Annotated in this window: 84 protein-coding genes and 2 tRNA genes (1 of these 86 running past the window's edge); 49 read left to right on the top strand and 37 right to left on the bottom strand. The window is 49.8% G+C overall.

Annotated elements, in window-relative coordinates:
- The 6 genes from Q0577_RS24890 to Q0577_RS24865 form a co-directional block, all read left to right on the top strand.
- Window positions 1–277, top strand: the end of a protein-coding gene (locus Q0577_RS24890; protein WP_298741174.1) for a glycosyltransferase family 4 protein. Its footprint begins 1,007 nt before the window's first position; 277 of the gene's 1,284 nt are visible here — the last part of the coding sequence; the start codon falls outside the window, past its left edge; the stop codon is at window positions 275–277.
- Window positions 264–893 (top strand): sugar transferase, encoded by a 630-nt coding sequence (locus Q0577_RS24885; protein WP_298741172.1) that lies wholly within the window; start codon window positions 264–266, stop codon window positions 891–893. The genes Q0577_RS24890 and Q0577_RS24885 overlap by 14 nt, the downstream gene beginning before the upstream one ends.
- Window positions 890–1,516 carry an acetyltransferase gene (locus Q0577_RS24880; RefSeq protein ID WP_298741170.1) on the top strand — a complete coding sequence of 209 codons (627 nt, stop codon included), beginning with the start codon at window positions 890–892 and terminating at the stop codon, window positions 1,514–1,516. Before Q0577_RS24885 ends, Q0577_RS24880 begins: the two co-directional genes overlap by 4 nt.
- 16 nt (window positions 1,517–1,532) lie before the next feature.
- Window positions 1,533–2,660, top strand: a complete 1,128-nt coding sequence (locus Q0577_RS24875; RefSeq protein ID WP_298741168.1) for an aminotransferase class I/II-fold pyridoxal phosphate-dependent enzyme — start codon at window positions 1,533–1,535, stop codon at window positions 2,658–2,660.
- 14 nt (window positions 2,661–2,674) lie between these two features.
- Window positions 2,675–4,291, top strand: a complete 1,617-nt coding sequence (locus Q0577_RS24870) for a glycosyltransferase family 39 protein (protein WP_298741166.1) — start codon at window positions 2,675–2,677, stop codon at window positions 4,289–4,291.
- A 122-nt stretch (window positions 4,292–4,413) separates the two neighbouring features.
- The gene (locus Q0577_RS24865; protein WP_298741164.1) at window positions 4,414–5,307 is read left to right on the top strand and encodes an alpha/beta hydrolase; all 894 of its coding nucleotides are present in this window, start codon (window positions 4,414–4,416) and stop codon (window positions 5,305–5,307) included.
- A gap of 7 nt (window positions 5,308–5,314) precedes the next feature.
- Here Q0577_RS24865 and Q0577_RS24860 read toward each other — a convergent pair whose 3' ends face one another.
- Complete coding sequence (locus Q0577_RS24860) at window positions 5,315–6,064, bottom strand: CpsB/CapC family capsule biosynthesis tyrosine phosphatase (RefSeq protein ID WP_298741162.1); 750 nt, start codon at window positions 6,062–6,064, stop codon at window positions 5,315–5,317.
- A gap of 274 nt (window positions 6,065–6,338) precedes the next feature.
- Here Q0577_RS24860 and Q0577_RS27275 point away from each other — a divergent pair, with 274 nt between their 5' ends.
- The gene (locus Q0577_RS27275) at window positions 6,339–6,668 is read left to right on the top strand and encodes a gliding motility-associated C-terminal domain-containing protein (protein ID WP_366885059.1); all 330 of its coding nucleotides are present in this window, start codon (window positions 6,339–6,341) and stop codon (window positions 6,666–6,668) included.
- Here Q0577_RS27275 and Q0577_RS24855 read toward each other — a convergent pair.
- Entirely contained in the window at window positions 6,646–7,119 is a 474-nt protein-coding gene (locus Q0577_RS24855) for a GAF domain-containing protein (RefSeq protein WP_298741159.1), read from the bottom strand. The genes Q0577_RS27275 and Q0577_RS24855 overlap by 23 nt on opposite strands.
- Before the next feature lie 558 nt (window positions 7,120–7,677).
- On the opposite strand from Q0577_RS24855, the gene Q0577_RS24850 reads away from it, so the two are divergent.
- From Q0577_RS24850 to Q0577_RS24820, 7 genes are all read left to right on the top strand, one after another.
- Window positions 7,678–8,649 (top strand): terpene synthase family protein, encoded by a 972-nt coding sequence (locus tag Q0577_RS24850; protein WP_298741157.1) that lies wholly within the window; start codon window positions 7,678–7,680, stop codon window positions 8,647–8,649.
- Between the two features lie 384 nt (window positions 8,650–9,033).
- Window positions 9,034–11,397: a hypothetical protein gene (locus Q0577_RS24845; RefSeq protein WP_298741155.1), complete on the top strand. Its 2,364-nt coding sequence runs from the start codon at window positions 9,034–9,036 to the stop codon at window positions 11,395–11,397.
- 35 nt (window positions 11,398–11,432) lie between these two features.
- Window positions 11,433–11,972: a sigma-70 family RNA polymerase sigma factor gene (locus tag Q0577_RS24840; RefSeq protein WP_298741153.1), complete on the top strand. Its 540-nt coding sequence runs from the start codon at window positions 11,433–11,435 to the stop codon at window positions 11,970–11,972.
- A gap of 37 nt (window positions 11,973–12,009) precedes the next feature.
- A complete protein-coding gene (locus Q0577_RS24835) occupies window positions 12,010–13,155 on the top strand; it encodes a FecR domain-containing protein (protein ID WP_298741151.1) in 1,146 nt (381 codons plus the stop codon).
- Between the two features lie 211 nt (window positions 13,156–13,366).
- Complete coding sequence (locus Q0577_RS24830) at window positions 13,367–16,789, top strand: TonB-dependent receptor (protein ID WP_298741149.1); 3,423 nt, start codon at window positions 13,367–13,369, stop codon at window positions 16,787–16,789.
- Between the two features lie 5 nt (window positions 16,790–16,794).
- On the top strand, window positions 16,795–18,369 hold the full coding sequence (locus Q0577_RS24825; RefSeq protein WP_298741147.1) for a RagB/SusD family nutrient uptake outer membrane protein: 1,575 nt from the start codon (window positions 16,795–16,797) through the stop codon (window positions 18,367–18,369).
- Window positions 18,370–18,451: 82 nt separating this feature from the next.
- The gene (locus Q0577_RS24820) at window positions 18,452–19,342 is read left to right on the top strand and encodes a DUF5017 domain-containing protein (protein ID WP_298741145.1); all 891 of its coding nucleotides are present in this window, start codon (window positions 18,452–18,454) and stop codon (window positions 19,340–19,342) included.
- On the opposite strand, the gene Q0577_RS24815 is transcribed toward Q0577_RS24820, so the two are convergent.
- Window positions 19,339–20,370 carry a hypothetical protein gene (locus Q0577_RS24815; RefSeq protein WP_298741143.1) on the bottom strand — a complete coding sequence of 344 codons (1,032 nt, stop codon included), beginning with the start codon at window positions 20,368–20,370 and terminating at the stop codon, window positions 19,339–19,341. The genes Q0577_RS24820 and Q0577_RS24815 overlap by 4 nt on opposite strands.
- 234 nt (window positions 20,371–20,604) lie before the next feature.
- Between Q0577_RS24815 and Q0577_RS24810 the strand changes: the two genes are divergently transcribed.
- The 4 genes from Q0577_RS24810 to Q0577_RS24795 all read left to right on the top strand — a co-directional run bounded on the left by Q0577_RS24810 (window position 20,605) and on the right by Q0577_RS24795 (window position 26,264).
- The gene (locus Q0577_RS24810) at window positions 20,605–22,236 is read left to right on the top strand and encodes a sodium/sugar symporter (RefSeq protein WP_298741141.1); all 1,632 of its coding nucleotides are present in this window, start codon (window positions 20,605–20,607) and stop codon (window positions 22,234–22,236) included.
- A 123-nt stretch (window positions 22,237–22,359) separates the two neighbouring features.
- Window positions 22,360–23,241 (top strand): inositol oxygenase family protein, encoded by an 882-nt coding sequence (locus tag Q0577_RS24805; RefSeq protein WP_298741138.1) that lies wholly within the window; start codon window positions 22,360–22,362, stop codon window positions 23,239–23,241.
- 152 nt (window positions 23,242–23,393) lie between these two features.
- Window positions 23,394–25,139: a hypothetical protein gene (locus Q0577_RS24800; RefSeq protein ID WP_298741135.1), complete on the top strand. Its 1,746-nt coding sequence runs from the start codon at window positions 23,394–23,396 to the stop codon at window positions 25,137–25,139.
- Between the two features lie 75 nt (window positions 25,140–25,214).
- The gene (locus Q0577_RS24795) at window positions 25,215–26,264 is read left to right on the top strand and encodes a PDDEXK nuclease domain-containing protein (RefSeq protein ID WP_298741133.1); all 1,050 of its coding nucleotides are present in this window, start codon (window positions 25,215–25,217) and stop codon (window positions 26,262–26,264) included.
- Window positions 26,265–26,361: 97 nt separating this feature from the next.
- Here the strand turns inward: Q0577_RS24795 and Q0577_RS24790 are convergent, their stop codons facing one another.
- Window positions 26,362–27,339 (bottom strand): sigma-54 dependent transcriptional regulator, encoded by a 978-nt coding sequence (locus Q0577_RS24790; RefSeq protein ID WP_298741131.1) that lies wholly within the window; start codon window positions 27,337–27,339, stop codon window positions 26,362–26,364.
- Between the two features lie 384 nt (window positions 27,340–27,723).
- Here Q0577_RS24790 and Q0577_RS24785 point away from each other — a divergent pair, with 384 nt between their 5' ends.
- A complete protein-coding gene (locus Q0577_RS24785) occupies window positions 27,724–28,098 on the top strand; it encodes a LytTR family DNA-binding domain-containing protein (RefSeq protein ID WP_298741130.1) in 375 nt (124 codons plus the stop codon).
- A gap of 60 nt (window positions 28,099–28,158) precedes the next feature.
- Here the strand turns inward: Q0577_RS24785 and Q0577_RS24780 are convergent, their stop codons facing one another.
- The 5 genes from Q0577_RS24780 to Q0577_RS24760 all read right to left on the bottom strand — a co-directional run bounded on the left by Q0577_RS24780 (window position 28,159) and on the right by Q0577_RS24760 (window position 36,547).
- On the bottom strand, window positions 28,159–29,373 hold the full coding sequence (locus tag Q0577_RS24780; RefSeq protein WP_298741129.1) for an epoxide hydrolase family protein: 1,215 nt from the start codon (window positions 29,371–29,373) through the stop codon (window positions 28,159–28,161).
- Window positions 29,374–29,673: 300 nt separating this feature from the next.
- The gene (locus Q0577_RS24775; RefSeq protein WP_298741128.1) at window positions 29,674–31,716 is read right to left on the bottom strand and encodes a hypothetical protein; all 2,043 of its coding nucleotides are present in this window, start codon (window positions 31,714–31,716) and stop codon (window positions 29,674–29,676) included.
- A 35-nt stretch (window positions 31,717–31,751) separates the two neighbouring features.
- The gene (idi, locus tag Q0577_RS24770; RefSeq protein ID WP_298741127.1) at window positions 31,752–32,264 is read right to left on the bottom strand and encodes an isopentenyl-diphosphate Delta-isomerase; all 513 of its coding nucleotides are present in this window, start codon (window positions 32,262–32,264) and stop codon (window positions 31,752–31,754) included.
- A 139-nt stretch (window positions 32,265–32,403) separates the two neighbouring features.
- Window positions 32,404–35,334 carry an FAD-binding and (Fe-S)-binding domain-containing protein gene (locus tag Q0577_RS24765; RefSeq protein ID WP_298741126.1) on the bottom strand — a complete coding sequence of 977 codons (2,931 nt, stop codon included), beginning with the start codon at window positions 35,332–35,334 and terminating at the stop codon, window positions 32,404–32,406.
- A 133-nt stretch (window positions 35,335–35,467) separates the two neighbouring features.
- Window positions 35,468–36,547, bottom strand: coding sequence for a DUF72 domain-containing protein (locus Q0577_RS24760; RefSeq protein WP_298741125.1), 1,080 nt, complete (start codon window positions 36,545–36,547; stop codon window positions 35,468–35,470).
- A gap of 227 nt (window positions 36,548–36,774) precedes the next feature.
- Between Q0577_RS24760 and Q0577_RS24755 the strand changes: the two genes are divergently transcribed.
- Genes Q0577_RS24755 through Q0577_RS24745 form a run of 3 tightly spaced genes read left to right on the top strand, consistent with a single transcriptional unit; the run spans window position 36,775 to window position 41,012 of the window.
- Window positions 36,775–38,202 carry a glycogen synthase gene (locus tag Q0577_RS24755; RefSeq protein ID WP_298741124.1) on the top strand — a complete coding sequence of 476 codons (1,428 nt, stop codon included), beginning with the start codon at window positions 36,775–36,777 and terminating at the stop codon, window positions 38,200–38,202.
- Window positions 38,203–38,249: 47 nt separating this feature from the next.
- Window positions 38,250–39,521, top strand: coding sequence for a glucose-1-phosphate adenylyltransferase (locus Q0577_RS24750; RefSeq protein ID WP_298741122.1), 1,272 nt, complete (start codon window positions 38,250–38,252; stop codon window positions 39,519–39,521).
- 24 nt (window positions 39,522–39,545) lie between these two features.
- Window positions 39,546–41,012, top strand: coding sequence for a glycoside hydrolase family 130 protein (locus Q0577_RS24745; RefSeq protein WP_298741120.1), 1,467 nt, complete (start codon window positions 39,546–39,548; stop codon window positions 41,010–41,012).
- 2 nt (window positions 41,013–41,014) lie between these two features.
- On the opposite strand, the gene Q0577_RS24740 is transcribed toward Q0577_RS24745, so the two are convergent.
- Complete coding sequence (locus tag Q0577_RS24740; RefSeq protein ID WP_298741118.1) at window positions 41,015–42,019, bottom strand: glycosyltransferase family 4 protein; 1,005 nt, start codon at window positions 42,017–42,019, stop codon at window positions 41,015–41,017.
- A gap of 214 nt (window positions 42,020–42,233) precedes the next feature.
- On the opposite strand from Q0577_RS24740, the gene Q0577_RS24735 reads away from it, so the two are divergent.
- The 5 genes from Q0577_RS24735 to bshC all read left to right on the top strand — a co-directional run bounded on the left by Q0577_RS24735 (window position 42,234) and on the right by bshC (window position 47,545).
- Complete coding sequence (locus tag Q0577_RS24735; protein ID WP_298741117.1) at window positions 42,234–42,761, top strand: hypothetical protein; 528 nt, start codon at window positions 42,234–42,236, stop codon at window positions 42,759–42,761.
- A 112-nt stretch (window positions 42,762–42,873) separates the two neighbouring features.
- The gene (locus Q0577_RS24730; RefSeq protein ID WP_298741116.1) at window positions 42,874–43,839 is read left to right on the top strand and encodes a transporter; all 966 of its coding nucleotides are present in this window, start codon (window positions 42,874–42,876) and stop codon (window positions 43,837–43,839) included.
- Window position 43,840: 1 nt separating this feature from the next.
- A complete protein-coding gene (locus Q0577_RS24725) occupies window positions 43,841–45,397 on the top strand; it encodes a phosphatase PAP2 family protein (protein ID WP_298741115.1) in 1,557 nt (518 codons plus the stop codon).
- A gap of 22 nt (window positions 45,398–45,419) precedes the next feature.
- Window positions 45,420–45,716: a hypothetical protein gene (locus tag Q0577_RS24720; RefSeq protein WP_298741114.1), complete on the top strand. Its 297-nt coding sequence runs from the start codon at window positions 45,420–45,422 to the stop codon at window positions 45,714–45,716.
- A 230-nt stretch (window positions 45,717–45,946) separates the two neighbouring features.
- On the top strand, window positions 45,947–47,545 hold the full coding sequence (gene bshC / locus Q0577_RS24715; protein WP_298741112.1) for a bacillithiol biosynthesis cysteine-adding enzyme BshC: 1,599 nt from the start codon (window positions 45,947–45,949) through the stop codon (window positions 47,543–47,545).
- A 388-nt stretch (window positions 47,546–47,933) separates the two neighbouring features.
- Here the strand turns inward: bshC and Q0577_RS24710 are convergent, their stop codons facing one another.
- Both Q0577_RS24710 and Q0577_RS24705 read right to left on the bottom strand, forming a co-directional pair.
- Window positions 47,934–50,159 (bottom strand): FUSC family membrane protein, encoded by a 2,226-nt coding sequence (locus Q0577_RS24710; protein ID WP_298741110.1) that lies wholly within the window; start codon window positions 50,157–50,159, stop codon window positions 47,934–47,936.
- A gap of 65 nt (window positions 50,160–50,224) precedes the next feature.
- Window positions 50,225–52,657, bottom strand: coding sequence for an outer membrane beta-barrel family protein (locus Q0577_RS24705; protein ID WP_298741109.1), 2,433 nt, complete (start codon window positions 52,655–52,657; stop codon window positions 50,225–50,227).
- A gap of 406 nt (window positions 52,658–53,063) precedes the next feature.
- Between Q0577_RS24705 and smc the strand changes: the two genes are divergently transcribed.
- Together smc and Q0577_RS27270 are read left to right on the top strand one after the other, a co-directional pair.
- The gene (smc, locus tag Q0577_RS24700; RefSeq protein ID WP_298741108.1) at window positions 53,064–56,594 is read left to right on the top strand and encodes a chromosome segregation protein SMC; all 3,531 of its coding nucleotides are present in this window, start codon (window positions 53,064–53,066) and stop codon (window positions 56,592–56,594) included.
- Window positions 56,595–57,198: 604 nt separating this feature from the next.
- Entirely contained in the window at window positions 57,199–57,417 is a 219-nt protein-coding gene (locus tag Q0577_RS27270; protein ID WP_366885048.1) for a tail fiber protein, read from the top strand.
- 145 nt (window positions 57,418–57,562) lie between these two features.
- On the opposite strand, the gene nudK is transcribed toward Q0577_RS27270, so the two are convergent.
- A complete protein-coding gene (gene nudK, locus Q0577_RS24695) occupies window positions 57,563–58,141 on the bottom strand; it encodes a GDP-mannose pyrophosphatase NudK (RefSeq protein WP_298741107.1) in 579 nt (192 codons plus the stop codon).
- A 61-nt stretch (window positions 58,142–58,202) separates the two neighbouring features.
- Between nudK and Q0577_RS24690 the strand changes: the two genes are divergently transcribed.
- The 4 genes from Q0577_RS24690 (at window position 58,203) to Q0577_RS24675 (ending at window position 63,703) form a co-directional block, all read left to right on the top strand.
- Window positions 58,203–58,964: a DeoR/GlpR family DNA-binding transcription regulator gene (locus Q0577_RS24690; RefSeq protein WP_298741106.1), complete on the top strand. Its 762-nt coding sequence runs from the start codon at window positions 58,203–58,205 to the stop codon at window positions 58,962–58,964.
- 351 nt (window positions 58,965–59,315) lie between these two features.
- Entirely contained in the window at window positions 59,316–59,852 is a 537-nt protein-coding gene (locus Q0577_RS24685; protein ID WP_298741105.1) for a GNAT family N-acetyltransferase, read from the top strand.
- An 86-nt stretch (window positions 59,853–59,938) separates the two neighbouring features.
- Complete coding sequence (locus Q0577_RS24680) at window positions 59,939–61,180, top strand: GAF domain-containing sensor histidine kinase (RefSeq protein ID WP_298741104.1); 1,242 nt, start codon at window positions 59,939–59,941, stop codon at window positions 61,178–61,180.
- A gap of 234 nt (window positions 61,181–61,414) precedes the next feature.
- A complete protein-coding gene (locus Q0577_RS24675; protein ID WP_298741102.1) occupies window positions 61,415–63,703 on the top strand; it encodes a c-type cytochrome in 2,289 nt (762 codons plus the stop codon).
- 111 nt (window positions 63,704–63,814) lie between these two features.
- On the opposite strand, the gene Q0577_RS24670 is transcribed toward Q0577_RS24675, so the two are convergent.
- The gene (locus Q0577_RS24670) at window positions 63,815–64,372 is read right to left on the bottom strand and encodes a DUF192 domain-containing protein (RefSeq protein WP_298741099.1); all 558 of its coding nucleotides are present in this window, start codon (window positions 64,370–64,372) and stop codon (window positions 63,815–63,817) included.
- Between the two features lie 187 nt (window positions 64,373–64,559).
- On the opposite strand from Q0577_RS24670, the gene Q0577_RS24665 reads away from it, so the two are divergent.
- The gene (locus tag Q0577_RS24665) at window positions 64,560–65,849 is read left to right on the top strand and encodes a Gfo/Idh/MocA family oxidoreductase (protein WP_298741097.1); all 1,290 of its coding nucleotides are present in this window, start codon (window positions 64,560–64,562) and stop codon (window positions 65,847–65,849) included.
- Window positions 65,850–65,918: 69 nt separating this feature from the next.
- Here Q0577_RS24665 and mqnE read toward each other — a convergent pair whose 3' ends face one another.
- The 3 genes from mqnE to Q0577_RS24650 form a co-directional block, all read right to left on the bottom strand.
- On the bottom strand, window positions 65,919–67,079 hold the full coding sequence (gene mqnE, locus Q0577_RS24660; protein WP_298741095.1) for an aminofutalosine synthase MqnE: 1,161 nt from the start codon (window positions 67,077–67,079) through the stop codon (window positions 65,919–65,921).
- Window positions 67,076–69,238, bottom strand: coding sequence for a M43 family zinc metalloprotease (locus Q0577_RS24655; protein WP_298741093.1), 2,163 nt, complete (start codon window positions 69,236–69,238; stop codon window positions 67,076–67,078). The genes mqnE and Q0577_RS24655 overlap by 4 nt, the downstream gene beginning before the upstream one ends.
- Window positions 69,239–69,413: 175 nt before the next feature.
- Window positions 69,414–71,048 (bottom strand): nucleoside transporter C-terminal domain-containing protein, encoded by a 1,635-nt coding sequence (locus Q0577_RS24650; protein ID WP_298741091.1) that lies wholly within the window; start codon window positions 71,046–71,048, stop codon window positions 69,414–69,416.
- Window positions 71,049–71,238: 190 nt separating this feature from the next.
- Here Q0577_RS24650 and Q0577_RS24645 point away from each other — a divergent pair, with 190 nt between their 5' ends.
- Complete coding sequence (locus tag Q0577_RS24645; protein WP_298741089.1) at window positions 71,239–75,129, top strand: gliding motility-associated C-terminal domain-containing protein; 3,891 nt, start codon at window positions 71,239–71,241, stop codon at window positions 75,127–75,129.
- Between the two features lie 3 nt (window positions 75,130–75,132).
- Here the strand turns inward: Q0577_RS24645 and Q0577_RS24640 are convergent, their stop codons facing one another.
- The 3 genes from Q0577_RS24640 to dnaE form a co-directional block, all read right to left on the bottom strand.
- Window positions 75,133–76,194, bottom strand: coding sequence for a class I fructose-bisphosphate aldolase (locus Q0577_RS24640; protein ID WP_298741087.1), 1,062 nt, complete (start codon window positions 76,192–76,194; stop codon window positions 75,133–75,135).
- Window positions 76,195–76,376: 182 nt separating this feature from the next.
- Window positions 76,377–76,694, bottom strand: a complete 318-nt coding sequence (trxA, locus tag Q0577_RS24635) for a thioredoxin (RefSeq protein WP_298741085.1) — start codon at window positions 76,692–76,694, stop codon at window positions 76,377–76,379.
- Window positions 76,695–76,792: 98 nt separating this feature from the next.
- Window positions 76,793–80,431, bottom strand: coding sequence for a DNA polymerase III subunit alpha (gene dnaE / locus Q0577_RS24630; RefSeq protein ID WP_298741083.1), 3,639 nt, complete (start codon window positions 80,429–80,431; stop codon window positions 76,793–76,795).
- Between the two features lie 323 nt (window positions 80,432–80,754).
- Between dnaE and Q0577_RS24625 the strand changes: the two genes are divergently transcribed.
- From Q0577_RS24625 to Q0577_RS24610, 4 genes are read left to right on the top strand one after another with little or no spacing between them, the layout of a single operon-like run.
- Window positions 80,755–81,348 carry an NlpC/P60 family protein gene (locus tag Q0577_RS24625; RefSeq protein ID WP_298741081.1) on the top strand — a complete coding sequence of 198 codons (594 nt, stop codon included), beginning with the start codon at window positions 80,755–80,757 and terminating at the stop codon, window positions 81,346–81,348.
- Window positions 81,349–81,391: 43 nt separating this feature from the next.
- Entirely contained in the window at window positions 81,392–82,132 is a 741-nt protein-coding gene (locus Q0577_RS24620; protein ID WP_298741079.1) for a TylF/MycF/NovP-related O-methyltransferase, read from the top strand.
- A gap of 24 nt (window positions 82,133–82,156) precedes the next feature.
- Complete coding sequence (locus Q0577_RS24615; RefSeq protein ID WP_298741077.1) at window positions 82,157–82,852, top strand: class I SAM-dependent methyltransferase; 696 nt, start codon at window positions 82,157–82,159, stop codon at window positions 82,850–82,852.
- On the top strand, window positions 82,852–84,003 hold the full coding sequence (locus tag Q0577_RS24610; RefSeq protein ID WP_298741075.1) for a glycosyltransferase family 4 protein: 1,152 nt from the start codon (window positions 82,852–82,854) through the stop codon (window positions 84,001–84,003). Before Q0577_RS24615 ends, Q0577_RS24610 begins: the two co-directional genes overlap by 1 nt.
- Here the strand turns inward: Q0577_RS24610 and Q0577_RS24605 are convergent.
- Window positions 83,992–85,494, bottom strand: a complete 1,503-nt coding sequence (locus Q0577_RS24605) for a lipopolysaccharide biosynthesis protein (RefSeq protein ID WP_298741073.1) — start codon at window positions 85,492–85,494, stop codon at window positions 83,992–83,994. The genes Q0577_RS24610 and Q0577_RS24605 overlap by 12 nt on opposite strands.
- Window positions 85,495–85,586: 92 nt before the next feature.
- Between Q0577_RS24605 and Q0577_RS24600 the strand changes: the two genes are divergently transcribed.
- Genes Q0577_RS24600 through Q0577_RS24590 form a run of 3 tightly spaced genes read left to right on the top strand, consistent with a single transcriptional unit; the run spans window position 85,587 to window position 88,450 of the window.
- The gene (locus Q0577_RS24600; protein ID WP_298741071.1) at window positions 85,587–86,495 is read left to right on the top strand and encodes a glycosyltransferase; all 909 of its coding nucleotides are present in this window, start codon (window positions 85,587–85,589) and stop codon (window positions 86,493–86,495) included.
- Window positions 86,492–87,439, top strand: a complete 948-nt coding sequence (locus Q0577_RS24595; RefSeq protein ID WP_298741069.1) for a glycosyltransferase — start codon at window positions 86,492–86,494, stop codon at window positions 87,437–87,439. Before Q0577_RS24600 ends, Q0577_RS24595 begins: the two co-directional genes overlap by 4 nt.
- Before the next feature lie 6 nt (window positions 87,440–87,445).
- Window positions 87,446–88,450, top strand: coding sequence for a glycosyltransferase family 2 protein (locus tag Q0577_RS24590; RefSeq protein WP_298741067.1), 1,005 nt, complete (start codon window positions 87,446–87,448; stop codon window positions 88,448–88,450).
- On the opposite strand, the gene Q0577_RS24585 is transcribed toward Q0577_RS24590, so the two are convergent.
- Both Q0577_RS24585 and Q0577_RS24580 read right to left on the bottom strand, forming a co-directional pair.
- Entirely contained in the window at window positions 88,445–89,566 is a 1,122-nt protein-coding gene (locus Q0577_RS24585) for a glycosyltransferase family 4 protein (protein ID WP_298741066.1), read from the bottom strand. The genes Q0577_RS24590 and Q0577_RS24585 overlap by 6 nt on opposite strands.
- Window positions 89,563–92,091: a YfhO family protein gene (locus tag Q0577_RS24580; protein WP_298741065.1), complete on the bottom strand. Its 2,529-nt coding sequence runs from the start codon at window positions 92,089–92,091 to the stop codon at window positions 89,563–89,565. The genes Q0577_RS24585 and Q0577_RS24580 overlap by 4 nt, the downstream gene beginning before the upstream one ends.
- A 151-nt stretch (window positions 92,092–92,242) precedes the next feature.
- On the opposite strand from Q0577_RS24580, the gene Q0577_RS24575 reads away from it, so the two are divergent.
- On the top strand, window positions 92,243–92,443 hold the full coding sequence (locus Q0577_RS24575) for a hypothetical protein (protein ID WP_298741064.1): 201 nt from the start codon (window positions 92,243–92,245) through the stop codon (window positions 92,441–92,443).
- Entirely contained in the window at window positions 92,440–93,216 is a 777-nt protein-coding gene (locus Q0577_RS24570) for a queuosine precursor transporter (protein WP_298741063.1), read from the top strand. The genes Q0577_RS24575 and Q0577_RS24570 overlap by 4 nt, the downstream gene beginning before the upstream one ends.
- A gap of 73 nt (window positions 93,217–93,289) precedes the next feature.
- On the opposite strand, the gene Q0577_RS24565 is transcribed toward Q0577_RS24570, so the two are convergent.
- The 6 genes from Q0577_RS24565 to Q0577_RS24540 form a co-directional block, all read right to left on the bottom strand.
- Window positions 93,290–94,960, bottom strand: a complete 1,671-nt coding sequence (locus Q0577_RS24565; RefSeq protein WP_298741062.1) for a RagB/SusD family nutrient uptake outer membrane protein — start codon at window positions 94,958–94,960, stop codon at window positions 93,290–93,292.
- Between the two features lie 24 nt (window positions 94,961–94,984).
- Window positions 94,985–98,137, bottom strand: coding sequence for a SusC/RagA family TonB-linked outer membrane protein (locus Q0577_RS24560; RefSeq protein WP_298741061.1), 3,153 nt, complete (start codon window positions 98,135–98,137; stop codon window positions 94,985–94,987).
- Between the two features lie 211 nt (window positions 98,138–98,348).
- Window positions 98,349–98,798 (bottom strand): NUDIX hydrolase, encoded by a 450-nt coding sequence (locus tag Q0577_RS24555; RefSeq protein ID WP_298741060.1) that lies wholly within the window; start codon window positions 98,796–98,798, stop codon window positions 98,349–98,351.
- Between the two features lie 177 nt (window positions 98,799–98,975).
- Window positions 98,976–99,914, bottom strand: coding sequence for a magnesium transporter CorA family protein (locus Q0577_RS24550; protein WP_298741058.1), 939 nt, complete (start codon window positions 99,912–99,914; stop codon window positions 98,976–98,978).
- A 112-nt stretch (window positions 99,915–100,026) separates the two neighbouring features.
- Entirely contained in the window at window positions 100,027–100,812 is a 786-nt protein-coding gene (gene dapF / locus Q0577_RS24545) for a diaminopimelate epimerase (RefSeq protein WP_298741056.1), read from the bottom strand.
- A gap of 64 nt (window positions 100,813–100,876) precedes the next feature.
- Window positions 100,877–101,761: a nucleoside phosphorylase gene (locus Q0577_RS24540; protein ID WP_298741054.1), complete on the bottom strand. Its 885-nt coding sequence runs from the start codon at window positions 101,759–101,761 to the stop codon at window positions 100,877–100,879.
- A gap of 207 nt (window positions 101,762–101,968) precedes the next feature.
- On the opposite strand from Q0577_RS24540, the gene Q0577_RS24535 reads away from it, so the two are divergent.
- Both Q0577_RS24535 and Q0577_RS24530 read left to right on the top strand, forming a co-directional pair.
- Window positions 101,969–102,039, top strand: a tRNA-Cys gene (locus Q0577_RS24535).
- A 70-nt stretch (window positions 102,040–102,109) separates the two neighbouring features.
- Window positions 102,110–102,598: a GNAT family N-acetyltransferase gene (locus tag Q0577_RS24530; RefSeq protein WP_298741053.1), complete on the top strand. Its 489-nt coding sequence runs from the start codon at window positions 102,110–102,112 to the stop codon at window positions 102,596–102,598.
- Here the strand turns inward: Q0577_RS24530 and Q0577_RS24525 are convergent.
- The 4 genes from Q0577_RS24525 to Q0577_RS24510 form a co-directional block, all read right to left on the bottom strand.
- The gene (locus tag Q0577_RS24525) at window positions 102,593–103,336 is read right to left on the bottom strand and encodes a DUF1080 domain-containing protein (protein WP_298741051.1); all 744 of its coding nucleotides are present in this window, start codon (window positions 103,334–103,336) and stop codon (window positions 102,593–102,595) included. The two genes, Q0577_RS24530 and Q0577_RS24525, sit on opposite strands and share 6 nt — an antisense overlap.
- A gap of 128 nt (window positions 103,337–103,464) precedes the next feature.
- Complete coding sequence (locus Q0577_RS24520) at window positions 103,465–104,775, bottom strand: Gfo/Idh/MocA family oxidoreductase (protein ID WP_298741049.1); 1,311 nt, start codon at window positions 104,773–104,775, stop codon at window positions 103,465–103,467.
- A gap of 142 nt (window positions 104,776–104,917) precedes the next feature.
- Window positions 104,918–106,426, bottom strand: a complete 1,509-nt coding sequence (locus Q0577_RS24515) for a sigma 54-interacting transcriptional regulator (RefSeq protein WP_298741047.1) — start codon at window positions 106,424–106,426, stop codon at window positions 104,918–104,920.
- 49 nt (window positions 106,427–106,475) lie between these two features.
- Window positions 106,476–107,570 carry a VWA domain-containing protein gene (locus Q0577_RS24510; protein WP_298741045.1) on the bottom strand — a complete coding sequence of 365 codons (1,095 nt, stop codon included), beginning with the start codon at window positions 107,568–107,570 and terminating at the stop codon, window positions 106,476–106,478.
- A 296-nt stretch (window positions 107,571–107,866) separates the two neighbouring features.
- Between Q0577_RS24510 and Q0577_RS24505 the strand changes: the two genes are divergently transcribed.
- Entirely contained in the window at window positions 107,867–108,718 is an 852-nt protein-coding gene (locus tag Q0577_RS24505) for a sugar phosphate isomerase/epimerase (RefSeq protein ID WP_298741043.1), read from the top strand.
- Between the two features lie 79 nt (window positions 108,719–108,797).
- Here the strand turns inward: Q0577_RS24505 and Q0577_RS24500 are convergent, their stop codons facing one another.
- From Q0577_RS24500 to Q0577_RS24485, 4 genes are all read right to left on the bottom strand, one after another.
- Window positions 108,798–109,157, bottom strand: coding sequence for a DUF4260 domain-containing protein (locus Q0577_RS24500; RefSeq protein ID WP_298741041.1), 360 nt, complete (start codon window positions 109,155–109,157; stop codon window positions 108,798–108,800).
- A gap of 15 nt (window positions 109,158–109,172) precedes the next feature.
- On the bottom strand, window positions 109,173–112,400 hold the full coding sequence (locus tag Q0577_RS24495) for a DUF2723 domain-containing protein (protein ID WP_298741038.1): 3,228 nt from the start codon (window positions 112,398–112,400) through the stop codon (window positions 109,173–109,175).
- Window positions 112,401–112,509: 109 nt separating this feature from the next.
- Window positions 112,510–113,337 carry an SAM-dependent chlorinase/fluorinase gene (locus Q0577_RS24490; protein WP_298741036.1) on the bottom strand — a complete coding sequence of 276 codons (828 nt, stop codon included), beginning with the start codon at window positions 113,335–113,337 and terminating at the stop codon, window positions 112,510–112,512.
- A 194-nt stretch (window positions 113,338–113,531) separates the two neighbouring features.
- The gene (locus Q0577_RS24485) at window positions 113,532–114,341 is read right to left on the bottom strand and encodes an SDR family oxidoreductase (RefSeq protein WP_298741034.1); all 810 of its coding nucleotides are present in this window, start codon (window positions 114,339–114,341) and stop codon (window positions 113,532–113,534) included.
- A 217-nt stretch (window positions 114,342–114,558) separates the two neighbouring features.
- Here Q0577_RS24485 and Q0577_RS24480 point away from each other — a divergent pair.
- Together Q0577_RS24480 and Q0577_RS24475 are read left to right on the top strand one after the other, a co-directional pair.
- Window positions 114,559–114,631 (top strand) — tRNA-Lys (locus Q0577_RS24480).
- A 250-nt stretch (window positions 114,632–114,881) separates the two neighbouring features.
- Window positions 114,882–115,295, top strand: a complete 414-nt coding sequence (locus tag Q0577_RS24475; protein WP_298741033.1) for a hypothetical protein — start codon at window positions 114,882–114,884, stop codon at window positions 115,293–115,295.
- Window positions 115,296–115,343 lie beyond the last annotated feature (48 nt).

Below are 115,343 nucleotides of genomic sequence, written 5' to 3'. Positions count from 1 at the left end.
CATGGCTATAGACGGCGTATCCCGCGAACTGGTGGAAACCGCAGCTGCAGGCGCTTATGTGGAACCGGAGAACATCGCAGCTTTTAACCGCATCATCCGGGAATACCTGCAGAACCCGCAACGCCTCCGGCAGGAAGGAGAGAACGGCTTCCGCTATGCCAGGGCAAATTTTGACAGGCAGGTACTGGCGGCACGGTATCTGGAGCATTTACAACAGAAAGTACTGAAGGAGGAAAAATTTGAAAAGATCAGACAGAAGAAAAATGCATGGGTATAAACATATCATCAAACCCCTGGCAGACAGGTTGGTAGCACTCATTCTGCTGGTGTTGCTGCTGCCCGTATGGCTGCCGTTGATGATCCTGTTATGGATCGTTAACCGCGGAAAGCCTTTTTTCTTTCAGCAGCGGCCGGGCCTCAACGGGAGGATATTTGTGTTGATGAAGTTCAGAACGATGACGGATAAACGTGATAAAGCCGGTCAGCTGTTGCCGGATGCACAGCGATTGACTCCACTGGGCCGCCTGGTGCGCAGAACGTCGCTGGATGAATTGCCGCAGCTGCTCAACGTGCTCAGGGGCGATATGAGCCTGGTAGGGCCGCGTCCCCTGCTGGTTGAATATCTGCCGCTCTATAACAATATGCAGCGCAGAAGGCACGCGGTGCGCCCGGGCATTACCGGATGGGCGCAGGTGAATGGCCGTAACGCTATCAGCTGGGAACAGCGATTTGAATATGATGTGTGGTATGTGGAGCATATAAGCCTGGCGCTGGACCTCAGGATACTGTGGCTTACCCTGCTGAAGGTATGCCGGGCAGAAGGTGTTACGCAGCATGGCCATGCCACTGCAGAGAAGTTTACAGGAAACTCAAAATATATGAACAGCATATGAATGAAGTGTATTTGTACGGAGCCAGCGGCCATGGAAAAGTGATCGCCGAGATACTGGAACAGAACGGCGACAATATCCAGGGCATCTTCGATGATGATCCTGCTGTAACAGGATTGCTGGATTATCCCGCCCTGGGCGGGTTTGACGGCGCTAAATTAAGCCGCAACGCCCGGGTGATCGTCTCCATCGGCAACAATCATCAGCGCTGCAAGGTGGTCAACCAGCTCAATGTGCCCTTTGCCACCGCCGTACATCCGGGCGCCAGTGTGTCCAAAAGATGTACCATTGGAGAAGGCACGGTGGTAATGGCAGGTGTAAGTATCAATGCGGATGTAAAGGTGGGCGAACATGTGATCCTCAACACCAATTGCTCTGTAGACCACGATTGTGAGCTGGGCAATTTTGTGCATGTTTCTCCCAACGTGGCGCTGGCGGGCAATGTAAAAGTAGGAGAGGGCACACACCTGGGTATAGGCGCCTGTGTAATACAGGGCATCATCATCGGCAAATGGGCCACTATCGGCGCCGGTACGGTGGTGATTACAGACGTACCCGATAATGCCGTGATAGTAGGTAATCCCGGCAGGATTATCAAATACAGCAAAGGAACATTGGCTTCTTAAATCACTGTTTATGTTTATGCACCAAAGAATATGGCTCTCACCGCCCCACATGGGAGAACAGGAGTTTGAATATGTAAAGGAGGCATTCAGCTCCAATTGGATTGCGCCGCTGGGCCCTAATGTAGACGGATTTGAAAAAGACCTGGCCGCTTTTACCGCTGCGGGGCATGTAGCGGCGTTATCATCCGGTACAGCAGCCCTGCACCTGGCCCTGGTACTTTTAGGCGTGCAGCAGGGCGATGAGGTCATCTGCCAGAGCATGACCTTCTCCGCATCCGCCAATCCCATCATCTACCAGGGCGCTACGCCGGTGTTTGTAGACAGCGAGCCGGATACCTGGAACATGGATCCATTGCTGATGGAAGCCGCTATAAAAGACCGGCTTTCAAAAGGCAGGAAACCTAAGGCCATCATACCGGTACATTTGTACGGCATGCCGGCGAAGATGGATGAGATACTGGAGATTGCCGCAGAATACGACATACCTGTAATAGAAGATGCCGCTGAAGCGCTCGGCTCCGTATACAAAGAAAAAGCCTGCGGTACACTGGGCCGCTTCGGTATCCTGAGCTTTAACGGCAATAAGATCATTACCACCAGCGGCGGCGGGGCATTGATAGGGAATGATGAAGATTTGATAGAGAAGGCGCGTTTCCTGGCTTCCCAGGCCCGTGATCCTGCGCCTCACTATGAGCATACACATATTGGCTTCAACTACAGGATGAGCAATGTTTGCGCAGGTATTGGCCGCGGACAGATGCAGGTGCTGCACTGCCGTATCTCACAGCGCCGCGCTAATTATCAGCGGTATCTGAAACACCTCTCCGCCTTACCGGGCCTGGTGTTTCCCAAAGAACCGGAAGATTGTTTCAGCAACCGCTGGCTCACCACCGTGCTGGTAGATCCGGCAGCAAGCGGTGGTATTGATCGCGAAACTGTCAGGATGGCCCTGGAAAAAGCAAATATCGATTCCCGCCCGTTATGGAAGCCTATGCACCTGCAACCGGTATTTGCAGGCGCCCCGGCCTATGTCAATAACGTTTCGGAAAACCTCTTTAAGCAGGGGTTATGCCTGCCAAGTGGTTCCAGCCTGCAGCCCGAACAACTGGATTATATAGCAGGTCTTGTCAAAGCCTTATGGTAAAATATTCCTTCATTGTGAAAAAGATATTGTACAATGGGTTGCTGATTCCTGTTCTCTATGGAATATGTATGACGATCGTTGCAGATAAGCACTATGGCTTTGTCGAATTCGATGGCGCTATGCATTACTTTGCCGGTGAAGATATTTTTCGCGGCAACGGTTATCGCGGATGGGGTTCTCATTTCTGGCCACCGCTCTTCCCCTTACTGAGCGGCATATTGGGCAGATGGCTGGATGGTGCAACCGCTGCGAGGATGATCTCCGTGCTGTCTGCTTCCTTCTTGCTCTGGATAGCGCACAGGTTTGTATACAAACTTTCGCAGAACCATGTGGTTGCCTGCCTTGCACAGCTCCTCATTGCTACCAATTTTATGTTTGTGCTCTTAAGCATCAAGGCCGAGAACCATATGCTGGATACCCTGTTCTATGTACTGGCCATCTTTTTATTGTTACAGAGCCTGGAAAAAGACAGTACGGCACGATTCTTCATTACAGGCCTGGTATGCGGACTGGCAGGGCTTTCCCGTTATACCAGCTATTCACTTGTTCCTGCTTTTGCATGCACGGTTTTCTGCTTTTATCCGTCACGGCTGGCGTTCAGATACGCATTGGTCATCCTCGCAGGTTTTATACTGGTGTCAAGCCCCTGGTGGGCCGTTAACTATCTCGATAACGGATCACCGCTCTCAACCTGGCAATATATGAATGTAGGCGCCGGTGTATATTCAGGCGCCGGCAGCAGATGGTGGTGGTATTGGTCAGGCATAGATCATGTGCAGTCAATAGGAGATATTATAGCACAGCGGCCGGGAGATTACCTGCTTAACTTTTCCAGGAATGTTGTCAAAAGTATCCTATACATTGTGGCAAAGAGCCAGCTAACGGGCATCATTTGCATCGCTTCCCTGTTCCTGCTCATGTACAGGGGGTACCGGAGCAGGGGAGTACTCCTGTGGCGTGATCGCCTGTTCCTCCCGGTGTTAGTAGCGTTGGCAGTTTACATCCTGCTGGTATCGCAGGCATTTGTTTTTGGAGAAGTTTTCCTGAGCTGGATCGTATTGGTAATGATATACGGCGTTTACGCCATATACCGCCTGCGCCCGGCCACGGGATTTTTCAGGAAGAACTACCGGCCTGTTATGCTGTCAGTGATAGTACTGGTGGTAGTAGTGGATGTATGTTACACTAACTGGTCGCTGAACAATTACATGACAGATGCAGCCGGTATAGAAGAGAACGGGCAGATTGCAGCGGCCATTAAAGCACAGGAAGGAAACCTGGAACATAAAGTGGTGATGACCCTTCATCCTGCCAGGGCATACTATTTACGCTCCAGGTATGTGATGCTGCCGCCTTACTATGAAGGCGATCTGAACGGGCTTATTACCTACCAGGGCATGAGTTTTAAAGTGAGAGACCATGCCCCCCGCTTTCCCTCTACCCTTAACGTGAACGATCTGAAAGTAGATTATCTTATCTATGACCGCTGGGCAGCTACCTGTCTGCCACAATTCTCCTTCCTGCTGCATAAGAACAGCAACCGCATTCCTGCCAGTTTCCAGCTGGTATATCTCTCGCAGGCGGTAGCGGTATATAAGATTAACGGACAGTATGTGCATCAGCAGCACTAAGCAGATGCTTAAATAATTCCTCATAATTTATTTTGTACTATTAAGTACATAATATACATTTGTGGGAGAAAACTATTTTTTTTAATCTATTTTGTACTATTTAGTACATTAAATGAAATGATATGGAAACAGCCGTTCAATCAGCAACAGCACAGGTAAAGCATTGCAGCATCCGCATAGACGGGCTGGATATTTTTTACAGGGAAGCAGGAGACCCTGCCAGGCCAACACTTCTTTTATTGCATGGCTTCCCCACTTCTTCTCACATGTTCAGGAACCTGATGGCCGCCCTGGGAGATAAGTATCATCTGCTGGCGCCGGATTACCCGGGTTTTGGTAACAGCTCCATGCCGCTAGTGAATGAATTTGAGTACAGTTTTGACAATCTTGCCGCATTGATGGATCAGTTCATAGCGGCAAAGGGCCTGAAGAAGTATAGTCTGTATGTGATGGATTATGGCGCACCGGTTGGGTATCGTATCGCTGTAAAACATCCTGAAAGGGTAGAGGCGCTGCTGATCCAGAATGGGAACGCTTACCTGCAGGGCTTATCTCCCTTCTGGGACCAGATAAAGGCTTACTGGGCAGCTCCCGAAGATCCTGCCAACATCAGCGCCATGAAAGGAATGCTTACCGCGGAAGCCACCCGCTGGCAGTATGTTACCGGTGTGAGGGATGTGGAGGTTATCAGTCCGGACAACTGGATCATTGATCAGGCAGGCCTGGATCGCCCGGGTAACCACGATATTCAGCTGGCGCTCTTTTATTCCTACGGCACCAATCCTCCTTTGTATCCTGCGTGGCAGGCTTATTTCCGCAAGTATCAGCCGCCCGCACTCATCACCTGGGGTAAGAACGATGAGATCTTTCCTGCCAGCGGCGCTTATGCTTACCAGGAAGATCTGCAGCATGCAGAACTGCACCTGCTGGATACTGGTCACTTTGCTCTGGAAGAAGATGGGGCATTGATCGCATCGCTGATCGATGAGTTCCTGCAAAAGCACAATATCCGCTAAAAGAGGCTTATACTGGTATCAGTTCCCTGTTACGGAAACCATACTGTTCAAGGGTCTTCACAAGTTTCTTATCCTTTGCAATGCCTTGCATGGTAGCCATATGCCGGTGATGATGGAGGTCGGTACCTACCAGGTCTATCAGCCGGTCTGCCATCAGTTTTTCTGCTACCTTCTGGATATGCCTTCCGTAATAGCCGGTTACAGATAACAGGTTCATCTGCAGCAGGCATCCCCAGTCTTTCAGCTGGCTGTATTGATGGTAATTGTTATGGTAATGTGAGTAACGCTCCGGGTGCGCCAGTACCGGCTGATAGCCCTGTGCAATCAGGTTGAACAGCCACTGGTGCAGCTGGGGCGGCGCTTGCATGAAAGACATTTCCACCAGTACCAGCTTGCCGTCCAGCGTCAGCAGTGGTGAAGAGGGGATCAGTTCTTCAAACTGCTCATCCATATAGTACTCCGCTGCAAAAGAAAAAGGAATGTCAATGCCTCTTTCCTGCAGGGCGGCCTGTACTTTCAGGTAGGGACCGGTAAGCGTGTTTACTGAATTGGGATATCGATCCAGAATGATGTGTGGGGTGGTAACGATCTTCTCTATGCCCATTTCATGCAGTTGCTCAATAAAAGTCAGCGAGGTGTCTATATCCTGTACGCCGTCATCTACTGCCGGTATTAAATGAGAATGAATATCAGTGCCCACGAAGGACAAAAGACCCTTATGTAGTGCTTCCCTGGATTTCCGCTTGAATAAGAACATTAGGCAATCTGTTTAAAGGCCAGAACTGTTACAAATTTTATTCCTTTTTCCGGGATTTTATCAAAAAAGTTATTGATTAGATTACGATTATGTATATATTTATATTAGTGTCCTATTCTAGTCATTGATTGCCATCTGAATGCTCAGTCAATATCCCTGATCCTGTGATGCAAATCATTTCCTATGGGACGGGGAGGTATATCCAGAACGAAAATTCCACAACTGCACATCATCCTGCTGCCCGGCATTTACCTATCCGCGTTGTTTTGTCATAATGCCCAATGCGTTCAGCCCTAACGGTGATGAGAGCAATGATGTTTTTCGCCCCAAAATGTATGACGATGTCCACAACTACCAGCTTCGTATTTACAACCGCTGGGGATCGCTGGTATTTCGCGCCAATGATCCCGGTAACGGGTGGAATGGCATTTTTAATGGAAGCGCTGCGCCCTCCCCAATCCCAAATTCCAGATCCCAAATTCCAAAATTCAGCTACGTCCAAATGATACAAAAGAAATCTCCGCACTTTGGAATTTGGCTTTTGAAATCTGGAATTTGGATTTTGGATGTTGGAATTTGCTCTACAGCACCAATAAGCCCGTGATCTCCTCCAAAAACCGGGCATCTGTTTCATCAAAGTGATCCAGCTGCTCGCTGTCCACATCCAGTACACCGGCTACCACACCGTTCCTTATCAGCGGTACTACGATCTCTGATTTTGAAAGGCTGCTGCAGGCAATATGCCCCGGGAACTTTTCTACATCCGGCACTATCAGTGTGCGGGCCTGTTCCCAGCTGGTACCGCATACGCCGCGTCCATACTTTATCCGGGTACAGGCTATGGGTCCCTGGAAAGGTCCCAGCACCAGTTCCTCCCCCTTTACCAGGTAAAAACCTGTCCACAACCATCCGAATTGTTCTTTTAATGCCGCGGCAACATTAGCCAGGTTGGCGATAACATCGGGTTCTCCTTCCAGGAGTGCTTTGATTTGCGGAACGAGCGACTGGTACTTTTCAGTCTTGCTTCCGCTAACGATATTCAGATCTTCTGCCATAATGCAAATGTAGGCTGCTCAACTAAATTCAACTAAAAGTTTTGTAAATTTATAATGCATATGAGGGGGGGAAGTCATCCAAATTAGCAAATGGCCAATAACCCTATTGAGCTTTCCTCCGTAATAATATGATAGGAAAAAGACACAGCAACAATAGACACAGCAACAAAAGACACAACGCGTAAAATGATGCTCATATGAACCCTATTCATGCTCCCCCATGTCCGGCTGCTATTTATTCCGGTGGAAATCTAAGCCCGCCATATATGGAGATGATTGATCACTGTTTTTGCCATTAAAACACATATGCCAACAAAGGCCGGCGCCTTATTCTCATAATGCCGGCGGTGATCACTTGTGACAGCATTTCCTATACTTCAGATATCCGTTCACTCCACTTATAACGGCTATGCAGTGACTCGTTTGCTTGTCCGCAAACAGGCCGCCCGCTGGCTGCTGGCCGTTAATTGCCCTATTGCCAGATGCCTATTGCCAACAGACAACCGCTGATAGCGTACAGCTAAAGGCCCATTTATAACCATTAAATCCCTTATTATTATGCAGACTATCCAAATGCCACGGATGCAATATCCGTTTCCCTCGCTTGTAAACCGTTTTGCCGCCAATGCCAACGAACAGAACATCCTCTGGGCCCAAACCTTCGGGTTGCTGAAAACAGAAGAGGCGCTTGCCCGTTTCAAACGATCAAAATTCGCCTGGCTGGTATCCAGAACATTTCCCAATGCCGGCTTTGAAGAACTTTGCATTCTCTGTAACTTCAATTCCTGGTTATTTCTCCACGACGACCTTTGCGATGAAGCGCAGATGGGCCGCGAAGCCGCCAGCCTTCATGAGGTAACTGCTTATTTTACGGAGATACTTACCCGTGAAATAGCCATGCCTGAAAAAGGCGGCGCTTTTGCATTAGCCCTGGCAGATATCTGGCAGCGGTTGCTGCCGATGAGCCGCTTTGCCTGGCGCCAGCGTTTTATTCGCAGTATGGAGGAATATTTCAAGGCATGCCTCTGGGAAGCAGGTAACAGGGCTGCCGGCCGCGCCCCCTCAGTGGCAGACTATGTAATCATGCGGCCCTACACCGGCGCATTGTTTGTAGACCTCGAGTTTGTGTCTATCAGTGAAAAGATCGATCTGCCTGACCAGGTACTGCAACATGCCATGGTTCAACGCCTGGCACTGGCCTGTAACAATATCGTTTGCTGGACAAACGATATCATGTCCTGCAGGAAAGAAGCAGAGCAGGGCGATGTGCACAACCTCGTACTGGCGCTGATGAAAGAACGCAGTCTCTCTATGCAGGCTGCCATAGATGAAACCGTGCGTATGCATGATGATGAAGTAAGGCTGTTTGCCGCACTTGAAAAGCTGCTGCCTTCTTTTGATGAGATCACCGATCGCGAACTGTCCCGCTATGTAGCCGTGCTCCGCTCATGGATCACCGGTAATTACGACTGGAGCGTGGAAGATACCGGCCGTTATAAAGTAGAAGGCGCACCCGTGCCCGTTATTTAAAGATTACTGCAGCATGTCCAATGATGCCCATGGCCCCCTGCGGCCATGGGCTTTTTTGTTAAATTCTGATCAGTAAATGCGAATTCAACATCACTGCCGTGAACTGTTTAATACTTAAATTTAACTACAGCATAAGCTCCATGTTATGAAACAGTGGATACTAACGTAAACACCTGTTCCAAACATCTTTGCCCTGATCAGAATATAACAAAAGGCAGTGAAACTCAGCCGCAGGCGCATCATGTACTGTAGAAAGGCTCACGGGGACGTATATATTTAATTTCACATTCCGGCACTGCATAGCTTCACCCTTTTTCCGTAAAAAGCAGTCATTATTTATATGATGATCGATCACAAGAGGCATTCATTTTAAAACTTAATAACATGCAGTTTAACTCCATAGCTGATCTGAGAGCTAATACCAAACGGCCCCGCCCCAACGAATTAGTGTACGTGCTGGGCTACTGGACCCCTGGTGACAGTGGCGGCGGTGAATTTTTCTGGAACGCCACTTCAACAGCCGTTGACGATGGCGGCGTTACCATACAGGATGCACAATACGACTGTACCGATACCGGCAGATGGATCCGTGTGATCACAACAGATAAAGTAAGCGTACGATGGTTCGGCGCCAAAGGCGATAATGTAACAGTCGATACCGCCGCATTCAACAACTGCGCCACCTATATCAAAGGCGCTTCCTTCAGAAGGGTGATGTTCCTGCCAGACGGCACATATGTAACCGGCAGAGTGGATATTACCGGTGTATACACCGTTGAAGGTAACGGTCCGCGTGTGATTGTCCAGAATATAGCCGGCGAAGATATATTTTACTGGAAAGGAGTAGGAGAGCCGGGTTATGTAGTAGCCACAGAGATCTATATCAGTAATATGCGCCTGCGCCTGGCCAACCCCGTAGACGCCCGTCCCAACTATCTTCGTATTGGGCTCTTTGGCGAAAGGGTAGGCATCTGCGCTTTTCACTTCCCTGCGGTAGTAGGGCTCATGTTTGATAAGATCTATATTGAGCGTACCACCGGCGGACTGGCAGCCGGTTTTGGCGATACCGGCATTTTCTTCAGCGGCGCCGCCTACAAAGTGAACTTTGGCGTTAAAACGGAAATGCGCAACCTGGACTACGGCATTATCTGCGGTACTTCAGAAACCCATAATATCATGACGCCGCGGGTAGTTTGCGCATGTGACCCTGTTACCGGTACCTTTACCACGAACGTAGAGCATGGTTATACAGCCAATAAACAGGTGGCGCTGATCTTTGACCCTAACGACGGCAGCATTGCCGAAATACGGCCCCGTTTCCGCTATTACGTGGTGGGACAAACGCCCTCTACCTTCCGCCTGGCGGCAACGGCCAACGGCGCCGCTATCACCAACCTTACCATAACAGGTACGCCGGATCTCTATGTAGTTCCGGCGGGCGCACATACCATTGAGTATGCCTGCGATGAATGGGCGGCCAATCACCTGATCACCGCCAATTGCCGCCGTGTAGCCTTCAGCGTACCCAATATGGCTTATTGCCACATCAATACCTGGGCCTGTCAGACCAGCCGTGTAGCTATCCGCATTTTCGGCTATGTGTCTTTAGCGCGTTATGAACCTTTCAGCTGTTCATTCCAGGACATGTTCACAGAAGGACCTTTTGATCTGGCTTATATGACAGGCAAAGAATATGTCTATATCTCCGGCAGAAGCATGACCATTTTCTCCGGCCCACGTATGCAGTTCGGCAACAGCGCTGTCAATGCAGGCTATATGACCATTGCCACCAATTACAGCAGGATCGATAAAGTGGATATAGACGATGGGCAGGCCCTGCGAATGACCGGCGACGGCAACCACATTACCATTGCTACAGATGGCGTAAAAGAAGTGTTTGTAACAGATGCGGGCGTAAATAATACCATCCTCTTTAACCGTTCTACAGATGGTACAGACAGCGCGCGCTTCATCAGTTATTATCACAAGAATACAGTGCCAACCAACTTCGGGGGCTTTTACCCGGATTATTTGTTCTTTGGCAATCCCTCCACGCCTTACCAGGGCAGGGGCGTACTGTTCTACCCGGCTACATCCAATATCTACCAGGGTGTGACCAACGCCGCGCCCCGCTTTGACGATCCATCCCTGCTGGAAGTGAATGGTTATATGCGCTTCCCTACCAGTGGTAAAAAGGCTATCCGCTCGCCCCTGGGCAGTGGCAGCAATAAATTCCTTATCAACCAGTTCTTTCCTAAAGCCAGGTGGAAACTGTATGCCAAAGTGCGTTCTCTGAGCACTGCGCAGAATATATCCATCGGGTTTGAAAGAAGTGATGGCGGCAGCGGCTTTGCTTCCATGGTGCTTTATAATGTGGATACCAGCTGGCAGATAATTGGAGCAAGCGTAGATACCTCGCTGGGGCCCGACGGTATGATGGGCCAGATCTATTGTGCGGCAGCCACGGAGGGTTTTGACCTGGCATTTATGATGGTGGTACCCTTTATCAGCACCGCCGCGCTGGACGGTACCCTGGCGCCCGCGCAAATGGGCTATACTTACATTAACGCCGAGGTAGACCCCAATACGCTTACTAAAACCTGGCTGAATACAAATTATGCGGGCGTGCCCGTTGGCGGTAAAATAATATTTACTAATCTTGCAGATGCGGCCACGAATATCGCCGTATGCGAAAAATATGACAGTACTGACTGGTTTATAAACGTTACACTCAGTAAAGCGGTATAGATCCTATGAAAAAGACCCTGTAACCCGTCATAACCATGAAGAATAACGACGACAATTTTCTACTGGAGCAGTTGAAGGCAGGCAGCGTTGCCGCCTATGAGCAGTTGTTCAAAAAGTATTACAAAGTGTTGAACCTCCATGCGTACTATATTCTGAAAGATGATATGGAGGCGGAAGACCAGGTGCAATCCCTCTTTATAGAGATCTGGGATAAACAGCTGTTCCTCCAGATACGCACATCCCTGAAGTCTTACCTTTACATTGCCGTTAAGAACAGATGCCTGATGGCATTAGAGAAGAAGAAGGTCAATGACAAGCGGCTTCACCGTTATGTAAGCACGCTGGATTATAAAACAGACCGGAATGTTGTACTCGAGCATGAATCAGAGAAGAACATGCATGCCATTATCAATGAGCTGCCCGCGCAGCGGCAGCAGGCCTTCAACCTGGTATACCTGGAAAAGAAAAAGTACAAAGAGGCCGCCAGGATCATGCATATCACCACCAATTCTGTTAAAACACACCTTAAACTGGCGGTGAAAGAGCTGCGCGCGGGATTTATGAATTTTAGGTAGGTTCACCCATTTTTTCTGAAATAACGTCTTGTATACGATGGAATGTAATAAAGAACATATTCGGGAATTGCTGATTGAAAAGTTTGCCGGAACGATCAGCGAGGCAGATAACGCCCTGATCGAAAGCGCCATCAGGAATGACCTGGAGATCCTCCGGATGTGGGAGGAGGTGCAGCATGAGCTGGGAACCGGTAAGGGAAAGGCGTTTTTCAACAGGCTGGATGATGAACAGGCCTGGCAGCAGGTTGCGGCCAGGTTCCGCACCAGCGCAGGAAGCAGGCGCTCATTTTTTTTTCCTAAAAAATGGATGGCTGTAGCAGCAGTATGCCTGCCATGCCTGTTCATTTCCTGGTGGTATTTTCGCCCTGCAACAGCACCTGCCGCTAAACCTGCATTAGCAGTTAAAATGCCCCCCGGCGTACAGTTAACGCTGGCAGGCGGCGCCAGCGTTAACCTTTCTGATACCGCTGCCCGTCAGCTGAACATAGGCGCCACAGCACTGAATATACAGGGTAATAAACTGCGCTATGCCAGCACCCAGACCATGATGCACGCCTGGAATACCCTCATCGTACCTGCCCGGCTGGATTATAAAATAGTGCTGGAAGATGGTACCGAGGTATGGCTGAACGCTGCAACAACACTTCGTTTCCCCTTTTCCTTCAGCACCGGTGAACGGGAAGTATATCTTGCCGGGGAAGCCTTTTTTAAAGTGGCGAAAGATGCCCGCAGGCCCTTTATCGTTCACACCGGCAAAACTTCCATCCGTGTGCTGGGCACTTCTTTTAATATAAATGCCTATGATGATCATATTACCACACTTGCCCTGGTAGACGGTAAGGTGATTACAAAAGCAGGCAACCAGGAAGTAAGCCTGATCCCCGGACAGCAGGCCATTTATCGCTCCGGCCCCGGATTTGAAACAAAGCGTTTTGACCCGGCCATTGCATTGGCCTGGATGCAGGGCATACGTTATTTTCACAATGCCCCCCTGGGAGAAATTACCAGGATGCTGCCCCGCTGGTTTGATGTAAATGTCGTATTTGATGATCCTGCACTGGCCCGGCAAACTTTTTCCGGCTCCATTGAAAAGAACAAGCCGCTGGAGACTTTCCTCACCAACCTGGAGATCACTTCAGGCGTACAGTATTATTTCAGCAACGGTACCCTGCACTTCAAATAAGCGGCAGGGTTCAAGTAAAGCGTATTTTTTTACCCGCTTTTCTATGGGTTCACATAGGCTTTACACAGGCTTCTCCTATGCTTTACGTAGGCTCCCGGTATTTTTGTTAAAAAAATATCATTATTCTCATCCCTTCACCCATTTTTTCCATAATCCAGTCTTTTAGTAAATGCACTCCACGTTGATGTAAACGAAAACGATTGTCAGCGTTATGAAAAAACTGTTACAAAATGGGCGCCGTGTGCGCCTGCAGATATTGCTTTGCCTGTTAACGGCCCAGGTCTCTACCGGTGTTGCCCAGCACAATTCCCGTGTAACCCTGAGCAGTAACAGTATCAGCATTGCTGAAATATTCAGCGCCATCAAACAGCAGACAGGTTTGACCGTCTTTTATTCCAACCAGCTGCTGGATGATACCGAGAGAATGAATGTCCGGTTTGATCAGGCGGGGCTGTCTGCAGTGATGGACCAGGTGCTGAAGAATAAAAAGATAGACTGGACCATTCGCGACGGCAGTATTGTACTGAAGAAACAGGAGCCGCAGCGTCCCGGGGCTGCTGCCGCCCCTGCAGCATGGCAGCAGCAGGTGCTGATAAAGGTAACCGATATGCAGAACGAGCCGCTTACAGGCGTAAGCGTTAGTACCAAAGAAGGCGCCACCAAAGGCGTTACCGATAAAGCCGGGATCTTTGTTACGGCACTGCCGGATCTGCATCAAACGCTGTTGTTCAGCTATATCGGGTTTAAACCGCAGGAAGTTGCACTCAGCGGGCGTTCCGCCCTGAACGTTGTGATGGAAGACCAGATCACGGGGCTTGACCAGGTTGTAGTAATTGGCTACGGAACCGCACAGAAGAAAGATGTGACAGGCTCCGTAGGCCAGGTGAATATGTCAGACTTTTCCAAAGCCCCCGTGAAATCCTTTGATGATGCTCTTGCCGGACGAGTGGCAGGGGTGGAGGTATCCGCCAACGACGGCCAACCTGGTTCATCCAACAATATAGTAATAAGGGGAGCCAATTCAATTACACAGGACAATTCTCCGTTGTATGTAATTGATGGCTTCCCTATTGAAAATCCTGACAACAACGTGATCAGCCCGTCTGATATCGAATCCATCGATATCCTGAAAGATGCTTCCGCTACCGCGATATACGGCTCAAGGGGCGCCAACGGCGTGATCATCATCACCACCAAAAAAGGAAAGAAGGGAGACCCCGTGATCACTTACAATGCCTATGTTGGCCTGCAGCAGGATATGAACAGGCCACGGATGATGAACGCCTATGAATTTGTGAAATACCAGATGCTCAGCGCACCCAATGCCGCTGATCTTTACCTGCAGGATGGTAAAACCGTAGAAGACTACAGGAACGTAGCAGGGCTGGATATGCAGGAACAGCTGTTACGCCTGGCCCCCATGCAGAACCACGACCTGTCCATCCGCGGGGGGACAGACAAAACGCAGTACGCTATCTCCCTGAATAATTTTAACCAGCAGGGCCTGATCATCCATACAGGCTTTAGCCGTTACCAGGGCAGACTGGTGCTGGATCAGACCCTGAACAACAAATTCAAGGTAGGCGTTAACGTTAACTATGCCCGTACAAAGTCGTCTGGCATTATCGTTTCTTCCGGCGCTACTGCGGGTTCCGTGAACCTCATGTTCCAGGCGCTGGCATACCGTCCTGTTGCCGGAAACGACAGCAGCAGCCTGCTGGACGAGCTCTATGATCCGGCGGTAGATGGCCTGGTTAATGCAGACTATCGCATCAATCCCGTGCTTTCAGCAAAAAATGAGATCAATAACCGCATTGGCAACAACCTCACAGTGAACGGCTACCTGCAATATCGTATCATGCCCGGCCTCACTTTACGGATCTCAGGTGGTATCAATAACAATTGGTCAAGAGCAGAATCTTTTTATAATTCCTTTACGTCCGCCGGTAACCCGCGTTATAATATCAAAGGGCCCAACGGCAGCGTTAGTAACGGTATGCTCAGCAACTGGCTCAATGAAAATACGCTTACCTACAACAGGAGCTTCAACCGGCATCACCAGCTGACTGCCGTAGCGGGCTTCACGGCACAGGGTACGAAAACCTCCCTCTACCGGCTAACGGCAACGCAGATACTCAATGAATCACTGGGCATTGATGCGCTGGACGAAGGCGCTACCCAGAATGTGCTTTCGCAGCGTTCTGAAAATACCCTGGCCTCTTTCCTGGGCAGGGTCAATTACATTTATAACGCCCGCTACCTGTTTACCGCCTCCATCCGTAACGATGGCTCTTCAAAGTTTGCACCGGGCTACAAGTGGGGATGGTTTCCCTCCGGCGCCTTTGCCTGGCGTATTGGCGAAGAAAAGTTTATGCGGCAGCTGTCCGCTGTTTCAGCGGCCAAGATACGGATCTCTTATGGGGCCACCGGTAATAACCGTGTAAGCGATTTTCCGTATCTCTCTACGCTGGCATTACCCACCAGCGTTTCCTATTCATTCAATAACGGCATACCGGTGGCAGGTGTTAAACTGCAAACCCTGGGCAACCCGGGCCTGAAATGGGAAACTACCACGCAGTTGAACCTGGGGCTTGATCTGGGCCTGTTTAAAGACAGGATCTCCTTCACGGCAGACCTCTACCGCAAAACCACCAACGACCTGCTGCTGAACGCTATTTTGCCCTACACCACCGGTTTTGACGAAGGGTATAAGAACATCGGCAAAATGCGGAACCAGGGCCTGGAGCTTACCTTTAATACAGTGAACCTGAGCTCCCGCAATTTTCAATGGACCTCCTCCTTCAACATCAGTTTTAACAGCAATAAAGTGCTGGGCCTCTCAGAAAACCAGGAATCTATCCTCACACCTGTGCTGTGGGATGCCAGCTGGGGATTCCCGCTGTACATGGCTAAGATAGGAGCGCCGGTAGCACAGTTTTATGGCGCCGTATGGGATGGTGTATACCAGTATGAAGACTTTGATAAGGGCGGAGACGGGCGTTATTTTCTGAAAGCGAATATCACCACCAACGGGGTAGAACGTAATAACATCAAACCGGGGGATATTAAATACAAAGATCTTAATGGAGACCTCGTAGTAAATGCAAAAGACTTTACAGTAATAGGACGATCGTTGCCCATTCATAAAGGCGGTTTTTCCAACAATTTTTCCTACAAAGGTTTCGACCTCGGCATCTTCTTCCAGTGGTCATATGGTAACGATATCCTGAATGCCAACCGCCTGGTATTTGAAGGCAATGGAAAGGGCACACCCAGCGTGAACCAGTACGCAGGCTATGTAAATCACTGGTCGCCCGACAATCCTTCCAATACCCTGCACCGGCCCAACGGACAGGGCCCGGGCTATTACTCCTCCCGCGTAATAGAAGACGGCTCCTACCTGCGGCTGAAAACCGTAAGCCTGGCATATACGGTGCCTGCGCATTTGATGAAGCGGTATAAGATGAAAAGCCTCCGGCTCTACCTTACTGCACAGAACCTGTACACCTGGACCCGCTACTCCGGCCGTGATCCTGAAGTATCTACCCGCAATTCCACCTTAACACCGGGCTTTGATTGGGCCGCATACCCAATGGCAAGAACAATTGTTTTTGGTTTGAACCTTTCACTTTAACAGCTATGAAAAGCATACACTTTTTGCTGGCCGTACTTTTATTAAGCACTGCCAGCAGTTGTAAAAAGTTCCTTGACACGCACCCTACGGATGTACTGGTTACAACTACCTATTTTACATCAGAAGAGCAGCTGAACCGCGGACTGCTGGGGGTGTACGATATGCTGGGCAAAGAGCAGATCTACGGAGATTACATGACCTGGCCCATTAACTCCAGTACCGATGAAAGTTACCAGGCAGGCAATCCTTCCACCGGAATGCGTATGTATGTGTACGATCCCGGTAATGCGCAGGTAGCCGGTTTCTGGCGTGCTATCTGGCAGGGCATTTCGCGTGCAAATGTATTGCTGGCCAGTGTGAACCGTCCCCAGATGGATGAAACCAGAAGAGGGATCGTGAAAGGGGAGACCCTGTTCCTGCGTGGTTATTATTACTTCCTGCTGGCCGTCAATTTCGGCGATGTGCCCATTATCCTGGACCCTGTGCTTTCTGTAGACAGCGTGCATATTGCCCGTGCTCCTTTGAAAGAGGTATATGCACAGATACTGCAGGATATGACGGAGGCAGAAGCGCTCCTTCAAACACAAACCGTTACTTCCCTGGGGTATAGCGGCCGCATAAGCAAAACTGCCGTGCAGGGTATCCTGGCAAGGGTATGTTTAACGATGGCCGGTTATCCGTTACGGGATGTTGCCCGGTACCAGGATGCACTGGAATGGGCTCAGAAAGTGGTGCAGTCCGGCGAACATGCCCTCAACCCTGACTACAGCCAGGTCTTCATCAACTATGCGCAGGATAAATACGATGTAAAGGAAAGTATATGGGAGATTGAATTCGCCGGCAATGGTACCGGTGTATTTGACGAATCGGGCCGCATCGGCAATAACATCGGGATAAAATGCGCCAGCCTGGAAATAGGCTACAGCTACGCTTCGGTGAACGCCACCAACAAGCTGTACAAGATGTATGAAGCTGCTGATCTGCGACGCGACTGGAATTGTGCCAACTACAACTACACCGGCGCCAATAACACCTACAGGAAGAATAACAACCTCTGGGAACTGAACATCGGTAAATGGCGCCGCGAATACGAAACGCTTACGCCAAAGAACAAAAACCTGACTCCCCAGAATTTTGCGGTATTGCGCTATGCAGATGTGCTGCTGATGTTGGCAGAAGCGGAGAATGAGCTTAACGGACCCACGCCCCTGGCTATTGATGCGGTGAACCAGGTAAGACGCCGCGGTTATGGTAAACTGATGAGCGGCGATACATCTGTCAGCATGCCTGATCTGCTACCCGAACAACAGTCGGGCAAAGAGGCCCTCCGCCAGGCCATACAGGATGAACGCTCCAGGGAACTGTGCTTCGAGGCCCTGCGTAAATACGACCTGATACGCTGGGGTATTTTTATTTCCACCATGAAAACCCTGGCAGACGATATCAATGCCAATGCGCCCGCCAGCCATAAGTTTACCGCAACAGCCGCCACCAATTTGTCGGAACGCCACCTGCTGATGCCTATCCCCGCGCACGATATGGCGGTGAACAGGCTGCTGGTGCAAAACCCCGGTTGGTAACAGTCTGAACACCGGGCAAGTGTGCAACTTTAATTATTCACCTGCTCAGGTTCCGACAACATCAAACATCAAAACAGAAAACATGAGAACGCTCATCTGCATATGTCTTTTTTGCCTGCTGGTCAGCTGTCGAAAGCTGGAAGTAGCTGCACCCAATTTTGATGTAAGTATTTCCGGCAGCACTTTTAAGGTGGGAGATACGGTACGTTTTAGTTTCAGTGGCCAGGCAGATAATATTACCTTCTACTCCGGTGAGCCGGGTTTCAATTACCAGTATAAAGACCGCACTGCTGCAGACGGCAGTCCGCAGCTGGAGTTCACGTCTTACCTGCAGAACCGCGGCCAGCTGAATACGCTTACATTGCTGGTGTCTACAGACTTTAACGGCACATATGATTCCACCAGTGTGATGAATGCCGGCTGGACGGATATCACCGGGCAGGCCGTACTTTCTACAGGCGCCGACAGAACTCCTTCCGGCATCATTGATCTCAGTGCCTTTGCAAAGCAGCGGAAGCCCGCCTACATTGCACTGCGTTACCAGGGCTACTACAGCGATTCACTGAAACAACCCAGCTGGTTTATCCGCACATTCGACATCAAACATGTGCTGCCGGATAAGGTGTCTGCCATTGTTGCCGCCAGCCAGGCCGGATGGGCGGCCGTTGATCTTAAGAATCCAACAGTAGCGTGGAGTGTGCCTGCCAGCGGACAGGTTTCGATCAATGGCACGATTGCCGGCAGTACAAAAGAAGATAATGATGACTGGCTGATCTCAAGGGCCTTTGACCTGAGCATGGTGGTACGGGATGCAGGCCTTGTGATCAGGGACCTGGGCAGCGCAACGGTTAACAACTATTATTACATTTACAGCAAGCCCGGTACTTATGACCTTACTTTTGTGGCTTTCAACAGTTCAATAGACGAGCATCGCGAAGTGGTCAGCAACTTTACCATAACGGTAAATCCCTAGATCTTTTTCCATTTTTCAATCCTGCGCCCTATCCACCAGAAAGAGAGCGCCAGTATAGTGAAGAAGATGCCTTTATGGGTACGGTCCCACAGGTATTCAAAATAACGGGTATACATATCCAGTAGCAGGAACACGATGCCAAAGTCGCGCACCAGGTTGTCCCGCATCCGGATACCCAGCCATACTATGGCGGCACACAGCAAGGTATAAGCCAGCACCCACCACAGTAACTGGTACTGCCGTATCTGCTGCCATTCACTCCAGGTGCCGCTGTTGCCGAAGATGGAAATAAGCCAGGCGGCAAGCAGCAGTAACAGCCAGCCGCCCACCCAGGTGATATGCTGTACGGATTGGTACTTTTTATAGGAGAGCGCCAGCCGGTGTAGCAACAGCATGATGGCTGCCAGTACAAACATACGGCAGGGCAGGTTCATACCCAGGAACCAGGAGGCATCATCCGTAATATAATAGCTGATCTTTACATAGGCAGGTATCAGGCAAAGCAGGGTGGCCGTCCACAGCAGGGGAGAGGGCAGCAGTATGCCCAGTATGCCGTAGGTAACGGTGGCCAGCAGCCAGAAAACGCCATAATTGCCATCCAGGTATTGCAGGCTTTTTCCAAGGTACACTACCGTTACGCCCGTACTGAGAATGGGCAAAAGCCAGTAAAATTCCCTGTTCAGTGAAAAGCGGGGCTGTTGCTGCCGCCGCCGGTAGCCATGATAGCACAGGAATATGGTTAGCAGCGCAAACAACGCTGCTATTACACTATCCGTCAGCGACAGCTTTTTGCGCAGCACTTCTATCCACTTCTCATCCAGCACCAGTGACCCAAATGCCATCAGCGCACAGGAAATAGCCGCAATAAAAATATACAGCGTAATGGTTTGCCAGTCTGTATTGGCTTCGCGTACCCTGTATCCCTGCCGCATTTGCTGCGCCTGTTCCGGGTTAATGAATTGTGATGCCTGCCATTCCGTAATGGCTTTTTCAAGCAGGCGGGCATCTCTTTTATCTACCTCAAGCATGAGCGCGTGCTGTTTAATACCTCAAATTATTGGCAGAATAGTTAAAAACCAAATCCTGCCTGAATGTTCATCCGCCTTCCGGCATTTCAGCCTATACAATTTTGGATCCCAAATTTGCATCTTGCACTCCCTACCCTCGAATTTGCCATTTGGATGCTGGATGCTGGTATTTGGTATTTGGATTTTATCACTTGTATTTTTATTTTACTCCCTTATTATTTATCTTCCCGCGTTATGAATCATCTACAATTCCCGGACTACTTAGTTTTTCTCTTTTATTTCATACTGGTCTCCGGTTACGGCTATTACATTTTCCGCCGTAAACGTTCAGCTGTTGCCAGTACAAAAGATTTTTTCCTGGCAGAAGGATCCCTTACCTGGTGGGCTATTGGCGCATCTTTGATCGCGTCCAATATCTCTGCAGAGCATTTTATCGGCATGTCCGGCTCCGGCTTTGCCCTGGGCCTGGCTATTTCTACCTATGAGTGGATGGCGGCAGCTACCCTGATCATTGTTGCCGTATTCTTTATCCCGGTGTACCTGAAGAACAAGATCTACACCATGCCGCAGTTCCTGCTGGAACGTTATAACGCCGCTGTAAGTACTACCATGGCGGTGTTCTGGTTGCTGGTATATGTATTTGTGAACCTGACTTCCATTATCTACCTGGGCGCCCTGGCCATTAATGCTATTTCGGGCATCAGCTTTGGCTGGTGTGTTGCCGGACTGGCCATTTTCGCTGTTTTTGTTACACTGGGTGGTATGAAAGTGATTGGTTATACCGATGTGGTGCAGGTGTTTGTGCTCATCCTCGGTGGATTGGTAACCACATACCTGGCACTGAACCTGGTGTCAGAACATTTCGGCTTTGGCAGGAATATCTGGAAAGGCCTTTCCCTGATCAAAGAGCAGGCGCCAACGCATTTCCATATGATCTTTGACGATTCGCATCCCTATTATAAAGACTTACCCGGCCTTTCGGTGCTGATCGGCGGTATGTGGATCAATAACCTGAACTACTGGGGCTGTAACCAGTACATCATTCAGCGCGCGCTGGGAGCGGATCTTAAAACGGCCCGCAGCGGTATACTGTTTGCCGCTTTCCTGAAACTGCTGATACCGGTGATCGCCGTACTGCCTGGTATTACCGCCTATGTGCTGTTCAAGAACGGCGTGTTTGCACAGGAGATGACCAACGCCGCCGGTGTGGTTAAACCTGATCAGGCTTATCCCACGCTCATGAACCTTTTGCCTCCCGGTCTCAAAGGTCTGGCTTTTGCAGCCCTGACCGCCGCGGTAGTGGCTTCGCTTGCAGGTAAGGCCAATAGTATCTCCACCATCTTTTCACTGGACATTTACAAACGCTTTTTCAATAAGGACGCTTCAGAAAAGCACCTGGTGCGTGTAGGCCGCTATACCGTGATCATCTCTATGGTGATCGCCAGCATTGTAGCACCGGCACTCACTACGTTGGATCAGGCGTACCAGTTCATACAGGAGTATGTGGGCTTTATTTCTCCCGGTGTACTGGCCATTTTCCTCCTGGGATTCCTCTGGAAACGTACTACCTCAGCCGCAGCGCTGACAGGGGCCCTGCTCACCATCCCGCTGTCTACCATACTGAAATTTCTCCCGGTGTGGACTAACGGGCAGTTCCCGGACTATCCCTTCCTGGACCGTATGACCATTGTATTTGTGATACTGGTGGTGCTGATGATCATCATCACCCTGATGGATAGTAAAAGCAAATACCTGCCCCGGATCATTCACATAGACACTTCAATGTTCAAAACATCCCCCGCTTTCATTGTCGGGTCTGTTATCATCGTAGGGATCCTTACGGCATTGTACACTGTTTTCTGGTGATAAACCGCTAAACAGTAACATAATTTTAGCATAAAAAAGTTACCGGAAATCGATTGAAATTTGTAAATTTAGGTAGATAGCCGTCAAAAAAAAGGCAATAAAAACGCTTAAAAATTCACGTTTATGAGGGTAGCAAACCAATTTTCAAATGAAGAACTGCAACCGCTTCAGAGCATTGAGCAATGGGAAGATGATGTATTAAAACGTTATCCGGAAGAAGGGCAACCATCCAAGGCGAAAGAGGAGTATCGTAACTACGATAACCCGGGCCGGGATACTGTACGTGAGTTTTACCGCCTTAACCATAAGTACCAGACATACGATTTTGTGCAGGAAAAGAAGAAAGAGTTCCTGCAATTTAACCGTAAGGAAATGCCGGTGTGGAATGCCATGGAATTCCTGAATACCCTGGTGGATGATTCCGATCCCGATATAGATCTTGACCAGCTGCAGCACCTGCTGCAGACAGCAGAAGCCATCCGTGCCGACGGTCATCCCGACTGGTTCGTACTGACCGGCTTTATTCACGATATGGGTAAAGTGCTTTGCCTGTTCGGTGAAGCACAATGGGCGGTAGTGGGAGATACCTTCCCGGTGGGCTGCCAGTTCTCAGACAAGATCGTATACCCGGAGTTTTTCAAAGACAATCCGGACATTAACGACGAAAGATACAATACCAAATATGGCGTGTACTCGCCTAATTGCGGGCTGGATAATGTGCATATGTCATGGGGGCACGATGAGTACCTCTATCATATCACCAAAGACTATCTGCCCGAACCGGCTTTATACATGATCCGTTATCACTCATTCTATGCCCAGCACCGTGAGCATGCTTATGAGCACCTGATGAATGATCATGACAAAAAGATGTTTGAATGGGTGAAGAAATTCAATCCATACGACCTGTATTCCAAGAGCCCGAATCCGCCGGTTGTGAGTGAGCTGAAATCTTATTACGAAGATCTTATTGCTAAATATTTGCCCGCAACCATTCGTCTCTGAACGGTGTTAAAAAATGAAAATGGGCTGCACCGGGGTGCAGCCCATTTTTTTTATGCAATTATTGTACTTTTGTAGCTGCCGCGTGCTGATATTATCGCTTTTTTGATTGTTTCCTTACAGCCCCAGATCTTAACCTCAAAAACATTCACAGCATGAAACGATTGTTATTACTGCCCCTTTCCCTGTTAGCAGCTGTTTTGCTATTGTCTGCCATCCGTTATTACCGTTCAGCCAACGCACCACTCGTTGTTGCCGCCGCACCTGAACGGGTATACGCCTATTGCGCATTGCCCGACAGGAGCTTCCTGGACGCTATGACCGATTCCACCAGGCCCTTTGCACCGCGTTTGGAAGGCCTGGGCGATTATCATTTCGAAATTACCACCGCGGTACCCGGGGCACAGGACTTCTTTGACCAGGGCATCCGTCTGTACTACGGCTTCAACCACCTGGAAGCTTATCGTGCCTTTGCAGAAGCGGCCCGTTTGGACCCTTCCTGCGCCATGAGCTACTGGGGCCAGGCCCTTACGCTTGGTCCCAATATCAATGCACCTATGGATGCCTCAGACGAGAGCAGGGTAGTGGAGGCTGTAAACAAAGCACTGTCTTTGATGGATAACGCGTCGCCCAAAGAAAAGGCACTGATCAATGCCATCGCCAAACGTTATGTAGCCAACCCGCCGGCAGACAGGGCCCCGCTGGATGAAGCTTACGCCGCCGCCATGCGGGAAGCGCACCGGCAATACCCGGACGATCCTGACGTTGCGGCCCTGAGTGCAGAAGCCATCATGGACCTCCACCCCTGGGACTACTGGCTGAAAGACGGTACGCCCCAGTCCTGGACACCGGAAATCCTCGAATTACTGGAGGGCGTTTTAAGCGCAAGGAACGATCACCCCGGCGCCAATCACTTCTATATACACGCCGTAGAAGCTTCTGCTGAGCCGGCGAAGGGAATGGCCAGCGCTGATCGCCTGCGTACCCTGATGCCGAATGCTGGTCACCTGGTTCATATGCCTGCGCATATCTATATCCGGACCGGCAAGTATCATGAAGGTTCGCTCACAAACCAGGAGTCTATTAAAGCAGACCTGGCCTACCTTACCGAATGCCATTCGCAGGGTCTGTATGCGCTTATGTATCACCCGCACAACTATCATTTCCTCTGGGCCTGTGCCACCCTTGAAGGCCGCCGTGAAGTAGCCCTCCAGGCCGCCCGTGATCTGCAGAGCAAGGCAGACCGTGCTATGATGTTAAGCCCATTTGGTTATGTTATTCAGCAGTTATACGCCACACCTATCTTTGCCATGGTGCGATTTGGCCAGTATGATTCGCTGTTGCAGATGCCTGCCCCCAACAAAGACTGGAAATTTGTAACTGCCATGTGGCATTATGGCCGCGGCGTTGCTTATGCGCGTAAAGGACAGATTGCAGAGGCACTGGCGGCAGCGGAGGACATTAGCGCCATTCGCAGTGATACCTCGCTTAAAAGTATAGAGGTGGGGGCCCGCAATTCATCTTACATAGTAATGGAAATAGCAGAAAAGATAGTGAGAGGTGAGACGGCTGCTGCACAACAAAATTATGCTTCCGCCATTGATGTGCTGAATGCCGCTATACAGCTGGAAGACGAACTGCTTTACAACGAACCGGTAGACTGGCATCAGCCCGTGCGTGAAATACTGGGAGAAATACTGATACAAGCCGGGCAACATGATCTCGCAGAAAAGTATTACCAGGAAGATCTCAAGGCTTATCCCGAAAGCGGCTGGGCATTGATAGGTTTGTATAAGAGCCTGCAGGCACAAAAAAAGAACAGTCAGGCCGCAGCTGTGAAGAAGAGATATGATAAGGCCTTTGCAAGGGCGGATGTGAAGTTGAGTGGGTCGAGGATATAATTATCATTCTGATAAACTTATTAACAACGGATTAACCCGCTATTCTCCGGGCTGTTTATACATTCACGCTTTTTTATGAAGACTTTTGTTACCCAGCGGCAACTGTATAAATCTGTTAAGTCGATTATTGCGCTATCCCGAAAGCAGGTTGTTTCCAGTGTTAATACTTTAATGGTCCGTACCTATTTCGAGATCGGGCGAAGGATTGTGGAATATGAGCAGGCTGGTGAAAGGCGTGCAAAATATGCCAGGGAGACTTTGAAGCGCTTAAGTAAATCCCTGACTTCGGAGTTTGGTAAAGGTTATTCTGTAGATAACCTGGAGCTGATGCGTTTATTCTATCTGGAGTATAGAAGAAGGGCTAAGACAATAGCGCCAACTTCTTCAAAGAAACAGACTGCAATTTCCGAGACACTGTCTCGGATTTCTGAAACACCTTTCCGGCTAAGCTGGTCGCACTATGTGCAACTGCTAAAAATAAAAGACAAGCAGGAAAGGAAGTTCTATGAGATTGAAACCATGCAGAATAGCTGGTCTGTTCGTGAATTGCAACGTCAATTCCAGTCTTCGCTCTATGAGCGATTGGCATTAAGCCGTGACAAAAATGGAGTTAAAACACTTGCCAGGAAAGGGCAAATCGTGGAATCTCCCGGAGACGCCCTGAAGAATTCTTTCGTCCTTGAATTTCTCGATCTTCAGGAAGGTCTAAGCTACTCTGAGAGTGAACTGGAAACTGCCATCATTAATAAGCTTGAACATTTCATGTTGGAATTAGGTAAGGGTTTTCTGTTTGAAGGACGACAACGTCGTCTCACATTTGATAATACCCACTTTTATGTAGACCTGGTTTTTTACAATCGCCTGCTACGTTGTTTTGTGCTGTTTGATCTCAAGATTGGAAGGCTTACCCACCAGGATATCGGACAAATGCAAATGTACGTGAACTATTATGACCGGATCGTGAAAATGCCTGAGGAAGGGGCTACCATTGGAATTGTGCTTTGCAAGGAAGATAGCAAAACCATTGTGGAATTTACTTTGCCAGAGAACAACAAACAAATATTTTCAAGGGAGTATAAACTTTACCTGCCCAGCAAAGCAGCGTTGAAGAAACAGTTGGAATAGTCCGGTAAATCTCCCAATGTTCCATCAGATTGCAGTGCATTACAATTTCCGAGACACTGTCTCGGATTTCTGAAACACCTTTCATTACCCCGGTAACCTACCCGATATTCTCTTTCCTGATCCCCAGCCGTTTCATCTTGGACTTTAACGTTGATGGCGGAACGTCCAGCATTTCTGCGGCTCCGCCGCTGCCCCATATTTTGCCATTACATTTTTTCAGGACAGTGACAATATAGTCCCGTTCGTTTTCCTGGATGGTCTTTATCCTGATATCCTGCATATGCAGCACCGGTAAGGATATTTCATCAATAATACTTCCCTGGGCCAGCAGTACGCTTCTCTCTATCAGATGCTCCAGTTCTCGGATATTGCCGGGCCAGCTATAGGCCATCATACTGTTTAATACCTTATCAGACAATCCTGTGATGCTTTTCCCCGAGCTGCGGCTGTAGATGTCTATAAAATGATGGGCAAGAGCAGGTATATCTTCCACCCGTTCTCTTAATGAGGGCAGCACGATGGGGAACACATTGAGCCGGTAATACAGATCAAGACGGAAACGGCCTTCTCTCACATCCCTCTCCAGGTTCCGGTTGGTAGCAGCCACCACACGAACATCTACTTTTACGGATGATCTGCCGCCAATAGGTTCTATTTCCTTTTCCTGTAATACCCGCAATAATTTTACCTGCAGATCAGGCGGCATTTCACCGATTTCATCCAGGAAAATAGTGCCGCCATCCGCCTGTTCGAATTTTCCTGTTCTTCGGGCAACAGCACCGGTAAATGCACCTCTTTCATGGCCGAATAGCTCAGATTCGATCAGTGTGGCAGGTAGCGTAGCGCAGTTCACTTTTACCAATGCCCTGCTCTTGCGGGATGAAAGGTGATGAATGCAATCTGCGATCCTTTCCTTTCCGGTGCCGCTTTCTCCCTGTATGAGCACAGTAGTGTCAAAAGGCGCTACCTTTGAAATGTGATCAAATACATTCAGTAATAGCCGGCTGTTACCTACAATGCCTTCAAATCCGGGAGTTACTGCACAAGTATTGTCATTAAGCGTTTTTTTGTTCACTTTGAAGATTTGATGGTTCCAGTTTCCGTTATGGCAGGCAATACACTGCCCGCATATTCATAGGGTGTATTAGATCGAAAAGTAATTTATCAATTTGTAATGCAGATGAATCACTGAATTTCAACCGGTAGATGCGTAAACCTTGTATTGAACGATGGTGCTTACTTTCCGTAATATAGGGAGGTATTTAAAGTTACCATTTATTTTCAAGCCGGCAAGCGATGCCTGCTCCGTTTTATTTCGTGGATAAGCGATGCATTCACCGCGCTATTTCGTGGCGCGGGCTATTGACGTAAACGCTAACGGGGTGGTTTTGAAATAATTGCTGTAATGGCACACAATTCGGGAATAGCAGGATAGTATTGACCCTAAATAATGCATAAGATGGAACATGTAGCCGCAGTAAACGATATTGCCTTCAAGAGAAGTTTCCTGGTGTACAAACGTAATAAGTACATAACAGTACCTACGGAAAATATTTTCCTTTTCTATGTCAGGTATGAGTCTACCATGATTGTATCTTTTGACAGGAGGGAGTACCCGGTAAATTACTCGCTGGAGCAGATCCGGCATTTTCTGCCAAGAGAACAATTTTTCCGTTTGAACAGGCAATGCCTGATCAATTTCAATGCAATAAAAGAAGTAGAACGGTATTTTACCCGCAGGCTGCTGGTGGTACCGGTGATGGGCTTTACCCATCAGTTGCTGGTATCCCGGGAGAAAGCCGGTAGTTTTCTCAGCTGGCTGGAGAACAGGTAGCCCATCCTGGAAGGACGTGATGCCATCGTCACGTCCTTCCAGGATCTCCATCATACCCGGTCAACGCAATGACCTGAAGCCCGCACGGATGTCTGCAACAAGGCGCTCAGGCTGTTCCCATGCGGCAAAGTGACCGCCTTTATCCTGCTTTTTGTAATAGATCATGTTGGGATAAGCTTGCTCAGCCCAGCTGCGTGGCGCGGGGCACAGGTCATCAGGGAAAGCACTTACTGCAACAGGTATCTTCACCCCCTTAGGTTCAAAAAAGGGAAGCTTATTTTCCCAGTAAAGACGGGCAGCGGATACTCCGGTATTGGTAAGCCAGAAAAGCGTAATATTGTCCAGCACATCATCGCAGGTAAGCCCTTCTTTTTCGCCGGCAAATGAACGTGCAATCAGTTCCAGGCTCCGGCGGTCGTGGTCAATCATGAAGGTGGCAAGGCCTACCGGCGAGTCTGATAGCCCTGCCAGCGTTTCGGGCCGTGTACCCATGAAAAATGCATAGTAAACATCTTTGTAGAATGCGCTCAGCTGTTCGTATATCTCTTTTTCTTCCGGGGAAAGACCTGCCGGTGCGGGTTCGCCTGCAAAAGTCATGCGGTTGATATCCGGCGGTATGGCACCTGGCATATTGGTATGAATACCAAGCAGGTCATCGGGCGACTGCACGGCCATCATATCGGTAATAATTGCACCCCAGTCGCCACCCTGGGCCAGGAATTTTTCATATCCCAGGCGTTTCATCAATACTACCCAGGCATCTGCGATACGCTCCGGTCCCCAACCGGTTTCAGCGGGTTTGCCTGAAAATCCGTAACCCGGCATAGACGGTATCACTACATGGAACGCATCAGCGGCAGTTCCACCATAGGTGGTGGGATCAGTAAGGGGATCGATGATCTTCAGCTGCTCGACCACCGATCCGGGCCAGCCGTGTGTAATGATCAGCGGCAAAGCATCTTCATGCCTGGAGCGTACATGAATAAAATGAATATCCAGGCCATCAATTTCTGTTATAAATTGCGGGTAGGCGTTCATTTTTGCTTCCACCTTGCGCCAGTCGTATTCACTGGCCCAGTAATGGGTAAGCGCTTCAATGGTGGCCAGCGGTACGCCCTGCGAGAAACCGTTGACGGTTTCTTTCTCCGGAAGGCGTGTCGCCACAATACGACGATGGAGCTCGTCCAGATCGGCATCCGGGATATGCACCTCAAATGGACGGATGGCTGCGGCAGACCCGATTGACGGGGCTACAGCGCTTTCACTCTTTTTCATGGTGTAGATTTTTAGCGTTTGGGATGATTTACTCGTGTAAATGTATCCCACGCAGCAGCCCTCAGCCAAGTACTGAACAGGCCAGGCGTACCAGGTTGGCCATGAAGCAGCCGGTTTCTTCGGTGAAGTGACGGGGGATTCCCGGAGATGTTATGTAGATATTATGTAGATGTTATGTAGATGTTATGTAGATAATATCTCTCTTTAAAGAGACATAATATCTATACCTGATCTACACAAGATCGTTATGATATCCGGCAGCTTTGATGCAACTACCCGCAATAAGCGGCCGGATACTGTCTATTTCAGGTGCTTATTGTACTTATCTAATGACCCTACATAAAACGTGCGGAACACTTTTCCACGTTGCTGGACAGTTATCTTGAGCCGCCGTTTCTTTTTCAGGTTGCCCAGCCGGGATTGTTTGACGGATTTGATGTGGATACTCCTGGCCAGTTCTGATGTGGTTAGGGGTATGTCTGCGACCGGTGATGCATCATCCGGCGCTGTTAAAGCAGGCCATTGAGTGGGTGGAAGCAGGGCCGGTATGTTTGTTTGCCCGCCGGTGAGGATAGTGGTGTGCAGTGTTTGCTCGTCCTCCTGGGCTTCAATGGCAACCGCTATGGTAGGCGGAAGCGGTTGCATAAAGTGTTGTAAGACCAGCTGTACCTGTGGTGCAAAGGGATCATTATACAACTGGTTCATCACCTGCTGCAGGGAGATCCCGGGAGTGACCGGCAGTAAGCGCAAAGAATCCTGGAACCGCGCTGAAGTATCTGCCAGGTAGGCCCGGGGAGCGGCAACAAGCGCCTGCTGATTACTTGTGGTAGCGGTACCTTGCGCCTGCGCTTTTAAATGCTGTTCCAGCTGCAGGCTTTCGAGGCGGCTGGCCAGTTTGTCCACCACTTTGCCGCTGAAGGTATAAAACGTAGCCCTCAGGGGATCAGAGGTGGGGATATTGCCCAGGGTAGGATGTGGCCCATTGGTGGCAATATCCATAACGATCTTTTCCGCAAATACCCGCAGGCGGCCATTTTCTGTATAGAACCGTACCTGCAGCTTTCCGGGGGCTTCGCTACTCCACTTTTTCACCAGGTTCTCATAGGGGATCATATGAGAGTTTACGGCATACAGTCCTGCCACCAGGTTACCACCCGTTGTTTTGCCGCCTATCTGCGAAGCCCGGATATGCAGCCATTCCCAGTTCTGGGACAGGTCAAAGTCTTGTCCGTGGACCTTATTGGCAAAAGCGGCGGCGCCCAGTGCATTCCAGTTATTCATGGCTTTGGCCTGTCCGCCGCCGCGTGGTGTTTTACCAAAGCTGTTCACCCAGCCCTCTGTAGCGGGCAGCGGAAGCGAATTAAAAGATGATTCCAGTTTCCTGAGGGTTGCCTGGTTATTTCCAAAATCATCCTTATAGTTCTTTTTATCGGCTCTCACCTTTGCATTCTTTGACCTGGTAAGCTGCTGTGTAGACACGTATACAACATCATTCAATACGGTTGTGTTTGACTGCGCATGCAGCGCTTCCTGCCTGAACTGTTCGAATTCCGCATCGTTAAGGTGACGCATTTCCACGCCACTGTACCTGGGAAAATCCTTCTCTTTGATACCCAACTGCCTCAAAACATCGTGCAGGGAAGGGTAGCCCTTTACAGCCAGTATGCCTTTAGCCCGGGGACTGCGGTTACTGGTGCCTCCTGGCCAGTATGCGGGCCCTCCGCGTCGTAATACTTCAATTAAGCGCTGCTGTAGAAAAACGTTATTAATGCCAGTTGCTTCACGCAAATCGCCGTTTTCATCCATGTACCAAATCTTACCAAACCGGCCTTTATAGGTGTCATAATTTGGCACCACATTGCCAACTGCCTGAGGTATGTTCATTCTTAACGCTTGTATTTCATCACTCTCATACCACTCGATCAATTTCGTCAGGCCTTCATAATCCCCGAAAACATAGCTTCTGCCGTTTTTAGACAGGAAGCCTACTTCATTTCCGGTGGCCTGATCTTCATAGATATTATTGTCCGCATCCTTTAGTGCCACCTCACGTTGTACTACCGCCTGTGCCGTACCGGCAACAGGTTTGGGGGATAGCCGGAACCGTTGTACAGGTGTGGCAGCCGGCCCGTTTGCTGTCAATGGTACTAAAGCCTGTTGTACGCCGGACCATGATTTTTCCGGTACTTGTCTTTCTGTATAAGCAGCTGTTGTTGAAGGATTCCCTGTGAATGGAGCAGCTACCGCTGTTCTTTGTGCCACGCCCCTGGTAGCACTGATGTTTTCTGATACAGAGCGCCCGGAGTTGCCGGTAGTTGATACAGGATGGCGTTTATATGGCATAACTGAGGGAATATGTGAGTTATTTTGAATAGACTTCACAAATGCTCCAGCACCGTAGGATAGGCCATTTTGAACCAGTAAGTAAAGCGTTCAGGGCTTTCACGTATCTGCCGGCTGATCTCCTGTAATGAAAAAAAGCCGTATTCTTCCACTTCTTCCGTATCCGGCACAATTTCGCCGTCAAAAACGCCCAGGAACACATGATCATATTCATGCTCTATCAGCCCGTTGTCAAAGGTAGCGTGGTAAGTAAAGGTAAATATTTTCTGTAACTGGCAGTCAAATCCCATTTCCTCCTGCAGGCGGCGGTGTGCGGCATCTGCCACTTCTTCTCCCGGGGCCGGGTGACTGCAGCAGGCGTTGGTCCACAGGCCGCCGGAATGGTACTTATGGCTGGCCCGTCTGTGTAGCAGCATTTCGCCACGGCTATTGATCACAAAAACAGAAAAAGCCCGGTGCAACAGCCCTTTCCGGTGCGCTTCCAGCTTTTCCATTGTGGCAACCGCTTCGTCGCGCTCGTTGACCAGGATAATGTGGTTAGATCTCATATAATAAAGGGTATTGAGGGAAAATGGGTATTGTTTCTAAGATAGGGATTTATGCCCATATGAGCAAAATAATATGTGGATTTCCGTGCCTATCTGCCATCGTATTTTCCCGCTGTCCTGGTCTGTGCAGTGTGCTTCATTAAAGCAGCGCATCATACAATATCTCCACCGGATGCAGCGCCGTCTTACCGGTACCATCTTTTACCTGGTGGCGGCAGCTGGTGCCTGGTGCAGCAATGATCGTATCAGCAGCTGCGTTACGCACAGCGGGGAACAATACCATTTCACCTATCTGCATGGAAAGGTCATAATGTTCTTTCTCATAACCAAAGGAACCGGCCATGCCGCAGCAACCGGAGGGGATCACCTCTACGGTATACTGCTCCGGTAAGGAGAGGATCTTTTTGCTGTGCAGTGAAGAGGAAAGTGCTTTCTGCTGGCAATGCCCGTGCAGCTTGATATGGCGTTTCTCTGTGCTGAACTGCTCTTTGCGGATCTTGCCCTGGTCTGCTGCATTGGCCAGGAATTCATCCACCAGGTACACATGCCGGGCCAGTTCTTTTGCAGAGCTGCGCAGCTCTTCGCGTACCAGGTCGGGGTATTCATCCCGGAAGCTCAGTATGGCAGAAGGCTCAATACCCAGCAGGGGTATGTTGGCATTGATAATGTCTTTGAATATGCGCACATTCTCTTCGGCTTTCTCCCGCGCTTTGCGGAGCATGCCTTTTGACATTAATGCCCTGGCGCTTTCGGGGTGTTCTGTCATCCTCACTTCAAAGCCTAAACGGTGCAGCAGCTGTACGGTTTTAATGCCTATCGCAGTATCATTGTAATTGGTGAATTCGTCGCAGAACAGGTACACTACCGGTGCACCTGCTGCCAGGGGTGTACGTTCTGCAGGCCATTTTTTACGGAACCAGCTTTTAAAGGTAGTATGGTGGAGCCCCGGTAAAGAACGTTTGGTGGCAAAACCGGAAATCTTTTTAATAAGGCTGCCGGTGGCTTTGTTATCCACCAGCCAGTTGTATATGCCGGGAGCGATGGCGGCCAGCTTATTCAGCGCGGAATAACTGGTGATCATCCGTACGCGGAAAGGTACTCCATTTGCATCATGGTAATGCTGCAGGAATTCCATCTTCAGTTTGGCCATGTCTACATTGGACGGGCATTCGGATTTACAGCCCTTGCATGCCAGGCAAAGGTCCAGCACATCGTAGATCTCATCATGGTCAAAACGGTTCTCTTTCTGTGAATGGGTAAGGAATTCGCGGAGGATGTTAGCCCTGGCGCGGGTGGTATCTTTTTCATTCCGGGTGGCCATATAGCTGGGGCACATGGTGCCGCCGCTGAGATGCGTCTTGCGGCAGTCGCCCGAGCCGTTGCACTGCTCTGCGTGCTGCAGGATGGTCTGCTCCGGGAAATGGAAGATGGTAGCGATGGGAGGCACCTGCTGCCCGGGTTCGTAGCGCAGCATGCTGTTCATTGACGGCGTGTCTACGATCTTGTTCGGGTTGAAGATGTTATCGGGATCCCAGGTGTATTTTACCTGGCGCAGCAGCTCGTAGTTCTTTTCGCCGATCATCTGGCGGATAAACTCGCCCCTGAGGCGGCCATCCCCATGCTCGCCGCTCAGGGAGCCCTGGTATTTCTTAACCAGTGTGGCTATTTCCTCGGCTATTTTACGGAAGAGCATATTGCCTTCTTCCGTTTTCAGGTTGATGATGGGCCTGAGGTGGATCTCCCCGCTGCCCGCATGAGCGTAGTGTACGGAGTAGAGATCATATTTTTTCAGGATCTCGTTAAAGTCGCGTATATAGGCCGGGAGGTCTTCCACATCCACGGCGGTGTCTTCGATCACCGGCACGGCCTTTTCATCGCCGGGGAGGTTGGACAGGAGGCCGAGGCCCGCTTTACGCAGGGTCCATACCTTTTTGGTATCATCGCCGAACAGGAGGGGGAAGTGGTATCCCAGTCCTGCAGCCTGCAGTTCCTGCTGCAGTTGTGCGGCAATGGTCTTAATATCCTCGCGGTTGTCGCGCAGGAACTCTACTACCAGTATGGCGCCCGGATCGCCCTGAACAAAAAAGCGGTTCTTGCTTTGCTCAATATTGTCTTTGGTACACTCCAGTATATAGTGATCTATCAGTTCGCTGGCGCTTGGTTTGTACCGCATGGCGATGACGTTGGCGCGCAGTGATTCATCTATGCTGTTGAAATGGATGCACAGCAGGCCTGTTTCTTTAGGCGGCAGCGGTACGATGTTCAGCTTGATCTCTGTCAGGAAGGCCAGGGTACCCTCAGAACCGGCTATCAGGCTGCAGAAGTTAAAATCAGGTGCGCCGGCGGTAAAAGGAGCTGTTTCCAGCAGCATATCGATGGCGTAGCCGGTATTACGGCGGGCAATGCTCTTTTTGGGAAATTCGCGGCGGATCTCCTCCTGATTGGTATGGTTGCCCAGCAGGGTCCTGATGTGCTTATATACGCGTGTTTCCATGCTGCCGTCTGTACGTTCGCAACGGGCATGGAACTCGTCCGGCGACAAAGTATGGAATACCGCTTCGCTGCCATCGCTGAGCAAGGCTTTTACTTCCAGCAGGTGTTCGCGGGTACTGCCGTATACCACTGAGTTGGATCCGCAGGAGTTATTGCCCACCATGCCGCCTATCATGGCGCGGTTGGCAGTAGAGGTTTCAGGGCCAAAATAAAAGCCGTGGGGCTTCAGGAAAAGGTTCAGCTCATCCCTGATCACGCCGGGCTGCACGCGTACCCAGCGCTCTTCTTTATTGATCTCCAGGATGCGGGTAAAGGTTCTCGACACGTCTACGATGATGCCGTTGCCTACCACTTGTCCGGCGAGCGATGTACCGGCTGTACGTGGTATCAGGGAGGTTTTGTTCTCCCTGGCAAAAGTGATGAGCCGTTTGATATCCCCTTCATGAGCCGGTATCGCTACTGCCAGTGGCATTTCGCGGTAGGCCGACGCATCGGTGGCGTATAACGTGCGCATGGTATCGTCATCGTAAAGGGTGCCCTCTAATTCCAGGGCCAGTTGCCGGAGCTTTTCACGCATATAAGATCAGATCTAACCGTTTTCCGGGGCGAAATTAGTGTGAGATTTATTAAATGTCAAAGATCAGCCGTCATACCACTGTTTGTTTTTAAGCAGTATAGCAGCAAATTTGTATAAATGGCTCATTAACAGGCTATCTGGCAGCTTTCTTTACCGGCTTTTTTGTGGCTTTTTTTGTTGTGGGCCTGGCCGCTGCCCTGGTGGGTTGCTTTGCAGCCGCCTTAGCGGGCCGCTTTACGGCTGCTTTTGTTGGTTGTTTAGCTACTGTTTTTGCAGGCTTTTTTGCGGCTGGTTTTGCAGGCGCCTTCAGCGGTGAAGACGTTGTTACGAACTGCGGCCGCATTACCTCCACACCGCATACGGCTTTGATCTTGTCTGCCAGGTATACCGACAGTTCAGGAGAATAGGCTTCATCATGCATATGCATGAAAAAGTACAGTTCTTTCAGGCCCTGTTCCAGCCAGTAATGGATGCGGTTCACCCAATCGTCTATACGGGTATAATCGGTAGGGTGCAGGCTGTTGCCTACAAACCGGATGAAGGCTTTGGGCACTGTCAGCTCCATATGGGCGCAATCGCGGCGGCCGGCGGTATCGGTGATGATCAGGCCTACTTTCAGCTTTTGCAGGGTACGCAGCAGTTCCAGCCGTACAGCTTCATCGCTGAACCATTCAGGATGCCTTACTTCCAGGAAGAATTGGAGGTCTTTGGGCAGGCTGGCCAGGTATTCAAATAGCGCGTCTTTACGTTTGGGAGAAAAGCGGTCGCTTACCTGCAGGAAGATGGGCCCCAGCTGTTGTTCAAAGGCCAGCACCCCTTCCAGGAAGGCGGTGGTCTGCGGCCCGGCATTGGTGAGCTGGCTGTAATGACTGATGGACTGCGACACTTTGGGACAGAACTTAAAACCGGGCTGGCCCTTTGCCTTCTCACCCCATTTGCGGATGGTTTCCGGTCCGTATACCTGGTAGTGTGTGGCGTTCAGCTCAATGCTGTTATAATGCTTTACATACTCATCGAGAAAATTGGCCTCTTTGGTTCCCTGGGGATAGATCTTACCGATCCATTCCTTGCGTCCCCATTTGGCGCAGCCCAGGTATATCTTCGGCTGTCTGGCAGCCGGCCCTTTCAGAATCTTCTTATTGAGCGCTGGTTCTGCCGGCAGCTTGAAGTCTATTTCATCCAGCAGGGGAGTGTCTACACGTCCAAAATCCATGACAGTCAGGTTTTACTGGTTGGAGGTTTAAAGTTTGAGGTTTAAAGTTAGTTAAAAGTTGGCCGCCAGGGCAAATGCAGCAGAACAGGACAACTACTCCTGCGCCTCTTGCTTCCAACGATCTTTAAACCTTAAGCGTCCATCTCAAACTAAAAATTAATTTCGATTGTTCTTTGTTTATTAAGTTTTTCTAAGGTAACTTAAAAGTATCTATTTAATTGTTTAGCATGGAAGTATTGCACGTTAGCGCGGAATGTTACCCGGTAGCCAAGGTAGGAGGATTAGGTGATGTTGTGGGCGCCCTGCCCAAATATCAGTTCCAGGCAGGATGTATCGCCAAAGTAGTGATCCCGGCCTATAAGACCCGCTTCTTTGAAACGCATGAATTTGATATTGTGCACCAGGCCGGCATGTGGCTGGGGCACCAGTGGTACCACTTCAACGTGTGGAAAGAGAAAAGCAATGTATTAGGCTTTGATCTGTACCTGCTGGATATTCCGGGCCTGCTGGACAAAGAAGGCGTATATGGACACTATAACGATACGGAAAGGTTCCTGGGCTTTCAGATTGCCGTGCTGGACTGGCTGAACGAATGGCAGCACCACCCCAATGTGATACACTGCCACGATCACCATACCGGCCTGATCCCGTTCCTGATGAGCTATGGTTATAAGTACGGGCGGCTAAGGGACATCGCTTCCGTTATTACCATTCACAATGCACAGTACCAGGGACAGTTTGGCTGGGATCGTCAATATCTGCTCCCTTCCTTCGATCTCTGGAAATCCGGTCTGCTGGACTGGAACGGGGCCATTAACCCGCTGGCTGCAGCTATCAAATGCGCCTGGCGTGTTACGACCGTATCGCCCAGCTATATGGAAGAGCTGTATACATCCGCCAACGGGCTTGAGAGCCTGCTAAGCCATGAACGCGGCAAAGCCGTGGGCATACTCAATGGTATCGATACCGAGGTATGGGACCCCGCTACAGACCCCATGCTGCCGGCTAACTATGATGAACACACGTTTAATGCCGGCAAAGCCGAGAATAAAGCCGCCCTTTGCCGGGAGTTCGGGCTTGACCCCCAACTGCCGCTAATCTCCTTCATAGGCAGGCTGGTCATCGAAAAAGGAGCCGACCTTCTCCCTGAAATCATCGGACGATCCCTATACGAACTTTCCGGCCGTGTAAACTTTATGCTGTTGGGTAGCGGGGATGCGCATGTGGAATGGTCTCTACAACAAACGCGGCATTATGCCCCTGCTCACTTCAATGTTCAGATAGGATACAATGAAGCACTTTCACACAGAATATATGCCGCCAGCGATTTCCTGCTGATGCCTTCCCGCGTAGAGCCCTGCGGCCTCAATCAGCTTTATTCCCTTCGCTACGGTACCATCCCCATTGTACGCAGCGTAGGCGGTTTAAAAGATACCGTAACAGATATTGGTGATGAAAACGGATTTGGCATACGTTTTATACATGCTGTAGGGTGGGACGCCTGCAGGGCAATAGGCCGGGCAGTCGCCTTATACGAAGACCAGGAAGTAACCATGCAGCACATACGGCAATATATCATGCAGCTGGATCACTCATGGGATACGGCAGCAAAACAGTACCTCAGCCTTTACCAGTCGATTGCGATCGTCCCGTGATACTTTGCACGCCACAATTATTAACTAATGAAAAATTAATCTAACATATGTCCAATGCAATCATTTCACTCATACTGGGCGGAGGCGCAGGTACACGCCTGTATCCCTTAACCCGCCGGCGTTCCAAACCGGCCGTACCCCTGGCTGGAAAATACCGGCTGGTAGATATACCTATCTCCAACTGCCTGAATGCGGATATGAACCGCATATTTGTGCTTACACAGTACAACTCGGCTTCGTTGAACAAGCATATAAAGAATACCTACCACTTCAGCCATTTCAGCAAAGCTTTTGTAGATATACTGGCGGCAGAGCAAACACCTGATAACCCAACCTGGTACCAGGGCACTGCGGATGCAGTGCGGCAATGCCTTCATCATATCGACAATTTTGAGTTTGACTATGTGCTCATCCTATCCGGCGACCAGCTCTACCAGATGGATTTCCGGGAAATGCTCCAGTTCCATATAGAGCAGGAGGCAGAGATCACCATCGCCACCATCCCGGTGAACGCTAAAGATGCGTCCGATTTCGGGATACTGAAAACGGATCCCAATGCGCTCATCACCTCCTTTACGGAAAAACCCAAACAGGAACAGCTGGGGCCCTGGTCTTCCCCGGTGAGCACAGAGATGGAGGCAGAAGGCCGTATATACCTGGCCAGCATGGGGATTTACCTGTTCAGCCGTAAAGTGCTGTATGACCTGCTGAACGGACAGGAAGCGGCCACGGATTTCGGCAAGGAGCTGATCCCTTTTGCCATTAATGCGGATTATAAAGTAGTGAGCTACCAGTATGAAGGCTATTGGACAGACATCGGGAATATCAGCTCTTTCTGGGAAGCCAATATCGGGCTAACAGACGACATCCCCAAGTTCAATTTATTTGACGAGACCAAAACCATCTTCTCCCGCGCCCGCATGCTGCCGCCTGCCAAGATATCTGCCACCATCAAAAAGGCTATCATAGCAGACGGATGCATTATCCTGGACAGTGTGCTGGAAAAATGCGTGGTGGGCATCCGTACGCGTATCGGGAAGGGATCGGTGATCAAAAACAGCTTTATTATGGGCAGTGATTATTACCAGACACTGGAAGAACTTGAAAAGGCGAAAGCCAAAGGATATCCTCCCATGGGCATCGGCGACAACTGCCAGATCAAAGACGCCATCATCGATAAGAACTGCAGTATCGGCAATGGCGTAAAGATCAACGTGGGTGAACGCCTGCCTGATGGCGAACATGAAAAATATACCGTCAAGGATGGGATCGTTGTGATAAAGAAGGGTATGGTATTGGAGGACGGATTTGTTATTTAGCCGCTAATTGCTAAAAGCCAGAGAATGCGCTTATCGATAGAACGACAACCAGCAAAGATCTATCCTGATATGAAACGGGTGGTGGCCCGTTTTTTCTTTAACGGTGAGGCCAGGGCCAAAGCTATTATCAGCCAGGTAGTCGCCATGAGCGACGCGGAGGTAGCGGCCACGGTAATGCCCTTACTGCGTGAATTCTCCCGCCGCCACCGTAATATTACCCGCATATTTGAACGGCACTGTGACCGGGTAAGACATCTCTTTGCTTCCCAGCAGATCAATTTTGAGGAAGTGGATTATAAAAAGCGCCTGCTCATCGGTTCCTATTTCACCAACGAATACTCCATTGAGTCTGCCGCTTTCTTTAATCCCTCGCTGATAGAGGATATAGACCAGAGCGGCCTTGAAGAAGGTGAGAAACGCGTGATCATCAGCTTCCGTGCAGTGGGTGAAGGACACATCTCTTCCATCGCTTTCCGCCATGGCACCATTAACCGCGATAACGAGATCAAACTGATAACGGCAGGCAACTACGTAGAAGAGGCGGAGGTGATCCGCAACGCCACTTATCATAAGAACAGCTTCTTCCAGAATGCAGTATCCATCAAGCTGCCGGACCCTGTGCTATCCGAAGTACAGAACCGCCTGCCGGAGACCTTTGAATACATCTCCCTGAAACATGTGATACGCGAAATGCAGCAACGCTACCAGGTAGACCACTTCATAAAGAAGGCGCTGGAAAGGCTGCTATGGCTGGCGGATTCTTACTATGAGATCAACTTCTCCCTGGATACCGATATTTCGGACAGGGTGATCTTTCCTTATTCCGAGGCAGAAAGCAAGGGTATTGAAGATGCACGTTTCGTGAAGTTTACCGACCCGCATGGCGATACCACCTATTATGCTACCTACACGGCATACGACGGTGTTACCATCCAGCCCAAGCTGATGCAGACAAAAGACTTTTACAACTTTAAAATATTACCGCTTTACGGCGAAGGGGCACAGAACAAGAACCTGGCCCTTTTTCCCCGTATGATCAATGGCAAGTATGTGATGATCTCCCGCATAGACGGTATCAACAACTACATCATGTACTCAGACCGGATCAATATCTGGGAAAACCCCGAAATACTGCAAACGCCCAAACATCCCTGGGAGTTTGTACAGATAGGCAATTGCGGCTCGCCTATAGAGACCTCCGAAGGCTGGCTGCTGATCACCCATGGTGTGGGTCCTATGCGTACTTACTGCCTGGGGGCAAGTTTGCTGGACCTGGAGAACCCGCGCGTGGAGATAGGACGTTTGAAAGAACCGCTGCTGATGCCTACCAAGGAAGAAAGGGAAGGGTATGTGCCGAATGTACTTTATTCCTGCGGATCCATGATACATAACCAGGAGCTGATCATACCATATGGGTTGTCTGATTATGCTTCCGGTTTTGCTACGGTGGAGCTGGATAAGCTGCTGCAGCGGATTAAGGAGGATGGGTAAACTCAGGCTATGTTCTCATATACTTTAATATACTCATCGACCATCTTCTCTTCGCTAAACTTTTCTTTTGCATAGCGGGCGCAGTAGCTTCTGTCTATCTTCGATATATCATTCACACAATTGATCGCCTGCTGCAGATTATTCACCAGGTACCCCGTTTTGCCGCTTTCTATCACTTCCGGCATGGAGCCCCGTCTGTAGGCGATCACCGGTGTACCACACAGCATGGCCTCAGCTACGCTTAATCCAAACGGTTCCTCAAAATAGACAGGGTGCAGTAATGCGCTGGCCCTTCCCAATACACGGCTGCGTTCCACTCCGCCAACCGGGCCGGTGAATATGATCTGTTCACCATCTATAAAAGGTTTTACTTTTTCCCTGTAGTAGGCCTCATCCTGGATAATGCCTGCGATTATCAGCCGCCGGCCGGTGGCCAGGGCTATCTGGATGGCGTCAAAAGTGCCCTTATCTGCATGGATACGTCCAAAGTATAAAAGGTAATCTTCCGGCTGCCCCTCGAAGGTAAACTCCTCCGTGCGTATACCGTTGTAGACGTTGGCAGTGTAACGCAGCGCCGGACTACGATTGGCCAGGCTGATAGATACATAATAGCCAATATCATTGTACCGTGCATACACCGGGATGATCTTCGGGGAGGAGAAGCCGTGTATGGTAGTGACCATAGGCGTTTTGATCAGGCGGGAATAGGTGAGGGGCAGGAAGTCGAAATGATTGTGAATGATATCAAATTCCCCGGCAAGTTCCATGAGGTAACTGATATGCATACACTCTTGTACCTTGGGGTCCAGCTCCCTGTCTTCTTCATATCCTTTCGGACAAACAGCTGCCAGGGTGCCGCTGGTAACAGAATCGGCGGTGGCAAACAAGGTTACCTCATGGCCGCGGGCCACCAGCCCTTCTGCCAGGTTGGAGGCCATTTGTTCCCAGGGGCCATAATGTACGGGAGGGGTGCGCCATGCTACCGGAGATAAAACAGCGATCTTCATTGTCAGAATTTAGCTTTAAAACGGTGTGTGTCTATCTTCTACAAATAACGTACAAGCTTTGTTTGAACATGGTTTTATATTACAATCACCTATGTATATCGGTTATCATTATGAATGCCATCGTCCATAGCACAAGATGGTTAGCTATATATGAAATAATTTAATTAACTTCCATACCAGGTTGAGAAAAGTAACCGCTATATTGCTTTTGGGGATGTTATTCTACAACTGGTACGGTTACCGGTGGTTATTGTACTGGCAGCAGGAGGAGGCTAACCTGCAACTGGAAGCCAGGCTTGACAAAAAAGAATACGACGAATCCTCCCTGATCGAATTTAAACTTCCCATTGATCTTCCCTACCAGAATGACTGGACCGATTTTGAACCCTGTGATGGAGAAATTACAATTGACGGTATTCACTACAAATACGTAAAACGCAAAATACAGGATGGGATGCTGATCCTGAAATGCATCCCCGATAATGCAAAGCAACAGCTTATTGCTACCCGCGACGAGTACTTTAAACTGGTGAACGGGCTTCCCCAGGCTGGCAGTCCCGGTGAAAAACAAAACGTACCTCAGTCAAAGTCTGAGAAGCATACAATAACTGATTTTGATGTGGAACAGTATTTTAACATGCTGTTTGCCCATCCTGCTTATCCAGCAGGCTATAACGCTTTTCGCCCCGTTCTCTATAATTATATGCTTAGCGCTATACCCGAGCATCCCCCACAGGTGTAGGCGTCTGTTTTTTCATTTTACTTTCTCTGCCTGTGCGGAGAAAGCGTTCACGTTATGGATCCGGCCGGCCTATGATATTTGAGCAATGAAATAACCAAAATCTATTTGTACAATGAAAATTATCACCACAAAAATGGCAGTGGCAGCCACGCTATTGCTATGCGCATTATTGCCCTGCCGCTTGTTTGCGCAAACCGATATTGACGCCCTGATGATGCCTAAGAATGCATTTTGTGTGGGGCCTGTTTATAGCTACAGCAGTTGGACAAACTACTGGGAAGGGACTATGAAAAGAGACAATGAAAATCTGGGAAGGGTATCTACACAAATGGCGGCCATAATGGGCAATTACGGAATTTCAAGGAGATTGAATGCATTATTTAGCGCACCCTGGGTAAAGACCAAAGCATCTGCCGGAACCTTGCACGGCCTGGATGGTATACAGGACCTGAGCCTGTTCCTGAAATGGCAGCCTTTTCAGGCAAAGCTGGGACCCGGAAAATTCTCTGTGTTCGGTATAGGTGGGGTATCATTTCCTTTAAGCAATTATACACCTGATTTTTTGCCGCTTTCTATAGGGCTGCATAGCAAAACCGCTTCGGCCAGGGTAATGGTAGATTACAGGCTGTATAATGGTCTTTTTGCCACGGCTTCTTACACCTATGTGTTCCGGGACAACATTGAAATTGACCGCGAATCTTACTACACTACGCAAATGCATAATACCCATGAGGTAGCAATGCCCAATGCTGCCAATTATAATTTTCGCGCAGGATTCAGGAATTATCGCTGGATAGCTGAAGCAGTAGTGAACAGGTGGGTTACACTGGGCGGGTTTGATATTACCCGGAACAATATGCCCTTTCCCAGTAACAGGATGGAGGCCACTACGGTGGGCGCCAATTTTAAATATGTGCTGCCCCCCATGCCGCAGCTGTCATTTGTAGGGGGAGGCAATACCACCGTAGCCGGAAGGAATATGGGACAGGCTACCACTGTTTACGGCTCCGTTTTCTATGTGCTTGACTTTTCACGTAAGTCAGCCGCCGCTAATCCATCTTCAACCAAAACCAACTGACATGAAGAAGATAATTTTTTACTCCTTCGCTACGCTTGCAGCGGCAGTAATTATCATTGTTGCCTGCAATAAAGATATCACGGGAAGAACTGAAAATATTGCACCGCTGTTTCCCGCCAATATAGACCTTGATGCGGGGTCATGGAAGCCGGTATTGCTTACCGCTCCCTCAGAAATTGCGGTACCCGCCCCCGGCGCTATTAACACACCTGATTACACTGCACAGATCAATGAAATAAAAGCATGGCAGGCGGAGATCACCGATGAGGAAGAACGCATCGTAAAATACTGGAGCGCCGGAGCAGTATTGCGCTGGAATGAGATTCTGCGTGAGCTGGTGGCCAGGCATAACCTGCCGCCTTACCAGAATGAGGATGGTACCTACCCCGCGCCTGATGCGAATAATCCGCTGGCGTACCCGTACTTCCCGTTTGCAAATCCGCCCTATGCGGCAAGAGCCTATGCTTATGTAACGGCAGCACAGTATGATGCGCTGGTGGCCGCATGGTATTATAAAAAACTGTATAACCGGGCGGCGCCCTACACCGTTAATGCTACTGTAAACGCGCTGATCCCCAAATCCGATCTGCCTTCCTATCCTTCGGAAGACGCTACCCTCGCAGCTGCGGCAGCAGAAATGCTGAAGGTGCTCTTTCCCGGCGACCAGGATTATATTCAGCAGAAAGTGGAAGAACATAAAAGAGCCCGCATCATTGCAGGCGCCAATGTACGCAGCGACCTGGAAGCGGGTGAGGCCCTGGGTAAAGCTGTGGCACAGAAGTTTGTAGCAAGGGCCAGGGGAGACAGAGCAGGACAGGCCGGCGGCAATCCGGCAATATGGAAACAGCTGGAAGATGATTGTATAGCAAGGGGAGAGATTCCCTGGAGGAGCCTTGAAGAGCCCAAACGTCCTCCTATGCTGCCGCTGTTCGGAAAAGTGAAGCCTTTCCTTTTTGATTCGCTTACCGTGATCGCGTTGCGTCCCGGTCCGCCTCCTTCCACATCAGGCGGTGATATGAAAATGGAGACTGAGGAAGTGTATACGCAGGTAACAACAAAAGCCACCCGGGAGAACATTCGGATTGTACATTTCTGGGCGGATGGCGTAGGTACTTATACCCCCGCAGGCCATTGGATGGCGATTGCCGCGGAGGATTTTGTAAAGAAAAACTTCAGCGAGGTGCGCTGGGCCCGTAATATGGCCCTGCTGGGTATGGCCGAAATGGATGCCGCTATTGTTTGCTGGGACACGAAGTTTTATTATTTCAATCCACGGCCTACGCAGATGAACCCGAAAATAAAAACGCTGACGGGTATACCGAATTTCCCATCCTACATATCAGGGCATTCCACTTTCAGCGGTGCAGCTGCAAGGTTATTGGGACATCTTGTACCTGAAAGAGCCGCGGCCTATAATGCGATGGCAGAGGAAGCCGCCAGGTCCAGGTTCCTGGGTGGTATTCACTACAATAAAAGCGACTGCATGGTTGGCCTTGATGTAGGCAGGAGCGTAGGCGACTATGCCATACAAAGGGCGAAGACAGACGGAGCCGAATAGTTTTATTCAAAGCCGTACAATGATGAGAATTGCAATAATACTATTGCTGCTGGGATGCTATCTGGTGTCCAGGGCGCAACAGCATGCTGCGCTCACGCAATTATTTCAGTCCGGACATTCACATTCCTTCCATTACACTGAACTGGGCTTCCGCGGCAGCTATCAGTTCCTGAGGTGGGACATCACCGGCTTTCTGCTGCAATGCGACAATCGTTTTGGTACATTGGCACAAACGGACCATACAGGCGCCTTTTACACTTACAGAACCAATATCGGTCATTCGCTTACCAAAAGGGGCAGAGGTATTTGTGCAGGCTAACTGCTTGTTGCCAGGCAGATTATTATTGTCTGTTTTTACATCCACCGCCTTTATACATGCCCGTTAAACTATTCGTCTTTAATAATAAAAAGGTTGGCTCATTCAGGGGCCAACCTTTTTCATCGTTCAGGTTATCATTTAAATTAACCTCTGAACACATTTTAAAGTTTTGAAATTTGGAATTTGGTTTTTGGGATTTACCTTCGTTCCTTCTAAAGGAAGCTTGGAGCATGGATCAATCAGTATGTAATGGTATATCCTACAAAGAAACCGGTTATTTCAGCCAACTGGTCCTTGATTTTTTGGCAGAACATCCGCAGATCCGTTCTTTTTATACCCATTCTCCCCTGAAGCCTGACGTAGAGGCACTCATAAGGGCTAAAAAGGCGCATCCCCAGCAGCGGGATGTGCTGGTTAAGGCATTGGAGCAACAATACGCCGGTCTGGACCTTGACCCGGCCCTCCGGCGCAATATCAGCCTGCTGGAACAGCCGGACACGTTTACTATTTGTACAGCCCACCAGCCCAACATCTTTACCGGTTACCTGTACTTTGCCTATAAAGTGCTGCAAACCGTAAAAATGGCGGAAGCCTGGAAGGAACAGTACCCGCAGTACAATTTTGTGCCGGTGTATTATATGGGCAGCGAGGATAATGACCTGGACGAATTGGGCAGCGTTTACCTGAAAGACCAGACCCTTAGCTGGAACACCACCCAGCAAGGCGCTGTAGGCCGTATGCGTCCCGAAGGACTGGACAACCTGATTGACCGCTTACAGGAACTGCTGGGTTATGGGGAACATGCCGCAGCACTGATACAGCTGTTACGTAAAGCTTACCTGGAACATGACAATATCCAGGAGGCCACCCTTTACCTGGTGAATGCCCTTTTTGGCCGCTACGGTGTAGTGGTGCTGATACCCGATAGTCCCCTGTTCAAGGAGCTGTATATACCCGTGATGAAGGAGGAGCTCTGGCACCAGACTTCCCATAAACTGGTGGGAGACACTATCGAAAAATTGTCCAAGCATTATAAGGTACAGGCTAATCCACGGGAGATCAACCTCTTTTATCTTTCTGATAATGCGCGCGACCGTATCGTGAAGGAAGAAGATCACTGGAAAGTGCTCAATACTTCCATCACCTTCACCGCGGCAGCACTGGAGCAGGAGCTACAGCAGCACCCGGAGCGTTTCAGCCCGAATGTGATCCTCCGTGGTCTTCTCCAGGAGACCATCCTTCCAAACATCGCCTTTATTGGCGGTGGGGGCGAAATAGCCTACTGGCTGGAGCTGCAGGCCCTCTTTACACATTTCAGGGTGCCTTATCCCATGCTGGTGCTGCGCAATTCCTTCTTACTGGTAGATGCCGTTTCCTCCCGCTGGCTCGGGAAGCTGGGCCTGTGCGTGAAAGATCTGTTCGGCAATGTTGACGAGCTGGTGAACCGCTATGTGATGCAGCATACCAATGCAGACCTGGTGCTGAAACGCGAGTATGATACGATGGAACAGTTCTTTGATGCGCTGGAAGAAAAAGCCCGCAGCATCGATGTTACGCTGGTAGCTACGGTTGCTGCAGAACGCAACCGTGCCATGAAGAGCATCGGCAAGCTGGAACATAAATTTCTCCGCGCGGAAAAGAAGAAGTTTGCCTGGCAGACAGATGAGATCCGCCAGCTGCGCAGCCGCCTTTTCCCTGCAGGTTCTTTACAGGAACGCAAGGAGAATTTTATGCCCTGGTATATTCACGAAGGCCCTAAATTATTTGACAGGATACTGGCTAATATGGAACCGCTGACGGATGAGCTGAAGATTATTTATGAGGTTTAAGGTTAGTTTTTGCGATAGGCTGCTGGCGTTGTCCTTTTCGCATCACTCTGTTAGCGTCACTCCCTTCGCGTTGTCTCTTTGGGTTACGCCTCTCGCGTCATTGAGCAGCCGCAGGGAAAAACCGCGTGGCGCGACGAAGCAATTTTTTAACCGGCAAACGGCTATCAATAAACGTAATCATCACAGTTGCTGATTAAAAGATGGCTTCGGCCCGGCTACCCGCCAGGGCCCTTCGGGCCTCGCAATTACGCGATTGGAGGCTCATTACTATTTAAATGATTGCTTCGGTCCACCTATCCAGCTCCCTCCAGGCCTCGCAATGACCTTTTAAGGGGATAGCATGAAAGAGAATACACAAACCCAATAACCCAATAATGCCCCTCTGTCTTCATCCTCCTGTCAGCGCCTTCTTCATATCCCTCAACACACCCAGCACCGCGTGCAGGGCATCTCTCACCTGCTTCGTCTCCAGCATTTCATCCCTTAAAGCAGTTTCGCCTTTTCCTTCATTGATCTCTGACTGTCTTTGCTGTATCAAACTTTCCAAACGGATGTCCAGGGTTTCAAAGGCCTCTATCGATGCCGGTAATTCAGGTAGTACAATGTCCGGTTCAGCGGTCAGCGCGATGATCTGATCCAGGTATTGCAGCAAATGCCGGCTGATCAGCTGGTACTCGGGGCGGGGAAACCGCACGCCATGCCCCAGTCCGTAAGCCGCCAGCGCTGCTATACGGGAGCTGAGGGTATGGTTCAGCACCACGAAATGATACATCCGCGAAGTGTTTTTCTGCTTGCTTTTGGGCTCACTCAGCATCCGCTGGAAGGCGGCCGTCAGGTTGGCGGTATTTACATAGCTTTCTTTCCTGGCCAGTTTGTAGTCAACGATCGCCATCTGCTGACCGGTGTACAACAACATCACCTGCTGAAAATAGGCTTTGTTGGATTGCACCATTTTTTGCATGTAACTGGACAGGTACTTATGTTCCCAGCTGGGCCACAGGGTAAGATTGGCAATGAAGGCAAGTCCGCCGCCTATAAAAGTATCCAGCACCCGCGCCGTAGCATACTGCAGGTCTGCCGGATGCAGGAAATGCAGCAGGAAGATCACGAAGGGGGTGGTAAAGATCACGCTCACGGTATACTGGTAGGTCATAAAAGTATAGGCGCCCAGTATACAGAACAGCATAATGGTAAAGATAGCGGGGGGACTTTTAATCAGCAGCAATACGGCCAATGCAAAAAATGCCCCTATCACGGTACCCACCAGGCGCTGGTAGCTGCGTGATTTGGTGAGCCCGAAACCGGGCTTGAGGATCACGACGATGGTAAGCAATATCCAGTATATCCGGTCCAGGTGCAGGGCCATACCCAGCAGGTACCCGGCAACGGTAGCCAGGCTCACCCTTACTGCATGGCGAAAGATGTGTGACTTGAAAGTGAGGTTGTTACGGAAAGTTTCCAGGTCATAGCGCTGGCTGGTGGTAAAGCGGGATAGTTCCAGGCGCTGATCCAGGGCGGTATCTTTTACCCTTTCAAGACGGGTAAGGCGGTGGAGGTTGTAGATGCGTTCGGCCATGTCGCCCAGGTTGGCCAGTATGGTGTTCAGCGGGAAGAGGCGGGTGGTTCTTTCGCGCAGGGTGGGCAGGGTTTTGCGGATCTCAGCCACGGCCCGCTGCACTTTTTCGATATCATGGCGCAGATTGGCCTTGGGCATAGATCGCCGCCCGGCCATTACGGCTACGCCTATATCAGACAGCTCCTGTACAAATTCCAGCACCAGTTTGCGCACCTCTTCCAGTATGTCGCCATCCTTAAAGCTTTGCTGCAATGCCTTATAGTCGATCTGCGAGGCCATAATATGTTCCTGCAGGTCTACCATGTCCAGGAAGATGAGCACCATCGACTTGCTGATGCTGCTGGTGCCCTGCTGGGCGGAACGTCTTTTCAGCAACAGTTCCCGTACGGCTTCCTGTTTTTCGCTCACCAGCACCTGCTGTTCGAGCACTGACTTATAGATCCCGTCAATATCTGCGCCCTTTACATAAAAGCCGGCACGCAGCTCAAGATAGCGGGCGGTTTCCACGATACATTCTCCCAATGCCTGCTGTACATTCAGGTAGGGCCTGATCTGCCATAAGAGTAAGGCCAGCAGTCCATGCCATAGGCCGCCCAGCACTATCAGCCCGGTTTCATACAGGCTGGTCATAGTGTTTTGTGGCGGTTCGCCCAGGATGATGATCATCACCAGCAGGCAGGCCACCCCGATATTGCCGCCACGGTTACCGTATACCAGCAGCATGCTGTATACAAAACAGCAGCCCATGATCCAGGGCACCATCAGGAAAGGATAGGGGGCACAGAGGCCGGTGCCCAGGGCAGTAATAAAAAGCAGGAGCAGGGTGATGAAAGCGCCGTTACGCTTGTGAATAACGGTGCCTGGCTGGTCTGCCAGCGCCGCGCACAAGGCCCCGGTTGAAATGGTAATACCGGTGATCGGCTCATCGATGCTGAGGCAAATCAGCGAAGGTACTACCACACTAATGGTTGTACGAAGCCCATTAGAGAAATGGTAACTGAAGATAAAGCTCTTTACTTCTTTAAGCCAGGGGCGCATTAAATATTGTTTCGGAGCTGCAAAGGTACCAAACAAAAGTTTAAACCCTTAAAGACTCCGACTTTCTATGGTTTTGTCCCGTCATTCTGTTTAATGTCATTATTATTTACGCCTTTCTTCCTGCTTACTGATTCTTTCAGCTGGCCGAATTTCCAGTTCAGGCTTACCCTCAGGGCTCTTACCGGGTAGTAAAAGGTGCTGGCCCTGTAAAACAGCGGGTCTTTCAGCTCACTTCTCCAGGCGATCTCTTTCTGGAAAGGCTGATCCAGGTGTACGGCCAGTACTGCCCGCCGCTGAAACAGCTCTTTACGCAGGGTAAGGGTATGGTTGGTATAACCGGGACTACGCCCCTGTAAGATGGGTTTGCTGGTGTTGACAGAGAGGGTGGCCTCTGTTTTAAAGCCCTTGCCCAGGTCATAATCTGTGCTGATGTAGGTAGTGCTGCTCCAGCCATAGTTGCGGAAGCTGGTGCCGTTGCCTCCCTCCAGGTTGGTGTACATACCACGGGCGTTTACCAGCACTCCCCAGCGGGGGGCGGGCTGCAGGCTGCCGCTCAGGTTAAAACCGGTGGCGGCGCGGCGGCCGATATTGGCATAAGTGGTAACGGTCACACTGGTTACATCGTCTATGGCGGTAAAGGGCTCAATGGCGTTGTTGGTGAACACATGGTCTACACTGAGGGTCAGGCGTGCACTTTTGAACCTGCCGTTGTAACCCAGCTGGAATGACTGGTTTTGCTCTGGTCTCAGCCCGGGATTGCCAAAAGAGAGGTTATTCGGGTCTATGTCTACCACATAGGGGTTCAGGTTCCATACCCAGGGCCGTTGCAGCCGGCGGCTGTAAGACAGGCCTATTACGTGCGCCTGGCCCAGGGGAAGAGAAACGCTGGCCGATGGCATAAAATTCAGATAATCAGTATCTAAGAGCGTGTCGCTGGAAATAAAATTGGCATTTATATGCGTCTGCTCCAGGCGGGCGCCCAGTAATACGTTCAGTCGCTGTTTTACCTTGAAGCGGTAGTTGGCATATACGGCAAATACATTCTGTTTATAATGGAAAACATCTGTACGGTCTTTTACCGTTCTTATCCCGATGCCTTCCAGGGACACCTGCTGCTGGTAGTCGCTTTCTATGGTGCGCAGGATGGCTTTGGCCCCTGTTTCGAGCGACTGCTTCCGGGGGAGCGGCTGTGTATAATCTGCCTGGAAAGTGGTTTCGGTATGATGCTCGTCGTTATTATTAAAAATCTGCTGGTCCTGGCCCGGTTCATTTGTCTGGCGGTTGTCTGTCTGCTGCCCGTTATTCCCGCTGTTACGGTTCACCGATACAGCCAGTGATCTGCCGGACTGTCGGAATTTTTTCTGGTAATCCAGTCCAACATCGTAGGTATTGCTCCTGTACTTCGTATAGGCATCGTACTGCCCTGTTTGGGACAGTTTCAGCAGGCTGTCGAGGAACAGGTTCTGCTGCAGTGAGTTATTACTGTTGTGACTCAGATCCACGTTGCTGTAAAGGCTGACGCTGCTGCTGCTATCCAGGTCATAGCTCAGTTCCAGGTTGCCGAAGTAGTAGGTGCCGTCAAAAACACTGGTGCCATTCTGCAGCAGCGTGTTCTGGTTGTGAGGTACAAAGCTTTGGCGTTGTCCATCCAGGCGGCCCTTGTTCCGGAAATAATTGCTGCCCAGGTAGGCGGCTATCCCAAGTTTCCCGGCTTTGGCATTGAAAGAGGCGCCGCCTCCAGCAAAGCCCCGGGTATTGTAATTGGCAAACAGGCTGCCGTTATAGCCGGTGTATTTTTCGCGGGTCACTATATTGATGATGCCTGCCGCGCCTTCCGCATCGTACCTGGCAGAGGGCTGGCTGATCACTTCTATGCTTTTGATAAGGCTGGCCGGGAAAGCACGGAGTGCTTCCTTTGGATTGCGGGACATCATGGAGGTGCTTTTGCCGTTCAGCAGTATTTTGAAATTATCGCTGCCTTTCAGCTGGATATTGCCGTCAGGGTCTACCGTTACCAGCGGCACCTTCCGCAGCATCTCTGCTGCCGTCAGCACATCTTTGCTGATGTCATTCTCCACATTGTATATCAGCTTATCGTCCTTTACCTCCAGCAGCGGTTTCTGACCGTTAACGTTCACGGTCTGCAGTTGCCTGGCGGCCGGCGCCAGGTAGATAGTTGGCAGCTGAAGCAGCCGCAGGGAATCCGCGAAAAGCGGATCTGTTACTTTCGAAGCATAACCAACGTTGCTGATGCTAACCCGGTATTCGCCCTGGTCTATTCCTTTCAGCAGAAAATAGCCCTGGTGGTCGGTAAGCGTGTTTATAACTGGTTGCAGACCAGTGGTTTTTAATAAAGTGATGGTGGCGTATGCTAGGGGCTTTCGGCTGGCGCTGTCTGCCACCTGACCGCTAATACCGGTGTTCACAGACCTTTGTGCATAGGCAAAAAAGGGGCAGGACAGGATACCGGTCAGCAGCGTTAGAAGACCATTTTTCATAATAGTAGTGGGTGATGCTAGTTAGTGGACGGCGTGGTCCATGGTTTAGATTTCGATTATGGGTTGTTGCATTACGGGTTTTCATTGGTTATTTACCGGATATTATATACTAATACTGCAGTAAAAATAGTGAACTAAAGATAAGCTTGTTTCACCAAATATTAAGACAAAACTAAAGGTGTATGCCGGTTGTCTCAAGAGAAAGTAAAGTAAAATGTGATAAATTGCTGAAATTCAGTAGATAACCCGCCTTTTATTTGTAATTTATTCACAGCTGTGTATAAATAAATAGGGTTTATCGGGTTACTGCCTTTAATTTACTGATCGATTTGGATAAATAAGCAGTAGGCTTTCAGCGAATCGTATTTATCTTTGACAGCTTAAAAAAAATAAACCAGGAGCGACCGTGCGTTTAAAAACACTAGAAATCAAGGGCTTCAAAAGTTTTGCAGACAAAACCGTCCTGAATTTTGACGAGGGGATCACAGGGGTGATAGGACCAAACGGCTGTGGAAAGAGTAATATCATAGACTCCATCCGCTGGGTAATCGGTGAGCACAAGATCAGCAACCTGCGTTCTGAAAACCAGGCAGGCCTGGTTTTCAATGGCTCCAAAAGCCGTTCAGCCAGCGGTATGGCAGAAGTTAGCCTCACGTTCGAGAATACACGGAATGTGCTGCCCACCGAATTCACAACGGTTACAATTACACGTAAATTCTATAAGAATGGCGACAGTGAGTACCGTCTGAATGACGTTGCCTGCCGCCTCAAGGATATCCATAACCTGTTCATGGACACGGGGGTTAGTACAGACTCCTACGCCATTATTGAACTGGGGATGGTAGACGATATTATCAAGGACAAGGAGAACAGCCGCCGCCGCATGTTGGAACAGGCCGCCGGCATCTCCATTTATAAAACCCGTAAAAAGGAAGCCAAGACCAAGCTGGATGCTACCGAGGGTGATCTGAACCGTATAGAAGACCTCCTCTTCGAGATCAACAACAACCTCAAAACCCTTGAAAGCCAGGCACGTAAGGCAGAACGTTTCTACGAAGTAAAGAAGGAATACCGCGAAATAAGTATAGAACTGGCCAAAGCAGCCCTGGAAGGCTTCAACATCACCTTCAAAGAGCTGTCTGATCAGCAGCAGACCGAATCTGACCGCAAATTTGCCCTGGAAGCGGAAATTGCTACCGACGAAGCAGCCGTGGAAGAAGATAAACTCCACTTTGTGGCCAAGGAAAGGGAACTGCACGTGCTCCAGAAGTCATTCAATGAACTGGTAGCCACCATCCGCACCAAAGAGAACGATAAGAACCTGGCCACCCAGCAGCTGACCTACCTGCGCGAAAGGGAAAAGAACCTGAGCGATTTCCTCAACAATGCGGAAGGACAGCTCCAGGGCCTGACCGATTCCATCGCCTTTACCGAAAAGCAGGTGGAAGAAGAACAGGAAGTGTTCGATTCCATGCAGGACCAACTGGAAACCCTGCACGAAATGGTGGAAGAGAAGAAAGAACATTTCCACCAGAAGAAACAATCGCTCGAAACCCTGCGCCGCGATCAGCAGCAATGGCAACGTCAGCAGTTTGAGGCAGAGAAGAAAGTGGCCGTAGCCGATACCTCAGTACAAAACCTGCAGCGCAGTATCCAGCAACTGCAGGAGGAAAAGGCCAACCGCCAGTTACAGATCCAGCAGCTGGAAGAAGAGAAGGAGATCCTCCAGGATACCCTGGGTGAACGCAAGGCTGCCCTGGATGATATGGTGGCTTTCCAGGAGGAGACCAAAGGCAAGATACTTGTAACACAGGCCGACATTGAAGGCCTCCGTGATAAACTGGTAGACGAGAATCGTACACTCGATGCCAAGAAGAACGAATACGATCTTTTAAAGTCGCTCGTTGACAGCCTGGAAGGCTACCCGGAAAGTATCAAATTTCTGAAGAAGAACAACGAGTGGAATAACAAGGCGCCCATCCTCAGCGATATCTTTTTCTGTAAGGAAGACTATCGCACCTGTATAGAGAACCTGCTGGAACCCTACCTGAACTACTACGTGGTGAACAACGCGGAAGAAGCCGTACAGGCCATCCGCCTGCTGGACACCAACAAGAAGGGGAAGGCCAATTTCTTTATACTGGACCAGTTCCATCACCAGGGCGGCGCGCTGTTCTCGCCCCCGGGCACTATACCGGCCCTGGAAGTAGTAGAGATAGACGAACGTTACAAAGGCCTGGGCAATTACCTGCTGGGTAAAGTGTTCGTAGCAGAAGATGTGACCTCGCTGGATTTTGAGCAGTTCCCGGATAAAGATGTACTGGTAGTAGAGAAAAGCGGCCGTATGCACCGGGGCAAGTACAGCTTCAGCGGTGGTTCTGTTGGCCTGTTTGAAGGCAAGAAACTGGGCCGCGCCAAAAACCTGGAAAAGCTGGAAGCAGAGATCAAAGCGCTGGAAACCACGGTAGCCGGCCTGCGGGAGCAGATACAGCAGAAACACAACGAAGTGCTGGGCTACAACAGCCAGCTCAATGAAAATAACATCAATGCCGCCCGTGAAAGGATCAACCAGCTCAATAACCAGCTGTTTGGCCTGCAGAACCGCATTGAGAACTTCCATCACCTCATCGAATCCGGCGATAAACGCCTGGCAGAGATGCAGCAGTCCCTCGAAACCAACCAGGAAAGTATTTCCGGCGTAAGGGACGAACTGGAAGCTTTGAACGAAAAAGTAAATGCCCTGCACGACAGCATTGTGGCGGCAGACAGGGCAGCGCAGGAGGCCGAACAACAGTTCAATCAGGCCAATGTGCAGTACAATAACCAAAACCTGCAGCATACCCGCCAGCACAGTAAAGTGCAGGGCCTTAAGCAGGAGCTGGATTTCAAGCGCAAACAACTGAGCGACCTGCACGTACAGATCACCAATAACAAATCACAGCTGGAAGATGCCGTAGCCAACATTGCGGCAGCAGAAGATAAACTGGGTGCTGCAGAAGATGGCCTGATAGACCTGTTCCGCCAGAAGGAAGAAGAAGAAAAGGCCCTGAACGAAAAAGACCAGGAGTACTATAACTTCCGCAACCAGCTGCAGGAAAAGGAAAGCGCCCTCCGTGCCCGTCAGCGTGCCAAAGAGCAGCTGGAACAGGCGTTGAACACCATCAAGGACAAAGTGAATGAGCTGAAACTGCAGCTGGCCTCTATGAAAGAAAGGCTCAGCGTAGAGTTTAAAGTGAACCTGGATGAGATCCTGGATGATGCCCGCAACACCACGCTGCCGGTAGACGAGCTGCAACTCTCTGCCGAGAAGCTGAAGAAACGCCTGGAGAACATGGGTGAGATCAACCCTACGGCCATTGAGGCTTTCCAGGAAATGAAGAAACGTTACGAATTCATCCTCGAACAGAAGAATGACCTGGTAGCCGCCAAAGAGTCTTTGATGGCCACTATCCAGGAGGTGGAATCTACCGCCAACCAGAAGTTCCTGGATACTTTCAATACTGTAAAAGAGAATTTTATCCGCGTATTCAAGGCGCTCTTTACCGAAGAAGACCAGTGCGACCTGATCCTCAACGATCCGGAGAACCTGGCCGAAACCGGTATAGAGATCATTGCCAAGCCGAAAGGTAAACGCCCGGCTGCCATCACACAGCTCTCCGGTGGTGAGAAAACACTTACAGCAACTGCCTTGCTGTTTGCTATCTACCTCATTAAACCGGCGCCCTTCTGTATCCTGGATGAGGTGGACGCTCCGCTGGATGATGCCAACGTAGGCAAGTTCACCAACATGATCCGCAAGTTCTCTGATAATTCACAGTTCATCATTGTTACGCACAACAAACAAACCATGGCGGCAGTGGATGTGATTTACGGAGTAACCATGCAGGAGCCCGGCGTGAGTAAGCTGGTACCGGTGGATTTCCGGAGCCTGAATTAATTTGCAAAATATGGGTAGTAAGTAATAAAGAAAGTCCCCCGGGTTTAAACCTGGGGGACTTTTTTTAATTGCTTGCCTATGTGCAGAACCGGTAGCCATCCCGATGTTGTCAGGAAGATGTGGTAAACAGATCACCACATCGCAGCATGGGCTCATTTCAACATGCGTACAGTCATCACCGTGATTATCAATGAAATTTCCTGCATCCGGCAGCAATTGCTGATCGCCTGTTGCTCATCAGCTCACGGTTATTACCCGGAATGCTTGCAGTGCGCTAGACTTACGGTAGCGAGCGTACGAAACCGCTTTTGCGCCAGTAACAAACTTGTGGAAAGCAGCGTGTTATGCAGGAAAGCACAGCGTTGTTGCATCATATGTATAAGGATGTAAAGAAAACCCGGGTAATGGTAAATAATAGAGAATGTTTTTTGTGACATGAAAAGTATATTGCATTTAACTAAAATATGATATACTTTTACGCCCGGTTTTCATAGAGCACGTCAGACTGTTAGACAAGCGGACAATATCAACTGTAGATAGGCGGACAATATTACTATAGAGCGGACAATACTATTTTTCCTAAACCTAAGCAAGTGTACTTTTAATGACGCTGAACACTCCATTACTGTCTGAGATCTGTATGGTCTCTTTTAATTTTCCACCTAAGGGTTATGCCATGTGTAATGGGCAGCAATTGCCTGTCGACCAGCACCAGGCATTATTCTCTTGGCTGCGCGCCGCATTTTACGTTAACGGGCAAACGAATTTTGCACTGCCCAACTTCCGCGGACGTATTCCCGTGCATCAGGATAATCCCAGGTAGCATGCTGCCGGCGACGACAGGATGTGTTCTCACTGCTGAACGCGGAGGACGTGCTGCATCTTTTTAAATAGTACAATAGCTATCCGCTATATATCCCTATGTGCCCTATGCCCTTCCGGCTTTTTAAGCGGAAGGGCTTCTTTTTTTACAGGATGCCGTGCAGCTCCATGTATTGCAGCAGCATGATCGTTTTGGCATCGCGGATCTGCCCCTTGTCTACCATTTCCAATGCATCTCCAAAAGGGATCTCCAGCACTTCAATATCTTCCTGCTCATGTTCCAGTCCGCCGCCACGATGTACCCGCATATCTTTGGAATACTCCGCTATAAAAAAGTAGAGTAGCTCTGTTACTGACCCGGGCGACATATACGCTTCAAACACTTTTCGTACATCCGTTACCTTATAACCGGTTTCTTCTTCCGCTTCGCGTTTGATAGCCGCTTCCGGGCGGTCATTGTCCAGCAAACCCGCACAGGCTTCAATCAGCATACCGCCTTTGTTGCCATTCACGTAAGTGGGCATACGAAACTGCCGTGTAAGGATCACCGTTTCCTCCTCAGGATTATATAAGAGTATGACCGCCCCGTTGCCCCGGTCATATACTTCCCGTTGCTGTAATTTGATAGGGCCGCCCGGGCGCTGGTAATTGTAACTGATCTTTTTCAGCAGGTACCAGTTGTCAGACAGCAGCTCTTCCTTGGTGATCTTAATAGCAGGGTTCATATAAAATGATTAATTTTGATCGTTTTTGATTAATTTGATCAAATATAGCACTTATTATCTTATGGGATATCCGGAAAGAAAGAAAAAGATACTCGACGCCCTGGAAGGGGCAGGCAATATAGATGTACATCAGTTATCGGAAGTGCTGGACATCTCGCCGGTAACCATCCGCAGAGATCTGCAGCAGCTGGCGGATGAAGGGCTGCTGATCAGGACCCATGGCGGCGCCATGAAGGCGGATAATGGTCCGCGTTTTCCTGCCTTTACAGACAAAGCACTGGCCGCCCGTGAGCAGAAACAGCAGATAGGAGAGCTGGCGGCATCTTTTGTGCAGCCCGGCGATACCATCTTCCTGGATTGCGGCAGCACTGTGTTCTGTATGTGCCCCCATCTGCAGAAGATCCCCGGCATCCGGGTTATTACCAATTCTCTTCCGGTGCTCTCGGCACTTATGCATATCCCCGGCATCACGATCAATTTAACAGGTGGTGAGGCAGACTCCGAGCGCAAAGCCCTGCACGGCCTGCAGGCCATCCGCCATATTGAAAACTATCATGCTGCAAAGGCCTTTATCGGGGTGGACGGGCTGTCTGTAAAGAGCGGGCTCACTGCCTTCAGCGAAAAAGAAGCCGGCATCAGTACAGCAATGAGTAAAAACGCCGATACCGTATACCTGCTTTGCGATTCTTCTAAAATAGGGAAGGACAGCTACTTCAAATTTGCGCCACTGAGCTTATTTCATTACCTGCTGACGGATAAGGGTATTTCGCGGTCGCAGCAGAAAGCGCTGGAAGGAAAGGGGGTGAGGGTGATTAAAGCTTGAAGCTGGAGGGTTTGAGATTTGAAAGTTTGAAAGTATGAAGGTTTGGAAGTTTGAAGGCGCTGCAATAGGAGGGGGTGCCGCCCCTGTCAGGAGGCTTAAAAGATGATGGATATTGTCAGATTGTTTTGGTGGTCAGCGGCCCGGGTATCGGCAGGGCTTCGGGGGGATGGCCCTAGTAATACAATTTTTAACCCGCATCCCCGCATTAAGTCCACCTCAAGTTTACCTCATGTCCGGCTCACCTGTAGTTCTACAAGGCGTTTCCTTGTGTTTCAGCTGTGAAACCATGTGAGTGTTAATATAGTACCAGCTTTCTCCTGTTTCCTCCTAACTTAGTACATTAGTCTTCCTATGGCGTATACCTTTAGCATCCAACCACTGTACAGTCATCCGCAAACTATTGCCGCCCTGGCGGACCTGTTGATAGAAACCGTTGCCAATGGCGGATCTGTTAGCTTTATGCATCCCCTGGCGCCCGAACAGGCCATCGCCTTCTGGGAGCAGTCCCTCGCGGCAGCGGGCCGCGGAGAGCGGGTGGTGCTGGGCGCAATGGAAGGAGACAGCCTGCTGGGCACCGTTACCCTGCTGCTGGACTGTCCGCCTAATCAGCCCCACCGGGCCGAGATCGCCAAAATGATGACCCGCGTGGGGCGCCGCAACCAGGGCATTGCCCGCGCCCTGGCCCTGGAAGCAGAACGTATTGCAATGGAGCGCGGTAAAACCCTCATCAACCTGGATACTGCTGCCGATGAAGGCGCTGCCGGCTTCTATGAAAAGCTGGGTTACCTGAAGGCTGGAGAGATACCCGATTATGCCCTCAAACCACATGGGGGCCTTACGGCCACCATCCTTTATTACAAAAGGATCGGCCCCGCCGGGGGCGCTTAAGCTGTCTGCATACTCCCTGGAATTCCTTGCCCTGGGCGGTTTTTGTGTTAAAATTTAGTAAATTACTGATAAGCACACTTGATACTATGTCAGTAATACCAATGGTTGCCGATAACCAGGCTATGAAACACCTGGTAGCGGCCGTACAGGAGTTGTCTCTTGCCCGCAGCCTCGATGCCGTGATGCGCATCGTTCGCAGCGCCGCCCGCCGCCTCACTGGCGCTGATGGCGCCACCTTTGTATTACGCGACAACGGTATGTGCTACTACGCCGATGAAGACGCCATCGCCCCGCTCTGGAAAGGCCAGCGCTTCCCCATGGAGACCTGCATCAGCGGCTGGGCCATGTTGAACCGTAAGCCGGCCGTTATTGAAGATATTTACCAGGACAGCCGCATCCCGGTGGATGCTTATCGCCCCACCTTCGTAAAAAGCCTGGTGATGGTGCCTGTAAGAAGCATCGATCCTATTGCCGCCATCGGTAACTACTGGGCGTATAAACATATTCCCACGGAAGAGGAGATCAGCCTTTTACAATCCCTTGCAGACATTACCGCCGTGAATATGGAAAACGTGTATGTGTATAATGAGCTGGAACAGCGGGTCAATGAACGCACACAGGAATTGCTGGATTCCCTGGAACGCGAAAAGAGAATAAATGCCAAAAAGACGCGGATGGTATCCATGGCCTCCCACGAGCTGAAAACGCCGCTCAGCGCCATCCTTTCCAGCGCTTTTTTGCTGGAACAGCAGACAGGAGCGGACAGTGATGGGAAGAAGGCCAAACACCTGAACCGTATTAAATCGGCAGTAGACCGCCTCACGGGGATGCTGAACGATTTCCTGGCGGATGATCAGCTGCAGCAGGGTAAAGCCGAAACATACCGCGAAAAATTCAACCTGCCGGCCTTTGTGGAAAACCTGGTGGAAGAGATCAGCGGCACCTTCAAAAGAGGTCAGCAGGTAAGATATGAGCACGCCGGTGAAACCCACATTGTGCAGGACCGGAAAATATTGCATCACATATTGCTGAACCTCCTTTCCAATGCCAGCAAATACTCCGGCGAACATCAGCCAATAGACCTGCGCAGCGTGGCCTCAGATAACTGCGTCAGCATCACGATAAGGGACTATGGTATCGGCATTCCCTATGAAGGCCAGCAAAAGATATTCAGCGACTTTTTCCGCGCCCGCAATGCAACAGGCATCCAGGGTACCGGCCTGGGGCTTAACATCGTCAAACACTACACAGAACTGCTGGGCGGCGCCATCAGCTTCAGGAGCGAACCCGGAGAAGGCACTGCGTTTGAACTGAAATTTAGCTGCTAGCTGCCGGCTTTTGGCTGTCAGCAGTGTCCGCTGAGGCGCATTTCTTCCTGTTAAGTGTTTGTCTGACCTTATAGTAAAAAGCAGTTCATTGCTGATTATGCCTTTGAATAGCTTTCAGCTAACAGCCAATAGCTAATAGATAGTAATTTTCGCCTCTCATCCTTTTTATATTTGAATTTTCCCAGGCCGTGCGTTATTTTAGGCGCTATCGATTTAAAAAAGCGCTGCAAAGGAATGAAAAACTGGTCCGGAATCTTACTGGCAGGCATGCTATTGGTATTATCCTGTCAACCCAACACACCCACTGAAAAAAATGAGGAAAAGACAGACTCGCTCGCCATGCGCGAGAAATACGCAGCATCTCCCGTATTAGACGCCAAAACGGCCCTGGAGCATATGCAGACGGAAGATGGGATGCAGGTTCAGCTGGTTGCCGCAGAGCCGCAGGTGTTTGTACCCGTAGCCATGACGTTTGACGACAGCGGCCGGATGTGGGTGGTGGAGATGATGGGATACATGCCCGATACCTCCGGTACCGGGGAAGACATGAAGAACGGCAAGATCGTCATCCTGGAAGATACCGACCACGATGGCGCGGTGGATAACCGCAAGGTGTTTTTGGACTCTCTCGTGCTGCCGCGGGCTATCTGCCTGGTAGAGAATGGCGTGCTGATTGCAGAACCGCCACGGCTCTGGTTTGTAGAGAACAAAAACGACCAGCCGGGTAAAAAGACCCTGGTAGACGATAAATACACGGAAGGCGGAAACGTAGAGCACCAGCCCAATGGCCTGTTCCGCGCAATGGACAACTGGATCTACAACGCCAAATCAGATAAGCGTTACCGTAAGGCCGGCAATAAATGGCTGATAGAACATACTCATTTCCGCGGCCAGTGGGGCATTAGCCAGGACAACTACGGGCGCCTGTTCTATAACAACAATTCTGAGAACCTGCTGGGCGATTATTTCAGTCCCGGACTGGGCGCCAAAAATCCCCAGCAGCGCAATGTAGCTGGTTTCAATGAAGATATTGTGCCCGATAACCGCGTATATCCCATCCGCGCCACACCGGGCGTTAACCGCGGGTATATGAAAGGCGTGCTGGATGACAGCCTTCGCCTGGTGAGCTTTACCGCTGCCTGCGGGCCCCTTATTTACAGGGGCGGCTTGCTGGGAGAAGGTTTTGAAGGCAATGCCTTCGTAGCAGAACCCTCCGCCAACCTGATCAAACGCAATATACTGACAGACAGCGGCTACATTGTGCACGGCCGCCAGGCTTATAAAGGCAAAGAATTCCTGGCCAGTACCGATGAACGTTTCCGCCCTGTGAACCTGTATACCGGTCCGGATGGCGCCCTGTACATACTGGATATGTACCGCGGCATCATCCAGCATAAAACATACCTCACGCCTTACCTGCGCAATGAGATCAAAAACCGTAACCTTACTGATCCGCTCAACTGCGGGCGTATCTATCGGGTAATACCTGCCAACGCCAAAAACGTAGCGGCGGTAACGTTACCTCATGATCCTGCTGCGCTGCTGCCCCTGCTGGATCATCCCAATGGTTGGATACGCGACAGGGCACAGCAGCTGATCGTAGACAACCGTTACACTACATTAACGCCGCAGCTGCGTGAAAGACTGAAGAAGGAAGGCAGTTCCTGGGGCCTGCTACATGCCCTCTGGACACTGGAAGGATTGGGGCAGCTGCAGCTGGCTGATATAGAAATCGTATTACGCAATACCAATCCTTATCTGCGGACACAGGGCCTGGCTGCAATGCCTGCCGTAATCACACCACAGCAGGCAGGCAAGGTACTGGAGCTGATTACCCCGTTGCAGCAAAGTGTGTTGCAGGCGCCTTCCGTCGCCATGCTGCTGCCTTACCTGAAGACGTTTCATCCTGCCGCCGTGGCACAGCTGCAAACGCAGTTGCTGCATGCCTATCCTAACGACCGGTTTGTGGCAGATGCGCTGATCGGCAACATGAGTGGTCATGAACAGGAGCTGCTGGATCAGGTGACCAAATGGAACCCGGACACTACGCTCTTCATTTCCCGCCGATTAAAGAAAGTGCTGAAAGACATTGCCAACCAGCGCAATGCCCGGCTGAAGGAGGGACTGGTCAAAGAATATCCCCGCGGCGCAAAGATCTTCAAAACAGTTTGCCAAACCTGCCACGGTGCAGACGGCGAAGGTATCCAGTCGCTGGCCCCGCCGCTGAACCAGTCGCAATGGGTGAATGGTGATAAGAACAAGCTGCTGGCTATCGTACTATATGGTCTCAGCGGCCCGGTAGCCGTGAATGGTAAAGTATATAAAGCCCCTGAGATCAGCGGCGACATGCCGGGTATTGGTAATAACGATGAGTTTTCTGATGGCGATATTGCCCAGGTGGTCAGCTATATCCGCAATGCCTGGAGCAACCATGCCGGGAAGGTGACAGAGAAGGATGTACAGCAGGTACGGCAACAGTATAAAGGACGGGAGAAGTCGTTTACGGCGGAAGAGTTGAAATAAGTTTGAAGTTTGAGGTTTGTTAGAGGTTTTAAGTTAAGCACCTGTATGCCTTAAAAGCATATTTATCATGAACTTTCAATTTTCAACGAACCTCAAACTTCAAACCTCAAACTATAATTTCGTGAACGCAATCTTATCGCCGTACGCCACATGATACTTGTCGCAGAACCCTGCATTCACCTCGACCACATACATGGCTTTCTTAAATGAAGGCAGGCTTTCTTCAGAAAGGGGAGTAGCATATTTACGGACGGAAACAATTTCCTTGTTCTCGCCTACATAGATGATATCCAGGGAAATATAGGTGTTCTTCATCCAGAAAGACTGTTCTTCTGCCGTGGGGAAGATGAACAGCATGCCCTGGTCGTCTGACATGGACCTGCGGTCCATCAGGCCTTTGGCTCTTTCATCGTCTGTCTCGGCCAGTTCAATGTCTATCTTGCGGATAGTATCATTGCTGGCCTTGCTGATGAAATACAGCTCGCCTTCCTTGGTGAATGTCGGGCCCGCATCCGTAACTATAGCGGTGCTGCCGGCGGCAGTATCGGTGGTGGTAGTAGCGGTAGAGGAATTGCTGCCGGAACGGTCGCCGCAGCCGGCTATATACACGCAAAACGCGATGTTGAACAGCCATTTGGAACTTGTGATCAGCATTTTTAAAGGTCTCATGACCCTGAAGTTAATTAATAATTAAGAATGATAGTGAATAATAGCGGGATAAGTGCTGGGTCCTGCCATTGATTTCCTGGTAATTATTGATTAACTTGATTTAACTTATATAATTGTTCATGAAATTCCACGGGTATAATAGCATCAAGGCTACCTGTATTCACTATTCATCTTTAATTAAACAGCAATGCATCGCAGAGATTTCCTGAAGGCTACAGCCCAGGCAGGGCTTACCTATTCCGCGCTTCCCCTGCTTCCATCTTTAAAACGCACTGCCGCCTATAAACTGGCGCTTATCGGTTCCGGCTGGTGGGGCACCAATATCCTGCGTGCCGCATTGCAGCACGGCGGCTGTAAGCTGGTAGCCCTGTGCGATGTGGATCAGCGCCAGCTGGCTGCTGCACAGAAAGAGATTAACAGCCTCACATCAGACCGTCCCAAAACGTATACAGATTACCGTGAGCTGCTGCATAAGGAAAAGCCTGAGATCGTGATCGTGGCTACGCCGGATCACTGGCATCCCTTGATTGCCATTGCTGCCATGCAGCAGGGTGCACATGTATATGTTGAGAAGCCTATCTGCCATACTATTAATGAAGGCAAGGCCATGGTAAAAGCTGCCCGCCGCTATAACAGGGTCGTGCAGGTAGGCACGCACCGCCGGGTTTCTCCGCATAATAGATCCGGTATTGAATTCCTGCGTTCCGGTAAGCTGGGCAAAATAGGAATGGTACGCTCATTTGTACACTACGGTGGCGGCGCCGGCAAACTGGTACCGGATGAAGCTCCGCCTGCTGAACTGAACTGGGACATGTGGTGCGGACCAGCTCCTTTAAGGGCTTACAACCCGTCTATTCATCCCAAGGGCTTCCGCCAGTTCCTGGATTATGCCAATGGCCAGCTGGGCGACTGGGGTATTCACTGGATGGACCAGGTACTCTGGTGGACCGAAGAAAAATATCCCCGCAGGATCTTTTCCTCTGCAGATCGTTTTATCAGGAAAGACAATACCGACGCACCCGATACCCAGAATGTGATCTTCGAGTTCGAGTCTTTTACCGCCACCTGGGAGCATCGCCTGTATGCCGCCAATGAAGCGGAGAGGACCAATGTAGGCTGCTATTTCTACGGTACCGAAGGCACCTTCCATATGGGCTGGCTGGACGGCTGGACCTTTTACCCGGCCAACAAGAACAGCGCCATCCTGCATGAAGCCCCCAAACTCCATAAGCCGGATGATCAGAACATCCCTGAGCTTTGGGAAGATTTCATGCAATCCATCCAGCAGGGCCGCCTGCCTGTCTGTGATATTGCCATTGGTCAGCGTTCTACCAACATGAGCCTCTTAGGTATGATTTCGTATAAACTTGGCCGTAGTATAGAATGGGACGGGGAGAAGGAAGTGATCAAAAATGATGAAGCAGCCAATAAGCTGTTACAGAGAAAGTACAGAGGGGAGTGGGAGTATCCTTCTTAGCACACGTGCCTTACCGCGATATTTGTGTCAGGTGAGACACGTGTGCTATAATTATTAATTATACAATTATTAATTTAATTGCGGTTCATCCGTATAGTCCCGTATCTCGTTGTAGACCGTGTCTCTCTCCACCGGACGTCTTCCGGCCTGGCGGATCAGCATGGCCAGTTCACTGGTGGTGAGAGAGGGATGTTGTTCTTCGGCGCCGGCCATAGAGTAGATCTTGGTGGTATCGTCAATGGTACCGTCCAGGTCATTTACGCCGAAGGCAAGGGTCAGCTGCGCAGTGCTTCTTCCCAGCATAGGCCAGTAGGCTTTCAGGTGCGGGAAATTGTCCATATACAAACGGGCAATGGCATACATACGGAGGTCTTCTACGATGGAAGATTCAGGTATGTCTGACATCTCGTTGTCTTTGTTGCGGAACTTCAGCGGGATGAAGGTGTTGAAACCGTGGGTTTCGTCCTGCAGCTGGCGCAGGCGTTCCATATGGTCTATACGGTGACTGTAATTTTCGATGTGGCCATAAAGCATGGTGGCGTTGGTAACCATGCCCAGCTGGTGGGCCGTTTTATGTATTTCCAGCCAGCCGTCGGCATCTACCTTATCGTGGCAGATCTTGGCGCGTATTTCAGGAGCAAAGATCTCTGCGCCACCGCCTGGCATGGACTGCAGGCCCGCTTCGTGCATCAGGCGCATGCCTTCTGCGACGCTAACTTTGGCTTTGCGGAACATGTAATCCAGTTCTACTGCGGTAAAGCCTTTGATATGCAGGTCAGGACGGTGTGCCCGTATTTTGCGCATCAGCTCCATAAAGAACTCCATGTTCATCTTGGGATGCACGCCGCCTACAATGTGCACTTCTGTAACCGGCTGGCCGTCATAGCTTTTTACGATGTCCAGCATCTGGTCGATGCTCAGTTCCCAGCCCTCTTCCCGGTTTTTGTACAGGCGGGAGTAAGCGCAGAACTTACAGGCGAAAACGCAGACATTGGTAGGTTCTATATGGAAATTGCGGTTGAAGTAGGTTTTATGCCCGTGCAGCCTTTCCCTTACCTGGTTGGCCAGTGCACCTACGAAGCCCACATCTCCCTTTTCAAACAGGATCAGTCCTTCTTCAGGCGTCAGGCGCTGCTGCGCCAGTACTTTTTCTCCTATACGTTTTAAGTCGGCATCCAGGCTGGGTTGTTGCAGCAAGGTATCTACGGCAGGATGGTCGGTTCGTCTCATTGTGCTTTGATTATTTTAACGGTCTTTGCCCTGTTCCTGTAAATTAATTTCACAAAATAAACACCATTTGGGGCATTTACCAAATCAAAGGTGATACGGTTGTTGCTGTCAAGGCCGTTGCCTGCCCTGTAGGCGATGCGCTGTCCCAGCGTATTGTACAGTGCAACCCCCTCCAGGTCCTCCTGCGGGCCGTAGAAGGTAACATGTACCTTGTCCTGTGTGGGATTAGGCGTTACCGTAAAGCCCTGTTCCTTCAGGTAGGGATTATCTGCCCTGGCAACGATGTTGATATTATCCAGGTAGATATTGTTCTCGTAGTTGGAAATGTTCCTGAACACGATCCTGAACTTGCCTGAGGGGATGAAGCGGGTAAGGTTGATGGAGTCCCGGCGCCATTCAGCGGCGGTGGGAATGAATTCTTCTGTGGTAGGGATGGTATGGGTTACCAGGCTGGCGCCCCATTTACCGTACACACTGTCAAATGTCAGTCCGCAATCGGTGGTGATCAGTACCTGCAGGGAGTCCCAGGGATTGTTGGTAGCCGTAACACTGGTTTGTACGGCCGCTGCCACGTCAAAGAACAGGAATACGGAGTCGTAGCCCTGTACATCTATTACGGGCGAGTAGAGGTCATCTATGGCGCCGTTGGTGGCATATCCCAGGTTCCGCATCACGATAGACTGGCTGCTGTTGCTGCCGGCGTCGCGGGTCAGCTCCCAGGTAAAGCTCCTGTCGGGGTTCCAGATATCCCAGCCGCCTTCCGGCGGGAATACATCGTTTTCAAATCTCTGAGTCAGTGGCAGGGTAGCCGGTGTAAAGTAGCGGAATTCCGCCATGGCGGTATCGTTCTCCGGCGCCTCATCGGTTACTCCGTTAGGCAGGGCGGTGTAGGCGGTGATGATATGGGTACCCGGACCTGTATTACCGGTGGGTAAGGTTACGTTGGTCTGCCGCAGGCTGACCAGGTTGCCGGTCCAGTTATAGGACTGTACAGGGCCTCCATCTACCTGGTACAGGATCTGTGCGCTTTGCAGGGGCAACGCGCCTTTATTTTTCAGCGCCACATTAGGGGTAAAACCGCCATCGCAGATCTGGCCCAGGGGCGTATTGATACTGGCTACAGCAGCGTCGTTATTCAGCAGGTTCACCGGCTGGCAGCCGTCGGAGCTCAGCAGGGAGGAACGGATGTTATCCAGCACAAAGCGCATGCGGATGGCCTGGTCGCCCGTAAACAAATGCATACAGGCATCGTCTGTATAATCCATGTAATTCATGAACATGATACCTGGTTCAGACGGAGAGCAGGCATCCAGTCGCGGGAAAGTGGGACAGTGATAGGTACGCGCGCCCTGCAGGGGGGTATCGTCTATACCGTCGTCGCTGGTACAGCGCGGCGTGCCGCCGGTGCCGTCGTCATCTCCCCAGATATGACGTAGCCCAAAATAATGGCCTATTTCATGGGTGGTTGTTCGTCCGCCGTTAAAATCGCCGGCAGCGCTGCCGGTGGTGCCAAAGGCGCTGTACAGTATCACAACGCCCTGCTCCGCATCAGGAAAAGTATTATCCGGCGGCGTAGCTACGCCCAGGTAGCCATTGGAAAGATTGCATACCCAGATGTTGAGATAGCGGCTGGCATCCCAGGCATCAGATCCGCCGGCAGCAGAATATTTTACTTCGTAGGCAGAATTGAAGCTGGCGTCAAAGGCCCCATGCGTGGTGCTCACGCGTACAATACCGGTGGAAGGATCTCCGTCGGGTGTACGCTGCGCCAGGCAGAAATTGATGCCGGAATTGCCGATGAGCGCTTTCCAGGCAGCCGGTACGGCGCTGGTATCCGGGTTAGTACCGGTGTAGTCTTCATTCAGTACGGCCAGCTGTGAATATACCTGCTCATCTGTTACAACGGAGGGGTTGGGCAGTACGATATGCACTACCACCGGGATGGTCACCGTAGGGCCTGCTGTAATACGGAAAAGCTGTTGTTGCTTGCTGAGACGAACGCCAGACACCAATTGTCTTTCTATGGCATCGCGCTGCAGCTGGAGGGAGGGAAATTCCTTGATCTTGTTGCGGATGGCATCTTCCGTGGCGCAGGTACGTTGGGCCTGCACCGGTAAGAGGTACACTAAGCATAGGAATACCAGGGTAAACGTGCGCAATAGTTTCGGTTTTTTAGGTTACTATCTACTTAATACAAGATACAACGTAAAACGGGAAACCTGTATTATGAATCGACGAAAGACTTTAGGGTTTAAACGTTTGAAGGTTTGAAAGTTTGGTAGTTTGAAGGCGCCCTGTCGTATAATGACATCTTCAAACCATCAAACCTTCAGACTACATCAGCGCCCCCGCAATACAGCCGCACATCAGACACGCAATTGTTCCACCGATCAGGGCTTTTACGCCCAGCTCAGTGAGGTTTCTGCGCTGGTTAGGCGCCAGCTGGCTGATACCGCCAATCTGTATGCCGATAGAGGCAAAATTGGCAAAGCCGCAAAGGGCGTAGGTAGCTATCAGTAGTGATTTTGGATCCTGTATCACATGGCCGGCTTTCATTTTGCCAAGGGTGATATAGGCCACAAATTCGTTCAGGATGGTTTTTTCGCCCAGCAGCTGCCCGATGGCGATAATATCGTGCTGTGCTACGCCTATCAGCCATGCCACCGGCGCAAACACGTAGCCCAGGATCATCTGCAGGGAGAGTTCATTGTAACGCCCGCCGGTAATGCTGGCGATCTGCGGGTTCAGGTTGGTAATATCGCCTACCCATCCCATGAGGGCATTGGCCACATACATGAGGGCTGTGAACACCAGCAGCATGGCGCCAACGTTCACGGTCAGCTTCAGACCATCTGTAGTGCCCAGTGACAGCGCATCAAGGAAGTTATCGCCCAGTTTCTCCTTAGGCACTCTCAGCTCTTTAGAAACGATCTCTCCGTGCGTTTGCGGGAACAGTATCTTGGATACCACGATGGCTGCCGGAGCGCTCATAATAGACTGGCTGAGCATATGCAGGGCAAAGTAGTTCTGCTGCACCGGGTCGGTGCCTCCCAGGAAACCCACGTACGCCGCCAGTACACTGCCGGCCGTATTGGCCATACCGCCGATCATGATACAGAGGATCTCTGACCGGGTCATCGCCTCCAGGTAGGGGCGGATCATCAGCGGCGCTTCTGTCTGGCCCAGGAATATATTGGCGGCGGTAGACAGGCTTTCCGCACCAGAGATCTTCATTTTATTCAGCAGGTAGGCAAACACGTACACGATCTTCTGCAGGATGCCCAGGTAGTACAGGATAGAGGAAAGCGCAGCAAAGAAGATGATATTGGGCAGCACCTGTACGGCAAAGATGTAGGCCCAGTTACCGCTGGGGTCTGCCAGATTGCCGAATATAAACTCGGTGCCTTTATGGCTCAGGTTGATCAAGTCTACAAATGAGCCGGACACTTTTGACAGGATCACCTGGAAAATGTCTGAAGGGCACAGTTGCGCGTATACTGAAACGGTGAGCACCACGCAAATAGCCAGTAAGGTCCATTTGATGATCTCAATTTTGTCGCGCTTAAACAATAACCAGAACAGGAACCAGATCACGCAGAGGCTAAGGGTGATAGAGAGCCTGGTAAGCGGGTATTCTCCGCTGCGAACCACCCCGAAAAAGAATACCAGTATGGAAGCCAGCGCCAGTGTGATACCCAGGGCATCGGCCTGGAGGGGCTTTTCTTTAATACCTTTAAGGCGGTTAATGATCACATACAGGACAATCAGGCCAAAGGCCAGCCAGAACACCGGCTGCTCACCAACGCGGGTGTTCAGCACCCCCATGGCAAACATGACCTGGGCAAAAATGCCCATTCCAACCAGTTTCCAGTCGATTGCCCTGCGGTTGTTACTGAGCAGGAAACAAACGCCTACAAGAAAAATCATGCCTAGTCCCCCGCGCAGCAGGTTATATAAGTGAAAGGACATATTTAGATAGATTACAAATAAGCAGCAAATAAAGTGGAAAATACGGTATTCAGCAATTGATTGTTGCCCGGGTGACAGATTTTCCAACAAAAATCACACGAAATGTAAGATATATCATATTTGTTTTATTTGGAAAGGCTGTCTACTTTTGCCAGTCAGATCACAAGAGAATTATTAACCCTTACGTCGAATGAAATTATCCCTTACCGTAGCATTGAGTATCCTGCTATGTTTTGAAACCCAATCACTTTTTGCGCAGGCCAGCTTTACGGCACCTGCAGAAGTGTTTGTCAATGACCCGGTCACCCTTACCAATAATACTGCTGGCGGCAGCAGCTATTTCTGGAATTTTTGCTCCGGTAACGTATATACTGCTCCTACAGTTACCAACCTGGGACATATAACGGGCATGGACGCCCCGGTGTTTATTGCCACGGCCAAACAGGGTAATGATTACTATGCTTTTTTTACTAACAATAATGCCCCCAGCCCTTATCTGTACCGCTTATATTTTGGTAACAGCCTGCTCAATACACCTACCGTTACCAACCTGGGGAATTTTGGCGGTGTGATACCTTACAACACGGAGGGGGTACAGGTGGTAGAAGACGCAGGCGGATGGCATGTACTGGTAGTGGGCTCTCCTTTGCCGGACTCCAGGATCGTAAAGGTGGATTTTGGCGCATCGCTTATCAACCCTGCACCCATAGCCGTCGATTGGGGCAATATCGGTAACCTGAGTTATCCGCATGATCTGTTTATAACAAAAGAAAATAACCAGTGGTATGGCTTCACGGTAAATGCCTATAACAATACGATCACCCGTTTTGATTTTGGCGCCTCATTCCAGAATCCGCCTACAGGTGTAAACCTGGGTAATCCGGGTAATTTACTGGATTATCCTACCGGTATATTTGCCATACAGGAAAGCGGCAGCTGGCATGTGTTCGTAACCAACCGGCTGGCCAATTCACTGAACCGGCTTGATTTTGGCACTTCTCTAACAAATATACCTTCTTTTACCAATCTGGGTAACCCGGGTAACCTGCTGCAGGCCCCACGAGATCTCTGCGTGATTCAGGACTGTGGCAAGAATTTCGGCCTGGTAGTGAATGAAACCAACGATGACCTGGTGAGGATAGATTTCCAGGGAAATATCAGCAGTACCGTCAACGCCACTTCACTGGGATCTCAGGGGCTAGATTTTCCGCATTCCATATCAACATTGTTCCGGGTGGATAACAGCCTGTATGCATTCATTGTGAATGCACAGAACAATACCCTGGCCAGGGTAGCGTTCAACAGCTGTACCAATGCCAGCATACCTTCTTCTACTCAGCAGCAGCCGCCCGTGTTTTCATACAACATGCCGGGCACGTATACTGTAAACCTGATCGTAGATGAAGGCCTGCCTACACAAAGTGCTTTTTGTAGGAATATTGTGGTTAAAACACCTCCTGCCATTTCTTCTCCCAGCTTTTCTGCACCGGATACGGTTTGTGTAAACGCTCCTTTCAATATTACCAATACCTCATCGGGCACCAGTACCTATCTCTGGAACTTTTGTTCAGGCAGTATCTATACGCCGCCAAAGATTGATAATCTCGGTAACCCCGGCGGAACTATGAACATACCCGTATTTATGGTAACGGCAAAAGAAGGAAATGATTACTACGGTTTCTTTACCAATAATACACAAAGCCTGGTAAAACTGTATTTTGGGAATAGCTTACTGAACACGCCTACTGCCGTAAACCTGGGCAACTTCGGAGGGGTACTGCCACAGAATACGGAAGGCCTGCAGATTATAGAGGATGCAGACGGCTGGCATGTTTTCGTAACAGGTGGAGGCGATCCTACACTTGCCAAGCTGGTAAAAGTAGATTTTGGCTCCACACTTGCCAATCCCTCGCCTACGATCACGGACTGGGGCAATATTGGTAACCTGGACTACCCAACAGATCTGTACATCACAAAGGAGAATGACAATTGGTACGGATTTACTATCAACTTCTACAATAATACCTTTACAAGATTCGATTTTGGTACCTCTTTGAATAATACGCCTACGGCCGTAAATTTTGGCGGACTCGGTAACCTGGACAATCCCACCGGTATCTTCGCACAGCAGGAGAATGGCAATTGGTATGTATTTGTTACCAATGAGGGCTCCAATACACTGAGTCGCTTTGATTTTGGCAGTTCATTGGCCAACACGCCGACAGCCATTAACCTGGGAAATCCCGACGGAGTGATAGACGATCCCAGGGATCTGACCCTGTTGCATGATTGCGGAAGGATCTTTATACTCATAGTGAACGCTACCCCTGGCAATATGGTAAGGATTGACATGACAAACGGCGTAACCAGCCAGCTGCCAAAGGACTTGTCCGGCATTAGGGTAACACCAGACAACTACTTCCGGTTCGCGCACTCCATTTCCAAGCTGTTCAGGGAAGGTGATAACATGTACGCATTCATTACAGATGCATGGAATAATCAACTCCTAAGACTGGTATACAGTCATTGTAATGATGCCAGCATACCTTCATCACAACAACAAACACCACCACCGATATCTTATAAAAAACCGGGCGTTTACACCGTTACCCTTTTGACAGATGAACTGCTGCCGTCACAGAACACGTTCTGTAAGACGATCGTTGTGCTGGATTCTCCGAAAGTTAACCTGGGAGCAGATACACTGGTGTGCGACGGTGCAGCGGTGCGCCTGGATGCAGGGAGCGGCTACAATTCCTATCAATGGAGTAACGGGGCTACTACACAACAGATCGATGTTACACAGTCAGGCACCTATAGTGTGAATGTCAGCAACGGGGGCTGCACTGTTACTGATGATAAAATAGTGAACATCAGCCAGGTTATGCAGTTAACACCGCTTGCAACGGTTATCGATTGTGATAATCCCACCGGCAGTATCACCCTTAATGTATCTGGCGGTTCACAGCCATACCGCTACTATCTGGGCACAAATGGCCCTTCTGTCAGCAATGTTTTCCGCAATTTAAGTGCAGCAAATTATATAGCCAGGGTAGAGGATCGTCTCGGATGCCAGGTGTTTCAGCCGGTGTCTGTACAAACAGATCCAACACATATGCTGGATATGGCGGCCAGTGGTGCTGCACCCAGCTGTTATAACCTGACCGATGGTATGATTTCCGTACAGATATTGCAGGGTGTTCCGCCTTTTGAATACGCGCTGCAAGGCCAGCCCTTTCAGTCTGTGAATAGTTTTGGTAATCTTCCAGCCGGTGATTATATCGTATATACACGTAATGGCGTATGTATTGATAGCCAGCAACTAAGGCTTACAGCGCCTATGCCCATAAGATTGGATGTAGTTAAGCAGGATGAGATATGCAGCCGGGCCAATGGCAGTGTAACCTTAGCCTTAACCGGTGGCACTGCGCCGTACGACGTTTACTGGAATAATACATTAAGCAGCGGACGATCATGGGATGATCTGACCGCCGGAAATTATACAGTGCGTGTTGACGATACCAATGGCTGTAGTGCTGATACACTCCTCGCGCTCAGTAATATTGAACTTCCGCCTGTCAGAATACTCAATAACGATACCACTATTAACATCGGGGAACGTATACAACTGGTAGCTGTAAATGCGACTGATTATGTATGGACACCAGCCACTGGCTTAAGCTGCGCCAACTGCGCTACACCTGTTGCACAACCCTCGGAGCCTACCCAGTATATAGTGAAAACCCCTACCGGTTTGAACTGCGTAGCTGCAGATACGGTAAATGTTTATTTGTCGTACGACCGCTCATTATTTGTGCCTACTGCTTTTTCGCCTAATGATGATGGCAACAATGACCTGTTCCGCGTAAAGGCTAAAGGTGTGGCTGTATATACCTTACAGGTGTACAACCGCTGGGGACAGCTGCTTTTTCAGGCAGACGACATAACCCGTGGCTGGGACGGCTATTTTAAGAGCCAGGCGCAGCCTATGGGTACGTATGTGTACGTAGTGCGTTATGCCTACTTCGGGAAAGAAGCACAGGTACTTGAGCAGAAAGGCACCTTTACGCTTATACGATGATGGCTAGGCTATAGTAATGTCTTTGTCCAGGTAAACATCCTGTACTGCATTTAACAGCGCTACACCTTCCTTGAAGGGGCGCTGGAATGCTTTTCTTCCCAGTATCAAACCGGTGCCGCCTGCGCGTTTGTTGATGATGGCAGAACGCAGCGCTTCTGTCAGGTCCTTTTCTCCTTTTGATTCGCCGCCCGAATTGATTAATCCTATACGACCGGCATAACCGTTCAGTACCTGGTAACGGCAAAGGTCTATCGGGTGATCGGTGCTTAGCTGCTCATACATCGCCGGGTTGGTTTTGCCAAATCTGACAGCGGTAAAACCGCCATTCAGGGTAGGCAGTTTTTGCTTTACCAGGTCAGCTTGTATGGTAGCGCCGATATGATCTGCCTGACCGGTCAGATCAGCAGCGGTATGATAATCCTTGCCGTCTTTTACAAAGGCTGCGTTGCGGGTATAGCACCAAAGGATGGTGGCCATGCCCAGTTGGTGTGCCTCTTCAAAAGCCATGGCAATCTCGGTGATCTGCCGGCTTGATTCAGGACTGCCAAAGTAGATGGTAGCACCCACTGCTGCAGCGCCCAGGTCCCAGGCATTTCTTACGGAGCCAAACAGGATCTGATCGTATTTCGTAGGATAGGCAAACAGATCGTTATGATTGATCTTCACAATGAAGGGAATGCGGTGGGCATATTTCCTGGAGAACAGGGCCAGGTGCCCAAAAGTGGTGGCCACCGCATTGCATCCGCCCTCAATAGCCAGCCGCAGGATATTCTCTGGGTCAAAATAGATGGGATTAGGGCCAAAGGCACTGCCGGCGCTATGCTCAATATCCTGGTCAACCGGCAGGATGGAGGCATAGCCGGTATTTGCCAGGCGCCCGTGATGAAAGATCGCTGCGAGGTTGCGTAATACCTGTGCAGAACGGTTACTGCCCATAAACACCTTTTCAAAGAAATCCGGGCCGGGCAAATGCAGTTGTTCTTTGGGAATGGCCTTGCAGCTATGATCCAGCAGGTCCTGGAGATCGTTTTCAGCGATATGCCGGGTGAGAGTATCGTTAAGCATGGAGTTACAATTTTAGGAACAGGAAGTTACAAAAAATAGTCCATGGTCTATGGTATGTGCCTTCGGGATTAGTAGCAATCCTGGGCATTGAAGGGTACGGTCCATGGATCATCGACCATGGTCTAAAAAAAAAGAACGTCCGGGCATTTACCCGGACGTTCTTTTTTTAACAATTAAAATTATTACAGGTGAGACTGGATCTTCTTTTCCAGTACTGATCTGGGAGCAGCACCTACCTGTTTGTCAACTACCTGGCCGTCTTTGATAAAAAGGATGGCCGGTATGCTGGTGATACCATAGTTAATGGACAGCTGAGGGTTCTGGTCCACGTTAACTTTACCTATATTTACTTTTCCTGCATAATCCTTAGACAGATCCTCAATTACCGGTCCGATTGCACGACAAGGACCGCACCATTCAGCCCAGAAATCGATCACAGTCAATTTATCTGAACTTAATACTTCTGTCTGGAAGTTGGAATCAGTGAATTCTAAAGCCATTTTGATCTATATTTTAAAGTGTTATGAGTTTTGTTCGTTTCAATGTTATCTTATCGTCAAATAACGATCCGGATGCAAATTAGTGCTTTTCTGGCAGCTTACTTATTGTTTATATCTATGTAGGTATCAATATCCGGCTGTTTTGTCAAAAACTGCGCCAGTTCGTCATTCATTTCTACATGCCGGTTAAAGGTATGCAGCTTGACTGCCAGGTCGTTATCGCGGTCTATCAGTTGCAGGTATAGCTCGCTGGCCCCGGGATATTTCATGGCATTATCGGTCAGGAAATCCACTACCTCGCGGGTAATGAATTTCGGCATGGTTACCAGGGTGATCTTTTTGGTATGCGCTTTCTTTACCTCCTGCAACAGGTGCATCCCGGTCACCTTGAACTCATATTCCGCCTCGTTGAAGCGTTTAGGCTTGAACCCCCCGTTGATATAGAGGCAAAGCCCGGCTTTAAAATAGGGGGCAAAACGGATATAGTCTTCACTCCAGAGTGCAAATTCAAACTTTCCGCTCAGGTCTTCTATCGTCATGATGCCAAACTGCCGGTTATTGCGGGAGATCCTTTCTATGGCGCTGGTAACATAAACCGCCAGGCGGAAATTCCGTTCCTTGCCTTTGCCGCCACCACCAGGGGCGGTGATCTCTGCCTGATATTCCACCAGTTCAGATACAGCGTTCATGTGGTAGTACCTGCTTTCAAAGCGGTAGTCGTCCAGCGGGTGCCCGGAGATATAGATGCCGGTCACCTCCCTTTCGTTGTTCAGCTTGAGGATCAGCGGCCAGGGATCGCAGTTAGGTATTTTAGGCGGCTCCACATCAGGCAACTCATCCAAGCCGAACAGGCTGCCTACAGACTGGGCGCCTGCAGATACCTGGTTGCCGAACTTCACGATCTTGTCCAGTCCCGACAGGTTGTCGTTCTCCGGTTTGTAGAAGTACTGGGCCCTGTGCAGTTCCGGGAAGCAGTCAAATGCGCCCGACATGGCCAGGGCTTCCAGCGATTTCTTATTTACAGCGCGCTGGTTTACGCGTTTGATCATGTCGAAAATACTCTTGTAAGGCCCGTTCTGCTCGCGTTCTTCCAGCAGGTTCTCGATGGCGTTCTCGCCCACGCCCTTCAGGCCGGCCAGGCCAAAGCGGATTTGCCCTTGCTTATTCACCGCAAAACCTTTGAAAGATTCATTCACATCGGGGGGCAATACGTCCAGTCCCATGCGTTTACACTCTTCCATAAAGAAGGTGATCTTTTCAATATTGCTGGCGTTGTTCAGTACGGAGGCCATATATTCCGCCGGATAGTGGGCTTTCAGGTAAGCGGTTTGATAGGCCACAAAGGCGTAACAGGTGGAGTGCGATTTATTGAAGGCGTAGGAGGCGAATGCTTCCCAGTCGGTCCATACTTTGTCGCATATCTTTGGATCGTGGCCGTTCTTCACGCAGCCTTCCATGAACTGCGATTTCATCTTGTCCAGTACCGCTTTCTGCTTCTTACCCATGGCCTTACGGAGGATGTCCGCGTCCCCTTTGGAGAAGCCAGCCAGTTTCTGGCTCAGCAACATCACCTGTTCCTGGTACACCGTGATACCGTAGGTATCGCTCAGGTATTCCTCCATTTCGGGCAGGTCGTATATTACCGGCTCCAGTCCGTGTTTACGGCGGATAAAGGTGGGAATGTACTCCAGCGGTCCCGGGCGGTACAAGGCGTTCATGGCGATCAGGTCGTCAAAACGGTCGGGCTTCAGCTCACGGAGGTATTTCTGCATGCCTGGAGACTCGAACTGGAAGGTACCGTTGGTTTCGGCTTTCTGGTACAGTTCGTAGGTCTTGGCATCGTCCAGCGGGATATAATCGATGTCTATTTCAACCCCATGGTTCTTTTTGATAAGTTCCAGGGCGCCCTTGATGATGGTAAGGGTTTTTAGTCCCAGGAAGTCCATTTTGATCACCCCGGCGCTCTCAATAATACTGCCCTCAAACTGGGTTACCAGCAGATCGGAGTCTTTGGCGGTAGATACGGGGATCAGTTCAGAAAGGTCTTTGGGTGCAATGATGATACCGGCGGCGTGGATACCGGTGTTACGCACGGAACCTTCCAGTACGCAGGCCTCGCGCAGCACTTCGCCAGCCAGGTCTTCGCCTTTGATCAGCTCGCGCAGCTTTTTTACGTTCTCGATCTCTTCGCCGCCCAGTCCTTCCTTTTCGGAAAGGCCTTTTTCGCCGTCCAGCGGCGCATTGAAGATGCGGTCCAGCTGAATGCCCGGTTTCTCCGGCACCAGCTTGGCCAGGGCGTTACTTTCGGGAAGGGGCAGGTCCATTACACGGGCCACGTCCTTGATACTCATTTTGGCGGCCATGGTGCCGTAGGTAATGATCTGCGCCACCTGGTTCTTGCCATATTTTTGCACAACGTAGTCGATCACTTTCTGGCGGCCTTCATCGTCGAAGTCCGTATCAATATCGGGCATGCTCTTACGTTCCGGGTTCAGGAAACGTTCGAACAGGAGGTTGTATTTAATGGGATCGATATTGGTGATGCCGATGCAGTAAGCAACGGCGGAGCCTGCCGCAGAACCACGACCGGGGCCTATGAACACGCCCAGATCACGCCCTGCCTTGATAAAGTCGGATACGATCAGGAAGTAGCCCGCAAATCCCATGTTCTCTATCACCTGCAGCTCGAAATTGATGCGCTCCTCGATATCCGGCGTCATTTCGGCGTAACGCTGGCGGGCGCCTTCGAAGGTAATATGCCGCAGGTATTGGTCCTGCGTAAAGAACTCGGGTGGTATCGGGAAGTTGGGCAGCAGGATATCCCTTTTCAGGTCCAGCAGCTCCACCTTGTCCACAATCTCGTTGGTATTGTCTATTGCCTGGGGCAGATCATGAAAGAGCTTGGTCATCTCTTCCTGGGTCTTGAAATAGAACTGGTCGTTATAGAAAGCGAAGCGCTTGTTCTTAACGGCTACGTCATCATCGGTAAACTCCTTGATGGAAGGGGTGCTCTTTTTTTCGCCGGTATTGATACAAAGCAGGATGTCGTGCGCATTCGCGTCTTCCTGGTCAACATAGTGAGAGTCGTTGGAGGCGATGATCTTCACGTTGTATTTGGTAGCAAAGCGCAGCAGCACTTCATTTACTTTTTCCTGTTCCGGAATGCCGTGGCGCTGCATCTCTACGTAGAAATCTTCGCCGAAGATGTCCAGCCACCACTTAAATTCTGCTTCTCCGGCCTCTTCTCCCTTTTTGAGGATGGTCTTGGGCACGGAGGCGCCCAGGCAGCAGGTAGTGGCGATGAGGCCCTGGTGGTACTGGAGGATCAGTTCCTTGTCTATACGGGGATATTTACCGTACAGCCCTTCAATATAGCCCAGGGAGCAGAGCTTGATGAGGTTGCGGTAACCCTGGTCGTTCTTGGCCAGCAGCACCTGGTGATAGCGGATATCTTTTTCTTCGCGTGTAAAAGCACGTTTATGGCGGTTCTCTACCAGGTAAAATTCACAGCCTACGATCGGCTTTACTTTCAGCCGTTTATCTTTCGGGTCTGCCGGGTTCAGTTTGTTGTTGTATGCTTCTGCCACAAATGAGAACACCCCGAACATATTACCATGGTCCGTGATAGCAAGCGCCGGCATGTTGTTGGCCATTGCTTTCTTGTACAGTGATTTTATGTCTGCCGCTCCATCCAGCAGGGAGTATTGCGTATGTACGTGTAAGTGGGAGAATTGCATCTTATATCTAGCTTTTAGCCTTTATCTGCCAGCTTTTGGCTAACAGTTTGTTTGTCTCTTGCAGCCACAAAAATCCTACAATAAAAGTTTACAGATGCATATAATTTTTCCACAAATGTGCGTTTTGACGTCAAAGCCGCCACCAGCGCCTGATAGCTGATAGTCAGCTACTAATAGCTAGTAGTTAACATATTATAAATAATTCAGTAACTTGGCGCAACTTTTACCAAACCGCTGCTAACTAACCGCTGTTTATGCAAAAAAATGGGATTTATTGGATAATGTTTGTCGCAGGTGTTGTTGCATTAAGTTCCTGTGCGTCAATGAAAAAACCGGCTGGTACAAAACCTGCTGCCGATAACGGCCGCAAGGTGCAGTTCCTCGAGGGCATCTCGCTCAATCGCAGCAGCAGTACATCCCGCAATACGGGACCTAATGCAAATATCAGCCGCGATATTACCATGAGCAGCGCCAACCTGGAAAATGCGCAAGCATGGCAGTTCAAATATGCGCAGCTGCTGGACATAGCTGTGGAGGATGTACGCAATTTCCGCCTGTATGGGTTTATTGAAGACTGGTACGGCACGCCTTACCGCATGGGTGGCAAAACAAAAGACGGTATAGATTGCTCCGCGTTTGTAAACTCATTGCTCTCTAATGTATTTCAGGTAAGTTTCGCCGGTACATCAGCACAGATGTATGAGCGTGCAAAAAAGCTGAGATCCCGCAGTGAGTTACGTGAGGGTGACCTGGTATTCTTTCGCATAGGCCACAAGCGTATTTCCCATGTAGGAATTTACCTGGAAAATGACCGGTTTGTACATGCGTCTACCAGTTCGGGGGTGATGATAAGCGACCTCAACGAAGTGTATTGGAAAAAATATTATGCAGGCGCCGGGCGGGTAGATAGGCGCTAATTGATAATCTTTTGTATTTTAAGGCCCTGTTAAAATTTGTATCATGTCTATAAAGGATGTATATCGTAAGCTGTTGAACCGTAAAAGCGAGCCGGCAAAGCTGCCAGATGATTTTGAAGAAGATCATCGTGCTATAGTGGCTAAAGTGGTGCCGTATACTATGACTAGCCCTGCGCGGATCTTTGGTCTGGTAGAAGCCGTAAAGTATATACACCGTCAGGGCATTACAGGTGATATTGTTGAATGCGGCGTATGGAAAGGAGGGAGTATGCTGGCTGCCGCAGAAACGCTGGTGTCACTGAAAGATACCAGCCGCACATTGTACCTGTACGATACTTTTGAAGGTATGCCACCGCCTACAGAGGAAGACCTGGATTTCCGCGGCGCCCAGGCTGCCAGTCTCCTGGAGCAGAATAAAGATAAAAAGACTGAAGATGTAGTTTGGGCTTACTCTACACTGGATACAGTGAAAACCACTATGGGCCTGTGTAGTTATCCTGCACAGCAAATAAAATATGTGGTTGGCAAAGTGGAAGATACCATTCCGGCCACCATGCCGGAGCGTATTGCCATGCTGCGCCTGGATACAGATTGGTATGAGTCTACCAGGCATGAGCTGATACACCTCTTCCCCCGCCTGCAGCAGGGCGGTGTGCTGATCATAGACGATTATGGCCACTGGCAGGGTGCACGAAAAGCAGTGGATGAGTATTTCAGCAATAATCGCATACGCATACTGCTGAACCGTATTGACGAAACCGGCAGGATCGCCGTTAAACAATAGAAACATATTGAATTATTGAAAGCTATGACCGGAGCGGAATTCAAACCATCTCTATTTCACCCCTATTATTTCATTCGTAAAGGACTGTTCAGTAAAGTGAACCAGTACAGCCATCTGCTGCGTGGACGTTTGCTCGATTTTGGCTGCGGCTCAAAACCTTACAAGGCCCTGATCACCGTGGATGAGTATATAGGCGTTGATTTTGAGAACGAAGGGCATCCTCACGAAAATGAACAGATAGATGTGTTCTATGATGGGAAAACGATCCCGCTCCCTGCCGACTATTTTGATGCAGGCCTTACCAGCGAAGTATTTGAACATGTCTTTAACCTGGAAGAAGTGCTGGGTGAACTACATCGCGTATTGAAGCCCGGAGCGCCCCTGTTGATTACTTGTCCCTTCGTATGGAAAGAGCATGAGGTGCCGAATGATTATGCCCGTTATACTCATTTTGCATTGAAGCATATGCTGGAGAAAAACGGTTTTCGCATCCGTACGTTGGACAAGAGCGGCAACTTTATTGAAGTCATGTTCCAGTTGAGAGCCCTCTATTTTTTCGACAGCTGGTATCCTAAGTTCAGGCGTATCCCGCTGCTGGGGTTCCTCTTCAGGCTTTTCTTCTTTGCTATACCCAACGCTGTGGGCAGCCTGTTCAGCAAAATGTTTCCACGGAACAAACAGATGTACCTTAACAATATAGTTATTGCGGAGAAAGTATAATGAAAAAGGGAGGCCATATTCTCTTCATCGGACATGAAGCCTCTTTGAGCGGCGCGCCTATATTGTTATTGAATCTGTTGCTACTTTTACAACATCACCGTTCCATAAAAGTAACCCTGGTGATACGCCGGGGAGGCCCTTTATCAGAAGAATATGCAAAGTATTTTCCGGTTATCGTACTAAAGCCCGCCGGCTACCGTGAAGGAGGTCCCTTAATGAAAGTGGCTGCTATCCTGCGGAATCGCTGGCAGCTGCTGCGTCTTATGCTAATCATGCCAGGCTGCAATTATGTGTTCAGCAACACTATCATCAACGGCCCTCTGCTGAAGACCATCGCGTTTTTTAGAAAACCAGTGATCACCTATGTTCACGAGCTGGAGAATGTGATCAGGGCCTATGCTGCTGAAGTGACGCAAACGTTAAAATATACACACCGTTTTGCTTATCCTTCCCTCAGGGTAAAAGATGCATTGGTGACTACCTGCCGGCTGACTGACGAAAAACTGCAAAGGCTTTCCTATTATTTCCCGGTAAACCTGCCTGCTATTCATGACGAAGCTACCAAACGGGCTTTTACGGAGGATTTCAGGCAACGTTTTAAACTCGAAGACAGTGACATGCTGATTGGTGGTATGGGCCTGGCATCTCACCGTAAAGGCGCAGATATATTTGTAGAAGTGTGTGGCAAAGTAGCCGCCATGAATAAACGCGTGAAATTCTGCTGGATAGGGGATTTCGATAGCGCTGTCACTGAAGCGGCTTTGAAGCAACAGGTGCAAGACCTGCAGATCGGCAACCAGATCGTTTTTACAGGACCATTGCCACATAACTATTACAACCTTGCTCCCTTTGACCTGTTCTTTCTTTCTTCCCGCGAAGATCCTTACCCGTTAGTGGTACTTGAAGCAGGTTTCATGCGCGTACCTGCGCTCTGTTTTGAAAACTCCGGCGGTATACCTGAATTTGTTGGAGAAGATGCCGGCTGGATAGTACCGGACTTTTCAACAGCACTCGCTGCCGAAACTATCCTCGGACTGTATGACCGGCGCGAACAATTGCAGCAGAAAGGCGCCCGTGCACAGCAGAAAAGTTTGCAACTCCATGCCGATCCTGAGCTAATCCTTTCTCAGTTCGATCATTTACTTACCTAATATTCCGCGTACCTTTTCCAGTCCTATTTCGTATAAGCGGTTGGCATCTTCCGAAATACGGAAGCTGAGGATCATTACTACACATAATATTACATATACAGTTGATTGCAACAAAGCCTCAAGAATGGGAGAAGACGCTTTTATAAGATAGTGTGAGATAAAATAGCAGGCGGCAATGGCCACCACCGCCAGCAGCGTTCTCCAGGAAAAAGGCTGCATTTTGAACTTTATCCAGATAAACAGGAAGCGGATGAGGTTAAAGAATATATACGCGATCAACGTAGCCGCAGCAGATCCGTTAATACCATATTTTTTTATAAGCAGGTAGTTCAGCGGAATGAGCGTAAAGAGCAGTGTTACGGTGGTGATGAAGTCCATTCTCCAGTACCGGGAGGTTAGGATGATCTGCGTATTCACGCCCGTGCCCAGTTCCACAATTTTGGTGATACCCAGCAGCAAAAGGACTGTTTCGCCCTGGAGGTAAGAACGGTTAATATTGAGTATCTCGAAAGCGTTATGAAAGTTCAGCCATATCAGCCCGAAGAGGAAGGCGGCGAATAGCAGCATATTGATCGAGGATTGGCGGTAAATGCGCTTGATCCGTTCGAGGTCGCGGTCTTTCCAGGCCCGCGCAATCACTGGTATAGAGGCTGCTACCAGGCCCCGCTGCGGGCCTTCCATTACAGAAGTAAGATAAGAGGAGAAGTTAAAGATGCCCGTGTGCTTAAGCCCCAATACGCTACTGATAATAAAAGAGTCGAAATTCCGGGCCAGTATTGTACAGAACGAGACCATGAAAACGAAAATACCGTATGGGATCATCTTTTTATACATGCGTCGTGTAACTATGCTGGTTTTGAGGGTAATAAAGATCTTTCCTTTCCGGTAGAGGTAGAAAAGCAGTCCCAGGAAAATAGCGCAATACAGCAGTGAAAAAAGATGGACGAAGCCCTCAAAGTCCAGCCAATGCAGGACAAACAGGAGGATAACAAAGGTAGTGAGCAGGCGTAGTACCAGCTCTTTAAAGAAATTTGCGGCAACGGATGATGACATATTCCACGCTTCTCCCTCCATCATGGAGAAAAGGAGAAGCCCCAGCGTAAATGGATAGATGGCGTAGAAATATTCCACCAGTAGGGGAGAATTGGTACCAAATTTCTGTACTACCAGGTCTTTGAACAGCAGGGAAAACAGGCAAACCACCACAAACCCCGTCAACGCCAGTATCATCATTTTCCCGAACAGGTCGCGCTGTTTTAAAGGCAGCAGATCACGGTAATAAGGGTAAAACCGGTACAGGATAGTAATAGTACCGAGGTTAGCCAACGCAAAGAACGTCTGTGAGATGTCAAACATCACGCGGGTCAGACCAAATTCAGCTTCGGTAAAATAGTTGCCTGTGGTAAAGAACCAGGTGTTTACAGCACCTACTAAAAAACCGGTATATATAATGATAGAAGATAGTATACTTTGTTTCCTGATGGTACCCATTTTTCGCTTAGTTGGTTGTAAAGATGGCAAAAATCATGCATTATCGGAAAGTTCGTATTTTTAGTCCTTTAAAAATAATTCTGCACCGTAATATGATCTCCGTTATCATTTGTTCTGCCAACGAGAGCCGTATAGAGACGATCCGGGAAAATGTAGCTGCTACCATCGGCGTGGATCATGAGCTCGTGATCATCACCAACGCGAAAGAGATCGGTGGCATTTGCAGGGGATACAATGCAGCCGCGGAGCAGGCGGTGTTCGATATCTTATGTTTTGTACATGATGATGTCAGTTTTCTGACACAAGGCTGGGGACAAAAGGTGCTGAATCACTTCCGGGGGAAAACGCCGCCCCGCCTGATCGGCCTGGCTGGCAGCCGGTATAAAAGCGCGGCAGTTTCTGGTTGGGGCACCGGCCTGCCGCAGTACGATTGCTGTAATATTTTCCAGGAGGACAAACAGCATGGCCGCCGCAGGGTTTACCTGCATCCGCAGTCTGCTACAGATCAGCCGCCACCTGCGCTGGTGCCGGTTACAACCCTTGACGGCGTATGGTTATGTATGCCTAAAGCTGTCTGGCAGGAATACCCTTTTAATGAAGAGAAACTGGCCGGGTTTCACTTTTACGACCTGGATATCAGCCTCCGGGTAGGGCAACGCTACACAATTGGCGTAATATATGATATAGACCTGGTTCATTATTCTATGGGAAACTTCGGTGCCGACTGGATACAGCATGCCATCAACTATCACCGTGTTGTGAACCTGGTTCCACTCCCTGCACTGGCGCCCCTGGCCCCGGGAGAAAGGGTGATAGCAGGCGCAGAGCGGAAAGTAGCTGCTTACTGGCTGAACCGCTTAATGAAAGAACCTATAGACGGTAAAACAAGGCGTAAATGGATAAGCGCCACTAATGCATGGACACAGCCAGCCCTGTGGGCTGACGTGGCAAAAATGCTGCTTTATCCGGTTAAAAGAATATTATTTGAACACAAGCAATGAGTAATTACCCTGTCAAGATATCAGTATGCATACCCGCATATAAGAACCCGGAATTCCTGCTGAGGGGGCTGGGTTCCCTGGCCCAACAGGAATGCCGCAGCTGGGAAGTGATCGTGACGGACGACAGCCCGGACGACAGTGTATACCAGGTAGTACAGCAGTACAAGGATCAACTGCCGCTGCAATATTTCCGTAACACGCCGGCAAAGGGAATGCCGGCCAACTGGAATGAATGTTATAATAAGGCGCAGGGAGAGTATATAAAGATCCTGCATGATGACGACTGGCTGGCGCACCCCCAGGCGCTGCAGAAAATGGCGGATGCATTGGATGCTCATCCTGATTGCGACTTTGTTTTCAGCGCCTACTGTGATCACTACCTGCAAACCGGCAGGATAGTGGAAAGGCATTGCAGCCCCTTTTACAGGAACCTGCTCAGGCAAACGCCCGTGAACCTTTTTCAGAAGAATTTTATCGGCCCGCCCAGTGTCATCATGCACCGCAACAAACCCGGCTACCGTTATGATGTAAAGACCCGCTGGGTAGTGGACGTAGACTTCTACATGCAGGTGCTGAAAGCCAATTCCCGCTTTGTCTATATCGATGAAGAGCTGATAAATGTAGGTATCAGCGGGGAGCAGATCACACGGGACTGCTTTCGCGTACGCGAAGTGGAGATACCGGAAAATTTCTACCTGCTCCGGAAAATATCCGTGGATGCCCTGAACATTATTTATGTATATGATTTTTTCTGGCGTATGTTGCGCAACCTGGAGATCAGGGAAGTAAAAGATCTGCGGGAGGCAGGGCTTGAAGGAGACATTCCGGTGCCCATACTGCAGATGCTGACATGGCAACAACGCTTTCCCCTGTGGCTGCTGAAGATAGGAGTAGTGTCCAAGCTGCTCATGACAGGCTGTTATTTATTCCGTAAAAGGCTGTAACACGATATGGACCTTTCCGTTATTATTGTTAATTATAAAAGCGCGGCGCTGATAGTGGACGCTATCCGTACCGTTATAGAACAAACCACCGCTATTTCCTATGAAATCATCGTGGTAGACAACCACTCGCAGGATAACAGCCAGCAACTCATTACACAACATTATCCGCAGGTCCGCTGGGTGCAAATGGATTATAATGCAGGTTTTGCCCGCGCCAATAATGCAGGTATGCGTATTGCGCTTGGCGATATGCTGCTGCTCCTGAACCCAGATACCCTCGTGTTGGATCATGCATTGGACACCGTCGTACAACGTTTCCGTGCCGCCAGCCATGCAGCATGTAGCGTGCAGCTGCTAAACCCCGATGGCAGTCCGCAGATCACGGGCAATTATTTCATGAAAGGGGGACTTAACCACTTGCTGCCCTTGCCTTACTGGGGCGCTTTGTTACGCAGGCTGGGATATGCGCTGAATACCAAAGTACCTAATGTACGATCTGCGGAGACCGAACAAACGGTAGACTGGATCAATGGGGCTTTCCTGATGGTGAAGCGGGCTACTATAGAAAAAGTTGGTATGATGGATGAGGATTTTTTTCTCTACGCTGAAGAAACGGAATGGTGCAGCCGGATCAAACGTACGGGTACGCTGGTGGTGTATGGCGATCTGCATGTAGTGCACCTGCAAGGGGAAACCGCCCAGGCCACCTTTGAAAGCAGCGATAAAGGATACTATGACCTTTACAGCCATAAGGGATTGCAACTGATGGTATCCAACCACTTACGGGTACGTAAACAGTATGGAGTGGGATGGTTTTTTATATTATTGCTGAATTATTCCTTTGCCGTGCCCCTGGCCTTTATTTGCAGTTTCCTGGAGAATCTTTTCCGGTTGCGTAATCCTTTCCAATACTGGCAACGCCTCTGGCAGCTGGGGGCAAATGTAGGTAAGCTGTGGCAACTAACCCCCACGATCATACGTAACCAGCCTTATTTTTACAAATTGTTATAGCACCGCTTGCATGATAGCGGCAACTTCGGCGGCAATACGCTCATTGTTATGGTAGCTGAAGAAAGAGGAAGGGGTAGGGCTGCTAATGTCGTCCAGTTCCTGCATGCGGGCGGCAAACTGTCGCCAGTCATTATCCGGCACCACCTTTAGCTTATTTCCGCAGATCGCGGTATCTACCCCGATAGCGCCGCTCCGGGTAGAGATCACCGTTTTGTGGGCGGCCAGGGCTTCCAGCACTTTGGTTTTAACACCACCGCCTTCCACCACAGGATTAATGAAGATATCAGCGGCAGCAAGGTATGCAACCGGCTGATCTACAAAACCGGTATATATGATACGCCCTCCGCTCTCTTTTATTTCCTCCGCTACTTCCTCCGGGAGGCCCCTGCCGCTGATCAGTATCACATAAGGTACCCTGGCCTGTTCTTTCAGCAAGGGATCTATTTCGCGAATGATCTTGAGCACCGCCTGCTGGTTAGGCAGATAGTCCAGCGCGCCGTTAAAGTAATACAGGGTAGTGCCTGGGGCAATATGGTGACGGCCGCAGATCTCCGGGCGTATAATGTTCTGGGCGGGTAATGCTTCCGGTGTCTTAATACCGTAGGGCGCCACGCTTGCCTTGTGCGGTTTAAGCCCGTATTGCTTTATGGCTGCATCGGCATCATCCTGGCTGATGAAGAAGTTGTGTTGTGCTTTACGGTGCACCCACTTTTCGTAGGCCTGTAAAAGTGGCCACCACCATTTGCCCAGGGAACGCCAGCGGGCTGCTTCAATATTGTGGGAATGTACTACATAACCACACCCGGTGAGTATTTGTACCAGTATGGCCTGCCATCCCATGTAGGGATGTTCTATATACAGCAGCTGTATATTTTTCTGCCGTACCGCCTTTGCAAGGGTACGGCAGTTGAAGATGTTCAGGTAACGCAGGCGGCTGTTGCCGAAAGCTTTCCACAACTCATAGGGCAGGGGGCCTTCCGGCTGGTTAGCTGATACAGACGCTATAGTAAGCCGGCAATGATGTGCCAGGTGAGCAGCAAAATTGGCAATGAATATTTCACCTCCTTTCCTGGCGGGCAGGTATTTGTAAGGTGCAATGCCCATTACGCGCATCATGCAACAGCCGTTTTTTTCTGCTTGCGCTGATGAATAATATTGATCACAAAGCCGCCGATCAACAGCAGCATCATAACAATAAAGCTGCCAGCAGCCAGTTTTATACCAGTATAATAGGAGGCCGGTTCAAAACGGAACTCGATCGTATGCTTGCCGGCAGGCACCATCATACCTCTCAGTACGTAATTCACGCGTGCGTAAGGCGCTGGCTGGCCGTCGATAAAGGCATTCCAGCCCTTTTCGTAGTAGATCTCGGAGAATACGGCAAATTGTGGTGTGGCGGCGTTATAAGTGTATGAGATCGTGTTCAGATTATTGGCCAGCAACTGTATGGTAGCGGCAGAGTCATAAACCGGCTCTCCTTTTACAGCTGCTTTGTAGCGCTGATCTATGATAACCGTATCTTTCGGGTGGAAACTGTCCAGCGCTTTCATTTCTGCATCTGCATTTGGCACCCATTGAATATGTTTTACAAACCACGCGTTACCCAGCGCATCAGGATTGCGTTGTGCAATGGGCTGACCATTAGGCCCGGGCTGTATTACGTATTTTGTGTTCAGCATGTTCAGCACCTGTATGTTATTCCTGCTCAGCTGGCGTTCAATCAGGTCTACATACAGCTGCAGCTTGGCGGCATGGTAACCGCCTACGCTTTTGTGGAAGTAGGAGGTCATGGCGTCGTTGAACGGCCCGTTGGGAGCAGTAAGATTAAATACACGGTAATACGGGTCTTTATCCTGCAGTATTTGTTTGTCTGCTTCCGAGGGCTGGAAGGGATCGCTGTACGCAGCTTCGTCCATGAAATCGTCTGCGCTGAGGTAGCGCCGGTCTACCTGCAGCAGGTCAAACAGCACCAGCACTGCGAGTGCGCCGGTTAGTATTTTTGCATTGAGCTTGCCTTTCAGGAAGAACCACAGGGCAATGAATGCCAGGCCTGCGAGTACGATAGAACGTATCACGTCGTTGCGGTACAATGTAGCCCTGTCTTTCCGCAGCGCGTTCATCATCGTATCTACGATCTGGGTATTACCCTGGAACATCTGTGTCCACTGGGCCTGCACCTGGTTATCTATACCCGGTCTTGCCGGATCGTTGGAGAAGTTGGTAAAGGAAAGGGTACCGGATATTACAAACAACAATACCAGTAAACCGCCTATTACAATACCACTCCATTTAAGCTTTTTTACCAGCTCATCTTTCGGTATCTCCCCGTTGATCATCTCATTCAGTCCCATGACAGCCAGCAGCGGGAAGGTAAGCTGTGGAAGTATCAGGGCCTGTGCGGGCGCACGGAACTTGTTGTAGAAAGGCAGGTGATCAAATATAAAGTAGTTGAAGAAAGCCAGGTTGCTGCCCCAGGCCAGGAGTATACCTGCGATGGCTATCCCCAGGATCCACCATTTATGCCAGGAGCGGATAATAAACATACCGAGTACCGCCAGCAGGCACACTACCACACCCAGGTACACGGGACCGGAAGTACCCAGGAGTGACTGGTCGCCCCAATACAGCGGCCAGCGCTGGATGACTTGTTCTGCCTGAGCGGCAGGTACGCCGATGTTGACCAGCTCTTTATAGGTTTCTGAACCGGTGTCCAGTTTACCGCCGGAACTGCCTCCATAAATGTTGGGGGCAATCAGGGTCAGTGTTTCCAGCTTGCCGTAGCTCCACTGGAAGGCATAGCTTTTATCCAGTCCGCCATTGCTGCGTTCTTCTGCCGACACAGTAGGCAGGGGCGTCAGTTCAGATTTACCGCCGCGGTTGCTGGCATGTGAATACTCGTAAGTGGTCCACAAGAGCATGGCATTGGTACCAACGCCCACCAGTATCGCGCCCAGCAGCACTGCTGCACTGATGATCAGGTGTCTGATCTGTTTTTCACGTACGCAGTAAACGATATAGGCAATGCCGACAATGCCCAGTATGAGGAAGAAATAGTAAGTAACCTGTAAGTGGTTGGCTGCTATCAGCGAGCTGACGAAGAAAGCTGTTACGCCCGCGCCCAGCACGTACTGTTTCCGGATGATCAGTATAATGCCCGCCAGTACAGCCGGCAGGTAGGCCATAGACAACATCTTGGTATCATGGCCGGTAACGATGATGATAGGAGAGTAGCTGGCATAAGTATATGCTACGGCGCCTATAAAGGCTATCCAGGGCCTGGCGCCCAGCACTACACAGAGCAGATAGAAGCAGGCTGCCGCCAGGAAAAGTACATTGATAGGCTTGGGCAGGCCCAACGTCATCAGTGCAGGCAGAAAACTACCGAACTTATAGGGCGTTTCAGCAGAGATCTGGTACGTGGGCATCCCCCCGAACATACTGGTGGTCCATAGCGAAGGAACGTCATGGCCGGCCTTTTTATAGTCAATAGACTCCTTGGCCATAGCCTGCCATTGCGTAACGTCTGATTGACTTAATACCTTGCCTTCCAGCGCTGGTTTGCAATACAAAATAGCCAGTATTGCCAGGGCAGCAATAGCGATTACATGTGGCAGGGCCGCCTTAAGCCAGTTATTCTTCATATTAATGGTTCGCTTTTATAACAGATAAGTAGCAAATATATTATTTTACGTGTTGTGTTATATATAATTTTACGCTATGCGCCTGGTTAAATTTTTGTTGAAATTCGTGTTTATATGCAATCTTTGTTACTTAGCCGGGTGGTTATTCCGTATGACGGAACAGAGCGAGCGCTTTGCCTGGATTGTCAAACATGTGGTGGTGCTGGGGGTAATTGTGGCGCCCCCGGCCAACGTCGTTACCAGCATATTGGCCATTATACTGCTGCTGGCACGTAAAGTGAGCTGGGCAGAACTCCCGGGATATCTGCTTGTCCTTAACCTTATTATATTGATTGTTCAAATACTCGTATGATCACTAATATCCTGAAAGACAGACCAACAAAACTCTTCGTAATTTTTTCCTGCTTTTTTGTAGCCAACGCACTGATAGCCGAATGTATAGGCGGAAAAATCTTTTCGCTTGAAAAGCTGCTGGGTCTGCCCGTGCACACATTCACCATTTTTGGCCAAAGCGGGCTGTCGTTTAATCTTACCTGTGGGGTACTCCTTTGGCCGCTTGAATTTATTATGACAGACATCGTGAACGAGTATTACGGTCCCAAAGCAGTACGCCGCATCTCCTATACGGCTGTGGCGTTGATTTCCTATGCCTTCCTGATGTTTTACTTTTCTATCGGTGTGCCTCCTGCAAATTTCTGGCTGGGCATGAATGCAGATAAGGGTATTCCCAATTCACAAACTGCTTTCTCCGTTATTTTTGGCCAGGGCATGTGGATCATATTCGGTAGCCTTACGGCCTTCCTCGTAAGCCAGATCGTGGATGTAACAGTATTCCACCGTATTAAGCGCCGTACCGGCGAGAAGATGGTGTGGCTGCGCGCAACCGGCTCTACTGTTGTATCCCAGTTGGTAGATAGCTTTATTGTATTGTTCATCGCCTTCAAACTGGGCAGCAACTGGACCTGGCAGCAGGTACTGGCTGTATGTGTAGTAAACTATATTTATAAATTTACAATGGCCCTTCTTTTAACGCCGGTGATCTACCTGGTGGAGAAAAGGATAGAGGTGTATTTTGGAAAAGAGACAACGGCAAAGATGAAGGCGAGCGCGATGGGAATAGAATAAGTATAAACGTTTAAGGGTTTGAACGTGACAGTATGTAACCTGAAACGTTCAAACCCTCAAACTTTCAAGCATGTTACTCCGTCCTCGGGTTCACCACCGGCGCACTGCCCGCCGCCGGCGGATTACCTGCCAGCTCATTATCCGGAACATCCCAGTAATCCAGGAAACCATATTCTATCGTAGCATTGGTATTGATATTACCATTCCTGTCTATTACCACGCAGCCGGTTCTGCCGCCGCCCTGGGCAAGGGTATTGATTACTTTCCAGCGGCGTGCGTCATAAAATGAAAGTGCACGGAAGACCAGCCCCACTCTTCTTTCCCTTCGCAGCTCTTCCCTTGCGTCAGCGGGTGTTGCCGCTACAGTGGGAGGCAGGCCCGCGCCCTGTGCGTTGCGTACTGCATCTATTAAAGCCATGCCGCTGGCAATGCTTGCCGGACTAAAATTCGCCAGGTACATCGTAGCCTCTGCTTTCATCAGCTCATTTTCTTCCCAGGTACCCGCCAGGTACATTTCAGCGCCACCTACGGTTTTGTTGCTGTAGGTGATAACACCGGCCATGCCGTTGCCACGGTCTACCAGCGCGTGATTGGTATTGAATGAATTGCCCCTGTCTGCGTTACCTATCCAGGTGGTGCCGGTAATAAAGTTGTTGGCCAGGCGCTGGTCGCCGGTTTTGTAATCCTGTATCAGCCGTTCGCTTACTTTATAACCGCCTCCGCCGGGTGAGCTGCTGGCTACCCTGGCTGGAACGCTGCCATCTGCGGCGGCAAACAGGTTGCCCAGCTGATCTGAGCGGCCGGTGAACACAAGATCGTTTTCGCGGATGCCGTTATTGGTAAGGGTAAGGATGCTGTCCCATCGGGTAGCGGGCATTGCGTCTACGGTAGTATTCACCAGCAGGTTGCGGGCCTTCAGGGTATTGATATTCCTGATCCATGCATCAGGGGTGAAAACGCCGCCTTTTCCTACCTGGAAGAAGGTGGGGATCAGTTTGCCCAGTGCTGCATTGTAGTCGCCGCTGGCGCTGAGTGTGGACAGTATCTGTGCAGCGGTATCCAGTTTGGCATTGGCAGCTGCTATCATGGTTTCTTTGGATACGTAATTGGCATTTGTGGTGGTGGGATCATCTGCTGCAGCCAGGTCGTCGTTAATGATACCGGCGTAGTACATAGAACCTATCCGTGAGTATGCATAGCCTTTCCACCAGTAAGCCCAGGCCCTCACCACTTTCTTTTTCGTTTCGGCATCACCTGTAAAAGGAACTTTGTCCACTATCGCCAGCAAGATGTTAGCGGTTTTATTCATCTGGTACATATAGCCCCATTCGAAGAAAAGGGGATTGGCGCCTGCTTCTGCATTTTTGTTGATGGCCCGTATAAGCAAGAGTTGTTTGGGCGGAAAACCGGGACTGGGCACCACGGTACCGTTATCCAGCGTTACTTTATCGGGACAGCCCAGCTGGTTCATGTACTGATTGGCCGCTTCCATGCCGATCACATCGCCCATTTGTTCGTGGTAGCCAATGGCGCTGGACCAGAAGCGTCCTGTTACGCCATCATAGTATTTCAGATCATAGAAACCGCTAACGTAGATGCCTTGTCCCAGCGCCAGTATACCGCTTTCCGTAGCTGCGCTTTCCGGTGTGGGTTTATTCGGGTTCTCTATGTCCAGCTGGCTTTTGCAGGAATAAACAGTGAACAGGGCGGTTATTATTGGTATATATATTTTTAGTCTTTGCATGATGTTTTCGTTTAGGTGTTGACATTAGAATCCGAGGTTCAGCCCTACCTGGTAGGATTTAAAATTGGGCATGGTGTTGTGGTCTGTACCACGGTCCCAGGGCGAGTTGGAGGTGCCTGAGCTGATCTCAGGATCCATACCGGTGTAGTCTGTAAAGGTGAGCAGGTTGCGGCCTGTCAGCACCAGTTGTATCTTGCGGATGCCCTTTAAGCTGAAGAACCTGGCAAAGTCAAAACCCAGTGAGAGATTGCGCAGGCGCATAAAAGAGGCGTCCTCATAGAAATAATCTTTGGTGCCGTTGTTGCCCTGGGCCTGGTATACACCACGGTAGAAGGCGGTCCAGGCGCCGGTTTCGCCGTTAATGGTGATTGGCTTTTCATAATCGCTGTGAATACCATCGCGGTACATCCATTCTTTTGTCTGGTTGTACAGATGGCTGTCATGCACCCAATCCCACTGGAACGACAGGGTGAGGTAATCCTTAAAGCTGAGGAAGTTGATGAAAGACATATTGAACTTCGGGTTGGGATCACCAAAGCTGACTTTCTCGGGTGAGAATATTGGCTGTTTGGTAGCCTTGTTCACTACGTAACCATTGCTGGCCACTTCATAGTTACCCTTATCTGCTTCAGAAATGTAGCGGTTGCCATTGGCATCGACATCATCCAGCGAGCGCAGCGCCTTGTTGCCGAAAAGCTGACCCACCTTCATGCCCGGCGTCAGCACATAGTTGGTGCTGCCTGCAGAGGATATGATCACTACCGGGTTACCGCTCAATTCCGTGATCTCTGAACTTTGCTTACTGAAGTTGGTGGTGAAGTCCCAGGAGAAATTTTTGTTAGACAACACGCCAATGTTCAGTGAAGCCTGCCAGCCGTGAGAGCCCAGCGAGAACGCATTGTCTGGCTGGGTACCGGTTCCGGAAGAGGGGGCTACATCTACGTCGTAGATGGCATTGTCAGTGTTCCGCTTCCAGTAAGTAACAGAAAGCCCTGCATCCTTTATCCAGTTGCCTTTCAGCAGGGAGAAGGAGATGTCTGTACCTACCTCAAATTCTTTTGATACTTCTACGTTCAGGAAGGGGTTGGATTCGCTTGGATTGGGATACAATACGGCGCCGTCTCCCAGGCTGCGCGACTGAAACACTACATATCGCTGGAAAGGACCGGGTTGTATACCTGCTTCACCGTAGGCGCCGCGCAGCTTAAATTCAGGAATAATGCCGCTCACCTTGCTGTTCTGCCAGAAGTTAAGGGACGACAGTCTTACATAGGCATCTCCCCTTGGAAAGGTAAAGGGTTTTGAGCCCTGGCCAAATGCCGATGAATAATCGCTGCGGAAGCCGCCGGAGATGCCGGCTATATCACCAAACTCTATACGCTGGTTGAACAGGTAACCGTAGGTAACAAATTTCTCTGTAAAATCCACGTCAATGTTCCTGGTGCTGTAATCTGCCAGGGTATGCGGGGCAAAGGAGGGAGTGCCTTCACCGTGTGTAATGTATTGTTTGAACTTGTTATAGCGCCAGTCAAAAGCCAGCATGGTAGATGTTTTGATGGGCAGGCTCAGACCAAAGTCTTTCTGGAAATCGGTATTAAAGGTGGCAGAGCTGGTAAAGTGCTGGAAGAATTGCGACACATTATAAATACTCTTTTCGCCCCGGTCATCTGTGTTGTTATAGTTGGATAACCATGATTCCTGGTCTATCACATTCAGGTTGGCAGATTGGTCGGCATAAATAAAGGTAGAGTCATTCCGCTGGTAGTTAATGCCATATTTGGCATCCAGCTCCAGGAACCTGGGCAGTTTATAGTTCAGGTTAAAGGTTTGCAGCAGGTCAACTTTATTACCGGTGGCATCGGTATACTGGCTGTAGTAGTTTGGGTTTTCGGCGTTTACGCCTACGGCATCCCCATAGTAGTGAGAGTAGTTACCGTCGCTCATTCTCTGCTCATAGTTGGCAAAGGGACGCGCATTGTTGATGGCATAGATCACGTTCTGGTTTTCAATCGTATTCTTGGTGTAGATCAGCTGTGTGATACTTCTCAGCTTCAGGCCTTTGTAAAGCTCTGCGCCGATATTGGCGGAGAAGTTGTTCCTGTCAAATGCACCATTGTCTTTGAAAATGCTTTCCTGGTGGTTATTGGAAACAGCCAGGGCATAATCCATTTTTTCGCTGCCGCCAGAAACCACCACAGACGCATTATAGGTATTGGTGGGGCGGAAGAACATTTTAAAGTGATCATAATACAGCAGGTTCCTGTTATAGGACTTATCGGCCTTGCCATTCGGATCCAGGGAGTTGTAGATCACGTTTTCGGCGTAAACGCCCCTGTCAGGATCCCAGCTGAGCGGGTTGCCTGAAGAGCCTATCACATCTCCCGCGGCGTTGGTGGCGAAGTTGTGCAGGCTGGCTTTATGCAGGTTGCCTACGTTCAGTATTTCGTTGCGGGAGATGCTGGTAGATACGTCAATGTTCATCTTACCAGGCTTTCCTTTTTTGGAGAAGAGCTGAATTACGCCGTTAGCGCCCTGGGCGCCATAGATAGTGGCAGCAGCAGCGCCCTGTACCACTTCAACCCTCTCAACAGCATTCAGGTCAAGGCTGTTAAGGCTGGTGGCAGAAACCTGTATACCGTCCAGCAGTATCATGGGGGTGGTGCCGCGACCCAGGCTGTTGATGGTATTGATGCCCCGCAGCAGGATGTTAGTGGGCGCGCCGGGCACACCGCTGGTGCTGGATATCTGCGCGCCGGCTATTTTACCTACCAGGGCCTGGTCCACTGATGCGGTAGGGGCCTGTGGCAGCTTATCTGAGGTAACGGATTCCACGGCAAAGGCCAGTTTCTTTTTGCTGGTGGCCACACCCACACCTGTCACCACGATCTCCCCCAGGGACTTGGTGTCAAGGCGCAGTTGTACCAGTATTTCACCGCTACCTGCAGTGATTTCCTGCGAGGTATAGCCAATGGCGGATACCACCAGTTTTCCCCCGGCCTTTGTACCGATTTTAAAGGAGCCGTCTGGCTGGGTGATGGTACCCGTTCTGGTACCTTTTTCTACAACGGTGGCCCCGATCACGGGTGAGCCACTTTCGTCAATAACTTTTCCCGAAACAGCATTTTGTTGCGCATAGGAACGGTACCCGCACAACAATGCAGCTAATAAAATAAACATTAAATTTTTTAGCATGTGTTTGGATTTTGATTAGATTTTGGTTGACGTTGGTTGATAGTCAGATAACAAATAGGATTATTCTTGTCTTGTAGCTTTCGTTTCAAAATATATGAAATAACTATTAAAAACAACCATATAATTGTTTTTAATATGTAATGTACAGAGCAGGGAAATACTATGTTATTAATGAGTAGGTATAAGAGGGGAAAGTTTAGTATTTGCGCTTCACCAGGTCGGCAACTACTTTATCAATGGGGAGGGTTACGCTGGCGGAGGAGAATTCGTTCCAGCTGATCCAGCGTACGCCTTCTACTTCGGTTACGCCTTCGGGAATCTCAAAATCAAAGGGTTGGGAGAGGATAGGAGCGGTAAAGGGAGAAGTGGCTTTTACGAGATAATAGATGGAGATAATCTGGGTAACATTGTCAAAGGCGGAGATCTGGAAAAAGTCCGTAGTATAGATATGTTCCACTACTTCCACCTGCTGGTTCAGCTCCTCCTGCCATTCGCGGATGATACATTCCAAAGTCCCTTCCCCAAATTCCAGTCCACCGCCCGGGAATTTGGTATAATACCCGCCACGGATAAACTCATCGCTGACCAGCACTTGTTTCTGATCGTTAAACATTATTCCGTATACCCTTACGTTGAAGCAGGCCATAAAAATTAATAATTAAGCATGAATAATTAATAATTACAATGGTAAACACCCGGCAAATAATCACTAATCAGGAATGAATAATAGATTATTTCGGTGACAAACGCCAGTAAATATAAGGTACTTGCTGATCAATCAGAAGACTTGTTGAAGCGGGTATTATTAATTTTAGTTACTTGCTCAGAACCACTTCTTTTTCATAAAGTACCAGCTCATGATCACAGAGATAACAATAGAAAGGATCACCGGGATGTAGAAAGCGTGCGGGGAATGCTGGTAGGGAATGTCCACATTCATGCCGTAGATGCTGGATACCAGTACCGGGAAGGTAAGTACGATCGTGATGGAGGTGAGGCGTTTCATCACCAGGTTCAGGTTATTGGAAATGATGCTGGCAAAGGCATCCATGGTACTACTCAGGATGTTGGTATATACGTTGGCCATTTCCAAGGCCTGTGAAGTATCTACGATCAGGTCATTCAGGAATTCTTTTTCGTCATCGTTCAGGCCCAGGAAATTGGTGCGTTCCAGCTTCATCAATACCAGCTCGTTACTGCGCAGTGCGGTGACGAAGTATACCAGGCTTTTCTGTATCCGCATCAGGTACAGCAACTCTTCGTTACGGTTGCTGTCATACAGTTTTTGTTCCAGCTGGTTGCGGCGCTGGTTGATCTCTTTCAGGTAGTCGAGGAAGTTCATTACTACCTTTTCAAAGATCTTCAGCACCATCATGTTCCGCTTTTCGGGATGGCGGTTATGAAAGGTGTTCAGGAACTTCTTGATGGCGGCGTTATCGAAAGAATTAACGGTAATGATCTGGTTGTGGGTCAGGATGATCACAATGGGGATGGTGATGTAGTAAGCATCGCTCTCGTTGATGGAATTGTTTTCCGTGGGTGTTTTGATAACGATCAGCTTCACATCGTCCTCCAGTTCAAAGCGGGATTTCTCATCAATATCGAGGGAATCGGTAAGGAAGTCCAGCGGGATATCCAGCTCTTCTGAGAGCTGTTCAAATTCTGCCTGTTTCAGGGGAGGGGCAATATTCACCCATGCCCCGTTTTCGGGCTCATTGATCTCTATGGTACGTCCATCCTTATTTACGAAGTATTGAATCATCCGGGCGCAAAGGTAGAATAATTAATAATGAACAATTAATAATTGCGGAGCGGCCCCCTTTTCATGACTGAGGCTGTTTCTGCCTGGATACCCGAATTGTAATTATTAATTATTAACTATTAATTACAAGGTCTCCTTCAAAAACGTTCAGAGCGGGGCCACAAAGCCAAATGTCCCTGAAGGAACGCTCACCGGTTTTGGTGAAGCGTACTTCCAGCTTGCCACCCAGTGTTTGCACGGGAACGGTGTAGGTCTTTTCTTCGCTCCCGGCAAAGGTAAGCGCGGCGGCAGTTACGCCGGTGCCGCAGGAGTAGGTCTCATCTTCCACGCCGCGTTCGTAGGTGCGCACAAAGATGCCGTTTTCCAGCTTTTGCACAAAGTTCACATTGGTGCCTTCCCTTGCAAACCTGTCATTATAACGAATGGCCTGGCCTTCAGTATATACGTCTACGGCCTGTACATCGTCTACATATTTTACAAAATGGGGAGATCCCGTATTGAGGTAAAAGTAAAGGGGGCCTTGTTCTACCCAATCCACATCCTGCATTTTAAGGTTCACCCAGTCAGCACCGTTCATGGAAGCTTCATGAGGGCCATCCACCGCCAGGAAGCGAAGTGATTCCTGCTGAAGGCCCATTTTATGTGCAAAGGCTACCAGGCAGCGGCCGCCGTTACCGCACATGCTGCCTTCGTTGCCATCGGCATTGTAATATTTCATGCCGAAATCATAACCTTCCTGCCTGTTCAACAGCATCACTCCATCCGCTCCTATACCAAAGCGCCGGTGGCACAGGTCGTGTACCTGTTGATTGGTAAGCGCATTATAACGGCCGTCACGGTTATCCATGATCACGAAATCATTGCCTGTTCCCTGGTATTTGTAGAAGTGGATCTGCATCCTGCAAAATTAATCAATAAGCGTTATTAAGCCAATATGTGAGAGGGGAATGGGATGGATGATCTTAGTCCGGCAGTCCGGCAATCACCTCCAGCGACTTTTCAATCATCCGCTGCACTGCGGCTGCGCCGTCTTTACTAAACTGCTGTTGTATCCTGTTGGCCACTATCGTACTGATAGAAAGACAGTCATGATCCAGCACGCGGCCCAGGCCATAGATACCAGCTGTCTCCATTTCGAAATTGGTGATACGGTGCTGCTCGTACCGGAACGCTGTTAACTGTTCCAGCAGTTCGGGGTGGGAGAGTGCTCCTCTCAATACACGGCCCTGGGGGGCATAGAAACCGGGACAGGTAACTGTGATCCCTGTATGAAAACCGTCTTTAAATTGCGCCAGCAGGCGTTGCGCCGCTGCTGTTAATACCGGGCGGGCGGCGCCGGGTTGCAGTTGCACCTGTTCGCGGAAGGCAGCCAGCAATGCCTGTTCTATTGCGGTATGCTCCAACTGGTACCAGGTCAGCAGGTTATCCAGTCCCAGCCCGAAGGAAGATACCACAAAACCGTCAACAGGAATATGGGCCTGCAATGCACCGGAGGTGCCCAGGCGGATGATCTGCAGGCGGGTAAGTGCTTTTTTTATTTTACGGGTGTTAAAATCAATATTCACCAGGGCATCCAGCTCATTCAGTACAATGTCAATATTATCCGTTCCGATACCGGTTGAGACAACGGATATGCGTTTAGTCCCGATGTAACCCGTATGTGTCACAAATTCGCGGTGCTGGTAAGTACCTTCTACTTTATCAAAATGTTTGCTCACCTGTTCCACCCGGTCAGGATCGCCTACGGTAATCACGGTAGGGGCCAGCTCTTCCGGCTTCACATCCAGGTGATAAACAGCGCCGCGGCTGTTAAGGATCAGTTCCGATTCTGCGATACGTTCATTCATAAGTCGTTAGTCGTTAGTCATGAGTCGTTGTGTGGGGGGATAAAGATACCGCAATCTCTCCAGTAATCACTAACGGCTAACAACTAGTCACTAATAACTAAATAATTTATTTGATAAATATTTAAAATTCCCTACCTTTGCAGTCCTACAAAAATCGATGGTTCCGAATTCGCCTGAGGCGGATAGGAGGATCAACATGTAAGGAACGGTATCGTGGCCGAGTGGCTAGGCAGAGGTCTGCAAAACCTTTTACAGCGGTTCGAATCCGCTCGATACCTCCGAATAGTAAAAAAGCCTTCTGAAGCTCAGGAGGCTTTTCGCGTTATAGGACACCCAAAAAAAGCAAGTATGCTGGAGATTATTCAAATTACGAACAAAAGTATCCCTGAGGAAATAGAACAGGTGAAGGCGCTGTTCAGGGAGTACGCAGCCTGGTTAAGTGTAGACCTTAGCTTTCAGCGTTTTGAAGAAGAAATGCTCGCGCTTCCCGATAACTATTCTGCACCGGAAGGCGCATTATTCCTGGCCAAAGTAGACGGACAGCCTGCGGGTTGTGTAGCGGTACGCCGTTTTGATAATACTACCTGCGAGATGAAGCGTTTATTCGTACGGGATGCCTTTAAAGGGCATGGTATAGGAAAAGCATTGGCCGGAAAAGCAATTGAAGCGGGAAAGGAGCTGGGGTATCAGCGCATGCTGCTGGATACGCTGGCGCATATGCGGCCCGCGATAGAATTATATACCGCGTTGGGATTTCAGCCGATAGCGGCCTATTACGATAATCCTATCAGCAACGCGGTATACTTGTCTATGATGCTGGAAGAGGACCAGTTATAAGGTCCTGATCCAGATATTACGGTAGCTCACCGGGTTACCATGATCCTGCAGGGCAATGGGACCGGGCCCATGTTGTTTATAAGCCGGTTTCCCGATATACAGGGTAGGTCCGTCCAGTTCCACATTATTCTGTACCAGTACCCCATTTTGCAATACAGTAGCGCGTGCGGGCGATTTCAGCGAGCCATCGGCATTGAAGCGCGGCGCAGTCCATATCACATCATAGGTTTGCCATTCTCCCGGTTTCCTGCAGACATTCACCAGCGGTATCCGCTGTTTATAAAAACTGCCGGCCTGCCCGTTGGAGTAGGTACGGTTGTTATAGTTATCCAGTACCTGCAGTTCATACAGCCCCATCATAAAGATGCCGCTGTTGCCGCGTCCCTGGCTTTCGCCTGTTACTTCTGCAGGGGTGCGCCATTCAATATGCAGCTGAAAATCTTCGAAGGTTTGTTTTGTTTTGATACCGCCGGCGCCTTTTACGACGGTCATTGCACCGTCTTTTACTTCCCAGCCGGCTGCGCCGCCTTTTTCAGCTTCCCATTGGTGCAGGCTGGTACCATCAAATAATACAATGGCATCGCCGGGAGCGGTGTTGGTGGATGTGCCGGGAGTAACTACTTTAGGTACCGGTTCCCATACTTCTGTATCTTCCGGTTTCATTTGGTTGTTGTTGTTTTGCGCCTTTGAACAGAAAGTGAATGTACAGGCTGCGAGAACAAAAATTATGCTACGCATGGATTGGAGGTTTGAAGGTTTAAAGTTTAGTGTGCCCTTACCCGTCATTGCTCCCCACAGGCCTTTTCGGCTCCTCGCAATGACAAGTGGTGTAATTGACTCCCCACAATGACAGCAATGAACACCGTTTATTTCGGCAATTGATACCCGTTATGATATGTCGCCGCCAGCAGTCTGTTAGACTCCTCATCTTTAAACGCACCCTTCTCTTTATCCCAATAGATCTTATTACCCGTCTTAAACGCAATGTTACCCATCTGCGCATGGATCGCTACATTTGCCCCAGCCTGAACAGGGGTGTGCAGATCTGAGAACTTGCGCGATTTAATTACCTCCACGAAATTCTTCGCGTGCAGATCAAGTCCATCATCTACTTTTTTCCGGCGGGGAACGGCTTCCATCTTTGGCTTGTTGTTCTCTTTTTCGGGGATCACTTCCCAGCCGCCGCGGTCCAGCACCAGGGTGCCGTTGTTACCGATAAAGGCAATACCGTGATCACGGCCGTAAGGACCACCGTCTATACCGATGGCATGTTCCCACTGGATATTGAAACCATCAAACTCATATACGGTAGTGAGGGTGTCCGGTGTTTCCGCTGCATCATCAGGATAAGCAAATTTACCGCCCGCCGCCATGATAGATCTTGGGTTTTCAGCTTTCATCCCCAGCAGGGCATAATCTAACAGGTGTACGCCCCAGTCTGTCATCAGGCCGCCTGCATAGTCCCAGTACCAGCGGAAGTTGAAGTGAAAGCGGTTCGGGTTGAAAGGCCTTTTCTCTGCAGGGCCCAGCCAGCTGGCATAATCCACGCCGGGAGGGGGCGTGCCATCCGGTTGTTTAGGGATGGATTTCATCCACCCCATATAGGCCCAGGCCTTTACCAGGCGTATCTGGCCCAGTTTGCCGGAATATACAAAGTCGATCGCGTCCTTGAAATGTTGCTGGCTGCGTTGCCACTGGCCCACCTGCACCACGCGCTGGTGGCGTTCCTGCGCGGCTACCATGGCCCGGCATTCTGCTATGGAATTACCGATGGGCTTTTCTACGTACACATCTTTACCCGCAGCGCAGGCGTCTGTCATCTGCAGGCAATGCCAGTGGTCCGGCGTGCCTATCACCACCGCATCAATGTTCTTGTCCTCCAGTAGTTTACGGTAATCGCCGTAGGCCTTTACCTTGATGCCTTTCTGCGCCAGTTCTGCCACGCGCTTATCCAGCACGTTCTTGTCCACATCGCAGAGGGCCACACAATTAACGTCGGGTAATTTGAGCAGGGCGCTCAAGTCGGCCCAACCCATACCGTTGATGCCGATAGCAGCCACATTCAGGCGGTCACTGGGGGCCACCATGCGGGGCAATCCATGCAAGGCAGAAGGCATGGCAGCAGCAGCCATCAGGGTAGATGCTGAGCGTATAAAATCTCTTCTGGAATGATTCATAACGTAAAGTATGTGAGTTGTGTTAAAATGTCAAAAATACACCTATTAGCTATTGGCTGTTAGCTTTTAGCCTTTGAACAAATGTCCTGTGACTAAAGCTAACATCCAACGCTAACAGCTAAAAGCTAATAGCTAACAGCTTTTAAAAAGTATCCTCTTCCTGTTCTTCGTTGCCCATGCTGAAGTTCATCATGGTGCCCAGCAGATCGCTGAAGCGGGTTTCGTTTTCCACCAGCTTTTTGCTGATCAGGGAGTGGGCCGCCAGTCCATGGAGCACGAATTCCATCAGCAGCAGCTGTTCCTTATTATTGGTGTGAGGAAATTTGGATTTAACCAGTTCTTTCAGTCCGTCTACTTTAGACAGGGACGTTTCGTACTGTTTATCGCTGATATCCTGCAGCAGGTTAACGGTATTGCCCTTGTCAAACCACTGGATAACGGAGCGGTAAGGGTTTTCCTGGTTAGCAGCCGCCTGTTTGCGTTTCTTGAAAGTATCCGGGTTTGGAAAGTACTGGGAGAAGAGTGTGCGCATGGCTTTGTCCAGCAGGTTGTAGGCTACCTGCAGCGGACCTTCCTGCTCGCCTTCATATACCAGTTCTATTTTACCGGTGATGGCGGGTACAATGCCCTGGAGGTCGGCAATACGTACATGGGTCTCTTTCTCTTTATTGATGATGGCACGGCGTTCGCCTGCACTCACTGCATTCTCGTAGGCGGCAATGGTCAGACGGGCAGATACGCCGCTTTTCTTGTCTACATATTCACTGTTGCGTGCTTCGAACGCTACCTGTTCTATCAGGCGTTTCACCAGGTCTGACAGGTGCACTTTTCCTTTCTGTTCCTGGTGGATGTCTGCTTCCTGTTCGGTGATCAGCAGGGAGTTCTCCACGTTCTTAGGATAGTGTGTTACGATCTGGCTCTCTATACGGTCTTTCAGCGGTGTAACGATGGCACCGCGGTTCGTATAATCTTCCGGGTTAGCGGTGAATACGAAGAGGATATCCAGCGGCATGCGTACTTTAAAGCCGCGGATCTGTATATCGCCTTCCTGGAGGATGTTGAAGAGGGCTACCTGTATGCGGGCCTGCAGATCGGGCAGTTCGTTGATCACGAAGATGCCGCGGTTGGAACGGGGAATGATACCGAAGTGGATCACTCTTTCGTCTGCATAGCTCAGTTTCAGGTTGGCTGCCTTGATGGGGTCAATATCCCCGATCAGGTCGGCCACGGAAACGTCTGGTGTGGCCAGTTTTTCGCCGTAGCGTGCTTCGCGGGGCAGCCACTGGATGGGGGTTTTGTCGCCCATCTCCGCCACCAGGTCGCGCGCGTAGCGGGACAGCGGATGGAAGGGATCGTCATTCACTTCAGATCCTTCCACTACAGGAATGTAATCGTCCAGCAGGTCTATCATCTGGCGGGCCATACGGGTTTTGGCTTGACCGCGCAGCCCCAGGAACAGTATATTGTGACGTGACAGTAATGCTCTTTCCGTATCGGGTATCACCGTATCATCGTAACCGATGATGCCGGGGAAAGTATTTTCTTTCTGTTGCAGTTTACGAATGAGGTTGATCCTGATCTCTTCCTTTACTGACTTAGGTTTATAACCGCTCTTCTTAAGTTCTCCCAGCGTTCTTATGTTTGTATTCATACTTTTATTGGATAATTAAATTCGCAATTGTTGCCACCGGCGGGCGGCATCATAATAATTTTTTCTTCCCGCTTTCAAAATCATAGAACAGGAACTGTCCCAGTTTATCGGTGCCGGAGAAAAAGGCTTTTCCGTTATTGGTTTCCGTAAATTCTGTTACAAATTTCTGCAGCCATGGATCGGTGGCCACCATGAAGGTAGTGATAGGTATTTTCAGTTTTTTACACTGTGCGGCCAGGTTCAGCGTGCGGTTCAGGATCTTACGGTCCAGGCCGAAGCTGTTCTTGTAGTACTGTTTACCGTTCTTCAGGCAGGTAGGCTTACCGTCTGTGATCATAAAGATCTGCTTGTTCGGATTCCGGCGGCGGCGCAGGATGTCCATCGCCAGCTCCAGCCCCGCTACCGTATTGGTATGAAAAGGCCCCACCTGCAGGTAGGGCAGGTCTTTGATCTCTATCTGCCAGGCATCGTTCCCGAATACGATAATATCCAGGGTATCCTTGGGATAGCGGGTGGTGATCAGCTCACTCAGCGCCATGGCCACTTTTTTGGCGGGGGTAATGCGGTCCTCGCCATACAGGATCATGGAGTGGGAGATATCGATCATCAGCGCGGTAGAGGTCTGCGTTTTGAAGTCGGTTTCCTTGATCTCCAGGTCGTCCTGGTTAATGTTGAAGGATTCGATGCCGTGGTTGATTTGGGCGTTGCGCAGGGAAGCGGTCACATCGATCTGTTCCAGCGGGTCGCCAAACTGGTAGGCGCGGGTGTCGGCATTCAGCTCGTCGCCCTGACCTGATTGGCGGATGTTGTGGTCGCCCATGGTAGAGCGTTTCAGCTTTCCAAAGATCTCTTCCAGGGCTTTTTTACGGATATCCTGTTCCGTTTTGGCCGTAATACTTATCTGGCCGTTTTCTTCATTTTCACGGATATAGCCTTTGTCTTTCAGGTCCTGTATAAAATCTCCTATACCATACTCTTCATTGGTCAGGTTATATTCTTTATCCAGTTCTGTCAGCCATTGCAGGGCTTCCGCAACGTCGCCGCTTGTGTAGGTGAGCAACTGGGTGAAAAGGTTCAGGAGCTTCTCAAAGGGCGATTTTTCATCCTCACCAGGCACAAACCTGGAAAATTGTAGTCCTCTCATCAGCTTGTTGTTTATCTGTCAGTCATTACCGGTTTCCTGTGGTTTATCAACTCGTATGTTTAAAATTACGCAAAAAAAATCAGTTGGGGGGCCTGGGCGTTTGAGCGTTGAGGGTTTGAAAGTTTGAAGATGTCCCAAAGCAGCAGGCCACCCTTCCAACTTTCAAATCCTCAGACTTTTAAACTTTCAGCCGCTCAAACCTTCAGACGTTTCATTTGCATTGTTGCGCAAAACCGCTTATTTTACCCGTCTGATCAAAACTGATTTTCAACACTATAACTAAAAATCTATAAAGAATGAAAAAACTGATGAAAGCCTTTCTGCTGGCCGGAGCCCTGAGCGTTGGCGCGGGAGGATGGGAGTCTGCAAATGCCCAGGCAAATGCGGATGAATTAGGCTGGTGGCTGGGTGCACAGGCGTACACCTTTAACCGTTTCACACTGGCAGAAGCGCTGGATAAAATGGACAGCTGCGGAATCCAGTACGTGGAATGCTATCCCGGCCAGCGTATTGGCGGAGGGATCGAGGGAACCACCGATTTCAGGATGGACCCCGCTACCCAGGCAAAGGTGAAGGAGCTGTTCAAGGAAAAGCACAAAAAACTGGTAGCATACGGCGTAGTATCTCCGAAAGACGAGGGCGAATGGAGGCAGGTATTTGATTTTGCGAAAGCCATGGGCATCCAGATCATCACCGCAGAGCCTAAGAACGAGCACTGGGACCTGATCTCCAAATTATGCGATCAGTACCAGATCAAGGTAGCCATTCATGATCATCCCCGTCCCAGCCACTACTGGCATCCTGACAGTGTACTGGTAGCCGTAGAAGGAAGGAGCAAGCTGTTTGGCGCCTGTGCGGATATCGGTCACTGGGTACGTTCCGGTCTCGATCCCGTTGAATGCGTTCAGAAGCTGCAAGGCCGTGTTTTTAGCCTGCACATCAAAGATATGAGCGAAAAATCCCCCAAAGCGCACGATGTAATATGGGGCCAGGGGCACAGCAACATCGAAGGCGTAATGAGAGAGCTGAAAAAGCAAAAATTCAGGGGCCTGTTCTCTGCAGAGTATGAATACCACTGGGAAAACAGTGTACCGGAAGTGAAAGAAAGTGCGAAGTATTGGCGGACGGTAGTCAGCAAATTGAAATAGTCTGAAACTTTGATGGTTTGAAAGTTTGAAGTTGTCCCGAATCATCAGGCCACCTTCAAACTTTCAAACCATCAAACCTTTAAACTTTCTTCCCTATTCTCCCCAAATGTGTATCCTTAAAGCCTGTTACAAACTTCAGCCCGTACCCCTGCATCCTGTCGAAGGAGGAATGCCCGAATAAGATCAGACCTGTAAATATCAATACATCATTGTTAAGGTAATACCCCGCCAGGTACACCAGTATGGCCACGCCTTTGTGGTGAAAAAGGTTGTACACCCAGGCGCCAACCCGGTTATTCACCAGGTAAGCCAGCATGCTGATATCCGGTAGGAGAAAGCAGGCGGCGAAAACCCACCAGGCATAGGGACTTTGCAGCCTGAACATAAATAAAGAAAGAAGCAGCATGGCTGCTTCTTCCAGTCTTAAAGAGATTTTCATTTATTGAATCCGTTGTTATTTTCCTGAGTCAGCATTGGCCGCAGGTGAATCTGAAAGGGTATTCATGTTACCCGGCAGTTCCTGCTGTTTGGTGCTGTCGCTGAAATCATTTTTCATGCGCTGTAGCAGGGAAATGAACTGTTCCGCCATCTGTCCGTCACGTTGCAGGTCGCTGGTCAGCTTGCCCGGCGGCAGTGAACGGTAGTAGTTCAGCTGTTGCTGGCAATCGCGGGTGATCTTGGATGCGATCTCGTTCGCTTTCTTCATATCGCCGGCCAGGTAGTAGGCGTAAGCCGTCTGCATGGAGCTGTAGTTGTGCATGTTGTTGGGCGATGTCATGGCATACGGGAAGGTAGATTCCAGCAGGCCTTTATCCGCCTTGTTCAGCACCGCGAGCGCAGAATCCTTTTGACCTTCCTGTGCAAGGGAAGTACCCAGGCGCGTATAGGCGTTCCTGAGATATTGCAGCAGTTTCCTGTTGGGCTCATCGAAGTAGGTGCCATTCCTTTCAGCGCCGCCGAAAGTGAATTTGGTCATCAGGTTGTTATACATGAAAGGCGTGTTCACGTTGAAATCGGCGCCCAGCATATCATTATTCGGCTCTTTACGCAGCGGCACCAGGCGGTAGGTTAAACCGTCCATGCGCAGGTAATCGTTCAGGCCCAGGTCTGTAGGACTGGTAAAGTAGATCGGCCGTTTCCAGTCGTTCGCAGCGATGATATCATATACGGCCAGATCGTTCTTCAGCAGGTAGCTTTTGTTGATCTGGAGGGGCAGCTGCGGCAGTATTTTGGCGCTGTCCTTAATATCCACGATACCCGCTTTAATTACTTCGGCCACATTCACCGGTATGAACAGTTTCTGAGAGGGCAGGTAGTTTTCCTGGCTGCCGTCTGTGGTGCTCAGTTTGGCGCGCGGATCATCAGAACCCATGAAAGCCATTACTTCCTTCAGGTTGTAGAATTTATCCTGCGGGAATACACCGGCGTCATAGAAACGTATATAGTTGCGGTTTTCGCCACGGTATTTGTCCGGGCTCCAGCTCATCGGCACGGGATCACTCTGGTTCACCTTCTGGCGTTGCTGGTCAATATACCAGTCTACACCCAGCAGACTGAGGTTGATCACACGTACATCCGGGCGGATGCCTTCCACTTCCTGAGCGTACCACAGCGGGTAAGTATCGTTATCGCCTACGGTAAAGAGGATAGCGTTAGGCGCGCAGGATTCCAGGTAATCCCTTGCCACGTCGCGTGCAATGGTTTTGGAAGAACGGTCATGGTCATCCCATTCCTGGAAGCCCATCAGCACCGGAACTGCCAGCAGGCAGATTGCTGCCGAGAGGGGAGCGGAGAGGGAGTTGTTCTTCAGCTTCTTTTTAAAGAATTCGTAAACAGACAATACGCCCAAACCGATCCAGATGGCGAAGGCGTAGAAAGAACCTACATAAGCGTAGTCACGTTCACGGGGCTGGTTACCCGCCTGGTTCAGGTACAGTACGATGGCAAAGCCGGTGAAGAAGAACAGCAGCGCTGCCACCAGGAAGTCCCTGCGGTGACGGCTGTAGTGATAGAATAAGCCTATCAGGCCCAGTATCAGGGGCAGCATGAACATGCGGTTATGCGCTTTGTTGTCTTTCAGGCTGTCTGGCATGGTAGACTGGTCTCCATACATCAGGTTATCGATGAAGGAGATACCGGTGATCCAGTTACCGTCGCGCACGTTGCCATAGCCCTGGGTATCGTTCTGCCTGCCGGAGAAGTTCCAGAGGAAGTAGCGGAAGTACATGAAATTCACCTGGTAGCCCAGGAAGAAACGGATATTATCTCCAAAGGAGGGTTTCTCGCCCTGCTGGAGGTTCAGGTAGCTGCGGTAGTAGTCTGCATGACCCTGGTCATTGCTGGCGTCCCATACGCGGGGGAACAGCATTTTATCTTCAGGAGCGTATACCGGGACTACTTTTTTGCCGGCGATCTCGTATTTGTCTTTACCACGGGCGTAGATGTTACCGGTTTCCTTGTACTCTGTTGGACGGGCGGTGAACACCTGGCCGTACAGCAGCGGGAAATCGCCATATTGTTCGCGGCCCAGGTAACCTACCAGGGAAATGGGATTGTCCACATTATACATATCTACAGCAGGGTTGGCGGTAGAGCGCACCATGGTAGTAATATAAGTGGAGTAACCCAGTAAGAGGAAGAGTATACAGGTGATGGTGAGCCGGGTGAAGTGCAGTGTTGTTGCTCCGCCCTGCTTTACCCCGATCAGTTTCAGGAAGTAGGGGATCAGCAGCACGATGGCAGCCAATACCAGTTTCAGGAAGATGATGCCACCGCCATCGGCTGTATTAAAGGCCGGGATGATGATCACGGAAGCGATCAGGATCAGCGGTGCGTAGAGGCCGAACTTAGGGTTGCGGTAGCCCCACCACAGCACGGCCACCAGGGCAATGAAGTAGAAGGCAAAACCGGTGAAGAAGGGCATACCCAGGCTGTTTACAAAAAATACGTCCATATAGCCGGACGCCTTGATGGTATCCTGGATAACGAATTTCTGTACCAGGCCGGTGATGCCGCAGCCTATCATGAAAGCCCAGAAGGTGCCCCAGGGCGTTACTTTATAGCGTTTGAAGTAGTATACCATTACGATGGCCGGGATGGTCAGCAGGTTCAGGAGGTGGACGCCGATGGAGAGACCCATCATAAAGGCGATGAACACGATCCAGCGGTCGGCATAAGGTTCGTCTGCCTCATGCTCCCATTTGAGGATGGCCCAGAATACGATGGCGGTAAACAGGGAGGACATGGCGTATACTTCGCCTTCCACTGCAGAAAACCAGAACGAATCGGAGAAGGTGTAGGCCAGTGCGCCCACTACACCTGCGCCCATGATGGCAATCATTTTCTCGCTGCTGATCATCTCTCCCGGCTGCACCATGAGGCGGCGGGCAAAGTGGGTGATCGTCCAGAAAAGGAACAGGATAGTGAAACCGCTTGACAGCGCAGACATCAGGTTGACGCCCAAGGCTGCCTGAGAGGGTTTCAGGAACATGGTGAACAATCTTCCGAGCAATACAAACAGCGGAGCTCCGGGGGGGTGGGGCACCTGCACTTTGTAAGCGCTGGAGATGAACTCACCGCAGTCCCATAAGCTGCCGGTAGCTTCCATTGTCATAATGTACACAGTGCAGGCAATTACACAAATGACCCAGCCTACAATGTTATTCGTCCTTTTAAAATTCATACAGTGGGTTTAAAGTCCGACAAAAATAGAAAAAGTAGCAAATTATGCTATTTAGTGAAACTGTTTTAACTTTTTATATAATATCTTTTTTACTTATTGCCACGGGGGCCTACTCGAAAATGATCCTGACGGTCTGGTAGAAGGAGAGTTGCTGATGCCCGGAAGGCTGGTTAAGCTGGTCGCGGCGGAAGCTTTGCAGGCCGAAGAGACCGGCGGCGTTGCCTTTGTTGATGGCTATTTCCAGGTAGCCGGCGGCGTTAAACAGGGCCAGTTTCTGGCCTTCGGCTACATCGGCATAGGTTTCTGACAGGTTGGCAATGACCTCATCGCGGCGGAAATAGATCTTGAACTTACGCTGACCGCGTTGTGCCTCAAACTGTTCGCGGGTGATGTTCACTACCACGTTCTCGAAATTGTCGATGTGGATGATCTGTCCTTCGATATAATCTTCCCCTGTAAGCGGCTGCAGGTTATTCTTCACCACTATATTTTCTGCGGGGGCGCCTACCTGCTCCAGTGACTGGCCTTGTTGTAAGGCCTGGAAAGCCTGGGAGAAGCGCTGGATGATGGTAAAGGTGTTCCGGGGTTTGCCGGTATCCAGGGGCAGATTCACTACCTGTGCGGATTGTCCGCCGGTGATCATGGTAATAAGCCCGTTATCGGCGCAGGCGATATACTGACCGTTCCAGGAGGCGAGCAGCACGTGATCTACTTTACGGTCAAAGAGGTTGATGAGCACAATATGAAAAGCGCCGGGGGGAAACCAGGCGAAAGCACTTTTGCAGATATAGGTGGCCTGGGGGAGGTTGAAGGGATGTATCTGGTGGGTAATGTCCGCCACATGGCAGCCAGGGCAATCCTGCCACAGTTGGCCCTTGATGGCGCCAACCAGGTAGTCCTGGTAACCAATGTCTGATGTAAGTGTAATGATGGACATGTAGAATGAATCCGGATAATCTTATTCTCCCGACCGGGCGAACCTCCCAAAATAATGCCAGGTGGGGTGTATACGAAAATTTATGTGCAAAGAAAGGGAAAAAAAATCAGCCGTTAGCTTTTGGCTGTTAGCTTTTGGCGGTGGCTTCCAACAGACGTGTAATAGCTAAAAGCTAATAGCCGGCAGCTAGTGGCTTACTTCAGTGGTGAGCCAGGTTCTTTCCGGAAGTGATTAAACACCAGGCCATCCAGCACGCCTGGCAGCAGTTTGCTGAGGAGTACTGTGAGCTTGCCTTGCCCGGTGAGCACCAGGGTGCGTTTGCGTTTGGCGATGGCTTTCAGGGTGGCATCGGCCACTGCTTCGGCAGACATCAGCTTGTTTTCTTCGAGGGGCGTTTCCTTTTGGGACTGCCCGCTTTGGTCCAGCGCGGTGTTACGTATATTCGACGCCGTAAAGCCGGGGCATACCCACATTACGTTAACGCCTGTATGCAGGTTTTCGGTACGCAGGGCTTCCAGGAATCCCTGCATGGCGAATTTGGAGGCGGAGTAGCCGGTACGGCCTGGCAGTCCGCGATAGCCGGCGATGGAGGAGATACCTACTATGGTTCCTTTGGTTTCCAGGATGGAAGGCAGCGCATATTTGGTGCAATAGACGGTTCCCCAGAAGTTGATGTCCATCAGGGTTTTGAGTACCTTGAGGTCTGCATCTCTGAACAGGGCTCTCATGGAGATCCCGGCGTTGTTGATGAGGATGTCTATCTGGCCAAAATGCTGGCGAACGGCGTGGATAAAGGCTTTGCAGTCTGTTTCCAGGCTTACGTCTGCCACGCAGGTGAACAAATTATCGTTAGCGGTTGTTTGCTTTATGACGTCAAGGGTATCCTGTTTCCTGCCGCAGATGGCGACTTTGGCGCCGGCCTGCAGGAGGGCGAGGGTGAGGGCTTTCCCGATACCGGAAGAGCCGCCGGTGATAACGGCCACCTTGTTAGTGAAATGTTGCATGGGTATGGGTGTATGGTTTAATTGTCGCAAAAATAGGCCATGGGAGAGAAGCTTGCGTATTTTTCTTATGCACGTGTATAAGTTTGCGTAAAGCATGTATGGCTGGAATGTTTGGCTGTGGCTGGTTTTAGCGGGATGGGAATAACTTTTTTTGATAAAAGCTTGTTTCGAATAAAAATATGGCTATTTTTGCAGCCGCTTTACAGATAAAAGCGATGATTCCGTAGCTCAGTTGGTAGAGCAATACACTTTTAATGTATGGGTCCTGGGTTCGAGTCCCAGCGGAATCACAGGAAGAATATCAAAGAAAATTAAAGCCGCTTGAATCGTAGGATTTACGCGGCTTTTCTGTTTTTATGATAAAAAGATAAATCATAAAAAACGAATCTGAATAGATACAAAAAAGGATACAGTAAAAATTTCTAAGTTTACTGTATCCTTTTTTCTGGTAGATGCTTATCAGTAAAGGGTTTTAGGAAACCAAACCGATACAAAAAGAACCAAACAAAATTGCAAATCGGCACCTAAAACAACTGGACTATGAAAGTAAGTCAAGATTTATCTATTCTCTTTCATCTCAGGTACGACAATCTTAATCCGGACGGAAAAGCAACCATCTGTGTACGGCTTACCGTCACTGGTTTTCCAAGGGAAGGCTTTTCCCTCGGCTACAAAGTTGACCCTTCAAAATTCAACAAAGAGGCCGGTATCATTACTGGTAAATCCGCAGAGGCAATTGAAGTCAACAGGTACCTGCAACAGGTAAAGAGTGAGCTTATCAGGCATTACAATCAACTGAAAGCGCTGGACCCTGTGGTTACCGCTACCATGATTAAAAATTCCTACAACGGTATCAACCGGGAAAAACGCACCCTCTTGGAGTTGGTAGACTTCCACAATGAAAAATTCCAGCAGAAGGTTGATAAGGAAAAACGGAAAGCCAGTACCATGTAAGGTCGCGGTAGACAGCACCTATGATTTTGTTGAGGTAGGTGTTACTTT

The organism is uncultured Chitinophaga sp. (assembly GCF_937898475.1).
GTDB lineage: Bacteria > Bacteroidota > Bacteroidia > Chitinophagales > Chitinophagaceae > Chitinophaga.
Note: the sequence above shows the minus strand (reverse complement) of the source record. Positions and strands in the feature narration are given on the sequence as shown.

Coding starts and splice junctions, on each gene's coding strand:
- dapF (WP_298741056.1), bottom strand. CDS start 100,812: ATGCAGATCCACTTCTACAAATACCAGGGAACAGGCAATGATTTCGTG.
- Q0577_RS24750 (WP_298741122.1), top strand. CDS start 38,250: ATGTCCAATGCAATCATTTCACTCATACTGGGCGGAGGCGCAGGTACA.
- Q0577_RS24855 (WP_298741159.1), bottom strand. CDS start 7,119: ATGGCAGAAGATCTGAATATCGTTAGCGGAAGCAAGACTGAAAAGTAC.
- Q0577_RS24640 (WP_298741087.1), bottom strand. CDS start 76,194: ATGCTTAACGATACTCTCACCCGGCATATCGCTGAAAACGATCTCCAG.
- Q0577_RS24555 (WP_298741060.1), bottom strand. CDS start 98,798: ATGGCCTGCTTCAACGTAAGGGTATACGGAATAATGTTTAACGATCAG.
- Q0577_RS24830 (WP_298741149.1), top strand. CDS start 13,367: ATGAAAAAACTGTTACAAAATGGGCGCCGTGTGCGCCTGCAGATATTG.
- nudK (WP_298741107.1), bottom strand. CDS start 58,141: ATGAACCCTGCTATTAAGATCACCAAGGAAGAGCTGCTGTCTGACAAC.
- Q0577_RS24765 (WP_298741126.1), bottom strand. CDS start 35,334: ATGCGTGAAAAGCTCCGGCAACTGGCCCTGGAATTAGAGGGCACCCTT.
- Q0577_RS24795 (WP_298741133.1), top strand. CDS start 25,215: ATGAAGACTTTTGTTACCCAGCGGCAACTGTATAAATCTGTTAAGTCG.
- Q0577_RS24800 (WP_298741135.1), top strand. CDS start 23,394: ATGAAACGATTGTTATTACTGCCCCTTTCCCTGTTAGCAGCTGTTTTG.
- Q0577_RS24565 (WP_298741062.1), bottom strand. CDS start 94,960: ATGCAAAGACTAAAAATATATATACCAATAATAACCGCCCTGTTCACT.
- Q0577_RS24775 (WP_298741128.1), bottom strand. CDS start 31,716: ATGCCATATAAACGCCATCCTGTATCAACTACCGGCAACTCCGGGCGC.
- Q0577_RS24575 (WP_298741064.1), top strand. CDS start 92,243: ATGACGGAACAGAGCGAGCGCTTTGCCTGGATTGTCAAACATGTGGTG.
- Q0577_RS24880 (WP_298741170.1), top strand. CDS start 890: ATGAATGAAGTGTATTTGTACGGAGCCAGCGGCCATGGAAAAGTGATC.
- Q0577_RS24495 (WP_298741038.1), bottom strand. CDS start 112,400: ATGAATTTTAAAAGGACGAATAACATTGTAGGCTGGGTCATTTGTGTA.
- Q0577_RS24610 (WP_298741075.1), top strand. CDS start 82,852: ATGAAAAAGGGAGGCCATATTCTCTTCATCGGACATGAAGCCTCTTTG.
- Q0577_RS24540 (WP_298741054.1), bottom strand. CDS start 101,761: ATGAATGAACGTATCGCAGAATCGGAACTGATCCTTAACAGCCGCGGC.
- Q0577_RS24820 (WP_298741145.1), top strand. CDS start 18,452: ATGAGAACGCTCATCTGCATATGTCTTTTTTGCCTGCTGGTCAGCTGT.
- Q0577_RS24740 (WP_298741118.1), bottom strand. CDS start 42,019: ATGAAGATCGCTGTTTTATCTCCGGTAGCATGGCGCACCCCTCCCGTA.
- Q0577_RS24515 (WP_298741047.1), bottom strand. CDS start 106,426: ATGAATACAAACATAAGAACGCTGGGAGAACTTAAGAAGAGCGGTTAT.
- Q0577_RS24485 (WP_298741034.1), bottom strand. CDS start 114,341: ATGCAACATTTCACTAACAAGGTGGCCGTTATCACCGGCGGCTCTTCC.
- Q0577_RS24735 (WP_298741117.1), top strand. CDS start 42,234: ATGTTATTCTACAACTGGTACGGTTACCGGTGGTTATTGTACTGGCAG.
- mqnE (WP_298741095.1), bottom strand. CDS start 67,079: ATGAGACGAACCGACCATCCTGCCGTAGATACCTTGCTGCAACAACCC.
- Q0577_RS24760 (WP_298741125.1), bottom strand. CDS start 36,547: ATGGATTTTGGACGTGTAGACACTCCCCTGCTGGATGAAATAGACTTC.
- Q0577_RS24730 (WP_298741116.1), top strand. CDS start 42,874: ATGAAAATTATCACCACAAAAATGGCAGTGGCAGCCACGCTATTGCTA.
- Q0577_RS24685 (WP_298741105.1), top strand. CDS start 59,316: ATGGCGTATACCTTTAGCATCCAACCACTGTACAGTCATCCGCAAACT.
- Q0577_RS24825 (WP_298741147.1), top strand. CDS start 16,795: ATGAAAAGCATACACTTTTTGCTGGCCGTACTTTTATTAAGCACTGCC.
- Q0577_RS24680 (WP_298741104.1), top strand. CDS start 59,939: ATGTCAGTAATACCAATGGTTGCCGATAACCAGGCTATGAAACACCTG.
- Q0577_RS24835 (WP_298741151.1), top strand. CDS start 12,010: ATGGAATGTAATAAAGAACATATTCGGGAATTGCTGATTGAAAAGTTT.
- Q0577_RS24585 (WP_298741066.1), bottom strand. CDS start 89,566: ATGATGCGCGTAATGGGCATTGCACCTTACAAATACCTGCCCGCCAGG.
- Q0577_RS24560 (WP_298741061.1), bottom strand. CDS start 98,137: ATGTTTATTTTATTAGCTGCATTGTTGTGCGGGTACCGTTCCTATGCG.
- Q0577_RS24705 (WP_298741109.1), bottom strand. CDS start 52,657: ATGAAAAATGGTCTTCTAACGCTGCTGACCGGTATCCTGTCCTGCCCC.
- Q0577_RS24885 (WP_298741172.1), top strand. CDS start 264: ATGCATGGGTATAAACATATCATCAAACCCCTGGCAGACAGGTTGGTA.
- Q0577_RS24505 (WP_298741043.1), top strand. CDS start 107,867: ATGAAAAAACTGATGAAAGCCTTTCTGCTGGCCGGAGCCCTGAGCGTT.
- Q0577_RS24615 (WP_298741077.1), top strand. CDS start 82,157: ATGACCGGAGCGGAATTCAAACCATCTCTATTTCACCCCTATTATTTC.
- Q0577_RS24530 (WP_298741053.1), top strand. CDS start 102,110: ATGCTGGAGATTATTCAAATTACGAACAAAAGTATCCCTGAGGAAATA.
- Q0577_RS24620 (WP_298741079.1), top strand. CDS start 81,392: ATGTCTATAAAGGATGTATATCGTAAGCTGTTGAACCGTAAAAGCGAG.
- Q0577_RS24550 (WP_298741058.1), bottom strand. CDS start 99,914: ATGATTCAATACTTCGTAAATAAGGATGGACGTACCATAGAGATCAAT.
- Q0577_RS24605 (WP_298741073.1), bottom strand. CDS start 85,494: ATGGGTACCATCAGGAAACAAAGTATACTATCTTCTATCATTATATAT.
- Q0577_RS24650 (WP_298741091.1), bottom strand. CDS start 71,048: ATGTCCTTTCACTTATATAACCTGCTGCGCGGGGGACTAGGCATGATT.
- Q0577_RS24845 (WP_298741155.1), top strand. CDS start 9,034: ATGCAGTTTAACTCCATAGCTGATCTGAGAGCTAATACCAAACGGCCC.
- idi (WP_298741127.1), bottom strand. CDS start 32,264: ATGAGATCTAACCACATTATCCTGGTCAACGAGCGCGACGAAGCGGTT.
- Q0577_RS24865 (WP_298741164.1), top strand. CDS start 4,414: ATGGAAACAGCCGTTCAATCAGCAACAGCACAGGTAAAGCATTGCAGC.
- Q0577_RS24590 (WP_298741067.1), top strand. CDS start 87,446: ATGGACCTTTCCGTTATTATTGTTAATTATAAAAGCGCGGCGCTGATA.
- Q0577_RS27270 (WP_366885048.1), top strand. CDS start 57,199: ATGACGCTGAACACTCCATTACTGTCTGAGATCTGTATGGTCTCTTTT.
- Q0577_RS24625 (WP_298741081.1), top strand. CDS start 80,755: ATGAAAAAACCGGCTGGTACAAAACCTGCTGCCGATAACGGCCGCAAG.
- Q0577_RS24490 (WP_298741036.1), bottom strand. CDS start 113,337: ATGTCCATCATTACACTTACATCAGACATTGGTTACCAGGACTACCTG.
- Q0577_RS24510 (WP_298741045.1), bottom strand. CDS start 107,570: ATGAGAGGACTACAATTTTCCAGGTTTGTGCCTGGTGAGGATGAAAAA.
- Q0577_RS24720 (WP_298741114.1), top strand. CDS start 45,420: ATGAGAATTGCAATAATACTATTGCTGCTGGGATGCTATCTGGTGTCC.
- Q0577_RS24745 (WP_298741120.1), top strand. CDS start 39,546: ATGCGCTTATCGATAGAACGACAACCAGCAAAGATCTATCCTGATATG.
- Q0577_RS24580 (WP_298741065.1), bottom strand. CDS start 92,091: ATGAAGAATAACTGGCTTAAGGCGGCCCTGCCACATGTAATCGCTATT.
- Q0577_RS24500 (WP_298741041.1), bottom strand. CDS start 109,157: ATGAAAATCTCTTTAAGACTGGAAGAAGCAGCCATGCTGCTTCTTTCT.
- Q0577_RS24710 (WP_298741110.1), bottom strand. CDS start 50,159: ATGCGCCCCTGGCTTAAAGAAGTAAAGAGCTTTATCTTCAGTTACCAT.
- dnaE (WP_298741083.1), bottom strand. CDS start 80,431: ATGCAATTCTCCCACTTACACGTACATACGCAATACTCCCTGCTGGAT.
- Q0577_RS24840 (WP_298741153.1), top strand. CDS start 11,433: ATGAAGAATAACGACGACAATTTTCTACTGGAGCAGTTGAAGGCAGGC.
- bshC (WP_298741112.1), top strand. CDS start 45,947: ATGGATCAATCAGTATGTAATGGTATATCCTACAAAGAAACCGGTTAT.
- Q0577_RS24600 (WP_298741071.1), top strand. CDS start 85,587: ATGATCTCCGTTATCATTTGTTCTGCCAACGAGAGCCGTATAGAGACG.
- Q0577_RS24755 (WP_298741124.1), top strand. CDS start 36,775: ATGGAAGTATTGCACGTTAGCGCGGAATGTTACCCGGTAGCCAAGGTA.
- Q0577_RS27275 (WP_366885059.1), top strand. CDS start 6,339: ATGCCCAATGCGTTCAGCCCTAACGGTGATGAGAGCAATGATGTTTTT.
- Q0577_RS24785 (WP_298741130.1), top strand. CDS start 27,724: ATGGAACATGTAGCCGCAGTAAACGATATTGCCTTCAAGAGAAGTTTC.
- Q0577_RS24850 (WP_298741157.1), top strand. CDS start 7,678: ATGCAGACTATCCAAATGCCACGGATGCAATATCCGTTTCCCTCGCTT.
- Q0577_RS24525 (WP_298741051.1), bottom strand. CDS start 103,336: ATGCGTAGCATAATTTTTGTTCTCGCAGCCTGTACATTCACTTTCTGT.
- Q0577_RS24675 (WP_298741102.1), top strand. CDS start 61,415: ATGAAAAACTGGTCCGGAATCTTACTGGCAGGCATGCTATTGGTATTA.
- trxA (WP_298741085.1), bottom strand. CDS start 76,694: ATGGCTTTAGAATTCACTGATTCCAACTTCCAGACAGAAGTATTAAGT.
- Q0577_RS24520 (WP_298741049.1), bottom strand. CDS start 104,775: ATGAATCATTCCAGAAGAGATTTTATACGCTCAGCATCTACCCTGATG.
- Q0577_RS24670 (WP_298741099.1), bottom strand. CDS start 64,372: ATGAGACCTTTAAAAATGCTGATCACAAGTTCCAAATGGCTGTTCAAC.
- Q0577_RS24665 (WP_298741097.1), top strand. CDS start 64,560: ATGCATCGCAGAGATTTCCTGAAGGCTACAGCCCAGGCAGGGCTTACC.
- Q0577_RS24780 (WP_298741129.1), bottom strand. CDS start 29,373: ATGAAAAAGAGTGAAAGCGCTGTAGCCCCGTCAATCGGGTCTGCCGCA.
- Q0577_RS24815 (WP_298741143.1), bottom strand. CDS start 20,370: ATGCTTGAGGTAGATAAAAGAGATGCCCGCCTGCTTGAAAAAGCCATT.
- Q0577_RS24570 (WP_298741063.1), top strand. CDS start 92,440: ATGATCACTAATATCCTGAAAGACAGACCAACAAAACTCTTCGTAATT.
- Q0577_RS24805 (WP_298741138.1), top strand. CDS start 22,360: ATGAGGGTAGCAAACCAATTTTCAAATGAAGAACTGCAACCGCTTCAG.
- Q0577_RS24860 (WP_298741162.1), bottom strand. CDS start 6,064: ATGTTCTTATTCAAGCGGAAATCCAGGGAAGCACTACATAAGGGTCTT.
- Q0577_RS24875 (WP_298741168.1), top strand. CDS start 1,533: ATGCACCAAAGAATATGGCTCTCACCGCCCCACATGGGAGAACAGGAG.
- Q0577_RS24475 (WP_298741033.1), top strand. CDS start 114,882: ATGAAAGTAAGTCAAGATTTATCTATTCTCTTTCATCTCAGGTACGAC.
- Q0577_RS24645 (WP_298741089.1), top strand. CDS start 71,239: ATGAAATTATCCCTTACCGTAGCATTGAGTATCCTGCTATGTTTTGAA.
- Q0577_RS24690 (WP_298741106.1), top strand. CDS start 58,203: ATGGGATATCCGGAAAGAAAGAAAAAGATACTCGACGCCCTGGAAGGG.
- Q0577_RS24595 (WP_298741069.1), top strand. CDS start 86,492: ATGAGTAATTACCCTGTCAAGATATCAGTATGCATACCCGCATATAAG.
- Q0577_RS24810 (WP_298741141.1), top strand. CDS start 20,605: ATGAATCATCTACAATTCCCGGACTACTTAGTTTTTCTCTTTTATTTC.
- Q0577_RS24725 (WP_298741115.1), top strand. CDS start 43,841: ATGAAGAAGATAATTTTTTACTCCTTCGCTACGCTTGCAGCGGCAGTA.